The organism is Stenotrophomonas sp. YJH_SMC_8, from assembly GCF_059371315.1.
Map to the genome: position 1 here is coordinate 115,344 of NZ_JCAFUL010000008.1, position 115,051 is coordinate 230,394.

The 115,051-nt window shown below is 67.7% G+C and carries 95 protein-coding genes and 1 tRNA gene (2 of these 96 only partly in view); 49 read left to right on the plus strand and 47 right to left on the minus strand.

The annotated features are described in order from the left end of the window. Positions 1–893: the end of a bifunctional acetate--CoA ligase family protein/GNAT family N-acetyltransferase gene (locus tag AC5P88_RS11905; protein ID WP_106549998.1), read on the plus strand. 1,828 nt of this gene lie to the left of the window's left edge; the window shows 893 of its 2,721 coding nt (coding positions 1,829–2,721); the start codon falls outside the window, past its left edge; the stop codon is at positions 891–893. 60 nt (positions 894–953) lie between these two features. On the opposite strand, the gene AC5P88_RS11910 is transcribed toward AC5P88_RS11905, so the two are convergent. Next, positions 954–1,334 carry a YbjQ family protein gene (locus tag AC5P88_RS11910; protein ID WP_049426729.1) on the minus strand — a complete coding sequence of 127 codons (381 nt, stop codon included), beginning with the start codon at positions 1,332–1,334 and terminating at the stop codon, positions 954–956. Positions 1,335–1,475: 141 nt separating this feature from the next. On the opposite strand from AC5P88_RS11910, the gene AC5P88_RS11915 reads away from it, so the two are divergent. Beyond that, positions 1,476–2,177, plus strand: coding sequence for an alpha/beta fold hydrolase (locus AC5P88_RS11915; protein WP_495225180.1), 702 nt, complete (start codon positions 1,476–1,478; stop codon positions 2,175–2,177). Positions 2,178–2,250: 73 nt separating this feature from the next. Here AC5P88_RS11915 and dkgB read toward each other — a convergent pair whose 3' ends face one another. Continuing rightward, positions 2,251–3,060, minus strand: a complete 810-nt coding sequence (dkgB, locus tag AC5P88_RS11920) for a 2,5-didehydrogluconate reductase DkgB (protein WP_106549962.1) — start codon at positions 3,058–3,060, stop codon at positions 2,251–2,253. A 128-nt stretch (positions 3,061–3,188) separates the two neighbouring features. Continuing rightward, positions 3,189–4,403: an MFS transporter gene (locus AC5P88_RS11925; protein WP_106549961.1), complete on the minus strand. Its 1,215-nt coding sequence runs from the start codon at positions 4,401–4,403 to the stop codon at positions 3,189–3,191. A 105-nt stretch (positions 4,404–4,508) separates the two neighbouring features. Between AC5P88_RS11925 and AC5P88_RS11930 the strand changes: the two genes are divergently transcribed. Further along, positions 4,509–5,411: a LysR family transcriptional regulator gene (locus tag AC5P88_RS11930; RefSeq protein ID WP_106549960.1), complete on the plus strand. Its 903-nt coding sequence runs from the start codon at positions 4,509–4,511 to the stop codon at positions 5,409–5,411. Positions 5,412–5,492: 81 nt separating this feature from the next. On the opposite strand, the gene AC5P88_RS11935 is transcribed toward AC5P88_RS11930, so the two are convergent. Beyond that, on the minus strand, positions 5,493–7,613 hold the full coding sequence (locus tag AC5P88_RS11935) for a methyl-accepting chemotaxis protein (RefSeq protein WP_495225114.1): 2,121 nt from the start codon (positions 7,611–7,613) through the stop codon (positions 5,493–5,495). A 184-nt stretch (positions 7,614–7,797) separates the two neighbouring features. On the opposite strand from AC5P88_RS11935, the gene AC5P88_RS11940 reads away from it, so the two are divergent. The 4 genes from AC5P88_RS11940 to AC5P88_RS11955 all read left to right on the plus strand — a co-directional run bounded on the left by AC5P88_RS11940 (position 7,798) and on the right by AC5P88_RS11955 (position 11,558). After that, complete coding sequence (locus AC5P88_RS11940; protein ID WP_106549958.1) at positions 7,798–8,253, plus strand: Rrf2 family transcriptional regulator; 456 nt, start codon at positions 7,798–7,800, stop codon at positions 8,251–8,253. After that, on the plus strand, positions 8,243–9,160 hold the full coding sequence (locus AC5P88_RS11945; RefSeq protein ID WP_495225115.1) for an NAD(P)/FAD-dependent oxidoreductase: 918 nt from the start codon (positions 8,243–8,245) through the stop codon (positions 9,158–9,160). Before AC5P88_RS11940 ends, AC5P88_RS11945 begins: the two co-directional genes overlap by 11 nt. Positions 9,161–9,270: 110 nt before the next feature. Further along, positions 9,271–10,941, plus strand: coding sequence for a SulP family inorganic anion transporter (locus AC5P88_RS11950; protein WP_495225116.1), 1,671 nt, complete (start codon positions 9,271–9,273; stop codon positions 10,939–10,941). Then, positions 10,938–11,558, plus strand: a complete 621-nt coding sequence (locus AC5P88_RS11955; protein ID WP_286074513.1) for a ParB-like protein — start codon at positions 10,938–10,940, stop codon at positions 11,556–11,558. Before AC5P88_RS11950 ends, AC5P88_RS11955 begins: the two co-directional genes overlap by 4 nt. 120 nt (positions 11,559–11,678) lie before the next feature. Here the strand turns inward: AC5P88_RS11955 and AC5P88_RS11960 are convergent, their stop codons facing one another. The 4 genes from AC5P88_RS11960 to AC5P88_RS11975 form a co-directional block, all read right to left on the minus strand. Further along, positions 11,679–12,899: an RtcB family protein gene (locus tag AC5P88_RS11960; RefSeq protein ID WP_111113162.1), complete on the minus strand. Its 1,221-nt coding sequence runs from the start codon at positions 12,897–12,899 to the stop codon at positions 11,679–11,681. Positions 12,900–12,955: 56 nt separating this feature from the next. Beyond that, entirely contained in the window at positions 12,956–14,080 is a 1,125-nt protein-coding gene (locus AC5P88_RS11965; protein WP_286074511.1) for a slipin family protein, read from the minus strand. Between the two features lie 353 nt (positions 14,081–14,433). Continuing rightward, positions 14,434–14,506 (minus strand) — tRNA-Gln (locus AC5P88_RS11970). 644 nt (positions 14,507–15,150) lie between these two features. Continuing rightward, complete coding sequence (locus AC5P88_RS11975) at positions 15,151–16,107, minus strand: aldo/keto reductase (protein WP_286074510.1); 957 nt, start codon at positions 16,105–16,107, stop codon at positions 15,151–15,153. A gap of 169 nt (positions 16,108–16,276) precedes the next feature. On the opposite strand from AC5P88_RS11975, the gene AC5P88_RS11980 reads away from it, so the two are divergent. The 3 genes from AC5P88_RS11980 (at position 16,277) to AC5P88_RS11990 (ending at position 18,147) form a co-directional block, all read left to right on the plus strand. Further along, positions 16,277–17,134, plus strand: coding sequence for a class I SAM-dependent methyltransferase (locus AC5P88_RS11980; RefSeq protein WP_495225117.1), 858 nt, complete (start codon positions 16,277–16,279; stop codon positions 17,132–17,134). A 112-nt stretch (positions 17,135–17,246) separates the two neighbouring features. After that, positions 17,247–17,498 (plus strand): hypothetical protein, encoded by a 252-nt coding sequence (locus tag AC5P88_RS11985; RefSeq protein WP_495225181.1) that lies wholly within the window; start codon positions 17,247–17,249, stop codon positions 17,496–17,498. Positions 17,499–17,607: 109 nt separating this feature from the next. Then, a complete protein-coding gene (locus AC5P88_RS11990; RefSeq protein ID WP_495225118.1) occupies positions 17,608–18,147 on the plus strand; it encodes a pseudouridine synthase in 540 nt (179 codons plus the stop codon). 134 nt (positions 18,148–18,281) lie between these two features. Here AC5P88_RS11990 and AC5P88_RS11995 read toward each other — a convergent pair whose 3' ends face one another. Both AC5P88_RS11995 and hrpB read right to left on the minus strand, forming a co-directional pair. Beyond that, on the minus strand, positions 18,282–18,656 hold the full coding sequence (locus AC5P88_RS11995) for a hypothetical protein (protein WP_495225119.1): 375 nt from the start codon (positions 18,654–18,656) through the stop codon (positions 18,282–18,284). 213 nt (positions 18,657–18,869) lie between these two features. Then, positions 18,870–21,374: an ATP-dependent helicase HrpB gene (hrpB, locus tag AC5P88_RS12000; protein ID WP_495225120.1), complete on the minus strand. Its 2,505-nt coding sequence runs from the start codon at positions 21,372–21,374 to the stop codon at positions 18,870–18,872. Positions 21,375–21,441: 67 nt separating this feature from the next. Here hrpB and AC5P88_RS12005 point away from each other — a divergent pair, with 67 nt between their 5' ends. Beyond that, positions 21,442–22,239, plus strand: coding sequence for a TatD family hydrolase (locus AC5P88_RS12005; RefSeq protein WP_495225121.1), 798 nt, complete (start codon positions 21,442–21,444; stop codon positions 22,237–22,239). 74 nt (positions 22,240–22,313) lie between these two features. Here AC5P88_RS12005 and AC5P88_RS12010 read toward each other — a convergent pair whose 3' ends face one another. From AC5P88_RS12010 to AC5P88_RS12025, 4 genes are all read right to left on the minus strand, one after another. Further along, a complete protein-coding gene (locus tag AC5P88_RS12010; protein WP_495225122.1) occupies positions 22,314–23,198 on the minus strand; it encodes a Rossmann-fold NAD(P)-binding domain-containing protein in 885 nt (294 codons plus the stop codon). Continuing rightward, positions 23,195–24,133, minus strand: coding sequence for a 2-dehydropantoate 2-reductase (panE, locus tag AC5P88_RS12015; protein WP_495225123.1), 939 nt, complete (start codon positions 24,131–24,133; stop codon positions 23,195–23,197). Before panE ends, AC5P88_RS12010 begins: the two co-directional genes overlap by 4 nt. Positions 24,134–24,322: 189 nt before the next feature. Then, entirely contained in the window at positions 24,323–25,114 is a 792-nt protein-coding gene (locus AC5P88_RS12020; RefSeq protein ID WP_010482250.1) for an ABC transporter permease, read from the minus strand. Further along, the gene (locus AC5P88_RS12025; protein WP_099551730.1) at positions 25,111–26,079 is read right to left on the minus strand and encodes an ABC transporter ATP-binding protein; all 969 of its coding nucleotides are present in this window, start codon (positions 26,077–26,079) and stop codon (positions 25,111–25,113) included. Before AC5P88_RS12025 ends, AC5P88_RS12020 begins: the two co-directional genes overlap by 4 nt. 85 nt (positions 26,080–26,164) lie before the next feature. On the opposite strand from AC5P88_RS12025, the gene AC5P88_RS12030 reads away from it, so the two are divergent. Further along, entirely contained in the window at positions 26,165–26,914 is a 750-nt protein-coding gene (locus AC5P88_RS12030) for a ferredoxin--NADP reductase (RefSeq protein WP_106550660.1), read from the plus strand. Between the two features lie 90 nt (positions 26,915–27,004). On the opposite strand, the gene AC5P88_RS12035 is transcribed toward AC5P88_RS12030, so the two are convergent. The 3 genes from AC5P88_RS12035 to AC5P88_RS12045 all read right to left on the minus strand — a co-directional run bounded on the left by AC5P88_RS12035 (position 27,005) and on the right by AC5P88_RS12045 (position 30,225). Further along, a complete protein-coding gene (locus tag AC5P88_RS12035; protein ID WP_495225124.1) occupies positions 27,005–28,171 on the minus strand; it encodes a lytic polysaccharide monooxygenase in 1,167 nt (388 codons plus the stop codon). 168 nt (positions 28,172–28,339) lie between these two features. Then, positions 28,340–29,506, minus strand: a complete 1,167-nt coding sequence (locus AC5P88_RS12040) for a lytic polysaccharide monooxygenase (RefSeq protein WP_495225125.1) — start codon at positions 29,504–29,506, stop codon at positions 28,340–28,342. A gap of 233 nt (positions 29,507–29,739) precedes the next feature. Then, positions 29,740–30,225 (minus strand): DUF1203 domain-containing protein, encoded by a 486-nt coding sequence (locus AC5P88_RS12045; RefSeq protein ID WP_495225126.1) that lies wholly within the window; start codon positions 30,223–30,225, stop codon positions 29,740–29,742. A 154-nt stretch (positions 30,226–30,379) separates the two neighbouring features. Between AC5P88_RS12045 and AC5P88_RS12050 the strand changes: the two genes are divergently transcribed. The 4 genes from AC5P88_RS12050 (at position 30,380) to AC5P88_RS12065 (ending at position 35,101) form a co-directional block, all read left to right on the plus strand. After that, complete coding sequence (locus AC5P88_RS12050; RefSeq protein WP_495225127.1) at positions 30,380–31,582, plus strand: GGDEF domain-containing protein; 1,203 nt, start codon at positions 30,380–30,382, stop codon at positions 31,580–31,582. A 68-nt stretch (positions 31,583–31,650) separates the two neighbouring features. After that, a complete protein-coding gene (locus AC5P88_RS12055) occupies positions 31,651–33,177 on the plus strand; it encodes an alpha/beta fold hydrolase (protein WP_495225128.1) in 1,527 nt (508 codons plus the stop codon). Continuing rightward, on the plus strand, positions 33,174–33,920 hold the full coding sequence (locus tag AC5P88_RS12060; protein WP_495225129.1) for an ABC transporter ATP-binding protein: 747 nt from the start codon (positions 33,174–33,176) through the stop codon (positions 33,918–33,920). The genes AC5P88_RS12055 and AC5P88_RS12060 overlap by 4 nt, the downstream gene beginning before the upstream one ends. Next, a complete protein-coding gene (locus tag AC5P88_RS12065; protein WP_111113176.1) occupies positions 33,917–35,101 on the plus strand; it encodes an ABC transporter permease in 1,185 nt (394 codons plus the stop codon). The genes AC5P88_RS12060 and AC5P88_RS12065 overlap by 4 nt, the downstream gene beginning before the upstream one ends. A gap of 110 nt (positions 35,102–35,211) precedes the next feature. Here AC5P88_RS12065 and AC5P88_RS12070 read toward each other — a convergent pair whose 3' ends face one another. Next, positions 35,212–35,997: a helix-turn-helix domain-containing protein gene (locus tag AC5P88_RS12070; protein WP_495225130.1), complete on the minus strand. Its 786-nt coding sequence runs from the start codon at positions 35,995–35,997 to the stop codon at positions 35,212–35,214. 77 nt (positions 35,998–36,074) lie between these two features. On the opposite strand from AC5P88_RS12070, the gene AC5P88_RS12075 reads away from it, so the two are divergent. Continuing rightward, positions 36,075–36,329 (plus strand): hypothetical protein, encoded by a 255-nt coding sequence (locus tag AC5P88_RS12075; protein ID WP_495225131.1) that lies wholly within the window; start codon positions 36,075–36,077, stop codon positions 36,327–36,329. Between the two features lie 74 nt (positions 36,330–36,403). On the opposite strand, the gene AC5P88_RS12080 is transcribed toward AC5P88_RS12075, so the two are convergent. Continuing rightward, positions 36,404–37,408 (minus strand): energy transducer TonB, encoded by a 1,005-nt coding sequence (locus tag AC5P88_RS12080; protein ID WP_286074499.1) that lies wholly within the window; start codon positions 37,406–37,408, stop codon positions 36,404–36,406. 201 nt (positions 37,409–37,609) lie between these two features. Beyond that, entirely contained in the window at positions 37,610–38,218 is a 609-nt protein-coding gene (locus tag AC5P88_RS12085) for a TIGR00645 family protein (RefSeq protein WP_495225132.1), read from the minus strand. Between the two features lie 112 nt (positions 38,219–38,330). On the opposite strand from AC5P88_RS12085, the gene AC5P88_RS12090 reads away from it, so the two are divergent. The 4 genes from AC5P88_RS12090 (at position 38,331) to AC5P88_RS12105 (ending at position 44,068) form a co-directional block, all read left to right on the plus strand. After that, positions 38,331–39,020, plus strand: a complete 690-nt coding sequence (locus AC5P88_RS12090; RefSeq protein WP_106550671.1) for a glutathione binding-like protein — start codon at positions 38,331–38,333, stop codon at positions 39,018–39,020. Between the two features lie 154 nt (positions 39,021–39,174). Next, positions 39,175–41,400: a S9 family peptidase gene (locus AC5P88_RS12095; RefSeq protein WP_495225133.1), complete on the plus strand. Its 2,226-nt coding sequence runs from the start codon at positions 39,175–39,177 to the stop codon at positions 41,398–41,400. A 24-nt stretch (positions 41,401–41,424) separates the two neighbouring features. Next, positions 41,425–41,940, plus strand: a complete 516-nt coding sequence (locus tag AC5P88_RS12100; protein WP_111202353.1) for a cytochrome c oxidase assembly factor Coa1 family protein — start codon at positions 41,425–41,427, stop codon at positions 41,938–41,940. Positions 41,941–42,265: 325 nt separating this feature from the next. Beyond that, positions 42,266–44,068, plus strand: a complete 1,803-nt coding sequence (locus AC5P88_RS12105) for a DUF885 domain-containing protein (protein ID WP_286074498.1) — start codon at positions 42,266–42,268, stop codon at positions 44,066–44,068. An 84-nt stretch (positions 44,069–44,152) separates the two neighbouring features. Here the strand turns inward: AC5P88_RS12105 and AC5P88_RS12110 are convergent, their stop codons facing one another. Then, positions 44,153–44,617, minus strand: a complete 465-nt coding sequence (locus AC5P88_RS12110; protein ID WP_106550675.1) for a hypothetical protein — start codon at positions 44,615–44,617, stop codon at positions 44,153–44,155. A gap of 184 nt (positions 44,618–44,801) precedes the next feature. On the opposite strand from AC5P88_RS12110, the gene AC5P88_RS12115 reads away from it, so the two are divergent. The 4 genes from AC5P88_RS12115 to AC5P88_RS12130 all read left to right on the plus strand — a co-directional run bounded on the left by AC5P88_RS12115 (position 44,802) and on the right by AC5P88_RS12130 (position 47,401). Then, positions 44,802–45,050, plus strand: a complete 249-nt coding sequence (locus AC5P88_RS12115) for a hypothetical protein (RefSeq protein WP_006475755.1) — start codon at positions 44,802–44,804, stop codon at positions 45,048–45,050. A 122-nt stretch (positions 45,051–45,172) separates the two neighbouring features. After that, positions 45,173–46,090: a bestrophin family protein gene (locus AC5P88_RS12120; protein WP_495225134.1), complete on the plus strand. Its 918-nt coding sequence runs from the start codon at positions 45,173–45,175 to the stop codon at positions 46,088–46,090. Between the two features lie 19 nt (positions 46,091–46,109). Further along, entirely contained in the window at positions 46,110–47,099 is a 990-nt protein-coding gene (gene hemB / locus AC5P88_RS12125; RefSeq protein ID WP_049428566.1) for a porphobilinogen synthase, read from the plus strand. 32 nt (positions 47,100–47,131) lie between these two features. Beyond that, entirely contained in the window at positions 47,132–47,401 is a 270-nt protein-coding gene (locus AC5P88_RS12130; protein WP_111113102.1) for a gas vesicle protein GvpG, read from the plus strand. Between the two features lie 97 nt (positions 47,402–47,498). Here the strand turns inward: AC5P88_RS12130 and AC5P88_RS12135 are convergent, their stop codons facing one another. Further along, positions 47,499–48,371: a hypothetical protein gene (locus AC5P88_RS12135; RefSeq protein ID WP_495225135.1), complete on the minus strand. Its 873-nt coding sequence runs from the start codon at positions 48,369–48,371 to the stop codon at positions 47,499–47,501. Between the two features lie 48 nt (positions 48,372–48,419). Between AC5P88_RS12135 and aroE the strand changes: the two genes are divergently transcribed. The 3 genes from aroE (at position 48,420) to dinG (ending at position 51,892) form a co-directional block, all read left to right on the plus strand. Further along, positions 48,420–49,265, plus strand: coding sequence for a shikimate dehydrogenase (gene aroE / locus AC5P88_RS12140; RefSeq protein WP_495225136.1), 846 nt, complete (start codon positions 48,420–48,422; stop codon positions 49,263–49,265). A gap of 3 nt (positions 49,266–49,268) precedes the next feature. Beyond that, entirely contained in the window at positions 49,269–49,622 is a 354-nt protein-coding gene (locus AC5P88_RS12145; protein ID WP_495225137.1) for a hypothetical protein, read from the plus strand. Positions 49,623–49,789: 167 nt separating this feature from the next. Next, the gene (gene dinG / locus AC5P88_RS12150; protein WP_106550680.1) at positions 49,790–51,892 is read left to right on the plus strand and encodes an ATP-dependent DNA helicase DinG; all 2,103 of its coding nucleotides are present in this window, start codon (positions 49,790–49,792) and stop codon (positions 51,890–51,892) included. Positions 51,893–51,928: 36 nt separating this feature from the next. On the opposite strand, the gene AC5P88_RS12155 is transcribed toward dinG, so the two are convergent. Continuing rightward, positions 51,929–52,501 carry a hypothetical protein gene (locus AC5P88_RS12155; protein ID WP_495225138.1) on the minus strand — a complete coding sequence of 191 codons (573 nt, stop codon included), beginning with the start codon at positions 52,499–52,501 and terminating at the stop codon, positions 51,929–51,931. A 61-nt stretch (positions 52,502–52,562) separates the two neighbouring features. Then, a complete protein-coding gene (gene ilvD / locus AC5P88_RS12160; RefSeq protein WP_495225139.1) occupies positions 52,563–54,401 on the minus strand; it encodes a dihydroxy-acid dehydratase in 1,839 nt (612 codons plus the stop codon). Between the two features lie 459 nt (positions 54,402–54,860). Here ilvD and AC5P88_RS12165 point away from each other — a divergent pair, with 459 nt between their 5' ends. The 3 genes from AC5P88_RS12165 to AC5P88_RS12175 are packed head-to-tail and all read left to right on the plus strand — an operon-like array spanning position 54,861 to position 57,245. Next, complete coding sequence (locus AC5P88_RS12165) at positions 54,861–55,433, plus strand: DUF1190 domain-containing protein (RefSeq protein WP_071228542.1); 573 nt, start codon at positions 54,861–54,863, stop codon at positions 55,431–55,433. Positions 55,434–55,440: 7 nt separating this feature from the next. After that, positions 55,441–56,619 carry a glutathionylspermidine synthase family protein gene (locus AC5P88_RS12170; RefSeq protein ID WP_106550029.1) on the plus strand — a complete coding sequence of 393 codons (1,179 nt, stop codon included), beginning with the start codon at positions 55,441–55,443 and terminating at the stop codon, positions 56,617–56,619. Next, a complete protein-coding gene (locus AC5P88_RS12175) occupies positions 56,619–57,245 on the plus strand; it encodes a hypothetical protein (protein WP_258179523.1) in 627 nt (208 codons plus the stop codon). The genes AC5P88_RS12170 and AC5P88_RS12175 overlap by 1 nt, the downstream gene beginning before the upstream one ends. Before the next feature lie 133 nt (positions 57,246–57,378). Here the strand turns inward: AC5P88_RS12175 and AC5P88_RS12180 are convergent, their stop codons facing one another. The 10 genes from AC5P88_RS12180 to baeS form a co-directional block, all read right to left on the minus strand. Next, the gene (locus AC5P88_RS12180; protein WP_495225140.1) at positions 57,379–58,677 is read right to left on the minus strand and encodes a DUF58 domain-containing protein; all 1,299 of its coding nucleotides are present in this window, start codon (positions 58,675–58,677) and stop codon (positions 57,379–57,381) included. After that, entirely contained in the window at positions 58,674–59,660 is a 987-nt protein-coding gene (locus AC5P88_RS12185) for an AAA family ATPase (protein ID WP_164138635.1), read from the minus strand. The genes AC5P88_RS12180 and AC5P88_RS12185 overlap by 4 nt, the downstream gene beginning before the upstream one ends. Beyond that, positions 59,657–60,841, minus strand: coding sequence for a DUF4350 domain-containing protein (locus AC5P88_RS12190; RefSeq protein ID WP_495225141.1), 1,185 nt, complete (start codon positions 60,839–60,841; stop codon positions 59,657–59,659). Before AC5P88_RS12190 ends, AC5P88_RS12185 begins: the two co-directional genes overlap by 4 nt. Next, positions 60,838–62,460 carry a DUF4129 domain-containing protein gene (locus AC5P88_RS12195; RefSeq protein ID WP_495225142.1) on the minus strand — a complete coding sequence of 541 codons (1,623 nt, stop codon included), beginning with the start codon at positions 62,458–62,460 and terminating at the stop codon, positions 60,838–60,840. The genes AC5P88_RS12190 and AC5P88_RS12195 overlap by 4 nt, the downstream gene beginning before the upstream one ends. Beyond that, the gene (locus tag AC5P88_RS12200) at positions 62,450–63,442 is read right to left on the minus strand and encodes a stage II sporulation protein M (protein WP_106550025.1); all 993 of its coding nucleotides are present in this window, start codon (positions 63,440–63,442) and stop codon (positions 62,450–62,452) included. Before AC5P88_RS12200 ends, AC5P88_RS12195 begins: the two co-directional genes overlap by 11 nt. Next, entirely contained in the window at positions 63,439–64,128 is a 690-nt protein-coding gene (locus tag AC5P88_RS12205) for an RDD family protein (RefSeq protein ID WP_106550024.1), read from the minus strand. The genes AC5P88_RS12200 and AC5P88_RS12205 overlap by 4 nt, the downstream gene beginning before the upstream one ends. A 123-nt stretch (positions 64,129–64,251) precedes the next feature. Then, entirely contained in the window at positions 64,252–64,782 is a 531-nt protein-coding gene (locus AC5P88_RS12210) for a gamma carbonic anhydrase family protein (protein WP_495225143.1), read from the minus strand. 140 nt (positions 64,783–64,922) lie between these two features. Beyond that, positions 64,923–65,744, minus strand: coding sequence for a nucleotidyltransferase domain-containing protein (locus tag AC5P88_RS12215; RefSeq protein WP_495225144.1), 822 nt, complete (start codon positions 65,742–65,744; stop codon positions 64,923–64,925). A gap of 149 nt (positions 65,745–65,893) precedes the next feature. Further along, positions 65,894–66,583: a response regulator gene (locus AC5P88_RS12220; RefSeq protein ID WP_019337017.1), complete on the minus strand. Its 690-nt coding sequence runs from the start codon at positions 66,581–66,583 to the stop codon at positions 65,894–65,896. Further along, entirely contained in the window at positions 66,580–67,983 is a 1,404-nt protein-coding gene (gene baeS, locus AC5P88_RS12225; RefSeq protein ID WP_495225145.1) for a sensor histidine kinase efflux regulator BaeS, read from the minus strand. Before baeS ends, AC5P88_RS12220 begins: the two co-directional genes overlap by 4 nt. Positions 67,984–68,100: 117 nt before the next feature. Here baeS and smeA point away from each other — a divergent pair, with 117 nt between their 5' ends. From smeA to smeC, 3 genes are read left to right on the plus strand one after another with little or no spacing between them, the layout of a single operon-like run. Next, positions 68,101–69,297 (plus strand): multidrug efflux RND transporter periplasmic adaptor subunit SmeA, encoded by a 1,197-nt coding sequence (smeA, locus tag AC5P88_RS12230; RefSeq protein ID WP_106550021.1) that lies wholly within the window; start codon positions 68,101–68,103, stop codon positions 69,295–69,297. Between the two features lie 12 nt (positions 69,298–69,309). After that, entirely contained in the window at positions 69,310–72,459 is a 3,150-nt protein-coding gene (gene smeB, locus AC5P88_RS12235) for a multidrug efflux RND transporter permease subunit SmeB (RefSeq protein WP_495225146.1), read from the plus strand. Next, positions 72,456–73,871, plus strand: coding sequence for a multidrug efflux transporter outer membrane subunit SmeC (gene smeC, locus AC5P88_RS12240; protein WP_495225147.1), 1,416 nt, complete (start codon positions 72,456–72,458; stop codon positions 73,869–73,871). Before smeB ends, smeC begins: the two co-directional genes overlap by 4 nt. A gap of 276 nt (positions 73,872–74,147) precedes the next feature. Here the strand turns inward: smeC and mnmG are convergent, their stop codons facing one another. Further along, positions 74,148–76,037, minus strand: a complete 1,890-nt coding sequence (gene mnmG, locus AC5P88_RS12245) for a tRNA uridine-5-carboxymethylaminomethyl(34) synthesis enzyme MnmG (RefSeq protein ID WP_495225148.1) — start codon at positions 76,035–76,037, stop codon at positions 74,148–74,150. A gap of 616 nt (positions 76,038–76,653) precedes the next feature. Further along, positions 76,654–77,145: a hypothetical protein gene (locus tag AC5P88_RS12250; protein WP_495225149.1), complete on the minus strand. Its 492-nt coding sequence runs from the start codon at positions 77,143–77,145 to the stop codon at positions 76,654–76,656. A gap of 159 nt (positions 77,146–77,304) precedes the next feature. Here AC5P88_RS12250 and AC5P88_RS12255 point away from each other — a divergent pair, with 159 nt between their 5' ends. Beyond that, positions 77,305–78,267, plus strand: a complete 963-nt coding sequence (locus tag AC5P88_RS12255; protein WP_106550017.1) for a pyridoxal-phosphate dependent enzyme — start codon at positions 77,305–77,307, stop codon at positions 78,265–78,267. Further along, positions 78,252–78,896, plus strand: coding sequence for a YdcF family protein (locus AC5P88_RS12260; RefSeq protein WP_164137902.1), 645 nt, complete (start codon positions 78,252–78,254; stop codon positions 78,894–78,896). The genes AC5P88_RS12255 and AC5P88_RS12260 overlap by 16 nt, the downstream gene beginning before the upstream one ends. Before the next feature lie 114 nt (positions 78,897–79,010). Here the strand turns inward: AC5P88_RS12260 and bioC are convergent, their stop codons facing one another. From bioC to bioB, 5 genes are all read right to left on the minus strand, one after another. Beyond that, a complete protein-coding gene (gene bioC / locus AC5P88_RS12265; RefSeq protein ID WP_106550015.1) occupies positions 79,011–79,895 on the minus strand; it encodes a malonyl-ACP O-methyltransferase BioC in 885 nt (294 codons plus the stop codon). A gap of 12 nt (positions 79,896–79,907) precedes the next feature. Beyond that, positions 79,908–80,687, minus strand: coding sequence for an SDR family oxidoreductase (locus tag AC5P88_RS12270; protein WP_286074467.1), 780 nt, complete (start codon positions 80,685–80,687; stop codon positions 79,908–79,910). 29 nt (positions 80,688–80,716) lie between these two features. After that, the gene (gene bioH, locus AC5P88_RS12275) at positions 80,717–81,496 is read right to left on the minus strand and encodes a pimeloyl-ACP methyl ester esterase BioH (protein WP_495225150.1); all 780 of its coding nucleotides are present in this window, start codon (positions 81,494–81,496) and stop codon (positions 80,717–80,719) included. A gap of 17 nt (positions 81,497–81,513) precedes the next feature. Beyond that, the gene (gene bioF, locus AC5P88_RS12280) at positions 81,514–82,737 is read right to left on the minus strand and encodes an 8-amino-7-oxononanoate synthase (protein ID WP_286074464.1); all 1,224 of its coding nucleotides are present in this window, start codon (positions 82,735–82,737) and stop codon (positions 81,514–81,516) included. A 67-nt stretch (positions 82,738–82,804) separates the two neighbouring features. Further along, positions 82,805–83,848 (minus strand): biotin synthase BioB, encoded by a 1,044-nt coding sequence (bioB, locus tag AC5P88_RS12285; RefSeq protein ID WP_495225151.1) that lies wholly within the window; start codon positions 83,846–83,848, stop codon positions 82,805–82,807. 159 nt (positions 83,849–84,007) lie between these two features. Between bioB and AC5P88_RS12290 the strand changes: the two genes are divergently transcribed. The 12 genes from AC5P88_RS12290 (at position 84,008) to AC5P88_RS12345 (ending at position 104,056) form a co-directional block, all read left to right on the plus strand. Then, entirely contained in the window at positions 84,008–84,568 is a 561-nt protein-coding gene (locus tag AC5P88_RS12290) for a DUF3658 domain-containing protein (RefSeq protein ID WP_495225152.1), read from the plus strand. 118 nt (positions 84,569–84,686) lie between these two features. Next, complete coding sequence (locus AC5P88_RS12295; RefSeq protein ID WP_495225153.1) at positions 84,687–85,247, plus strand: NIF family HAD-type phosphatase; 561 nt, start codon at positions 84,687–84,689, stop codon at positions 85,245–85,247. Between the two features lie 122 nt (positions 85,248–85,369). Further along, complete coding sequence (locus AC5P88_RS12300) at positions 85,370–86,740, plus strand: chloride channel protein (RefSeq protein ID WP_495225154.1); 1,371 nt, start codon at positions 85,370–85,372, stop codon at positions 86,738–86,740. Positions 86,741–86,763: 23 nt separating this feature from the next. Then, entirely contained in the window at positions 86,764–87,264 is a 501-nt protein-coding gene (locus AC5P88_RS12305; protein WP_495225155.1) for a hypothetical protein, read from the plus strand. A 194-nt stretch (positions 87,265–87,458) separates the two neighbouring features. Then, complete coding sequence (locus AC5P88_RS12310) at positions 87,459–88,628, plus strand: L-dopachrome tautomerase-related protein (RefSeq protein WP_495225156.1); 1,170 nt, start codon at positions 87,459–87,461, stop codon at positions 88,626–88,628. Positions 88,629–88,716: 88 nt separating this feature from the next. After that, positions 88,717–89,406: a ComF family protein gene (locus tag AC5P88_RS12315; protein WP_495225157.1), complete on the plus strand. Its 690-nt coding sequence runs from the start codon at positions 88,717–88,719 to the stop codon at positions 89,404–89,406. A 256-nt stretch (positions 89,407–89,662) separates the two neighbouring features. Beyond that, positions 89,663–91,345, plus strand: a complete 1,683-nt coding sequence (locus tag AC5P88_RS12320) for a ShlB/FhaC/HecB family hemolysin secretion/activation protein (RefSeq protein ID WP_495225158.1) — start codon at positions 89,663–89,665, stop codon at positions 91,343–91,345. 85 nt (positions 91,346–91,430) lie between these two features. Next, the gene (locus tag AC5P88_RS12325; protein WP_495225159.1) at positions 91,431–101,702 is read left to right on the plus strand and encodes a hemagglutinin repeat-containing protein; all 10,272 of its coding nucleotides are present in this window, start codon (positions 91,431–91,433) and stop codon (positions 101,700–101,702) included. Positions 101,703–101,737: 35 nt separating this feature from the next. Beyond that, the gene (locus tag AC5P88_RS12330; protein ID WP_111205025.1) at positions 101,738–102,085 is read left to right on the plus strand and encodes a barstar family protein; all 348 of its coding nucleotides are present in this window, start codon (positions 101,738–101,740) and stop codon (positions 102,083–102,085) included. Positions 102,086–102,176: 91 nt separating this feature from the next. Beyond that, positions 102,177–102,518, plus strand: coding sequence for a hypothetical protein (locus tag AC5P88_RS12335; RefSeq protein ID WP_146268097.1), 342 nt, complete (start codon positions 102,177–102,179; stop codon positions 102,516–102,518). Between the two features lie 519 nt (positions 102,519–103,037). Then, positions 103,038–103,589 carry an HdeD family acid-resistance protein gene (locus AC5P88_RS12340; protein ID WP_111205022.1) on the plus strand — a complete coding sequence of 184 codons (552 nt, stop codon included), beginning with the start codon at positions 103,038–103,040 and terminating at the stop codon, positions 103,587–103,589. Further along, a complete protein-coding gene (locus tag AC5P88_RS12345) occupies positions 103,586–104,056 on the plus strand; it encodes a SecDF P1 head subdomain-containing protein (protein ID WP_286074452.1) in 471 nt (156 codons plus the stop codon). Before AC5P88_RS12340 ends, AC5P88_RS12345 begins: the two co-directional genes overlap by 4 nt. Before the next feature lie 359 nt (positions 104,057–104,415). Here the strand turns inward: AC5P88_RS12345 and AC5P88_RS12350 are convergent, their stop codons facing one another. The 6 genes from AC5P88_RS12350 to AC5P88_RS12375 all read right to left on the minus strand — a co-directional run bounded on the left by AC5P88_RS12350 (position 104,416) and on the right by AC5P88_RS12375 (position 111,780). Continuing rightward, positions 104,416–106,227, minus strand: a complete 1,812-nt coding sequence (locus AC5P88_RS12350) for an MFS transporter (RefSeq protein WP_495225160.1) — start codon at positions 106,225–106,227, stop codon at positions 104,416–104,418. 169 nt (positions 106,228–106,396) lie between these two features. Further along, complete coding sequence (locus tag AC5P88_RS12355) at positions 106,397–107,524, minus strand: N-acetylglucosamine-6-phosphate deacetylase (RefSeq protein WP_495225161.1); 1,128 nt, start codon at positions 107,522–107,524, stop codon at positions 106,397–106,399. Further along, entirely contained in the window at positions 107,521–108,297 is a 777-nt protein-coding gene (locus AC5P88_RS12360; RefSeq protein ID WP_106550030.1) for a DeoR family transcriptional regulator, read from the minus strand. The genes AC5P88_RS12355 and AC5P88_RS12360 overlap by 4 nt, the downstream gene beginning before the upstream one ends. A 33-nt stretch (positions 108,298–108,330) precedes the next feature. Beyond that, on the minus strand, positions 108,331–109,665 hold the full coding sequence (locus AC5P88_RS12365) for a D-tagatose-bisphosphate aldolase, class II, non-catalytic subunit (RefSeq protein ID WP_495225162.1): 1,335 nt from the start codon (positions 109,663–109,665) through the stop codon (positions 108,331–108,333). A gap of 17 nt (positions 109,666–109,682) precedes the next feature. Continuing rightward, positions 109,683–110,621: an ROK family protein gene (locus tag AC5P88_RS12370; RefSeq protein ID WP_111112174.1), complete on the minus strand. Its 939-nt coding sequence runs from the start codon at positions 110,619–110,621 to the stop codon at positions 109,683–109,685. Next, positions 110,614–111,780, minus strand: a complete 1,167-nt coding sequence (locus AC5P88_RS12375) for an SIS domain-containing protein (protein WP_495225163.1) — start codon at positions 111,778–111,780, stop codon at positions 110,614–110,616. The genes AC5P88_RS12370 and AC5P88_RS12375 overlap by 8 nt, the downstream gene beginning before the upstream one ends. A gap of 322 nt (positions 111,781–112,102) precedes the next feature. Between AC5P88_RS12375 and AC5P88_RS12380 the strand changes: the two genes are divergently transcribed. After that, positions 112,103–115,051, plus strand: partial view of a TIM-barrel domain-containing protein gene (locus AC5P88_RS12380; protein WP_495225164.1) — the 5' portion only. Its footprint extends 411 nt past the window's final position; 2,949 of the gene's 3,360 nt are visible here — the first part of the coding sequence; it begins with the start codon at positions 112,103–112,105; its stop codon lies off the right edge, out of view.

Here is a 115,051-nt window from a genome sequence, read left to right on the forward strand (position 1 = left end):
CGGTGATCGTGGTCGGTCGCGGCGGCACCGCCGTGGAAGTGATCAATGACAAGGCACTGGCATTGCCGCCACTCGATCTGCGCCTGGCCCATGAACTGATCGGACAGACCCGTGCCTCGCGCATCCTCAAGGCCTACGGCGATGTACCGGCTGCCGACGAGCGCGCGCTGGCCCTGGCACTGGTGAAGCTGGCACAGCTGGCCGCCGACATTCCCGAAGTGCGCACGCTGGACATCAACCCGCTGCTGGTCGACAGCAAGGGCATCCTCGCCCTTGACGCGCGTGTAGCGGTGGCACCCTCGCGCATCCTGCACAAGGGTCGTGGCCATCCACGCTTCTCGGTGTTCCCGTACCCGAAGGAGTGGGAGCGCACCATCGAACTGTCCGATGGCGGCCGTGCCTTCGTGCGGCCGGTGCGGCCGGAAGACGATGCACTGTTCCGTGCGTTCTTCGCCCGGGTCAGTGACGAGGACCTGCGCCTGCGCTTCTTCCAGTCGGTGAAGCACTTCAGCCACGAATTCATCGCGCGCCTGACCCAGCTCGACTATGCGCGCTCGATCGCGCTGGTGGCGATCGAACCACGCAGCGGCGAAATGCTGGGTGCCGTGCGACTGCACGCCGATGCCGATTACCACCGTGGCGAGTACGGCATCCTGATCCGCTCGGACCTGAAGGGCCACGGCATCGGCTGGCGGCTGATGGCGATCATGATCGAGTACGCCAAGTGGCTGGGCCTGGACGTGGTCGAGGGCCAGGTGCTGCGCGAGAACAGCACCATGCTGGCGATGTGCCAGAGCCTGGGCTTCAAGACCAGACTCGATCCGGACGACCCGACGGTGATGATGGTGACCCTGCCGGTGCAGCAGGTCGAAGTGCCCGAAACCCCATTGTAGAGCCGAGCCCACGCTTGGCTGTCTTTCGCCTGAGCCGAGCATGGGCTCGGCTCTACAACGTCAGCGCACCGGCTCCACCACCACTGCCGTGCCGTAGCACAGCACCTCGGTCAGCCCGGTCATCACATCGGTGGCGTCGTAGCGCATGCCGATGATCGCGTTGGCGCCCAGCTGCCGCGCGTGCTTGACCATGTCGCGGTAGGTTTCCTCGCGGGCCTGTTCGCACAGCTCCGTGTAGATGGTGATGTTGCCACCGAACAGGGTCTGGATGCCGCCTAGGAAATTGCCGACGATCGAGCGCGAGCGCACGGTGATGCCGCGCACCACGCCCAGGTTGCGCACGACCCGGTGGCCGGGAAGCTCGAAGGCCGTGGTGACCAGTGAATCGTCGAAACGTGCCAGTGAGGTTGTCGGGTTGCCGCTGTTGTAGGGGTCTGCCATGGCCGCATCCGTGTTGTAGGGTCTTCTGTGGAGTCGAGCCATGCTCGACTGGCTGTGGAGCAGTCGAGCATGGCTCGACTCTACAGCGCAATCGCCCGTTGCGGCATGGTTCCGTCACCGCACCCGCGCGACAATACCCGCATGACCGACCGTATCCCCCTGCTGCTGCTTCCCGGCCTGCTCAACGACGCCGAGCTGTGGCGCGCGCAGCTGGCCGATCTGGCCGACATCGCCGATTGCACCGTGGGCGACCAGACCCGTGGCGAAACCCTGCAGGCGGTGGCCGAGGATGTGCTGGCGCAGGCGCCGGAGCGCTTTGCGCTGGCCGGTTTCTCGTTGGGTGGCTTCGTCGCCCAGCAGATCCTGCGCATCGCCCCGGAGCGCGTACTGCAGCTGGCGCTGGTTGACACCTCGATCCACGCCGACTCACCGGAGCGCGCCGAGCAGCGCCGCAGCCAGCGCGCCAGCGTGCGCCTGCCGGGCAGGTTCCACGGGTTCGGCGATACGCTGATGCGCAGCTACATCGATGCCTCGCGGCTGGACGACTACGTGCTGGTGCAGCGCGTGCGCGATATGACTGCCCGCCTGGGTGCGGAGGTGTTCCTGCGCCAGAGCGCGCTGGAACGCCGCGACGGCCATGACGTGCTGGCCGGCTACCGTGATCCGCTGTTGATCATCTGTGGTGCCAATGATCGCATCACGCCGCTGGCCGTGAGCGAGGAAATGCACGCCCTGGTGCCGCACTCGCAGCTGGTGGTGGTGCCCGATTGCGGGCACCTGGCCCCGATGGAAAAGCCGGACGAGGTCAGTGCGGCGATGCGCGGGTGGTTGTTGCAGGACTGATGGATCCGCCGGGCATGGCCCGGCGCTACCCACGGTAATCCGGTAGCGCCGGGCCATGCCCGGCGGCTTCTGATCAATCCCAGGCCGGCGCAATCCCTTCCGGGTTGGCCAGGCGATGGCCACGATCGAGCTTGGCGATCTGGGCCATGTCTTCGTCCGTCAGGCGGATCGCAGCCGCTTCCAGGTTGCTGGCCAGATTCTCGCGCTTGGTCGAGGACGGAATGACCGAGAAGCCCTGCTGCAGTGCCCAGGCCAGCGCGATCTGCGCGGGTGTCGCCTGGTGGCGGCCGGCAATGGCCTGGATCACCGGGTCCTTGATCACCTCGCCATAGGCCAGGCTCATGTAGGCGGTGATGTGGATGCCGTTGTCCTGAAGGAACTTCACCAGCAGGCGGTTCTGCAGGTACGGGTGGATCTCGATCTGGTTGGTGGCGATTGCATCGGCGCCGAGGATCTCGATGGCCTTGCGGGTCTGGGCGATGGTGAAGTTGGAGATGCCGATCGCCTTGGTCAGCCCCTGCGCTTTGGCCTCGGCCAGCGCCGGCAGGTACTCGTCCATCGGCACGTCGACCTTGTCGTTCGGCGACGGCCAGTGGATCAGCGTCAGGTCCACATGATCAGTACGCAGCTTTTCCAGGCTGCCATGCAGGCTGGCCAGCAGCGCATCGCGCTTGAACTCGGTGATCCACACCTTGGTGGTGAGGTACAGATCATCACGCGGCACGCCCGAATCGGCGATCGCCTGGCCGACCTCGGCTTCATTGCCATAGATCTGCGCGGTATCAACGGCGCGGTAGCCGACATCCAGCGCGTTGCGCACCGAGTCGATCACGGTCTGGTCTTTCAGGCGGAAGGTGCCGAGACCGAAGGCGGGGACAGTCATGGGGAGCTCCAGCAAAGGGGGAGGGGTGCGGGAATATCCGGCAAAGGGTAGGCCAGTGGCTGCATGCATGCCGGCAACGGTGCATTGCACCACCGTACCGGCAGGGCGGCGGTACGGCGTGGACTGTCTCAGTGCGCGGCCACGGCGATGCCGTCGGCACGATCATCGATGCCATCACGACGGTCCAGGCGGCCGCTGAGCACGGTCAGCGCATACGCGCCCAGCACCACCAGCGCGCCCAGCCACGGCGTGTGCATCAGGCCGATGTGCTCCACCACCAGGCCACCGAGCGAGGCGCCCAGGGCGATGCCGATGTTGAACGCGGCGATGTTCAGGCCCGAGGCCACGTCGCTGGCCTGCGGTGCGTAGCGCTGCGCCTGCTTCACCACGTACACCTGCAGGCCCGGCACGTTGCCGAATGCCACCGCGCCCAGCGCCAGCACCGTCAGCAGCATCAGCCAGATGTTGTAGGCGGTGAAGGTGAGCACGAACAGTACGACCGCCAGCAGGGCGAAGATGCGCTTCAGCGCGGGCACCGGGCCCATGCGGTCGGCCATGCGGCCGCCCCACAGGTTGCCGATCGCCACCGACACGCCGTACACCAGCAGCACCAGGCTGACCGCGTTGGCCGAGAAACCGGTGACGTCCTGCAGGATCGGCGCCAGGTAGGTGAAGGCCAGGAAGGTGCCGCCATAGCCCAGCGTGGTCATCGCATAGACGAGCAGCAGGCGCGGCTGGGCCAGCACCGCCATCTGCTGGCGGAAGCTGGACGGGGCGCTCTGCGGCACGCTGCGCGGCACGAACAGCAGCGCGCCCAGCAGTGCGATCACGCCGAGCCCGGCCACGGCCAGGAAGGTGGCGCGCCAGCCCAGGTGCTGGCCGATGAAGGTGCCCAGCGGCACGCCGGTCACCAGCGCCACGGTCAGGCCGGTGAACATGATGGCGATGGCACTGGCCGCCTTCTCCTTCGGTACCACGGCAGTGGCGATGATCGAACCGATCGAGAAGAACACGCCGTGGGCGAGGCCGGTAAGGATGCGTGCAGCGATCAGCGAGGTGTAGCCCGGCGCCATGAACGCGATGATGTTGCCGAGGGTGAACAGCACCATCAGCGCCACCAGCAGGGTCTTGCGCGGCACGCGGCCGGTCAGCGCGGTCAGCACCGGCGCGCCGATGGCCACGCCCAGCGCGTACAGCGACACCAGCAGGCCGGCCGAGGGCAGGCTGACCTGCAGGTCGGCGGCGATGGTTGGAATAAGGCCGACGATGACGAACTCGGTGGTGCCGATGGCGAAGGCACCGAGGGTCAGCGCCAGCAGGGCGAGGGGAATGCCACGGATCATGGCAGGCTCCAGAGGGAAGGAAGGCGCGCAGTGTGCGCGGCGAACCTTTGCCTAAAAACCCGTCTTCACGCCAATCACTCTTGCCGCGTGGTCAATAATGGCGCCATGAAAACCACCCTCGATGAAATGCAGGCGTTCCTGGCGGTGATCGACAGCGGTTCGATCAGCGCCGCCGCCGAACAGCTGGGGCAGACGCCCTCCGGCGTGAGCCGCGCGCTGGGGCGGCTGGAGGACAAGCTCGGCACCACCCTGCTGACCCGAACCACGCGCCGCCTGCACCTGACCGCCGAAGGTGAGGCTTACCTGCGCCATGCCCGGGCGATCATCGACGCAGTGGAATCAGCCGAGGAACAGATGGCGGCGCGCCGCGAACGCCCGGCCGGACGCCTGCGCGTGGATGCGGCGATGCCGTTCGTGCTGCATGTGATCGCGCCGCTGGTCGCCGGCTATCGTGCGCGCTATCCGGAAGTACAGCTGGAGCTGAACAGCTCCGAGCGCTACATCGACCTGCTGGAACGGCGCACCGACCTGGCGATCCGGATTGGTCCACTGGCCGATTCCACCCTGCATGCACGACCACTGGGCCGCTGCCAGCTGCGCCTGGTGGCCAGCCCGGCCTACCTGGCCGCACATGGCGAACCGGCCAGCGTGGCGGCGCTGGGCCAGCACACCCTGCTCAGTTTCAACGAGCCGGAATCGCTGAATCACTGGCCGCTGCCGGGCGATGCCGATGGCCTGCTGCGGGTGCGCCCGGACATCGCGGTGTCCAGCGGGGAAACGTTGCGCCGGCTGGCGGTGGAAGGGGTGGGCATCACCTGCCTGTCCGACTTCGTGACCGATCGCGACCGCGCCGCCGGCACCCTGGTTCCGGTGCTGGCGGCACAGACGCTGGACGTGTACCAGCCGATCCATGCGGTGTATTACCGCAACACCGCGGTGTCGGCGCGGATCAGCTCGTTCCTGGATTACCTGGGTGAAGCGATGGCGCAGAGCGATTACCTGCGTTGAGTTGGGTTGCCGGCCAGCGGCCGGCACTACCCGTGACCGCGTTCCACGGTAGTGCCGGCCGCTGGCCGGCAACCGGATCAATCAGGCCGCGCGCGCCAGCGCGTCCTTCGCTGCGGCGGTGGTCGACAGGTCGAACACATCCACTGCATCGATCAATCGGTTCGCCTGCTGTTCCAGGCTGCGTGCGGCGGCACTGGCTTCTTCCACCAGCGCCGCATTCTGCTGGGTGGTGCCATCCATCTGGATCACCGTCTGGCTGACCTGTTCGATGCCCGCGCTCTGCTCCTGCGAGGCCGCGGAGATCTCGGCCATGATGTCGGTCACGCGCTGCACCGACGCCACGATCTCGGCCATGGTGTCGCCGGCCTCGCGCACGCGCTGCGCCCCGTGGCCGACCTGTTCCACCGAGGCTTCGATCAGTGCCTTGATCTCCTTGGCGGCACCGGCCGAGCGTTGTGCCAGCGTGCGCACTTCGCTGGCCACCACCGCGAAGCCGCGACCCTGCTCACCGGCGCGTGCCGCTTCAACCGCCGCGTTCAGCGCCAGGATGTTGGTCTGGAACGCGATGCCATCGATCACGCTGATGATCTCGGCGATCTGCCGCGACGAGGTCTCGATCGCGCCCATGGTTGCCACCACCTGGCCGACCACGCTGCCACCCTGCGAGGCGACCGTGTGCGCGCCGATGGCCAGCTGGTTGGCCTGGCGCGCGTGCTCGGCGTTCTGGCGCACGGTGGAGGTCAGTTCCTCCATCGAGGCAGCGGTCTCCTCCAGATTGGCCGCCTGCTGCTCGGTGCGGCGCGACAGGTCGTTGTTGCCGGCGGCGATCTCTGCGGCAGCTGTATGGATGCTGCCGGAGGCGTGCTTGATGTCGGTGACGATGGTCGCCAGCTGTGCAGCCGTGGTGTTGGCGTCGCCTGCAATGCGTGCGAACACGCCCTGGAAATCACCGTGCATGCGCGCGCCGAGGCGGCCGTCGGCAATCGCGCGCAGCATGCTGGAAACCTCGCCCAGGTTCAGCTCGGTGGTCTGCATCAGGCGGTTCAGGCCATCGACCATCGCGCGGAAATCATGCTCGAAGCGTGCGCTGTCGCCGCGTTGGCTGAAGTCACCGGCGGCAGCGGCTTCGGCCAGGCGGCGGATCTCGCCGTTGATCACGCCGAGATTGGCCTTGGCCGTATCCAATGCGTTGGTGATCACGGCCTTTTCGCCGGGCAGGCGTTCCATGTCCTGGCTGAGGTCACCGATGGCGTAACGGCCCATGATCGCAATCGCACGCAGCTTTACCTGGATATGCGCGTCGACCAATGCATTGCTGTCGGCGACCATTTCACCGAATGCACCCGGGAACGCACTGGCATCCATGCGATGGCTGATGGTGCCGGCGTCATGCGCCTGCGCCATCGTTGCCTGTGCGTCCAGTACGCCGCGCAGCGTGGCCTGCACCGCCTGCATCGCCTGCGCGAGGCGACCGATCTCGTCGCGGCTGCGCACCTGCACCACGTGCTGCAGATCACCGGCGGCCACCGCACGTGCGGCGGCTTCCACCGCCAGCACCGGCTGCACCACCGCACGCCGCAGCCACCAGGCCAGGCCCATCAGCAGCAGCACGGCGGCCAGCACGGTCAGCGCCGCACACAGCAGCAGTGTCTGCCGCGCCTGCTGCGACCGTGCCGCCACGGCCGCCTCCGCCACCTGGGTGGCATGCGTGCTCAGCGCATCCAGTGCGGTCGCCACCGGGCGGTCCTTGCCACGCACCATATTGTCGCCGGCTGCGGGATCGTAGCCGGCCTCCGCAAATGCCTGCAGGGCGGCGTGGTAGTCCTTCTGCAGCTGCGTGTGCAGGCCGATGAAGGCCTGTGCCAGTTCACGCGTGCGCGCGTCCGGACTGGCTGTGAGGCCCTTGGCCAGCTGCTCGACCAGGCGACCCTCGCTGTCGAAGGCGTCCAGATGGCGCTGGCGCAGTGCGTCGTCATGGCCGCGCAGCAGCACGTTCTTCCATTCCTGCACCTGGCCGCGGAACTCGCGCTGCAGGCGTTCGGCGTCGCGGCTGTGCGCGACTTCGGGCGGAACCTCGGTGGACAACTTCAACCAAGCGGAGGCCAGGCCCGCCAGAGCGCACAGCAGGACCACGGCAAGACCAACGGAAACCGCGCCGAGCAGCTTGGACTGCAGGCGCGGAGCACGGACAGACGCATTCATGGGGAGGGACTCTCGGGAAGGGGCGATTCGGTATCGACCGGCGCCACTTCTCACTGAAGTGCGACTTGGATCACATTCCCGTTTCGTTTAGTGATGTGAAGGGAATATTTCATAGGACGAATGTGTCCAGATGGAACGAAAGAAGACCCTCGACAGAGGATTTAAATGTAACTATCCTTGTTACATGAAATCCGCGAATCCCCTTTCCGACGCCCTGCATGTGATGGCGCACCTGGTCGGCCATGCCGCCCCGCGCACCTCCGAGCAGCTGGCGTCGTGCCTGCCGACCCATCCGGTGGTGATCCGCCGCCTGCTGGCACAGCTGCACAAGGCCGGCCTGGTGCGCAGCACCCGTGGTCATGGCGGCGGCAGCCAGCTGGCCCGCGATGCCGCAGCGATCACCCTGCACGACATCTATCTGGCGGTGGGAGCGCCGCCGCTGGTGCAGGTCGGTACCCGCGACGCCAGCGGCGGCTGCCCGATCCAGCAGCTGGTCAACAGCGCACTGATGGAGGGCGCGCGCGAGGCACAACGGATGCTTGAACAGCGATTGCAGGCGACCACGCTGGACCAGCTTGGCGCCGACTTCGCCCGCCATCTCGCCCATCACCGTTCCCTGGAAGGTCACCATGAATCCTGATGTGCTCATCGTCGGCGGCAGTTATGCCGGCATCGCCGCCGGCCTGATCCTGGCCCGTGCCCGCCGCCCGGTCACGGTCATCGACGCCGGATTGCCGCGCAACCGCTTCGCCAGCCATTCGCATGGCGTGCTGGGGCTGGATGGCACCAGTGGCGCTGAGCTGCTGAAGACTGCGCGCCAGCAACTGCTGGACTACCCCAGCGTGCGCTGGCTGCACGTTGAGGCGGTGCAGGCCACCGCCAGCGCAGCGGGCGTGGAAGTGCGTACCGCCGACGGCCAGGTGCTGGCCGCACGCAAGCTGTTGCTGGCCAGTGGCATCGCCGACCAGCTGCCGGACCTGCCGGGGCTGGCCGAGCGTTGGGGCAGCACCGTGCTGCACTGCCCCTACTGCCACGGCTACGAAGTGGGCGGTGGCGCCATCGGCCTGCTTGGTGGTCACCCGATGTCCGCCAGCAAGGCGCCACTGTTCGCCGATTGGGGAAATGTCACCTTCTTCAGCCAGGGCCTGCCGATCACCGATGAGGAGCAGGCCGCCATGCAGCAGCGCGGCGTGCAGATCGAGACCACACCGGTGATGGGCGTGCAGGGTGACCAGCCGACCTGGCTGGAAGTGGAGTTGGCTGACGGCCGCCGCATCGCGCAACGCGCGCTGTTCGTGCCGGCACTGCAGGCAATGGCCACGCCACTGGTGCAGCAGCTGGGATGCGCGCTGACCGAAAGCCCGCTGGGCGTGCTGATCGAGGTCGATATGATGAAGCTTACCTCGGTGCCGAACGTGTACGCCGCGGGCGATGCCACAACGGTTGGCAACATCACGTTGGCTGCCGCCGAGGGCGTGCGTGCGGGCATCGGCGTGCACCACGCGCTGGTGGCCGAGGACAGCTCCGGGGTCGGATCCCCTTCGTAGAAGGGGCTCTGACCCCGAGGGACCGCATCCACGCATGGCGTGGATCTACTGACGCGGCATCCACTGCCCTGCGCAGATAGTGGTTGCAACACCCCGCGCCCGGACCCGGCATGGACGAAGCGAACCGCCTCAGATCGCTCCTCGCACCGCTGCAGGGCCTGCGTGGCTGGCGACCTGCGCAGGCCACGCGTGATGCCATCGCCGGTGTGACCCTGGCCGCGATCACCCTGCCCGAACAGATGGCAACGGCACGCCTGGGTGGCTTCGAGCCGCAGGTCGGCTTCTATGCTTTCGTCGGCGGCACGCTGGGCTTCGTGCTGCTGGGCCGCAATCGCCGGCTGACGGTCGGCGCCGATTCGACGATCACGCCGATCTTCGCGCTTACCCTGGCCGGCCTGGCCGCGCAGCAGGCCGGTGCACTGGCCGGAAGCGCCGTGGTGCTCGCAGTACTGGTCGGCGTGTTCCTGGCACTGGCGGCACTGCTGCGTATTGGTGTGGTGGCCGCGCTGCTGTCGGTACCTGTGGTGACTGGGTTCCTCGGCGGCATCGCCGTGCACATCGCGGCCTCGCAGCTGCCGGTGGCGCTGGGCGTCAGCCTCTCGTCAAGCGAATTGCCCGAACGCCTGTACGAACTGCTGCGGGCGTTGCCGCACGCACAGCTGCTGCCGACCCTGATCGGCTTCGGCGTGCTGCTGGCGATGGCGCTGTGCGACCGGATCAATCCACGCATTCCCGGCGCATTGATCGCGGTGGCCATCGCCACGCTGCTTGTTGCCTCGCTGGGGGCGGAGCGACTGGGTGTGGCCACCCTCGGTGCGGTCTCTCCCTATCCACCTTCGTGGCAGCTTCCGCCGCTGGAAACCCTCACCACTCTGGTGCCACTGGCGCTGCTGCTGACCCTGGTCATCATTATGCAGGTCGCTGCCGTTGATCGCGCGTTTCCCGGCGAGGAAGAACCCGATGTCAACAAGGATTTCCTCGGCGTCGGTGCCGGAAACCTGCTGTCGGCCGCGTTCGGTGCGTTCCCGGTCAATGCCAGCCCACCGCGCACTGCGGTGGTGGTGGAAGCCGGTGCCTCCTCGCAGCTGGGTGCGTTGATTGCCGCGGCGCTGGTGATGCTGCTGGCGTTCTGCGGTGGCGGCGTGCTCGGGGCGATCCCCGAGGCTGCACTGGCGGGCGTACTGCTGTTCGTGGCGGTGCGCCTGTTCCGCCTGCGCGTGCTGATCGACATCACCCGGCGTGCGCGCAGCGAAGCGCTGCTGGCAGCGCTGACCTTCCTGGCGGTGGTGTGCCTGCCGATCCAGTCGGGTATTGCGATAGGTGTGGGCCTTGCCCTGCTGCATGGCGCATGGATGATCGCGCACAGCCCGATGCTGACGTTGACCCGGCTGCCGGGCAGCACGGTCTGGTGGCCGGGCAACCGCGGTGAGACCGAACCCGGCGTGACCGTGCTGGCCTTCCAGGCGCCGCTGCTGTTCGCCAACGCCGACAGCTTCAAGCGGCAACTGCTGGCCAGTATCGAAGCAGCGCCGGCACCGGGCCTGGTCGTGCTGGAGGGCAGTGCGATTGTCGAGATCGACTACAGCGCAGCGCAGACCCTGCGCGAGGTGATCGGCCTGTGCCAGCAGAAGGGCATCGTGTTCGTCATAGCGCGGCTCGGCTCGGTGCGCGCGATGCAGGCACTGGACCGCTTCGGTATCGCTGCGCTGCTGGGGCCGGAGGGAACAACCCACAGCGTGCAGCAGGCCGTTGATCACTACCATGCACGAGGTACGCCATGACCCGCATTCCCGAACCGCGGCTGTCGCCGGTCGCGATCCTTGAACTGCGGCCGACGCAGATGAGCGTGGGCCTGCTGGAAGTGCAGCGCAAGCGCGCGCAGTGGAAGACGCTGCCGAAGGACGACAAGGCGCGTTATCTCGGGCGGCACATGGTGCCGGTGGTGGTGGGGCCGTCGAACCGGACGCACCTGATCGACCATCATCACCTGGCACTGGCGCTGCACGAGGAAGGTATCGAGCACGTGCTGACCGCCGTGCAAGCGGATCTGTCACACCTGCCGAGGAAGCTGTTCTGGACGGTGATGGAGCGCTATTGCTGGGCGCATCCGTTCGATGCCGAGGGCGTGCGCCAGCCGCCGTCGGCGATGCCGAAATCGCTGCTGGACCTGGCCGATGATCCGCATCGCTCACTGGCCGGCGAGGTGCGCCGCAGTGGTGGCTATGCCAAGTCGGTGCAGCCGTTCGCCGAGTTCCTGTGGGCGGACTACTTCCGCCAGCGGATGACCCGCAAGCTGATCCGCCGCGATTTCCGCAAGGCGGTGACCACCGCCACCGAACATGCGCGGCACGCTGATGCGCGCTATCTGCCGGGGTGGTGCGGCGTCGAGCACGATTGAGTTACGGCGGATGCCGGAGGTGGTCGGCCGCGCTGCATCCACGCATGGCGTGGATCTACTGCTTAGCGGTCGCGCTTGATTGACGGGCGGTGGGTGCCGGCCTTGGCCGGCACCGTTCCATCATCCCTTGACGCACAGCACCTGCCGCAGCGTGTGCACCACGTCCACCAGGTCCAGCTGGGCGGCCATCACATCATCGATCGACTTGTACGCCGCCGGTGACTCGTCCAGCACGCCGCTGTCCTTGCGGCATTCAACATGCGCGGTGGCTTCGCGGTGCTGGGCCAGCGTGATCTGCTGGCGTGCAGCGCCACGGCTCATCACCCGGCCGGCACCGTGGCTGCAGCTGTGGAAGCTGTCCGCGTTGCCCTTGCCGCGCACGATGTAGCTGCGCGTGCCCATGCTGCCGGGAATGATGCCCAGCTCGCCCTCGCGCGCACTGACCGCGCCCTTGCGCGTCACCAGCAGTTCCTGCCCGTGGTGCGTTTCCTTCTGCACATAGTTGTGGTGGCAGTTCACCGCCATCGCGGCCAGCTGGAACTTCGGCAAGCGGTGACGCATCTCGGCCAGCACCCGCGACATCATCGCCTCGCGGTTCTGCCGCGCGTAGTCCTGCGCCCACGACACGGCTTCGACGTAGTCGTCGAACAGCGGCTCGCCTTCCATGAAGAACGCCAGGTCCTTGTCCGGCAGATGGAAGCCGAGCACGCGCCGTGCCAGCTCCTCGCGCGCCTTCTCGATGAAGTAGGTGCCGATCAGGTTGCCGGTGCCGCGCGAGCCGCTGTGCAGCATCACCCACACCGCATCCGTCTCGTCCAGGCACAGTTCGATGAAGTGGTTGCCGCCGCCCAGCGTTCCCAGCTGACGGTCGAGCTTGTCGGTGCGGATCTTGCGGTGCCTGTCCTTGATCTTCTCCAGCCCGGCGGCCAGCCCGGACTGCACCAGCCGGGTGTGGATGCTGTCGGGCATGCGCTGGTGCTCGCCGCCGCGCCCGTTGCCGACCGGGATGCTGCGCTCGATGCTGTTGCGCAGCTGCCGCAGGTCATCGGGCAGGTCGTTGGCGCGCAGGGTGGTGCGCACGGCGGCCATGCCACAGCCGATGTCGACGCCGACCGCGGCCGGAATGATCGCGCCACGGGTCGGGATCACCGAGCCCACGGTCGCGCCCTTGCCCAGGTGCACGTCCGGCATCACCGCCACCCACGGCCCGACGAACGGGATCGCAGCGATGTTGCGCAGCTGCTCGTGGGCCTGCGCTTCCAGCGGAACGCCGTTGACCCAGCCCTTGATCGGCGTGGTGCCCTCGGCGTGCAGCCATTGATAGTTCTGTTGAGTGTCCATGTCTTCGTGTATGTCCTTGATGGGCCGGCGGCGCGTCCCTGCGCCGCCGCTACCCCCTACCTGATCGTCACCAGCTGCTTCAGCACGCCATCCAGGCCGCCGAACACGGTGAGCTTGTCGATCTTCTCGGTGACCTTCTCCAGCGCCTCCAGCTCCTTCAAGCGCATCAGCACCGGGTTGTCCTCGATCAGCTTTGCGGTGTTGAGCTGCGAACGCGTGGCGTTGGCCTCCTCGCGGCGACGGATCACGCTGGCCTGGGCCTGCTTCTCGGCCAGCACCACGCCGTTGAGGATCTCCTTCATCTCGCCCGGCAGGATCACGTCCTTGATGCCGACACCGAGCAGGCGTACACCGTGGCCCTCGATCGCGGCCTGCACATGGGCGGCGATCTCGCCGTCCAGCGCGGCCTTGTCACCGAGCAGCTCGTCCAGGCTGCGTGCGGCGATCGCCTGGCGCAGGCCGAACTGCAGCTGCCGATAGATGAACTCATCGGCATTGCTGAGCGTGCGGTGTGCACGCACCGGGTCGACCACCTGCACGGTCGCGGCCAGGTTCACCCGCAGGGTCACCTTGTCGCGGCTCAGCAGTTCCTGGCCGGACACGTCCAGCGAACGCGCACGCAGCTCCACACGCTCCACCGACACGTTGCCGTTGAAGTTCCAGAACGCGTGCAGACCGGCATCCAGCGTCTGCCGCAGCGTGCCGTCGATGAACAGCAGGCCCACCGACTCGCTCGGCACGGTGCTGATCACCGCCACACGCGGCAGCACGCCCAGCTGGCCCAGGCGCTGCTGCACGTCCGCCGGAATGCGCGGCTCGTCACCGAGTGCCAGCACGCGCACCTGGGTGTCGACCGAACCGCGCCAGTACAGACGGCGGCTGCCCGGCGGCAGTACCTCGTCGATGCGGCCGTTGCGCAGCAGCAGGCCGACCTCGCCGGCGCCGACGTTGGCCAGCACGAAGTGCGTGTCCAGCGTCGCGCCCAGCGCTTCGATCAGGCTGTCCTGGTCGCTGCCGGTGTAGGCCGCGCCCTTCGATGCGTTGTGGATGTCCACCTGCGGGCGGCCGCCGAACAGCGACAGGCGGTGCACACCCGGCAGCAGGATCTGCTGGAAACGACGGTTGCGATACACCAGGCCGCGCTCGCCGTCGCCGATCACGACCTTGATGGTCCAGAACATGGGAGTCTCTCCTTGTATGGCTCTGGTGGTTCGACCCGATGGAATGAATGCCATGACCCGGGTCGAACAGGTCGTGGCAGGGCCGGCTGCACACCACGCGCAGCCGGCGGAAGAGGGCGGCCATCGGCGGACGGTCCGCGCGCGGAGCCTGCGGTGCGTCATCCCCCTTACTACCCTTCCTGGCGGCAGACAGCGCCGGAGCGGAACGGGAGCGATGGTGGTGACAGGCCGAGGCCCGGCGTGCGGTCCGTTGCCCTTCCTGTGGTGCCCGAAGGCGTTCGCAGGACCGGCGACGATGGCCGCTGGGGCTTGCGCCCCGGGTGTTGCTTCAAGTCATGACGTGAGAGGTCATGTGGTTTGGAGTGGGAGTCGAACCCACGACAGACGGAATCAGGATCCGTTGCTCTACCCTACTGAGCTATCCAGTGGTGAACCGCGCGGAATCGAACCGCGTGCCGGCGAACCGGCGCCTGCCTCCAGCAGGCGATCCAGGCGATGGCATGTCCGCGACCTCCGGCATACGCCACGGCAATGCCGCGCGCACCAGCCCGTGGTTGAAACGGGACCGTTGGTAGTCGAGGGTGCAGGCCACCGACATTATCGCGAGCGATAATGTTTGGGTGCGATGCAGATAATGTCCAGGCGTTGCCATGCACGCGGAGAAAATCCTCCGGTGGGGCGGAAAAACCTGGGTCAGTGAGCGGCGGGTTGCCGCGCGGGGTGCAGTTCTAGCATCGCGGGTCCTTGTGCCGACGCAAACGAAAACGCCCCCGGGACTTGCGTTCCGAGGGCGTCGTCAGGCCTCGGAGATCGGGGTGGCCGATCTCCGCAGGGCGGGTATCAGGCCGTTGTCAGCTGGACTTCCTTGCAGAACGCGCGCGCCAGCCCATCCATGCGCAGGCATGGCAGCAGCTTGGCGATGGCGACGGAATGCGCGTTCAAGGGAAGTTTCCAGTGGTTGTTGAAACGAGGTGCGCACGATAAACCACGATTTAGTCGTGCGCAACCATTTTGTTCAATTATTTTCTTCGGTGTGTGTCATGCCGGCCAGCGGCCGGCACTACCGGGTCTCACGCTTCGGCGCTGGCGGCATCCAGCTGCGCGACATCCTGCACGCTCAACGACACGTTCGCCGCCGCCAGCAGATCGTGCAGCTGTTCGACACTGGTGGCGCTGACGATCGGCGCGGTGATCGACGGCCGTGCGATCTGCCAGGCCAGTGCGATCTGCGCAGCGCTGGCGCCGTGCTTGCTGGCCACGTCATCCAGCGCCTGCAGGATGCGCAGGCCGCGCGGGTTCAGATAGCGCTTCACTACTGTCTCGCCACGCGCCGGGCTCTTGGCTGCATCGGCCGGCGTGCGGTATTTGCCGCTGAGGAAGCCACTGGCGAGGGCGTAGTAACCGATCACGCCGATCTGTTCGCGCTGCACCAGCGGTTCCAGTTCCTTCTCGTAGCCGGCTCGGTCATACAGGTTGTACTCCGGCTGCAGGGTTTCGTAACGCGGCAGCTTGTAGTCGGTGGAGACCTTCAGCGCATCAGCCAGGCGCGTGGCGCTGTAGTTGGAGGCACCAATGGCGCGCACCTTGCCGGCTTCGATCAGGCGTCCGAACGCAGCCAGCGTGGCTTCCAGCGGCGTCGACTCGTCATCCTCGTGGGCCTGGTAAAGATCGATGACGTCGGTCTGCAGGCGGCGCAGCGAATCCTCGACCGCCGCATTGATGTTGTCCGGGGTCAGGCCGGGGCGCTCGGCCCACTTCGCCACCTTGGTCGCCAGCACCACCTTGTCGCGCTTGCCACTGCGCGCGAACCACTTGCCGATCAGCGTTTCCGATTCGCCGCCGGCATTGCCGGGTACCCAGGCCGAATACACATCGGCGGTATCGATCAGGTTGAAGCCGGCATCGACGAAGGCATCGAGCAGGGCGAAGCTGGCCTTTTCATCGGCGCTCCAGCCGAACACGTTGCCGCCGAAGGCGAGCGGACGTACATGCAGGCCGGAACGGCCCAGTTCGCGGGTTGCCGTCATGGGCACGGACTCCTTGGGGGAAGTGCTCCAGAATAGAACGCGTTGTATGACCGTGCTGCGGCGACGGCCACAAAACAGTGTTCCGCGACGCGCACGCCGCTAACGTTTTGTGAACACCTGGGACGCTGCGACTGCTAGTCTCGCCGCATCTTCCGCTGGAGTCGTCCCGATGATGCCTGCTTCGTCCCTGCGTGGTTGCCGACTGCTGCTTGCTTCGGCGCTGCTTGCTGCTGTTCCCGCGTTCGCCGCACCGGCCACGGTGGCGCCCGCGAAGATCCAGGTCTCACCGGCCATCGATGCGGCGGTGAAGGCGCCCACCCGCGATGCCAACAACGTCAAGCGCGATGGCTTCCGTCATCCGGCGCAGACGCTGTCGTTCTTCAGGGTGGCTCCGGAAAAGACCGTCATCGAGATCACCCCGGGCAACGGCTGGTACTCGGAAATCCTGGCGCCGCTGCTGCATGACAAGGGCCATTATGTCGCCGCCGTGGTCGATCCGATGGCCGTGGCCGAGGGCCGCGGCCGCGACTACCAGCAGCGCAGCCGCGACAGCCTGGAAAAGAAGTACGCCGCTGCACCGGCGCAGTTCGGCAAGACCGCGGTGGTGGCCTACGATCCGGCCAAGCCGGTGTTCGGCCCGGCCAGTTCGGCCGACGTGGTGCTGACCTTCCGCAACGTGCACAACTGGCGCAAGGCCGGCCAGGCGCAGGGCATGTTCCAGGGCTTCTTCAACGTGCTCAAGCCGGGCGGCGTGCTGGGCGTGGTCGAGCATCGCGCCAAGACCGATGTGGCCGACGACGATGACACCGGCTATGTCGGCCAGCAGCAGGTGATCGCGATGGCCGAGGCCGCCGGCTTCAAGCTGGATGCGCGCAGCGAGGTCAACGCCAACCCGCGCGATACCAAGGACCACCCGAACGGCGTGTGGACGCTGCCGCCGACCAACCAGCACGACAAGGCCGACGACGCGAAGTACCAGGCGATCGGCGAAAGCGACCGCATGACCCTCCGCTTCATCAAGCCGTAAGGGGGTAGCGCCGGGCCCCGCCCGGCGAGCGCAGCGGCGCTGCAATGGACGTACTGTGTATCCGCCGGGCATGGCCCGGTGCTACCGCAAATGGAGTGGACTGTTGAAAAAGGTGCTGTACATCGCTGTCGCCGTGCTGGTGCTGACGCGGCTGATTGATTTCGTGTTCTACGGCGGTCATGCACACGATCTGGTGGGCTCGCTGGGTTTTGCGGTGTTGTTCGCCGGCATCCTGCTGGAACAGCGCGTGCGTGCCGTGAATCCGCCGCCGGTCCGTCTGCGACGGCGGGCCAATGTCATCGCGGCGTGCGGCATCGCGTTGGTGCTGGGCTCGTTCCTGCTGGAGTGGAAGGTCTTCGGCTGAGCCCCGCCGTAGCCTCCGCCAAGGAGATGCCCGGTAGCGCCGGGCCGCGCCCGGCGAGCAAGCTGCGCGGCGTGGGACAATGTGCTGTCCGTCGCCTGCCGTGCCCGCAATGCTGATCGCCTTCAACAAGCCCTTCAACGTGCTCTGCCAGTTCACCGACCGCAGCGTGCCGCCGCGGCCGACCCTGGCCGGGTTCGGCCTGCCGCCGCGCGTGTATGCCGCTGGCCGGCTCGACCATGACAGCGAGGGCCTGCTGCTGCTGACCGACAACGGTACGCTGGCGCACAAGCTGACCGACCCCAGGCACAAGGCCGACAAGACCTACTGGGTGCAGGTGGAAGGCGCGCCCAGCGATGACCAGCTGCAACAGCTGCGCGAAGGCGTGGTGCTCAACGACGGGCCGACCCTGCCGGCGAAGATCGAACGCCTCGATCCGGCGCCGTCGCTGTGGACGCGCGATCCACCGGTGCGCTTCCGCAAGACCGTGCCGGACAGCTGGCTGGCGATCACCATCCGCGAGGGCCGCAACCGGCAGGTGCGGCGGATGACCGCGGCGGTGAACCTGCCGACGCTGCGCCTGGTGCGGGTGTCGATGGGGCCGTACCAGCTGGATGACCTGCAGCCGGGGCAGTGGCGGCAGATCGGCTGAAACGGAAAGGGCCGGATACCTTCCGGTAGCCGGCCCTCACAGGCTGAACGGGTCAGAGCCCTTCCTGCGGAAGGGATCCGACCCTGGATCGGGGTCAGACCCCTTCCGCAGGAAGGGCTCTGACCCGGGCAACCTCAGGCATCGCTGCCGATATCGCTGTGCTCGTCCACGACGGTGGCGTTGCGGCGGTCGCGTGCGCTGATGCGATGCGCCTGGCCGTCCACCAGTTGGCCATTGGCAGCCTTCTTCTTCTGCTGCTTGCGGTACATCGCATAACCCAGCAGGCCAACCCCGACTGCCGCAGCAGCCACGGCCACTGCCGGATTGCGGCGCACGAACTTGGTCGCGGCCTTGCCGCCGGTCTTCACTGCGCCGATGGCGGCGCCGGTCTTGATCCAGTCCGCGTTGCGCAGGCTGCCACCGGCGCTCTTCAGGCCATCGCCGGCGGTGTGGGCCAGCTCCAGGGCGCGCTCCAGAGCGCGGTCGGTGATTACGGTCAGCTTGCTCATGCGGGGGTCCTTTGCCTCGGGTCGAAGTCCAGTGTCGCGTGTTGCCCGTAAACGGTATGTCAGTCGGGGCTACGCATGGTGTGACTCTACTCCAGCCATTCAGGATCAGGCAGGGTGGGGTCGGATCCCTTTCCGTTGGGAAAGGGCTCTGACCCCAGCGCGATGTATGCGGTCAGAGCCCATTGCGATGCAATGGGATCCGACCCCGCCCCCTCAGGTTCCGCGCGGCTTGGCCCGGTGCGTCGCTGTCGCGGTCCACGGATCATCCGGCCACGGATGGCGCGGGTAGCGGCCCTTCATTTCCTTCTTCACCTCGGCATAGGTGTTCTCCCAGAAGTTGCGCAGGTCCTGGGTGACCTGCAGCGGGCGGCCGCCGGGGGAGAGCAGGTGCAGGGTCAGCGGCACGCGGCCATCGGCGATGCGCGGCGTGTCGGCCAGGCCGAACAGTTCCTGCAGTTTCACCGCCAGCACTGGCGGCAGCGGATCACCACTCTCGCTGTCCAATGCATAGCTGATCGGCCGCTCCAGCCCGGACGGCACGGTGATGCGGGTCGGCGCATGACGCTCGACCAGCTGCCGCTGCGACCACTCCAGCGGCGACTTCAACGCTTCGCCGAAGCTGGATTCGTCCAGCGCATCCAGACGGCTCTTGCCGGCGAACGCGGGCTGCAACCACTGCGCGCGGTTGGCCAGCAGGGCGTCGTCGCTGCAGTCGGGCAGGCCGAGCTCCGGCATCCAGCGCCGCAGCGATTCGACCCGTGCCTGCCACTGGCGCAGGCCTTCGGTCCACGGCAAGGCGTGCAGGCCGAGTTCGGCGACCGCGTCGGTCAGCGCCTGCGCGGCGTGCTGCGGATCGACCCGGCCGGCAGAGCGGCTGTCCAGCACGATCCGGTCGAAACGGGTCTCGCGCAGTGCCACCAGGGCGCGTCGCTCGCTGTCCCAGCGCACTACGTCTTCGGTGACGAAGCGCTCCGGCCATGCCTTGCGCAGCCGATCTTCGTCCACCGGCGCGGCGCGCAGCAGCAGTGCATCGCGCGCCTCGAAGCGCAGTTCGCTGGCGACCAGCCACGGTTCGCCGCGCAGGTCGCTCAGCTCGTGCAGGCGCGCGCTGCGGCCATTGGTCAGCAGGTAGCGCAGCGGATCGCTGGGATGCTGGAAACCGATCCGGTCGGGAAAGGCGTGCGCAAGCAGGTCACCGAGTTCGTGCGCCTCGATGCTGGCCGGCGGCGTAGCCTCGCAGCGCAGGCGGCGACGCCACTGCTTGGCGGCGGCATCGATCGCGGCCAGTCCGCTGCGGTTGGCATCGCCCGGTGCGCGGCCATTGCGGAACGCGGCCAGTGCGCGCCAGCGGGCCGCCAGCGCGTCACCGCCCTGACGCAGCGGGTCGCGGGCTTCCAGCAGTGCGGCCAGATCCGCCGCCAGTGCCTGCGCGCGTGCATCCGGCGCGGCCAGCAGCATTGCCGCCATCCGCGGGTGCGTGCCCAATGCCAGCACGCGCCGGCCGAGTGCGGTGATCGCGCCACTGCCGGACAGGGCACCGAGACGCTGCAGCAGTTCGCGCGCCGCGCTCATCGGGCCGGTCTGTGGTGGATCGAGGAAGCGCAGATCGCTGCTGCCCCAGGCCGCCAGTTCCAGCGCCAGCCCGGCCAGCTCCACCTGGTCGATCTCGGCGCGGCGCTGCGGTTCCAGCCGCTGCGATTGCGGCCACAGCCGCCAGGCCACGCCCTCGGCCACGCGTCCGGCACGGCCGGCACGCTGGTCGGCCGAGGCCTGCGCGATCGCCACCACGTCCAGCCGGGTGAAGCCGCTGTTGGGGTCGTAGCGCGGTTCGCGCGCCTGGCCGCTGTCGATCACCACGCGCACGCCGGGCAGGGTCACCGAAGACTCGGCCACGTTGGTGGCCAGCACTACGCGGCGGCGGCCGTCGCTGGCGGCCTGCAGTACGCGCGCCTGCTGTTCCACCGGCAACTCACCATGCAGTGCCAGTACCTCGACGTTGCCGTCCAGTGATTCCTGCAGCCCGGCCTGGACGCGCGCAATCTCGCGCTGGCCGGGCAGGAACACCAGCACGTCGCCGGGGTGTTCGGCCAGCGCCTGCTGCACCGCTCGGCGCACCTGCAGCTCCAGCGCTTCATCGCGGCGCGCCGGGAAATGGCTGATCGCCACCGGGTAGCTGCGGCCCTCGCTGCTCAGGCGCGGTGCATCCAGGAAGCGCGCCAGCCGCTCGCCATCCAGCGTGGCCGACATCACCACCAGGCGCAGGTCATCGCGCAGCTGGGCCTGAACGTCCAGCGCCAGCGCCAGGCCCAGATCGCCACTGAGATGGCGCTCGTGGAACTCGTCGAACAGGATCGCGCCGACGTCTTCCAGCATCGGGTCGTCCTGCAGCATGCGGGTCAGGATGCCTTCGGTGACCACCTCGATCCGCGTGCGCGACGAAACCTTGTTCTCGAAACGGATGCGGTAGCCGACGGTGCCGCCCACCTCTTCGCCCAGCTGCCGCGCCATGAACAGCGCGGCGCTGCGTGCGGCCACCCGGCGCGGTTCCAGCAGGATGATCTTCCGCCCCTGCAGCCAGGGTGCATCCAGCAGTGCCAGCGGCACCTGGGTGGTCTTGCCGGCGCCGGGTGGGGCTTCCAGCACCAGCCGCGGCTGCGCGGCCAGGTGCTGCTGGATCTGTGGCAGCAGCGGGGAAATCGGGAAGAGCGGGGCGTTCATGTGCAAAGGATAAGGGGCCACGGCGGGCGCAGGTACAATGCGCGGGCACTTTTCCCCCGCGATGACCATGCACCTGATCGATATCGGCGCCAACCTGACCCACGATTCCTTCGACCGCGACCGTGACGCCGTGCTGGACCGCGCGCGCCAGGCCGGCGTGGTGCAGATGGTCATCACCGGTGCCAGCCGCGAGCACTCGCCGCTGGCCCTGCAGCTGGCGCAGCAGCATCTGGGCTTCCTGTATGCCACCGCCGGCGTGCACCCGCATCATGCGGTGGAATACACCGACGAATGCGATGCCGAGATGCGCGCGCTGCACGCCCACCCGGAAGTGGTGGCGGTGGGTGAGTGCGGGCTGGACTACTTCCGTGACTTCTCGCCGCGCCCGGCCCAGCACCGCGCGTTCGAGCGCCAGCTGCAGCTGGCCGCTGAGAATGGAAAGCCGCTGTTCCTGCACCAGCGCGACGCGCATGCCGATTTCATGGCACAGATGAAGAACTTCGAGGGCCGCATCGGCCCGGCGGTGGTGCACTGCTTCACCGGTGAACGCGACGAACTGTTCGACTACCTGGACCAGGACTGGTACATCGGCATCACCGGCTGGCTGTGCGATGAGCGCCGTGGCGCGCACCTGCGTGAACTGGTGAAGAACATCCCGGCCAACCGCCTGATGATCGAGACCGACGCGCCGTACCTGCTGCCGCGCACGCTGAAGCCGATGCCGAAGGACCGCCGCAACGAACCGATGTTCCTGTCGCACATCGTGGAAGAACTGGCACGTGACCGTGGCGAGGACGTTGCGGTGACCGCGGCCAATGCCACTGCTGCCACGCGCGCGTTCTTCCGCCTGCCCAACGCCGGTTGATGGTAGTGCCGGCCGCTGGCCGGCAACAGCATGAACGCCGCAATCATCGCGCGATTGCCGGCCAGCGGCCGGCACTACCGGAGCAGGTCGCGCAGGCCTTCGCGGTAACTCGGGAAGCGCGGTTGCCAGCCCAGCGCTGCACGCGTGCCACGGCTGTCGATGCGCTTGCTGCTCTGGTAAAAGCGGCGCAGCGCCGGGCTCAGCACCGGGTCGTCCCAGGCCATGGCGGGCGGCATCGCAAATCCACCCAGCTGTGCAGCGAAGGCCAGCACCTCCTGCGGTGGCGCCGGCTCGTCGTCACTGGGCAGGTACAACCCTTGTGCGGTGGGGCGCTGCATCGCGGCGATGATGACCGCCGCCAGGTCCTGCACGTGCAGCCGGTTGAACACCAGGCCGGGGCGGATCACGTGGCGTGCGCGGCCCTGTGACAACTGCACCAGCGCATTGCGGCCTGGTCCGTACAGGCCGGGCAGGCGGAACACCGCCGAGGCGATGCCGCGTTGTCCGGCCAGTGCACGCCACTGTGCTTCCGCCAGCCGGCGCTGCACGCCGGCCGCGTCGGTGGCATCGGCCGCGCTGCGCTCATCGATCCAACCGCCGGCGCGGTCGGCATACACCGACGTCGACGACAGATAGCCGACCCAGCGCAATGCCGGGTTGGCCTGCAGCGCGGGCAACAGCAGGCGCAGTGCCGGGTCACCCTCGGCATCTGGCGGCACGCTGCACAGAACGGCGTTGGCCTGTGCGATTTCCTCGAGCAGGGATGGCGAGGGCGAGGCGTCGGCATGCAACCGGTGTCGACGCAGGCCATCGTCGGGCGCCGCCGCCGGATCACGCACCGTCCCCGCAACCTGCACGCCGCGCGCCTGCAACTGCGTGGCCAGCACGCACCCGCTCCAGCCCAGGCCGAGGATCAGCACCCGCGCTGGCAGTGCGTTGGCCTGCAACGCGAAGCTCACGCGCTGCGCAGTGCCTGATAGGCCTGCAGGCTGCTGTAGGCGACCTGCAGCAGCAGGGCTTCCTGGTCGGCCCTGCGGGCACGCGCCAGCATGTCGCCGACGATCTGCTCGGCTTCCACCTGCTGGCCTGCTTCCAGGTCGCGCAGCATCGACGCCTTCAGGGCAGATCCTGCCTGGGTCAAGGTACCGCGCGCGGTGTCCTGCGCAGCTTCGGGAATCGGTTCACCGGCGGCCTCGGCCACGGCCAGGCACTCGTCATACAAGGCACGCACGATCGCCTCGCCATCGTGGGTAGCGACGATGGTGCCGATATCGGCGCGCAGCAGGCAGGTGGCCGCGGCCAGCGCGGTCAGGAAGGTGTACTTGACCCACTGTTCCTGGCCGATGCGTTCGCTGGCCAAGTGATCCAGGTTGGCCTGCGCGCAGACCGCAGCGAAGTCGCGCACGCGCGCGGAGACCGCGCCGCCATCGCGCTCGCCGAAGGTGAGCTTGGCCGGCTTGCCCAGATGCAGCACGGCGCCGTCGGGCGCCTTGGTGGCGCTGATGAAGCACAGGCCGCCGAGCACCGCCTCGCGGCCGAAGCGCAGATCCAGTGCGTTGTAGTGGTGGAGACCGTTGAGGATTGGCAGCACCGTGGTGTTCGCACCGACTGCCGGCGCGATGGCATCGATCGAACTGTCCAGGTCGTAGGCCTTGCAGCTGAGAATGATCAGATCGAACGGCTTCTGCGCGGCGAGCGCGGGCAGTGCGTCGGCGGTGACGTGCTGCACCGGGAAGCGGGCATCGCCGATCGGGCTGCGGATGACCAGACCATCGCGGTCCAGCTGCGCTGCGCGGGCGGGGCGCACGAGGAAGGTCACGTCCACGCCGGCCTGGGCCAGGCGACCACCGAAGTAACCGCCGGTACCGCCGGCGCCGAGGATCAGGATGCGCATTGCAGGTTCACCGTGTTCTGGGGGAATCAGAACAGCGATTGTGCCGGAGATTGCAGGCGGCGTCGGTGTCTTTTACGGCATGGGGTCAGATCCGCTTTCCGCAGGAAAACGGATCTGACCCCAACGGTCTCCAGCGCTGCATCCACGCATGGTGTGGATCGACGGTTGCCGGCCAGCGGCCGGCACTACTCAGCTGCGCATGCCCACGCCACGGCGCAGCAGCCACAGCGCCAGCGCCGTCAGCACCACCACGAAGCCGATCATCAGGCCGTAGGCCACCGGCAGCGGTACGTCACTGCTGCCCAGCAGGCCATAGCGGAACGCGTTGACCATGTAGAAGATCGGGTTGGCGTGGGTGGCCGCCTCGGCCCAGCCCGGCAGCAGCTTCACCGAATAGAACACGCCGCCCAGGTAGGTCAGTGGGGTCAGGATGAAGGTCGGCACGATCGCCACGTCGTCGAACTTCTTCGCATACACCGCGTTGATGAAACCGGCCAGCGAGAAGATCGTCGCACCCAGGATCACCGTGGTCAGCATCACCAGCGGGTGCGGGATGCGCACCGGGGTGAAGAACATCGCGATGATCAGCACGATCACGCCCACCATCAGGCCGCGCAGCACGGCGCCGGCCACGTAGCCCCACAGGATCACCCAGTTCGGCATCGGGCTGACCAGCAGCTCTTCCACGTGGCGGCCGAACTTGGCACCGAAGAACGAGGAGCTGATGTTGCCGTAGCTGTTCTGGATCACGCTCATCATCACCAGGCCCGGCACGATGAACTGCATGTAGGTGTAGCCGCCCATGTCACCCACGCGCGACCCGATCAGGTTGCCGAAGATCAGGAAGTACAGGGTCATGGTGATCGCCGGCGGCACCAGGGTCTGGCCCCAGATGCGCATGATGCGGGCGACTTCGCGGCGCACGATGGTCATCAGCGCGACGCGGTTGCGCTGGCCGTCGGTCAGCTCGGTGGTGCTCATGCGGAGGTCTCCAGGTTGCCGGTGAGGCGCACGAACAGCTCCTCCAGGCGGTTGCTCTTGGTGCGCATCGAACGCACGCGGATGCCGGCCTCGTTCAGCGTGGCGAACACGCGGTTGAGGTCCATGGCGCGCGGCATGTCGATGTCCAGCGTGTGCGGATCCGGCGCGGTCAGGGTCGCGCCTTCGATCACCGGCAGCTGCGCCGGCAGCTCACCGTCGATGTCCAGCAGGAAGCCTTCCACGTCCAGCTTGGCCAGCAGGGCGCGCATCGGGCCCTGCTCGACGATCTGGCCGTGGTTGATGATCGCCAGGTGGCGGCACAGATACTCGGCCTCTTCCAGGTAGTGCGTGGTGAGGATGATCGTGGTGCCGGCGGCATTGATCTCCTTCAGCACGCGCCACATGTCGCGGCGGATCTCGATGTCCACGCCGGCGGTCGGCTCGTCCAGGATCAGCAGGCGCGGGCGGGTCATCATCGCGCGCGCGATCATCAGCCGGCGCTTCATGCCGCCGGACAGGGTGCGGCTCATCACCTGCGCCTTTTCCCACAGGTGTGCGCGCTTGAGTTCCTCTTCGGCGCGCTTTTCAGCTTCCTCGCGCGGCACGCCGTAGAAACCGGCGTAGTTCACCAGGATGTCGAAGGGCTTCTCGAACAGGTTGAAGTTGATTTCCTGCGGCACCAGGCCGATCAGGCGCATGGTGGCGCTGCGGTTGCGCACCAGGTCGCTGCCGAACACTTCCACCTGGCCCTCGCTGAGGTTGACCAGGGAGCTGATGATGCCGATCAGGGTCGACTTGCCGGCGCCGTTGGGGCCCAGCAGGGCGAAGAAGTCGCCCGGGGCCACTTCCAGGGAAACGCCCTTCAGGGCCTGGGTGCCGTTGTCGTAGGTCTTGCGCAGGTCGCGCACGCGCAGGGCGGGCGCCGTATCGTTCTGGGATGCCAAGCTCGAAGCCTTCGCGCCCATGGGCTGGCGCTGGAGAGGGGGCGGGGAGGGGCTATTATAGAAGACCCCGAGGGCTTGCCCCGGCTACACACTGTCCCGAAAAGTCGTGCCTGTTCAATTCCCCCTCAAGCTGGTCGGCCGCCGCATGCTGGCCCCGACCGTCGGCCACTACCAGTTCGTGCGTGACGATGGACAGCCGCTGGATTTCCAGCCGGGCCAGTTCATCCAGGTCCATTTCAGCTACGCCGACGGCACCGAAACCAAGCGCAGCTACTCGCTGGCGACCATCCACGACCACGCGCTGGGCCCGGGCGAGGCGGTGGATATCGCGGTCAGTTTCGTGCCCGGCGGTGCCGCCACGGCGCTGTTCGAGGCGCTGGAGCACGGCGGCCAGGTCAGCGCGTCCGGCCCTTATGGCCGTTTCTGCCTGAACCCCGGCGACCACAATGCCCGCTACCTGCTGATCGCCACCGGTACCGGCGTCACGCCGTACCGCTCGATGCTGCCACTGCTGGAAACGGCCATGGCCGAGCGTGGCGTGCAGATCGTGCTGTTGCAGGGTGCGCGCAGCCCGGGCGAGCTGCTGTACAGCGAAGATTTCTACAGCTTCGCCGAAAAGCACCCGAACTTCCGTTATGTGCCGTGCCTGTCGCGCGAACTGCCGGCCGATCCGCACCCGGATGTGCAGCATGGCTACGTGCAGCAGGCCCTGGCCGGTTTCTCGCCGGACCCGGCCACCGACATCGCCTACCTGTGCGGCAACCCGGACATGGTCGATGCCTGCGCCGAGCTGCTCAAGGCGGCTGGCCTGGGCAACCCGCAGATCCGCCGCGAGAAGTACGTCAGCAGCAAGTAAGCCAGGGTAGTGCCGGCCGCTGGCCGGCAACCCCATGAAGCCTGGAAATACCCACCGGAGGCGGCGTCATGCCGCCCCCGGTGCCCTGCCTCAGTACGCGATCCAGGCATCCCGCCAGGCGAATCCGGTGCCCGGGCGATAGGCATCGGCATTGATGTTGCACCAGGCGCCTTCCGGGAACGGGCGGCAGGCGTACAGCTTGCCATCGGTGCCCTTCACTACGGTCTCGCCAGGCTTGTAGCTGCCGATACCGGCCGGGTACACGAAATCGTAGTCGCCGCCCGGCGGATCGACCGGGCCCGGCCCCGGAATCCGGGTTTCCAGTTCGAAGCGGTTGCCCGGCTTGAGATAGACGCGGTTCTCGGTCGCCGACGCCACCGGCGTGATGACGCCGTTCCTCATGACGCCCACCCGGGCATGCTCGGCGCTGCCGTTGACCTTGCGCGCCAGCGCCAGCGGCCACTGGTCTGGAGAGGTCTGGCCGGCGGCCAGGGTGATTTCCGGACGTTCCAGATCGTTGCCGTTGGCGTTGAACACGCGCAGGGTCACCGTAGTGCCTGCTTCCAATGCCCCGCGCGCGGTGACCGCGCCGGCATCCTGCCATTGCGGCGGCGGGGTGACGCCATCACCGCCTTCGAAACGCACGTCCGTGCAGGTGTAGAAGGCCTCATCCGAATCCGAGCGCTGCCAGGTGTTGTAGATGATGTGCTGGCCGCTGCGCTTGGGCAGCGGGCAATCCAGCTTGTAGACACCGCCCTCGGACAGCGGCACGTTGCCCAGCGTGCAGAACGCTTCCAGGTCCGACCAGCGCAGGCCGTCGCTGGCCTTCCAGCCGTCACGGGTGACGTAGAACTTCCACTCGCGGGTGGCGTGCGGTGCCGGTGCCAGGAATTCAAAGGTGTACCGGCCGCGTGCATCGGCGCGGATCGGTGAGGTCGGCCAGTCGCTGCGGTTCAGGTCGAGGCCGCGGAACTTGCTGTTGCCGCCGCTGCACAACTGGCCGTCCGGCACCACGGCCTGATGGTTGCCATTGGCATGGGCCTGGTTGATGCCATTCCAGTCATAGAACGGCTGCGCGCCACCAATGGCCTTGGCCGCAGCGCAGGCCGGGTTGGTCGGGTTTTCCGGGTTGCCCTCGTAGCACTGCTTCACGCGGCTGAGGGGCTTGGACATGGTGCCGTGGGCGAAGGCGCTGCCGGACAGGGCCAGGCCAGCGATGGCGGACAGCGCGAGCGCGGCCCGATGGGACAGTTGCATGGAGATCTCCTCTGGAAGGGGGGGCTGCCGGGAGGAGTCTTCACATGCGAACTGACGATCACCATAGGAACTGTACGAAATTCGCGGCCGCGACTTTGCTTCTGCGCAGCCGTACCCACTTCCTGCAGGGGAGAGGCGATGCAGTGGCACCGCCTCTCGACCGTACGATCAGTACGCGATCCACGCATCCCGCCAGGCTGCACCCACGCCCGGCCGGTACGCTTCGGCATTGACGTTGCACCAGGCACCTTCCGGGAACGGGCGGCAGGCATACAGCTTGCCGTCACTGCCCTTCACCACGGTCTGGCCCGGCACGTAGCTGCCGATACCGGCCGGGTACACATGATCGAAATCACCACCCGGCAACGGCGTGCCCGGGTCCGGCACCTTCGTGTCGAGCTGGAAGCGGTTGCCATCCTTCAGGTACACGCGGTTGGCGGTGGCCGACGCCGTCGGCGTGATCACGCCGTTGCTGAGCACGCCCAGGCGCGCATGCTGTGCATCGGCATTGACCTTGCGTGCCAGCACCATTGGCCACTGTGCCGCGGCGGTCTGGCCGTTGGCCAGGGTGGCCTCCACGCGCTCGACATCGTTGCCGTTGGCGTTGAACACGCGCAGCGCCAGCGTGGTGCCGACCGGCAGGTCACCGCGGGCAGTGACCGGGCCGGCATCCTGCCACTGCGGTGCCGGCGTGGTGCCGCCGCCCTGGAAGCGCACGTCCATGCAGGTGTAGAACGCTTCGGTCGAATCCGAGCGCTGCCAGGTGTTGTAGATCACGTGCTGGCCGCTGCGCTGCGGCAGCGTGCACTGCAGCTTGTAGGTGCCATCGGCCGACAGCGGTGTATTGCCCAGCGTGCAGAATTCCTGCAGGTCGGCCCAGCGCAACGGGCTGCCCGGCTGCCAGCCTTCGCGGGTGACGAAGAAGCGCCAGTCGCGCGTGGCATGCGGCGCGGTGGCCTTGAACACGAAAGTGAACCTGCCATTCGCATCGGGCTGGATCGGCGTGGTCTGCCAGTCGCTGCGGTCCACGTCCAGGCCGCGGAAGGTCGGGTTGTTGCCGCTGCACAGCTTGCCATCGGGCACCACCGCCTGATGGTTGCCATTGGCGTTGGCCTGGTTGATGCCGTTCCAGTCGTAGAACGCCTGCGAGCCGCCGATCGCCTTGGCGGCGGCACAGGCCGGATTGGTCGGGTTCTCGGGATTGCCCTGGAAGCAGGCATAGACGCGGCTGACCGGCGTGGTCATGGTGCCGTGGGCGGCCGCAGTGCCGGCCAGGCTCAGGCCTGCGCCGGCGAACGCGGTGGCCAGCAGCAACGGTGTGGATCGGAATGACATGGCGCATCCTTGTGGTCGTCGAAAGGGAGCGGTGACCGCAGGCGTTGCGCTGCGCAGCGGACTTGCGGCGGCACCACAGCGAGTATCGAGTCGTGGTGCGGGCGGCGGAACCATGGAAGTGCCGATCCGTGACTGTGCATGTGAAGCCCTTCCCGCAGGCTTCACGTGGTGCTGAACGGATGCGCCAGTGGTCACGTGATCGGCGTGCCGCCGATCACGTCGTGGAGGTGGCGCTACGTGGCGTTGATGCCAACCCGATCTGCCTGGCATGAGAAACAGCCGTGTGCCGCGTTGTGCAGCTGGACAAAGGCCACCGCTGGATCGGCGAAGATCGTGTCCAGCTGCGTGGCGACCTCGGTGCCGGCGCAGACCTGCGCACTGCGCATCAACGCTGCGCGGTCGTAGGCGCGCAGCGAGATCATGCGGCGCTGCACATAAGGTGGCACCTCCCCGGCGGGCAGTACGCAACGGGTCACGCCGCGCTGCACGAAGATCGGGCCGGAGGCGCGATAGGGCGAGTGCAACGGCAGGTGCACATGGGACAGCAGGAGCAGTTCGCTGCCGCAGGGAGGATCGCTCAGGCTGATCCGGCAGGGGTGGCCTCCCGAATCGCCCGCCCAGCGACGCTGGATTCCCAGTGCAGCGAGCACGCTGTCACTCATCTCGAACAGGGGCAGGAAGGGGCGGTGGTCGATGCCACCGAGGTACCACGCGTGCATGGGCGTCTCCTTGGGCTTTCGCCGATTCTGCGCATGCGCCGGTGGTCCTGCTCGCCGTTTTCAGACCCGGCATCACCCTTGAGCCGAAGAGCGCCGCAGGAATCGCACTGCAAGGCGCTAAGATGCGCGCGCCGCCCCGGCCGACGAGCGCTGCATGTCCCTGGATTTCCGCACCATCACCGTGCTTGGCTTCCTGCTCTGCATCGGCATTGCCGTGGGGTTCTCGCTGCTGCTGGTCGTGCTGCGCGGGCAACCCGTGCTGCGCCAGTGGACCGCCAGCCTGTGGCTGCTGACCCTGGGCGTGACCCTGCTGGCGCTGCGTCCCTATCTGCCACTGGTGCCGGCCGTGCTGGCCGGCAATGCAGCGATGGCCGGGTGCGCGCTGATGATGCTGCGCGGCGTGGCGCTGCACCTGGAGCAGCCGTTGCCTCTGTGGCGGCCGTTGTTGATGGCGGCCGCGTTCATGGCCTGCATCTTTGCCTTCCTGGTGCTGTGGCCGAGCCTGGGCGTGCGCCTGCAGGTGTTCAGCGTGTTCGCGCTGGTTGTCGATGGCTGGATCGCATGGCTGCTGCTGCGCCATGCCCCGGCCCAGCAACGCACCAGTTGCCGTTTGGCCGCGGCGGTGTTCCTGGCCGAAGCCACGCTGTATGCCGTGCGTTTGTTCCTGCCGGTGGCCCCGGATGCCGGCGAGGACATCATGCGTACCGGTTCGCCGATGTTCGCCACCTACATCGCCGGAGTGATGCTGGAACTGGCGCGCTGCTTCGCGATGGTGCTGCTGCTGGTCGAGCGGATGCTGGTCGATCTGCGGCACGCGGCGCGCACCGACGGCCTGACCGGCCTGCTCAACCGCAGTGCCGTGCTGGCCGATGGCCAGGCGCGTCTGCAGCGCCTGCGTCGACAAGGGCGGCCGCTGGCGCTGCTGCTGGTGGATGTCGATCACTTCAAGCAGATCAATGACCGCTGGGGCCATCTGGCAGGCGACCAGGTACTGCGCCATTTCGCAGCGTTGCTGCAGCGCTGTGCCCCGGGCCACGACGCCCTGCTGGGCCGTTACGGCGGTGAGGAGTTCGTGCTGGTGATGGCCGGCAGCACGCAGGACGACGCAATGGCAGGGGCCGCAGCGATCCGCGCCGCTCTGCAGCGGTGCCCGGCGCGCCTGGCCACCGGACCGGTGACGGTCACCGCCAGCATCGGTCTGGCGATGGACGAAGGCCAAGGCGACCTGTCCACGCTGCTGGCGGCGGCCGATGCGGCGCTGTACCGGGCCAAGGCCGAGGGCCGCGATCGCCTGGCCTGCGCCGTCCCGCCCGGAAATCCGCCTCTGCCCATCGCCGCCGACGCGCTGCCCGTGTAAGTTGGGTCACATCTTCCACGGCAGCCCGTCGTGGTCGGCAGGAACGTCCTCCAGGGGAAACACGCACGATGCAAAGACACCACCTCGCGCTGGCCGGAATGCTGGCCAGCCTGATGCTTGCCGGTTGCAGCCAACCGCCGTCCGCCGACGCGAAGGGCAGCACCGACGCGCCCAGCCGCCGCTTCGGCACGATCGGCTTCCAGCCCTGCACCTTGTCCACCGTCGGCGCCAGCGCCAACGTGGAAGCGCAGTGCGCCACCCTGCAGGTGCCGGAGGATCGCGCCCATCCCGAAGGCCGCAGCATCGGCCTGCGCATCGCCTGGCTGGAGTCGGGCGACGGCAGCAGCAGCCAGCCCGATCCGGTGTTCTTCCTGGCCGGCGGCCCCGGCCAGGCCGCCAGCGAGGTGGCCGTCGTTGTCGATACCGCCCTGCGCCAGGTACGCAAGCAGCGCGACGTGTTCCTGATCGACCAGCGCGGCACCGGCGGCTCCAACCCGCTCAGCTGCCTGGGCGCCGACGGCAAGGAACTGCAGCTGGACGAAGACGCCGCGCCCACCGAAGCGGTGATGCGCGACTTCGCCACGCAGTGCCTGGCGTCGCTGGAAGGCCGTGCCGATCCGCGCTTCTACACCACCACCGAAGCCATTGCCGATCTGGACGCCGTGCGCCAGGCGCTGGGTGCCGAGAAGCTCAATCTGGTAGGGGGCTCCTATGGCACCCGCGTGGCCCAGCGCTATGCCATGGCCTACCCGCAGCACACCCGCAGCATCGTGATCGATGGCGTGGTGCCCAACGATCTGGTGGTGGGTGGCGAGTTCGCCAGGACCTTCGACAACGCCATCACCCTGCAGTCGGCGCAGTGCCGCAAGGACGCCGCCTGCAGCAAGCGCTTCCCGGTGGATACCCGTGAACAGCTGCGCAGCGTGGCCGACACCCTGCGCCGCACGCCGGTGACGGTCGATTACCGCGACCCCGGTACGAACGCGCCGCGCCAGGACGTGCTTTCGCCGGACAGCGTGGTTGGCCTGGCGTTCGCCTTCTCCTACGTGCCCGAGTACTCCTCGCTGCTGCCGCTGGTGCTGGATGAAGCCGCACAGGGCCGCTACGCCCCGCTGGCCTCGCTGGTGCGTGGCGCCACCCGCAGCATGGATTTCCAGATCAACCGCGGCATGCAGTGGTCGGTGATCTGCAGCGAAGACGCGCCGCGCTTCCAGGCCCCGCCTGAAAGCGATGACGCGCTGTTCGGTGCCGAAGCAGCGCGCGCGTTCTTCGCCGCCTGCCCGGTGTGGCCCCACCAGCCGGCGCCGGCCGCCAGCACCGCAGCGCTGAAGGGCGATCTGCCCGTGTTGCTGCTGTCCGGTGAACTGGACCCGGTCACCCCGCCGCGCTACGCCGAGCAGGTGCTCAAGGGCCTGCCCAACGGCCGAGCGCTGGTTGCCCGCGGGCAGGGTCACGGCACGCTCAACGCCGGCTGCATGCCGCGCCTGCTCGGCCAGTTCATCGACACCACCAATGCCAAGGCGATCGATGCCAGCTGCCTGGATACGCTGAGCTACGTGCCGGCGTTCACTTCGTTCAACGGATGGGCCCCATGATCGTCGCCGACAACCTGCACAAGGCCTTCGATACCCGCACCGGCCGTATCCAGGCGGTGGCCAACGTCGGCTTCCGCGCCGCCGATGGCCAGATCACCGGCCTGCTGGGCCCCAACGGTGCCGGCAAGACCACCACCATGCGCATGCTGTACACGCTGATGACGCCCGACCAGGGCAGCATCAGCGTCGATGGCATCGATGCAGCGCGCAACCCGGTGGAGGTACGCCGCCACCTGGGGGTGCTGCCCGATGCGCGTGGCGTGTACAAGCGCCTGACCGCGCGCGAGAACATCGCCTACTTCGGCGAACTGCATGGCCTCTCGGCCCAGCACATCCGCGAACGCATCGAGGTGCTGTCGCATGCACTGGACATGGGCGACATCCTTGATCGCCAGACCGATGGCTTCTCGCAGGGCCAGCGCACCAAGACCGCCATCGCCCGTGCGCTGGTGCACGACCCGCGCAATGTCATCCTCGACGAACCCACCAACGGCCTGGACGTGATGACCACCCGCGCGCTGCGCCGGTTCCTGCTGGGGCTGCGCGAAGAAGGCCGCTGCGTGATCCTGTCCAGCCACATCATGCAGGAGGTGGGGGCGCTGTGCGACCACATCGTGATCATTGCCAAGGGCACGGTGATGGCCGCCGGCAGCGCCGATGAACTGCGCACGCAGTCCGGTGAAACCAATCTGGAGGATGCGTTCGTGAAACTGATCGGCAGCGAAGAGGGCCTGCACGCATGAGCATGATGTCGACCCTGATGACGGTGATGCGCAAGGAGCTGCGTGACCTCTCGCGCGACCGCCGCACGCTGGCGCTGACCCTGCTTTTCGGTCCGCTGCTGTACCCGCTGCTGATCCTGGGCATGGGCAAGCTGTCCGAAAGCCGCGTGCGCACGCAGATCGAGCAGCCGCTGCAGATTCCCACCATCGGCGCCGAGCACGCGCCGAACCTGGTGCGCTTCCTGGCGGCCCAGGGCCTGAATGCCGCTGCTGCACCGAAGGACCTGGCCGAGGCCATCCGCTCGCAGGACATCGACGTGGCGCTGCGCATCAGCCCGGACTTCGGCAAGGACTGGGCCGATGGCAAGCCGGCGCTGGTGGAGGTGATCCGCGACAGCACGCGGCGTGCCGCCGAGGTGCCCACTGCGCGCCTGCAGGCGGCGTTGGCCACCTACAACGGGCAGGTGGGAGCGCTGCGGCTGATGGCGCGTGGCATCGACGCCCAGGTTGCACGGCCGCTGGACGTGGCCAGCCAGGACATGGCCAGTGCCGAAGCCAAGCGTGGCCTGATGCTGTCGGCGTTGCTGCCGATCCTGCTGACCCTCACCTCGTTCCTCGGCGGCGCCTACCTGGTGATGGACACCACCGCCGGCGAGCGTGAGCGGCAGTCGCTTGAGCCGCTGCTGGCCACGCCGGGATCGCGCAGCGCCATTGTCAGCGGCAAGATCGCCGCCGCCTGCATGGTCGGCTTTGCCTCGCTGCTGTTGACCCTGGCCGCGTTCAAGGTGAGCGCGCAGATTGCACCGGGCAACATCGGCCGCCAGCTCAACATGAACATCGTCGCCATGGTGCAGATGCTGCTGGTGATGTTGCCGATGCTGCTGATCGGCACCTCGCTGCTGACTTTCCTGGCCGCAGCGGCCAAGAGCATGAAGGAAGCGCAGAGCCACATGACCTGGCTGATGCTGCTGCCGATGCTGCCGGGCTATGCGCTGATTGCCTACCCGGTGAAGAGCCAGCTGTGGCAGTACGCAGTGCCGTTCCTGTCGCAGAACCAGATGCTGCTGAAGGTGATCCGCCACGAGACCATCACCCCCTCGGTGTGGGCGATCTACCTCGGCGCCAGCCTCGGCCTGGCAGCCGTGCTGTGGTTCGCCGCCGTGCGCCGTTACCACAACGAGCGCCTGGCCATCTCCGGCTAAGTGCGGATGGTAGCGCCGGGCCATGCCCGGCGGATCTGGAACGAGGCCCGGTCATTCCGGGCCTCGTTGATTTCAGGTCGCAAGTGCAGACAGCCGGAACGTTGGACACCTCACCCATCCCCATACCGCGCAGGCGTCACGCCCATCTCGCGTTTGAACACGGCGATGAACGCACTGGGCGTGTCGTAGCCCATCGACAGCGCAACACCGATCACCGGCTCGCCCGCCAGCAGGCGTGGCAGCGCCAGCAGCACGCGCAGTCGTTGCCGCCATTGGCCCAGCGTCATGCCGGTTTCGGCCAGCCAGTGGCGGGCGAGGCTGCGGCTGGACAGACCGCTGCTGGCGGCCCAGTCGTCGATGCTGCGGTTGTCGTGCGGGGTGCGTGCCAGTGCGGCGGCGATCCGGCGCAGGCGTCGGTCGCGTGGCTGCGGCAGGGCAAGCGGTAGCGGCGTGCTGGCGGCGATCTCATCGGCGATCACGCCGGCCAGGCGCTCCTGCGCAGCATCCAGCACCCGATGGGGCCATCGCAGTGCACGGGCCGTCGCGGCCTGCAGCAGCGTACTGGGCTGGAAAATACGCGGTGTCGCTGGCAGTTCCACGCAGGCCGCGGCGCTGAAGTACAGGCTCCAGCCATCGAAATCCTCTGCCTCCACCAGTGCGTGGGGCAGCGAGGGCGGTATCCATGCAACGTGCCCGGCCGGAAGCAGCCACTGCAGATCCCCGGCCTCGATGCGCAGCATGCCGTGGTGGACACCCAGCAGCTGGCCGCGCACATGCCGGTGGCGTGCTGTGCGGCGTCGTCCGGTTGCGCGCAGTTGCGACGACAGCACCGCGGGACCACCGCCGGCGTCCGCCAGGGTGGGATCGATCAACGCGATGGATGTCTGATCTGCCATATCAGTTGGCAGTTATACGGCAGATGCGCCGGTTGCCGGGCGCCACACTGGCTTCCGATCCCAACGGAGTCTCATCCATGCAGCCACACGACATCCTCCCCGACCATCAGAACGACGTGCACGTGAACGGCGTGACCGTGCGCAAGGGCAGCGTGGGTGCTTTCCTGGCCAGCGTTCGTGACTGGCAGGATCCGTCCAGCGATCCCGCCTTCCGCGCCACTGCCGAAGCCGACCTGCGTGCGTTGCTGCCGGGCCTGCATGCGCTGGGCCTGTTCCGGGTGCTGGTCGCGCGCGATCCTGCCCTGCAGCGCCTGATTGATGGCGCGGCCTGAAACGGACAAGGCCCGGACATGCCGGGCCTTGATCCATTGTCGCCGGGCGTGGCCCGGCGCTACCTCGACGTGCCTCAGTTGTTGCCCGGCGCGAACACCAGCGTACGGCGGGTGGTCACCGGCGCGCTGACGGGCTCGAAGCGCCAGCGCTTCACGGCGTTCAGGGCTTCACGATCGAACACGCGTCCCGGCGTCGCGCGCAGCACGCGAGCGTTCACCACCGAGCCGTCGGTGCCGACGGTGATCTCCACCAGCACTTCGCCGGAGGTTCCCGAGCGCAGGGCTTCGCCCGGATAGCGCGGCGCCGGTGTACTGACCGGGCGCAGGGTGGGCGCTGCGGGTGCGGCGGCCTGGCGTGCGGCGCTGGCCTGCTGGGCGGCCGCCTGCTGCTGCTTCTGCTCGGCCTCACGACGGGCGGCGGCCTGCCGTTCGGCTTCCTGGCGCTCGTTGTCGCGGCGCGCGGCATCCTGCTGCGCGGCAATCTGCTTGGCGGCGTCGGCTTCCTTGGCGCGCTGCTCGGTCAGGCGCTGCTGCTCGGTCTGCTGCTTGCTGCGGTCCTCGGCGTCCTTCTTGGCCTTCTCGGCTTCCGCTTCGGTGCGCTTGGCGGCGTTCTGCACGCCCTTGGCCAGGCCGTCCTTCAGGCGCGGCAGGGCCGGCGCGGAGGCATCCACCTTCTCGATCAGAGCCACCAGGCGCTGCGCTTCGGCGTAGTCCTCGCGGCCCAGGTGCTGCTCGGCTGCGATCAGGGTGTAGGGCAGCAGGTCGGTCAGCGCGCTCTTCACCGAGGCGTCGTCCGGGGTCTTGTCACGCAGGGCGAGGTAGTACTCGATGGCGTTGTCGCCGGCCGGTGCGTACATGCGGTTCTCGCGCAGCGCCTGGCTGGCCGACTCGCGCAGCTGCTCGGTGCCCATCGATTGCACCTTGGCAGCGACCACCGGTGCGGCGGGTGCAGCAGCGGCAGGCGCCGTGGCGGCAGCGGGCGCTGCGGATTCTTCCTTGCCCGAGCAGGCGGCCAGTGCCAGTGCCAGGGCAACCGGCAGCCACCGGCGCGCGGCGGTGATCGTTGAGACGTGCGACATCCTGCTCCCCTCTAGAAGACGACGTGACGTAAATCATTGATATGCATGGCCGGGACCTGCGGTCCGGGCGCGGCAGGGTGACGTTTCCCGACGCCACCGCCGGCAACGGCGAGGGTGCAATCTAGCATCCCGGCCACCGCCGCGTACAAGGGGCAGTGGCCGGGACGGGGCAGCGGCGAAGGACCGCTGCCGGTTGCCGCATCAGTGGTCGTGCGACTTGCTGTGGCTGTTGGACATCAGCTTGTCGGTCCAGGCGATGCCGATCGCCGACAGGATGAACACGCAGTGGATGATGGTCTGCCACAGCACGCCTTCCTGGGTCAGCATCGAGCAGCGGGCGACACCGATGTTGGCAGCGGCCACGCTCATCTGCTCCGGCGTGCACAGCGGGATGCCGCCCAGCGCACCACTGGCGATGAAGGTCTTCAACAGGTGGATCGAGGAGATGCCGATGATCGCCATCGCCAGCTTCACCTTCAGCACGCTGGCGTTGACGTGGCTCAGCCATTCCGGCTGGTCCGGGTGGCCTTCCAGGCGCAGGCGCGAGACGAAGGTCTCGTAGCCACCGACGATCACCATCACCAGCAGGTTGGAGATCATCACCACATCGATCAGGCCCAGCACGATCAGCATGATCTGCTGCTCACCCATCGACACCGAATGCGAGATCAGGTGCCACAGTTCCTTGCCGAACAGGAAGACGTAGACGCACTGCGCCACGATCAGGCCCAGGTACAGCGGCAGTTGCAGCCAGCGCGAGGCGAAGATCAGCGTGGACAACGGGGAGAGCGGCGGGCGGTTTGCACTCATGCGGGGGATGCTGCGTTTCGGGGGAGAGGCGAGGTTACCGGCCCGCCATGACGGTGCCAACCCAACTCACGCACTAGACTTCAGGTTCCTTTCCGCACCCCGAGCCGCCGCCATGATCGACCTGTATTACTGGCCCACCCCGAACGGCCACAAAGTGACCCTGCTGCTGGAAGAAGCCGGCCTGGAGTATCGCATCCACCCGGTCAACATCGGCTCGGGCGACCAGTTCAAGCCGGAATTCCTCGCGATCTCGCCGAACAACAAGATGCCGGCCATCGTCGACCATGCCCCGGCCGATGGCGGTGCTCCCCAGAGTGTGTTCGAGTCCGGCGCGATCCTGCTGTACCTGGCCGAGAAGACCGGCCGCTTCCTGCCCAGCGACCCCCGCGGCCGCGTCACCACCCTGGAGTGGCTGTTCTGGCAGATGGCCGGCCTGGGCCCGATGAGTGGCCAGATGGGCCACTTCAACGTGTACGCGCCGGAAAAGATCCCGTATGCCATCGAGCGATACGACAACGAAGTGCGCCGCCTGCACGGAGTGATGGACAAGCGCCTGGCCCAGCACGCGTTCCTGGCCGGCGACGAGTACACCATCGCTGACATGGCCAGCTACCCGTGGATCGGCGCCTACGACAAGCTGCCGGTGGATTTCACCGCGTTCCCGAACCTCAAGCGCTGGCATGAAGCCATTGCCGCACGCCCGGCTACCCAGCGTGCCTATGCCCTGCGCCAGCAGGTCAATCCGAACGCCGGCAAGCCGCTCAGCGATGAGGAGCGCAAGCACCTGTTCGGCCAGCGCTGACCCAGTATGGTGGGTGCCGACCGTTGGTCGGCACTCGTCAGCACTCCTTATGGGCGGAAGGTCATGCTGCCTTCCTGCACAGGCTTGGTTAGGATGGGGGACGACCGCTCCGCGTCCATCGCGGGGGCGGACCTGCCGTTTGCCGGGATCCTCCATGCGCCACCTGTTCGCTTCGCTCGCCCTCATGCTCGCCACCACAACCGCCGCCCACGCTGAAAAGCTGACCCTGGAAGCCATCACCGGCCCGTTGCCGCTGTCCGGCCCGACCCTGATGAAGCCCAAGGTGGCGCCGGACGGTTCGCAGGTCAGCTTCCTGCGTGGCAAGGACAGCGACCGCAACCAGCTGGACCTGTGGACCTACGACATCGGCAGTGGCCAGACCCGGCTGCTGGTCGATTCCAAGGTGGTGCTGCCCGGCACCGAGACCCTCAGTGATGAGGAAAAGGCGCGCCGCGAGCGCCAGCGCATCGCCGCGATGACCGGCATCGTCGATTACCAGTGGTCGCCGGACGCGCAGCGCCTGCTGTTCCCGCTGGGCGGCGAGCTGTACCTGTACGACCTCAAGCAGCAGGGTCAGGCGGCAGTGCGCCAGCTGACCCACGGTGAAGGTTTCGCCACCGATGCCAAGCTGTCGCCCAAGGGCGGCTTCGTCAGCTTCATCCGCGGCCGCAACCTGTGGGTGATCGACCTGGCCAGCGGCAAGCAGCTGCAGCTGACCCGCGACGGCAGCACCACCATCGGCAATGGCGTGGCCGAGTTCGTCGCCGACGAGGAAATGGACCGCCACACCGGTTACTGGTGGGCGCCGGATGATTCGGCGATCGCCTTTGCCCGCATCGACGAATCGCCGGTACCGGTGCAGAAGCGCTACGAGGTCTATGCCGACCGCACTGACGTGATCGAGCAGCGTTACCCGGCCGCCGGCGACGCCAACGTGCGCGTGCAGCTGGGCGTGATCGCACCGGCTGCCGATGCGCAGCCGCGCTGGGTCGATCTTGGCAAGGAACAGGACATCTACCTGGCCCGCGTGGACTGGCGCGATGCGCAGCACCTGAGTTTCCAGCGCCAGTCGCGTGACCAGAAGCAGCTGGACCTGGTGGAAGTGGCGCTCGACTCCAACCGCCAGCGCGTGCTCGCCCACGAAACCAGCCCGACCTGGGTGCCGTTGCACAACAGCCTGCGCTTCCTCGACGATGGCAGCGTGCTGTGGTCGTCCGAACGCACCGGTTTCCAGCACCTGTACCGCATCGACAGCAAGGGCAAGGCCACTGCACTGACCCACGGCAACTGGCCGGTGGACGAACTGCTGGCGGTCGATGAGAAGGCCGGCAAGGCCTACTTCCGCGCTGGCATCGAAACCTCGCGCGAAAGCCAGATCTACGCAGTGTCGCTGCAGGGCGGCGAGCCGCAGCGCCTGTCGAAGGCGCCGGGCATGCACAGCGCCAGCTTTGCGCGCAACGCCAGCGTCTACGTCGACAGCTGGTCCAACAGCAGCACGCCGCCGCAGATCGAACTGTTCCGCGCCAATGGCGAGAAGATCGCCACCCTGCTCGAGAACGATCTGGCCGATCCCAAGCATCCGTATGCGCGTTACCGCGATGCACAGCGCCCGATCGAGTTCGGCACGCTCACCGCTGCTGACGGCAGGACGCCGCTGAACTACAGCATCATCAAGCCGGCCGGCTTCGATCCGTCCAAGCGCTACCCGGTGGCGGTGTATGTCTACGGCGGCCCGGCCAGCCAGACCGTCACCGACAGCTGGCCCGGCCGCGGCGACCACCTGTTCAACCAATACCTGGCCCAGCAGGGCTACGTGGTGTTCTCGCTGGACAACCGCGGCACCCCGCGCCGTGGCCGGGATTTCGGCGGCGCGCTGTACGGCAAGCAGGGTACGGTGGAAGTGACCGACCAGCTGCGCGGCGTGGCCTGGCTGAAGCAGCAGCCGTGGGTGGATCCGGCGCGCATCGGCGTGCAGGGCTGGTCCAATGGCGGCTACATGACCCTGATGCTGCTGGCCAAGGCGTCCGACAGCTACGCCTGTGGCGTGGCCGGTGCACCGGTCACCGATTGGGGCCTGTACGACAGCCACTACACCGAGCGCTACATGGATCTGCCGGCACGCAACGAAGCCGGTTACCGCGAAGCACGCGTGCTGACCCATATCGATGGCCTGCGTTCGCCGCTGCTGCTGATCCACGGCATGGCTGACGACAACGTGCTGTTCACCAATTCGACCAGCCTGATGAGCGCGCTGCAGAAGCGTGCCCAGCCGTTCGAACTGATGACCTACCCGGGTGCCAAGCACGGCCTGTCCGGCGCCGATGCGCTGCATCGCTACCGTGTGGCCGAAGCCTTCCTGGGACGTTGCCTGAAACCCTGATCCAGCACGGGAAGGAGCCCGCCGATGACCTTGCCACCGCCGATTCCCGCCCATGACCCGGCATCTGCCGGTTGGTGGTGCCGCCACTGGCGCTGGGCCATGCCGTTGGTGGTGGTGCTGGTGCTGGGTGGGGCAGGGGGTGTGGTGACCTGGAGCGTGCTGCGCTGGAGCGAGGCGGCACGCGAGAGCCCGCCGATGCGCGAGGCATTGCGGCGCGCGGGTTGCAGTATCGAACTGGTGGGAGCGTTCGGTGAGCCGCTGAACATCGAGTCGATGCCGCTGGGCAGCATGCAGACTGCGATCAACGGCCAGCGTGATGTCGGCCTGACCGTGGCCCTGGAAGGACCGCACGCGCATGGGCGGTTATTCGTGCAGGGCACCCGTCGCGATGACGTGTGGGACTACCCGGTGATGTACGTGCTGGGCGAGGACAAGCAGACCTTCGACCTGACGGCGCTGGATGATGATGAGGCTGCACACGAATGCGAACTGCAGGCCTGCCGTGATCGCGGCGAATGCCCGCTGACCGCCGCGTTGTGACCTCCACGGGCAGGCGACTGCGGGACGTCGACCAGGTAGAGGCGACCGGGTAGAGTCGACTGTTAGTCGACTGCTCTTCGATCAGATAGCGAAACCCCGCGCCGCGCGCGATGGTCGACCGGGTAGAGTCGACTGTTAGTCGACTGCTCTTCGATCAGATAGCGAAAAACCCCGCGCCGCGCGCGATAGTCGACTGACAGTCGACTCTACGCCCGCCAGATTTCCGCGGAGCCCGGCCGCACAACCAGCCCGCCATGACTTCCCGCCGATTGTCGCCACCGCCGTGAGCGCGTAGGGTGCGGGCAACCCTGTCCTGGAGTGCACCATGAAGCCGATCGCGTTGGCCGTTGCCCTGGCGCTGAGCGCCGCACCGCTGCTGTCCGCACCGCCGGCGCTGGCGGCACCCGCCGCCAAGGCCGCTACCCCGGCCAGCCCGGCCTGGGTCGCCCGCAGCAATGCGCTGGCGCAGATCCTGCTGGATGCGCAGGGCCCGTTCCAGCCGGAGGAAACCGGCTTCTTCGGCGTGCCCGGCTATGACGACAAGGTGGCCGACCTCGGCCCGGACAACGGCAAGCGCTACCGCGCTGCCATGGCCAAGGCACGCGATGAACTGAAGGCAAAGCTGGCCGCCGAAAAGGATCCCAACGTCCGCCAGGACCTGGAGATCATGATCCACGCCGCCAACCAGAACATCGAAGGCAGCGAGCTCAACGAGAAGTACCTGCTGCCGTGGAGCGACGCACCGCAGACCGTGTTCAGCGGCCTCAACCTGCTGCTGTCCGACCAGGTGCCGGCCGAGCGCCGTGCCAAGGCGATCGATCGCCTCAAGGCCTATGCCGGCCTGCAGCCGGGCGGCACCGCCTTCACCACGCTGGCCCGCCAGCGCTACGAAGAGCGGCTGAAGGACAGCAGCCTGCTGCAGCCGACGAAGATCGAAGTGCAGCAGTCGCTGGACAACGTCGAGACCTACGTCACCGGCATCGAGTCGCTGCTGAAGAAGTACCAGATCGCCGGCGCCGACGAGGCGATGAAGACCCTGGCCGGGCAGATGAAGGACTACGCCGCCTGGACGCGCAGGGAGGTGCTGCCGAAGGCACGTGCCGACGCACGCCTGCCGGCGCCGCTGTACGCCTACCAGCTCAAGCAGGTAGGCATCGACATCGATCCGAAGCTGCTGATGCAGCGTGCGCAGCTGGAGTTCATGGAAACCCGCTCGGCCATGCAGCAGCTGGCACCGCTGGTGGTGAAGGACAAGGGCCTGAAGGTGGCTGATCCGAGCGACCCGGTGGCGGTGATCCGCGCGCTGAAGGCCGACAAGATCGCCGACGATCACCTGGAAGGCCACTACCGCAAGGTGATCGATGCGATCGATCCGCTGATCCGTGAACACGCCATCGTCGACGTACCCAAGCGCGCCATGCAGATGCGCCTGGGCTCGGCCGCCGAGAGCGCGGCCAGCCCGGCGCCGCACTTCCTGCCGGCGCCGCTGGTGAACAACACCGGGCAGCAGGGCACCTTCGTGCTGCCGCTGGGCAACCCGGCCGCGGGCCCGGGCGCGCAGTACGACGACTTCAACTTCGGTGCGGCGGCATGGACGCTGAGCGCGCATGAAGGCCGCCCGGGGCACGAGCTGCAGTTCACCGCAATGGTCGAGCGCGGCGTGTCGCTGGCGCGCACCATGTTCGCGTTCAATTCGGTGAACGTGGAAGGCTGGGCGCTGTATGCCGAAGCCGAGATGGTGCCGTACGAGCCGCTGGACGGGCAGATGATCGCCCTGCAGTTCCGCCTGCTGCGCGCCGCGCGCGCGATGCTCGACCCGATGCTCAACCTCGGCCTGACCGACCGTGCCAACGGCGAGCGCGTGCTGATGGAGCAGGTCGGCCTGTCCAAGGCGATGGCCACCCAGGAACTGGACCGCTACATGGTACGCATGCCGGGTCAGGCCGGCAGCTACTTCTACGGCTACACCCGCATCCTGGAACTGCGCATGCAGACCGAGCTGGCGCTGGGCGCGAAGTTCGACCGCCTGGCCTTCAACAACTTCCTGCTCGACCAGGGCCTGCTGCCGCCGGACCAGCTGGCTGATGCGGTGAACAAGGTGTTCGTGCCGAAGTACAAGCAGAAGTAAGCGGTAGCGCCGGGCCATGCCCGGCGAGCGCAGCGGAAAAGCCGCCGGGCATGGCCCGGCGCTACCAGCATTGGCGCGGTTGCGTCAGCGCTGCGGTTGCGGCGTGATCACCTGTGTCGGCAACCGCGCAGGGGGTGCCGGATTCGGCACCCAGATGGCGACGCCAGCGGCGCGCTTCTGGGTGGTCGGAATCCCGATGCCGACGCCGCCACCGACATGCGAGCCGAACGTGCCGGCGCCCACCGACATGCCTACCGGCGAACCACTGCTGCCCACGCCCATCAGCACCACGCCGTTGGCGCCGAGCGCGGCGGCCTCGCGCTTCAGGCGGGCCACGGCGGCATCGGTCTGGCCCTGGGTGCCGAAGCCGACGGCGGAAGCCGATTCCAGCTGGGCGATTTCCTGGGAGCCGGCCGGTGGCGTCGAATAGATCTGCACCAGCGCCGGATCGATCGGCGCGCGGGCGCGGCCCAGCATCACCTTGGAGGTGCTGGCACAGCCGGCGGCGGCCAGCAGCATGGCCGCCAACGCGGCCCAACGGATGTTCATGGCACTACCCCTGCAGGACTGGTTGCGATGATCGGCGGGCCACTCTGAATCGGCGCCAACACCCGGGCCGGGGCACGCACGACAGCACGCTAGCACGGGTCGGGTGACAGCCCCGCCAATGGCAGTAGGCGGCAGCAACGGGAACGACTATGGTGGGGCCAGGAACCAACTGCGGGAGAGCGGCATGGGTGTGATCAGTCTGTTGTGGGGCGTATTGGCGCTGTTGTGGATGATCCTGGCGTTGATTCCGCTGCTGGGCTGGGGCAACTGGTTCCTGATCCCGTTCGCTGCGGTCGGCGCGGTGATCGCAGCGCTGGGCATCCTGTTCACCCACCCGAGCAAGCGTGGCCGGGCCTGGGCCGGGCTGGTGCTGAACGGTATCGTGGTGGTGGTCGGCATCCTGCGCCTTGGCCTGGGCGGCGGCGTGATCTGAGCCCGGGCCCGGGTGCGACAGGGCGTCGCAGGCACACGGCCGATGGCCGGGCGGGGGCGTACAATGAATGGCTGCGCGAGCCCCCCGCGTGCCTGTGAATCCGCGCTCCGCGCGGCTGCCCCATGATCATCCGACCCCGTCCCCACGGCTGGCAACTGCTGTACATCCTGCGCGGCTCGATCGTCAAAGCGATCGCGCCGAAGGTGCTGGCCATCCTGGTCCTGTCCATCGCCGTGGCCGCGGTGGTCGAACTGGCGCCGCCCACCGGCATCGAACGCGTTTCGGTCACGCCGTTCACCCTGCTTGGCCTGGTGCTGTCGATCTTCCTCAGCTTCCGCAACAGCGCCTGCTACGACCGCTGGTGGGAAGGCCGCAAGCTGTGGGGCCAGCTGGTCTACGAATCGCGTTCGCTGGCGCGCCAGGTGAACCTGCTGCTGGCCGACGACGCGGGCCGTCGTCGTCGCGTCGCCTACCTCACCACTGCGTTCGCCCATGCGCTGGCGGCGCGACTGCGTGGCCGCATCGTCGCCCTGGCGGCACTGCCGTGGCTGGACAAGCGCCAGCGCGAACAGCTGGGCCAGCGCGAGAACGTGCCCGATGCACTGCTGGCGATGATCGCGGCCGAACTGGCGCAGGCGCTGCGCGCTGGCCAGCTCGACCCCATCCTCTATACCCAGCTTGAAGAACGCCTGCACGCGATGTCGTCGGTCCAGGCCGGCTGCGAGCGCATCCTCACCACGCCGTTGCCGTTCGCCTACACCCTGCTGCTGCACCGCTGCGCGTGGATGTTCTGCGTGCTGCTGCCGTTCGGCCTGGCCAGTTCGCTGGGCTGGGGCACGCCGGTGCTGTCGGCGGTGCTGGCCTATGCCTTCTTCGGCCTGGACCAGCTGGGCGAAGAAATGGAAGACCCGTTCGGCCTGGAGCCGAACGACCTGCCGCTGGACGCGCTGGTGCGCACGATCGAGATCGACCAGCTCGACGCGCTCGGCGAACGCCCGTTGCCCGAACCCCTGCTGCCGCAGGGCTACCTGTTGCAATAGCCACTCCTCGGAGCCTGCCATGTCCCACCCGCTGTACCGCCCGCGCCGCATGCGCCACGACGAGTTCTCGCGCCGCCTGATGCGCGAGAACACGCTGACCACCGACGACCTGATCTACCCGGTGTTCGTGCACGAACAGGCCGGCCGCACCGCGGTGCCGTCGATGCCGGGTGTGGAGCGGCTGTCGATCGAAGAGCTGCTGAAGGTGGCCGAAGAGGCGCTGGAGCTGGGCATTCCGGTGATCGACCTGTTCCCGGTGATCGACCCGTCGCTGAAGTCGCTGGACGCATCGGCGGCGTGGTCCGAAGACGGCCTGGCGCAGCGGGCGATCCGCGCACTGAAGTCGCGCTTCCCGGAGCTGGGGGTGATGACCGACGTAGCGCTGGACCCGTACACCACCCATGGCCAGGACGGCATCATCGATGACAAGGGCTATGTGCTGAACGACATCACCGTCGACGCGCTGGTCAAGCAGTCGGTGTCGCATGCCGAGGCCGGTGCGGACATCGTCTCGCCGTCGGACATGATGGACGGCCGCATCGGTGCGATCCGCCGCGCGCTGGATGCCGGCAACCACATCAACGTGCGCATCATGGCCTACTCGGCCAAGTACGCCTCGGCGTTCTACGGCCCGTTCCGTGATGCGGTGGGCAGCGCCGCCAGCCTCGGCAAGGCCGACAAGAAGACCTACCAGATGGATCCGGCCAACGGCGACGAGGCCCTGCGCGAGATCGCGCTGGACCTGGAAGAGGGCGCCGACATGGTGATGGTCAAGCCGGGCATGCCGTACCTGGACCTGGTGCGCCGGGTGAAGGAGACCTTCGGCGTGCCGACCTTCGCCTACCAGGTCAGTGGCGAGTACGCGATGATGAAGGCCGCCTTCGCCAATGGCTGGCTGGACGAGCGCGCCTGCGTGCTGGAGTCGCTGCTGGGTTTCAAGCGCGCCGGCGCCGATGGCGTGCTGACCTATTTCGCGCCGCAGGTGGCGCGATGGCTGCGCGAGCGCTGACAATAGCGCCTCGATAGACGGAGGAATACGCGATGGGACCCGAACTGGGATGGATGCAATGGCTGATCTGGGGCATCGGTACGCTGGTGTTCGGCGCCATCATCGTCGGTGTCTTCATCGCCGCCTGGCGGGCCGGCAAGCGCCCGCCGGAGCAGCTCTCCGCCGCCCGCCACGTGGCCCGTGAGCAGGCCCTGCCGGAGAGCGTGCAGGCCGAGCTGGCCGCGCTGAACCAGCGCAAGGACAATGGCCAGCTCAGCGAGATCGAGTACGAGCAGCAGCGCGCCAAGGTGTTGTCGCGCTGACGGGCAATGCCCGGGGTCGGATCCCTTTCCGCAGGAAAGGGCTCTGACCCCTTCGCGGGCGCCATCCACGCATGGCGTGGATCTACCGGTAGCGCCGTCAGCGTGCGCCCGGCACGCACCCCGCCACCGCAGCCACCTTCGGCACCGCCAACCGGTACACGTCCACGCCACCGGCACGCGGTGCCTTGGCCGCACTGCTGGCGACCAGCATCTCGCCCGGCTTGGCGTTGTCGATCACCGGTGCGCCGGTCCAGCCGCCGGCCTGGTTGAACGACAGCCCCAATGGCTGCAGGGCCACGCCACTCCATGCGCAGCCGCTGCTCCACACCTGCGCGGTCGCGCCGCTGCCACGGTTGAACACCACCGCGCCGTCGTTGCCCAGCCAGTCGCCGTCGGTCTCGTCGTCGGCGCTGTTCAAGGCGGTCAGTGCAGTGGCCGGGCCGCGCAGGCCCTGCGCATCCAGCGTTGCCACGAACAGGTCCCAGCCGGCGCCACGGCCCTGCTGGTGGGCGAACAGCAGTCGCGTGCCGTCCGCGCTCAGGGCCGGCCCGCGTTCTTCACGGTGACCATTGTCACCCGCCAGGGGCTGCGCCTTGCCCAGCCGGCCATCGGCTTCCACTGCGGCCCGGTAAAGCGCCAGCGCGCCCTCGCGGCCGGCCGCGAACAGCAGCCAGTGGCCATCACGGCTGAAGTAGGGATCGCGGGCCTCGCCGGCCACGCCCACCGGCAGCGCCTGCGCCTGCTGCCAGCGGCCATCGACCACGCGTGCCTCCCACAGGCCCCAGCCGGCTTCGCCGCGGCGCGCGAACACGATGCGCTGGCCGTCGGCGCTGATCGTGGCGCGGCCTTCGTCGGCACGGGTCGAGACCACGCCCATGCCTTCGATGCCGTACTCGTTCAACGCCATCGCCACGGGGGCAGAGAGTAGACTGGCGGCAAGCACCAGCAGGGGCGGGGTGATGCGCATCATCCGGGTCCGTGCACGAAAGAGCATCAGTCTAGCCAGCTTGAGGATTCCATGACCGACCGTTACGCCGTCTTCGGACACCCCGTTGCCCACTCGAAGTCGCCGCAGATCCACGCGACGTTCGGTCGCCAGGAAGGCATCGCGGTGGATTACCGCGCGATCGACCTGGCCCCGGATGCGTTCCTGGCCGGCCTGGAAGCCTTCGCCGCCGAGGGCGGTGTCGGCGCCAACGTCACCCTGCCGCACAAGGAAACCGCCTTCTCGGTGTGCACCACGCTGACCGCGCGCGCGCGCCGCGCCGGTTCGGTCAACACGCTGTTGCGCAAGGGCGACCGCTGGCACGGTGACACCACCGATGGCATCGGCCTGGTGCGTGACCTGACCGATCGCCATGGCCTGGACCTGCGGGGCCGCCGCATGCTGCTGATCGGCGCCGGTGGTTCGGCGCGCAGCGTCGCGCCGGCGCTGCTTGATGCCGGCATCACCGAGCTGGTGGTGGTCAACCGCACGCCGGAACGCGCCGATGAACTGATCGATGCGATGGGCGAGCCGGGCCGCGCGATCAGCCGCTACTGGGAAGACGTGCGCGACCTGGGCGACTTCGAACTGATCGTCAACGCCACCTCGGCCGGCCGCGACCGCGACGTCGAGTTCAAGCTGCCGCTGTCGCTGGTCAACTCGATGACCACTGCCGTCGACCTGAACTACGGCGAGGCGGCCATCGCCTTCCTGGCCTGGGCGCGCGCGGCGAACTGCCGCAATACCGTCGACGGCCTGGGCATGCTGGTCGAGCAGGCCGCCGAGAGCTTCCTGCAGTGGCACGGTGTGCGCCCGCAGACCGACGAGGTCTACCAGTCGCTGCGCCAGGGCTCGGCCGTGCTGGCCGGCGAGGACTGATCGATGGACAGCACAACCCTGCTGGTCACGGTGCTGAGCATGGTGGGTGTGCGCCTGCCGGTGCTGATCGCACTGTGCGTGGGCCTGGTCTGGGTGGTCGGCGCACCGCGCGATGCCACCCGCACCGGTGCCCTGGTCGGCCTGCTGCTGTTGCTGCTGGCCAGCCTCGGCGGCATGGCGGCGGGCATCCTGCCGATGTGGATGGTGCGCAGTGGTGATTTCAGCGCCATGTCGAGCCTGAGCGCCATCCTCGGCGTGCTGCATTTCGCGCTGGCGATGGTCGAGGCCATCGGCGTGGTGCTGGTGGTGTGGGCGCTGGTGCGCCTGCTGCGTACGCGTACGCTCCCGGCCGCCTGACCGGTCTCGCCGGGTCATGCCCGGCGCATCTGCCCCTGGGACGGTCCGGCCATCGGACCGTGACCGCCGCCAGGCGTCGTCGCTGGCCCGTTCAGGGTGCCAGCGGCGGTGAATGCGGCCGGCCGTGCGACAATGCCCGGCCTGATCCAGCTACGGTAATTCCCGGCGTGACCGAAACCGTCGCCGCTCCGCGCACGCTCGATGACTCCTTGAAGGACGCGATCCGCAAGGCGTACACGACGCTGCAGGCCAATACGCCCGGCTTCTCCACCCGCCGCTCGCAGAGCCAGATGATCGGTGTGGTGTCGCGTGCGCTGTCGAAAAGTGGCGGTGTCGGCGTGGTCGAGGCGCCCACCGGCGTCGGCAAGAGTCTGGGCTACCTAACCGCAGGCGTGCCGATCGCGCTGGCCAGCAAGAAGAAGCTGGTGATCAGCACTGGCACCGTGGCGCTGCAGTCGCAGCTGGTCGAGCGCGACATTCCCAACTTCCTCAAGGCCACCGGCCTGGAAGCGACCGTGGCGCTGGCCAAGGGCCGTACCCGCTACCTGTGCACGCGCAATGCCGCCGAGGCGCAGGGCGAGGGCTCGCAGGGCGGCATGTTCGAGGATGATGCGCCGCTGTTCGACCGGCCACTGGCGCCGATCGAGATGGACATCGCCAAGCGCCTGACCGATGCCTTCACCGGCGGCAGCTGGGATGGCGACATCGACAATGCGCCGGAGACGATCAGCCCCGGCCTGCGCAGCCGCATCACCACGCCGGCTTCGGGCTGCGCCGGGCGCCGTTGTGCGTATTCGGCGCAGTGCGCGGTGCTGCGTTCGCGCAACACCGTGCGCGATGCGCAGATCGTGGTCACCAACCATGCGCTGCTGCTGTCGGCACTGTCGATCGGCGACAGCGACAACGGCCAGCCGTTGATCGCGCCGCCGTCGGACATGCTGCTGGTGCTGGACGAAGGCCATCACATCGGCAACGTGGCGATCGACCAGGGCGCGGCCAGCCTGGCGCTGGATGAAATGGCCAAGCGCACCGGCCGCCTGCAGATCCTGATCGCCGGTGCCTACCGCGCGGTCGACAAGGATCGCCTTGGCAACCTGCTGCCGAACGAAGCGATCGAAGTGGCCAGCAACGTGGCCAAGCAGCTGCGTGCGTTCCGTGACCACATCGAGCGGGTGTGGATGCCGGCGCCGGCCGACGAAGAACCGATGTGGCGCGCCGCCAACGGCCGCCTGCCCGAGGCCTGGCGCGAGCCGATCGAAGCACTGGCCGACGATACCCGCAGTCTCTACAACTGGGCACATGCCGCTACAGCGCAGGTGGCCAAGGGCAAGCCGGACGATGCCGCGCGCGAGCGCCTGCAGCGCAACCTGGGCATGGCGCTGGAAATGATCGAGCAGCAGTACAACCTGTGGCAGGCCTGGCGTCGCGAAGACAAGGACGGTGCGCCGCCGATGGCGCGCTGGGTCACCGCCACCCGCGACGGCGACCTGGTGCTGCACGGCTCGCCGGTGTCGGCCGCGCACGTGCTGCGCAAGCTGCTGTGGGATGAAGTGGACTCGGTGGTGATGACCTCGGCGACGCTGACCGGCGGCGGCGATTTCCAGTCGCTGGCGATCGACAACGGCATCCCCGAGGAGGCCGAGATGGTCTCGCTGTCGTCGCCGTTCGACCTGCCCAACCAGGCCGAGCTGATCGTGCCCAAGTTCCCGGTCACCCCGGACGACCGTGAAGGCCACCCGCGCGAAGTGGCGCGCTATCTCGACACCGAACTGGACTGGGCCAAGGGCTCGATGGTGCTGTTCACCTCGCGCTGGAAGATGGAGAAGGTAGCCGGCCTGATGTCGGCTGCGCGCCGCAAGCAGGTGCTGGTGCAGGGCGAGATGTCCAAGACCCGCCTGATCGACGAACACCTGCGCCGCGTCGCGGCGGGCGAGGGCTCGGTGCTGTTCGGCCTGAACTCGTTCGGCGAAGGCCTCGACCTGCCGGGTGAGGCCTGCACCACGGTGGTGATCACCCAGGTGCCGTTCGCGGTGCCGACCGATCCGCAGACCGCCACGCTCAGCGAATGGTTCGAGGGGCGTGGGCTCAATGCGTTCAACCTGATCGCCATTCCGCATGCGCTGCGCACGCTGACCCAGTTCGCCGGCCGCCTGATCCGCACCTCCACCGACACCGGACGCGTGGTCATCCTCGATTCGCGGCTGCTGACCCGCCGCTACGGCAAGCGCATCATCGACGCGCTGCCGCCGTTCAAGCGCGTGATCGGCTGAGGCGCACGGGTAGCGCCGGGCCATGCCCGGCAGATACTAGGCTTCCGGGCAGGATTGGGAGGCAAGCGCGTAGGGTTGGTACATGCAGCGGATCAGTGAATCCACGATCTGCAGTCGCGGTGGCCATGCGGATCGCCGATCATCGCCCTGCTCATGCGCGCTGCCTGCGGGCATCGGGATTTGCGCGAGCCGCGCACGTGCCCGTTTCAGTGCCGGCAGATCATCATCGAGGAAGGCGATGGTGGCATCGACATAGTGATTCCATCCCTCCGGATCGGCACCGTGAGGCTTGTAGGTCAAGCGCATCAGGGCAATGGCAGGATCGCGCTGTCCTGCATCGGCGCGCATCGTTGCTTCATGCCACGCCAGCTCGGCATGCCCGGCCGCCTTCGCCTGCTGGCGATAGGCAGTGAACAAACCGGCGATCTCCAGCTGGCAGCCCGAGCGTTCGATCAGGGCATCCCAGCCCTCTCCCGGGCCATGGTCGAACGCCTCCGGCGACATCGCCAGCAGCCCGGCACGATTGTCGAACTGGCATTCGCCGGCGAGCGCCGGTGCGGCGATCACCAGCGATAGAAGCATCAGGCTGAAGCGCATCGTGACGTCCATGTACAGGGCTGCACATGATGCGCCCGGATGCCGGCCAGCGGCCGGCACTACCGTATGGCGGTCAATCGCCGAGCAGGGCGGCGTTGCGGACGGCGCCCTTGTCGGCGCTTGTGGCGAGCAGGGCGTAGGCTTTCAATGCACTGGTGACCTTGCGTGGGCGCGGCGCGCGCGGCTTCCAACCACGCGCATCGGCGTCGCTGCGGCGCTGTGCCAGCACGGCCTCGTCCAGCAGCAGATCGATGCGGCGGGCAGGGATGTCGATGCGGATGCGATCACCATCTTCCACCAGGCCGATGACACCGCCGCTGGCGGCTTCCGGCGAGACGTGACCGATCGACAGGCCCGAGGTGCCGCCGGAGAAACGGCCGTCGGTGAGCAGCGCGCACTGCTTGCCCAGCCCCTTCGACTTCAGGTAGCTGGTCGGGTACAGCATCTCCTGCATGCCGGGGCCGCCCTTCGGGCCTTCGTAGCGGATCACCACCACGTCGCCCGGCTGCACTTCGTCGGCGAGGATGCCGGCGACGGCGGCGTCCTGGCTTTCGTAGACGCGCGCGGGGCCTTCGAACACGTGGATCGACTCGTCCACGCCGGCGGTCTTCACCACGCAGCCATCCACGGCCAGGTTGCCGCGCAGCACGGCGAGGCCGCCCTCCAGCGAGTACGCGTGCTGCAGCGAACGGATGCAGCCTTCGGCGCGGTCGATGTCCAGCGTCGGCCAGCGCGTAGCCTGGCTGAAGGCCTCCTGGGTGGGGATGCCGGCCGGGCCGGCCTTGAAGAAGGTATGCAGGGTGTCGTTGTCACTGCGCACCACGTCCCAGCGTTCCAGCGCGTCGGCCAGGCTGGCGCTATGCACGGTCGGCACGCGGGTATCGAGCAGGCCGGCGCGGTCCAGCTCACCGAGGATGCCGAACACGCCGCCGGCGCGGTGCACGTCTTCGATGTGGTACTTCGGCGTGTTCGGCGCCACCTTGCACAGCTGCGGGACGCGCCGCGACAGTGCATCGATGTGGGTCAGGTCGAAGTCGACCTCCGCTTCCTGCGCGGCGGCCAGCAGGTGCAGGATGGTGTTGGTGGAGCCGCCCATGGCGATATCCAGGGTCATTGCATTGGCGAACGCGGCCTGGGTGGCGATGCCGCGCGGCAGCGCGCTCGGGTCTTCGCCGCCATACCAGCGATGGCAGAGTTCGACGACCAGGCGGCCGGCGCGGCGGAACAGCGCTTCGCGGTCGGCATGGGTGGCCAGCGTGGTGCCGTTGCCGGGCAGCGACAGGCCCAGCGCTTCGGTCAGGCAGTTCATCGAGTTGGCGGTGAACATGCCCGAGCACGAGCCACAGGTGGGGCAGGCGCTGCGCTCAAAGGCCGCGACCTTCTCGTCGGAGGCGCTGTCATCGGCGGCCACCACCATCGCATCGACCAGGTCCAGCTTGTGCTCGGACAGCTTGGTCTTGCCCGCTTCCATCGGCCCGCCGGAAACGAACACCACCGGGATGTTCAGGCGCAGCGCGGCCATCAGCATGCCGGGGGTGATCTTGTCGCAGTTGCTGATGCACACCAGCGCGTCGGCGCAGTGCGCGTTGACCATGTACTCCACGGCGTCGGCGATGATCTCGCGGCTGGGCAGCGAGTACAGCATGCCGTCGTGGCCCATCGCGATGCCGTCGTCCACGGCGATGGTGTTGAATTCCTTGGCGACGCCGCCGACCTGTTCGATTTCGCGCGCGACCAGCTGGCCGAGGTCCTTCAGGTGCACGTGGCCGGGCACGAACTGGGTGAAGGAGTTGGCGATGGCGATGATCGGCTTGTGGAAGTCGCCGTCCTTCATGCCGGTGGCACGCCACAGGGCGCGGGCGCCGGCCATGTTGCGGCCGGCGGTGGAGGTGCGGGAACGGTATTCGGGCATGGCTGGCGGAACGGGCGGGCCGTACGACGTGGGGGTCGCCTGATCATGGCCAATTTTTTCGGTTGCTGCTGCAACCACCGGATGTGGTCCGGCCGGGCTGCGCCCGGCACCCGCGGTAGTGCCGGCCGCTGGCCGGCAACCTCAACAGCAACAGCTGGGCTATCCGTGGGATGGCGGGGTGGGTCCGCTGGCGGGGGACGCCGTAAACCCGTCCTTGGGGGCTTGGCCGCGGCATCCATGCCGCGGACACCCCCGCCAGCGGACCCACCTCGCCTTCGACAGATTCCCAATGCTGTTGGTAGGTGTCGACCTTGGTCGACACGATGGATCCACGCCATGCGTGGCTGATGGGGAACGACGAAAATGAAAACCCGTTCATCTTTCGGACTTTGCCGATTCCGGTTGTTGGCCAGGATTTGGCATCATTGGGGCATTGATCCGTCGACAGGGCATGAGGCCATGAAACGTTCCCGCACCACCGCGCTGCTGCTGATGAGCGCCGCGCCGCTGCTGTTCACCGCCTGCCAGAAGGAGCCGGAGGTGAAGGTGCAGGAAGGCCTGTACACCTCGGTCGAGGCCTGCACCGAGGCCACCGGCGATCCGTCGTCGTGCCGCAACGCCTTCGCCGAAGCGCAGAAGCAGGCTGCCGATGCAGCGCCGAAGTACGCCAGCAAGGAAGCCTGCGAGAAGGACTACAAGCCGGAACAGTGCGTGCAGCAGCACACGTCGGCGGGTACCTCGTTCATCGGCCCGATGATGATGGGCTTCTTCATGTCGCAGATGCTGAGCAACCGTGGCGGCTTGGCTCCGCAGGCGCCGGCGGCATCGCCGGCTTACCAGGACAAGAGTGCCGGCTGGGCGCGTCCGGCACCGGGCGGTACCGGTGGCCTGAACACCGCCAGCGGTATCGGCGCCGGCAAGGCCGGCCTGGCACCGGTCACCAGCGAACCGAACCGTGCAGTCACTGCCAGCCGTGGTGGCTTCGGCAACACCAGCGCGCGCCGCAGCACCAGCGGCAGCTACGGCGGCTGATCGACCCATGCAGCGCATCCGGATTGCCGAGCGTGCCCAGTGGCGGGCGCGCGCGGAAGAGGCGGGTTTCCGCTTCCACACCATCGATGGCCAGCCGTACTGGGATGAAAGCGCGTACTACGCGTTCACCCTGCGCCAGATCGAACAGGACATCGAAGACCCCAGCGCCGAACTGCACCAGATGGCGCTGGACCTTGTCAGTGATGTCATCGGCAGCGAACGATTGATGGACCAGCTGGCGATTCCGTCGCACTACCGCGACTGGATCGCCGACAGCTGGCGCCAGCGCCAGCCGCATCTCTATGGCCGCCTGGACCTGGCCTACGATGGCACTGGTCCGGCCAAGCTGTACGAACTGAATTACGACACGCCGACTTCGCTGTTCGAGGCCAGTTTCTTCCAGTGGCAGTGGCTGGAAGACCAGCGCAATGCCGGCCGCCTGCCGCAGCATGCCGACCAGTTCAACGCCATCCATGAGGCGCTGGTCGAGCGTTTCGGCGAACTGGCCACGCAGCTGCCGCCGCCGCTGTACTTCAGCGCGGTGGGCAGTTCCGAAGAAGACCGTGGCACCGTCGATTACCTGCGCGACTGCGCTTCGCAGGCCGGCCTGCATGGCCAGGCCATCGCCGTCGAGGATATCGGGCTGTCCGAGGACGGCCGCTTCACCGCGCTGGATGATTCGGTGATCGGTACGCTGTTCAAGCTGTACCCGCTGGAAGACCTGATGGCCGAGGAATTCGGTCGCGCGCTTCCCGGTTCGGGCGTGCAGCTGCTGGAACCGGCATGGAAGGCGGTGCTGAGCAACAAGGGCATCCTGCCGCTGCTGTGGCAGCGCAACGTGGGCCATCCGAACCTGCTGGAAGCGCACTTCGATGACGGCAGCACGCTGGCCTCGGGCTGGGTGCGCAAGCCGCTGTTCTCGCGCGAGGGTGCCAACATCGAGATGCACCTGGCCGATGGCAGCACCCAGCGCAGCGACGGCCCCTACGATGGCCCCGCGATCATCCAGCGCGCACATCCGCTCACCCGTTTCGAAGGCGGCTACCCGCTGATCGGCAGCTGGGTGATCGGCGACCACGCCTGCGGCATCGGCATCCGCGAGGACGACAGCGCGATCACCCGCGACAGCGCGCGTTTCGTGCCGCACGCGATCGTTGACGAGGCGCCGACGCGGATCTACGTCTGATGGCGGTGCCGCCGCGGCGCCATCGCGATGACGGCCGTGCCCTGTTCCGCTATGCCGACCGGGTGGCGGTGCGCTGCCATCGCTGCGATACGCCGGGCTGGGTGACAGGCCCCTCCAACGCGCGGCGCTTCCGTTGTCTGGGGTGCAGCGAAGCCTTGGACGGCGGGTGTGGCTGCAACCGCTGTGGTGCTGGTGACTGGGTGGGACCGGTGCGCTACAGCGGTTACCGGCCGTGTGGTTATTGCGGCCACCAGTGGGTACGCATCGAGGTGCGTCGTGCCCGTGCCACCATGCCGCTGCGGACCATGGCTGCGGACTGCAGCCAATGTGGTCGCAGCAGTGATGTGGACGTCACCCTGTCGCGCTGGCGTGGCAACGAAGCCATCGACCCCGATTTCGGCTTGCCGTTGCGGTTGGTGGAAAAGACCGCTGCCGGTCTGCTGTGGGCATACAACGCCGAACACCTGCAGGCACTGCACGATTACGCCACGGCCACGCTGCGCGAGGGCAGCGGATATAACCGTTCGATGTTCTCGCGCCTGCCGCAGTGGATGAAGCTGGCCCGCAACCGGGTGCTGCTGCAGCGCGCGGTGGAGCGGTTGAAACGGCGATTGCTGCAGGGGTAGTGCCGGCCACTGGCCGGCAACGCGGTGGCATGCGTGCCAACCAAGGTTGGCACCTGCCAGAGCGATGCGTCGGTAGCGCCGGGCCACGCCCGGCGGCCACGGTGATCCGCCGGGCATGGCCCGGCGCTACCGCTCAGAGCAGCCCTTCGCGCTTCACCGCCAGGTAGCGCTCCACCAGCGCGCCGGGCAGGGCATCGGCGGTCACGTCCAGCACCATCACCGTCTCGCTGCGCAGTGCCTCGTGCGCCTTCGCGCGCTGCTGCAGGTACAGCGCCGCAGCGCCGGCCTGGGCGGCGTCCTCCAGCGACTGCACCTCGTCATCGAGGACAGCATCCAGTTCGCGCTCACGCAGGCTGGCCACGCACACCAGGTGGCGTTTCTGCAGCAGGCGCACCGCCGCCAGCAGATCCTCGATGTCTTCATCGCGCACATTGCTGACCAGCATCACCAGTGCGCGCCGGCGCTGGCGCAGCGACACCTCGGTGGCGGCGGCCAGGTAATCGGTGGCCACCGCGCGCGGCTGCAGGTCGTAGCTGGCACGCAGCAGGTGCTCGACCGTGCCCATGCCACGCTGCGGCGCCACCCAGCGGCGCTCGCCACCGGCAGCGAACAGGCCGGCGGCATCGCCCTGGCGCAATGCCAGGTACGCCACCACCAGCGAGGCGTTCAAGGCGTGGTCGAAATGCGAGAGACCGCCTTCGCTGGCCAGCATGCGCCGCCCACTGTCGAGCATCAGCAGCAGCTGCTGGTTCTTCTCGTCCTGGTACTCGCGCGAGACCAGCTTGCGCGCCCGTGCGGTGGCCTTCCAGTCGAGCTGGCGCAGGCTGTCGCCCACGCGGTACTCGCGCATCTGGTGGAAGTCGGTGCCTTCACCACGGCGACGCTTCACGTGCGCACCCACCAGGCGCGAGGCCTGGTCGGCACTGAAAAGGGCGAAACGGGTGAGTGGCACGAAGTTCGGATAGACCCGTACGTCCAGCCCCGGTGGCAGGGTGCGCTGCTGCCACCACAGCTGCCATGGCGAGCGCATGCGCAGATGCACGCCGTCGAAGCGGAAGCGCCCACGCTGCAGCGGCTGCAGGTGGTAGTGCAGGGTGGAGGCGCTGCCGGGCTGCAGGCGCACGCGCTGCGGCAGCGATTCCAGCGGCCAGCCGCCGGGGACCAGGTCGAACACCTGCACCGTCATCGCTGCGTCCGCCTGCAGGCGCAGCGCGGCCTCGCGGCGCACGCCCAATGCCAGCGCTTCGGGCAGCTCACGCTGGATCTGCGGCGATGGACGCCGCGCCTGCCGCCACAGGTCGAACAGCGCAGGCAGCGCGATGGCCACCGCGGCCAGCGCCCAGCTCCAGCGTGGCAGCAGGCCGCCCAGCACCAGGCCACCCAGAGCGGCCCAGGCCAGCAACAGCGCCAGCAGCAGCGGGGCAGGCCTCATCGGCGCGGTGCTTCCACCTTGGCCAGCAGCGCGCCCAGCACGTCGTCGGCATCCTGGCCCTCGATCTGCAGCTCCGGGGCCAGCGCGATGCGATGGCGCAGCGCCGGGCGCGCGATGTCGCGCACGTCGTCGGGGGTAACGAAGTCACGGCCGGCCAGCACCGCCTGTGCGCGCGATGCACGTACCAGCGCGATGCTGCCACGCGGGCCGGCACCGACCGCGATGCCCGGCCACTGCCGGGTGGCGGCCACGATCCGCACCGCGTAGTCGATCACTTCGTCATCCACGGTGATCGCCGCGGTGGCGCGCTGCAGCTCCAGCAGTTCACCGGCACCGAGCACGCGCGGTACCTGGCTCAGGTCGAAATCGCTGGCGGAGCGGCCGCTGGTGATCGCGGTCACCATGCGCTTCTCGTCCTCCAGCTGCGGGTAGTCGATCAGCACTTTCAGCAGGAAGCGGTCCAGCTGGGCTTCCGGCAGCGGGTAGGTACCTTCCTGTTCCAGCGGGTTCTGCGTGGCCAGCGCCATGAACGGTGGCGCCAGGGTGAAGGCCTTGCCTTCGATGGTCACCTGGCCCTCCTGCATCACTTCCAGCAGCGCCGACTGGGTCTTGGCCGGCGCGCGGTTGATCTCATCGGCCAGCAGCAGGTTGGTGAACACCGGGCCACGGCGGATCCTGAAGCTCTCGCTCTTCGGGTCGTACACGGCGTGGCCGCTGACGTCGCTGGGCATCAGGTCGGGGGTGAACTGCACGCGCCCGTAGTCCAGCTCCATCGCCTGCGCCAGCGCGCGCACCAGCAGGGTCTTGCCCAGCCCGGGCACGCCCTCGATCAGCACGTGGCCACCGGCCAGCAGGGCCACCAGAATCTGGTCCAGCACGTCGGCCTGGCCGATGAAGGCGCGGCCGACGGCCTCGCGGATGGCATCGACGCGTTCGATCAGGCGGGCATCGGCGGCCGCCGGCAGCTCGGGGACTTCGGTCATAGCAGGGATCTCATCTGGAGCAGCAAGCGGATGCGCTCGCGCAGGGCGGAGGAATCGTGCGGCGGAGGCGGTGTGAGCGCGCTGGCGACGCGGCTTTGTGGCCACTTCAGCAGCGCGGCGATAGCCTGCTCACGTGGTGCGCCATCGAGCGCGGCGGCAACCGGTGCACGCAGTCGCAGGCGATGCAGGAACAGGGCGAGCACGGCGTCGTACAGGCGTGTACCGTGGCCGAAACGCAGCAGCAGTTCGCCGCTGGCGCGCACATGCTCCAGCAGCGAGCGGCGTTCCAGCACCGGCGATGGTTGCAGGCTGCCGAAGCGCTGCGAGCGGCTCCACAGCCAACCCAGCAGGGCCAGCAGAAGCGGCGCCCACAGTGGCCAGCCCTGGTAGAAGATGCGTGCCCACAGCGATGGCGGGCGGCTGGCGTAGATCAGCCAGACCGTACCCTTGCCGTAGTTCGGGTCGAGCAGATAGCGGGTCAGGTCGCGGTGCGAAGCATCGTGCAGGCCATCGCTGGCCTTGCCGCCCGCCGAGGCCAGGCGCGCTGCCGGTGAATCCACCTCGCTGCGCATGAAGTCCATGTCGGCCAGCACGCTCACCTTGCCCTGGCCATGGCGCAGGCGTGCGAACACGAGATCGCGATCACCGCCCCAACGGCGTTCGGCCTGCGCACTGGCCGCAAAGCCCAGGGTGAAACGGCGGCCACCGCAGAATTCAACGTGGCCCGGATCATCATCGACATGGAAAGGCTGGCAGTCGCTGCGCTGGAACAGGCTGTCCACGCCCAGCCGGTCCAGCAGCGGCCCCTGCGTGCTGCCGGCATCGTCCTCGGCCGGCGGCGGCGTGCGTACCAGCAGGTGTCCACCATCCTCGACCCAATCCAGCAGGGCGTTGGCGACGGGCGGCGGCAGTTCGCTGCTGTCCTGCAGCAGCACCACCGTATCGTGCGGCCCCAGCGCCATCTGCTGCAGTTCCAGCCGGGGCAGCGAATGCACGTCGATGCCGTCGGCACGCAGGGCCTGGCCAAGCACGTACAGCGGGTTGTAACCGGCCTCGCCCTGCGGCGGCAGCCGGATGGTCTCGGTCACGCGCTCATGCGTGCGCAGGTAGAGGATGGTCAGCGGCACGCCGAACAGAACCAGCACGCCCAGCAACAACGACCAGAACACGCGCGGGCTCATGCCTGCCACCCGTACTGCTGGCGCAGCGTTGCGGCCAATGCGTCGAAATCGCTGCGGCTGGGCAGGTGACCACCGTAGGCCGCGTACTGCCACATGCGGACGATGCGCGCGAACAGGTCACGGTCGGTGGCGTCAGGCATGCGTCGCGATGCACGCAGGCACTGCGCTTCGGTGGCGCCGGGGGGCAGCGCGATGCCGCTGCGCTCTCCCACGGTACCCACGCTGGCACGGTAGAGCAGGGCCAGCGCCTGGCGGGGCCGGCCCTGGTCCCAGAGCAGGCCGGCCTGGGTGGCCACGTCCGGCGGCAGCACCACGGGCAGTTCCACCTGTTCCTCCATCACCTGCGGTGGTGCATCGGTCTTGCGCCGGCCGCTGCCGCGCAGCCAGGGCAACCACATCCGGGCCGTCAGCAGCAGCACCAGCAGCAGGATGCCCAGCAGGCCCCACAGGCCCCACTCGGCCAACCGTGCCAGCCAGGCGATGCCCTCCTTGCGCGCCTTGCGTTCGCCCCGGGGGCTGCTGTCACTCTGCAGCTGCTTGTCTTCCTTCCTCTTTTCCTCGGCCTGTTCGATCGGCTTCCAGCGGGTGACCTGGCGGGTCGGGCGCTGCAGCGGATCCTCATAGGCGCGATTCACCGCCTGGCGGAATCCAGCAGTGTCCACTGGCGTGCCACCGAAGATGGTGGCCGGCGTGTTGGCCGGGTCGATGGTCGGTTCTTCGTCGTCCTCTTCGGGGGCGATGCCGCTGTCGCTGGGCTTGCCCATGGCGCGTCCGGGCTCGGCATCTGCGTCCTGCGCGTGCACCGGGGCGGAAACCAGCGGCAGTGCCAGGCACAGCAGCAGGGCCAGCGTCGACGCTGCCGGCAGCAGGCGATCGCGCAGGCGGCGCAGGGCGATTTCGACGTCCCAGGCTTCCATCTGCGTACGCCGGTTCAAGTACAGGCCAAAGCCCGCACCGACGAAGAACGGGCCGATCAGCGCCGAGGCCAGCCAGCAGGCCAGATTGAAACCGAAGCGAGCCCAGGCCGGCGTGTCCTTGCCGATCATGTCCCACGCCGCACGCCAGGATTCGGACATCAGGTCCAGTGGCATGAACATGAACACTGCACCGATGGCACCGGACACCAGCACCGCTTCGAACGCCATGCAGGTCACGGTCAGTACTGTCGCCGCACCTGCGGCGCCGGCCGCCACCGCACGGCGGCGTGGACCGCGCTGGCCCGGTGCGTTGCCTTCCAGCAGGTTCACCGGCAGGCACAGGCTGCGCAGCACGCTGAAGCGGCGCCAGCCCAGGTAGCCCCAGAAACCGGAGTTGCCCCAGTGGCGCTGCGCACGCAGGGCCGAAAGCGTGCTGACCGGTTCGCCGAAGATGCCGCGCGACAGCACATACAGCGGCGCACGCTCGAACAGTGGCTTGCACCACCACATCGCCAGCCAGGCCCAGCCGAAGGCATCCAGCCACCATCCCAGCGCGTTGAAGATCACGAACAACGGAGCACTGGCCAGCAGCCAGCTGCCCCACACGGCGCGCGCATGGCGGCGGGCGAGGGCGCTGCCCAGCTCCATCGCTTCCCAGCCGCTGCGTGCGCGCAGCACCACGTCCAGGCGGTCAATGCGCATGGCCGCCTCCGCGCCCGCCACGCCACAGCCACAGCAGCACGCCGGCCCAGAGCACTCCGGCGACGCTGAACTTGATCCATGCGGGGACTTCGGCGATCGACGACCAGAACGCTTCGATGAAGGCCGCGACCAGCAGCATGAACGCCACGCCCAGGCACAGCCGGGCACCGATGCGTCCACCGTCGACCAGCGCATCCAGGCGGCTGCGCCGGCCCGGTGCCAGCAGTTTCATGCCCAGCTGCAGGCCGGCACCGCCGGCGATCACGATCGCGGTCAGCTCGAATGCGCCATGGCCGACCACGAAGCGCCAGAACGGCCCACCGTGCCCGATGTGCTGCAGGTGGCCGGCCACCGCCCCGATGGTGACGCCGTTGAACAGCAGCACCAGCAGCGTGCCCAGCCCGGCCAGCAGGCCGCTGGCGAAGGTGCGCAGGGCAATGCTGATGTTGTTGAGGATGTAGTGGCCGAACATCATCCAGTCGGTGCCGCTGTCGCGGCCCAGTCGTTCGGCGGCAGGGTCGTACATGCGCTCCATCGCGGCGATCTGGCGGTTGTCCATCAGCGTGTGGATCAGGTCCGGGTAGACCTGTGCAAGCACGAAGCAGGCGATTGCCGGCAGTGCGAACATCGCCAGCGCTACCCACATGCTGCGTGCCTGGCTGCGCACGAGCAGCGGGAAGTCGGCCACCAGGAATTCCAGCGCGGCGCGCCAGCGCGTCGGCCGTGTGCGGTACAGCACGCTGTGGCCCTGCTGCATCAGCTGCTGAAGGCGCTGGACCAGCTGCGGGCTGTAACCGCGCTCACGGGCCAGCGCCAGCTGTTGGCACAGGCGCCGATAGCGTTGCGGGACGGTGGCATCGTCCAGTGCCAGGCCGCTGGCCTTGCGGCGCGCACGGCGCGAGGCGCCGGCACGCAGCAGCAGCCACTGTTCCAGGTCCTGCCATTCCTGCTGGTAACGGGCGACGAACTGTTCCTGTTTCATCGCCGCCCCAGCAGCCAGTTGGCCATCGCATACAGGCGCAGCACACCGATCTGGCCCAGGCTGCCGGTCAGGGGTTCGGCGATGCCGGCCAACTCCTGCTGGCGGGGCGCGGACAGACGCGGGGCGCGCTCGGCGAAGGCCATCAGCGCGGCCTGTTCCTCCGGCCGCAGCGGCTGCGGCGGGGCCAGCACGCTGTCGATGGTGGGTGGCGGCGGCAGGTACAGCACCGGCGCGTGCACCACCACGGTGCCGGCCACCAGGTCGCCGAGGCGGCGGCCGTGCGGATCGAACAGGCTGCTGACCAGGCCCAGTGCATAGCCGAACGGCAGCATGTCCACCGTACGCAGCAGGTTGCGGGTGATCGCCGCCATCCAGCCCACGGGCGCGCCATCGCGGGACAGCACGCGCAGGCCCAGCGCGCGCTTGCCCAGGGTGCGGCCCCACAGCGCCTCGCACACGATCGGGTAGACCCAGTAGACCAGGAACATCAGCACCAGGTTGAGGCCGGAGCCGAATTCGTCCAGCACCGCCAGCGGAATCGCCATCAGCACCAGTACCGCGATGCGCACGCCAAGATCGACCAGCCAGGCCATGGCCCGTGGCAGCGGTCCGGCTACCGGCAACTGAAGCAGCACACCCTCCGGCGTCACCACCTCACGGTAGGTATCGAGCATCGGTGCGGCCATCAGCGCGATGGCCTTCGTTGTGGGCGCCGGAGTCCTCTCCGGCTGGCAACCACAGGCATGCGGGTCTCGACAGGTCCTGGTCGGGCCCAGACTTTAGCAGAGCCGCGTGGCGGCGTTGGCTGCTCAGCCCCGGTATTCGTCCTTCAGCCGCACGTAGTGGTCGGCCGAATAGTGCAGCGACTCGATCTCCTTGTCGCTCAGCGTGCGCGCCGGCCGGGCCGGGTTGCCGACCCACAGCTCGCCTTCGCCCACCACCTTGCCTGGGCCGATCACCGCGCCGGCACCGACGAAGCCGTGGCGTTCAACGCTGGCACCGTCGAGGATGCAGGCGCCCATGCCGATCAGGCTGTAATCGCCGATGGTGCAGGCATGGATGATGCAGCCGTGGCCGACGGTCACGCCCTCGCCGATCAGGGTCGGGTAGCCGGCCTTGTTGTACGGGCTGTGGTGGCTGACATGGATGATGGTGCCGTCCTGCACGTTGGTGCGCGCACCGATGCGCACGTAATTGACATCGCCGCGGATGACCGTGCCCGGCCACACCGATACGTCGTCGCCCAGTTCCACGTCACCGATGACGGTGCAGGCCGGGTCGATGTACACGCGCTCGCCGAGGACGGGCATCTTGTCGCGGAAGGGGCGCAGCGGGTTCATCGGTGTCTCCGGAAATCAGGGCATTCGCGACGATGATACCCGTGTGGTAGTGCCGGCCGCTGGCCGGCAACCACGGAAATCCAGGCGTGCCGCGCGATTGCCGGCCAGCGGCCGGCACTACCAGAAGCAGGTGCAACCGCTCAGGCCGGCGCGTGCTCGGCCAGCATCTGCCGGAACAGCGCGTCCAGCCAGGCGCTGTCGCCCTGGCCAGCAGGCAGGTGCGGGGCCTGCCCGGCGCGGGCGGCCAGTTCACGATCGATGAAATCGCTGATCGCCGCGATGCGTGGCCCGGCACTGACCTCGGCACTGGCGCGTTTCACGGCCAGCAGGGCATCGATGGCTTCACGCACCGGGCCGAGCGGCAGCAGCCGGTCCAGCAGATCCTCGAAGGCCATTGGCGGGGGTGTCTGTTCGTGTTCGATCCACTGGCAGGCCAGCAGCGGGCGCAGCACGTACAGGTATTTCTTCGTACGTACCGTTTCGCCACGCAGGTAACCGCGATGGTTCGAGCGCGCCATGTTGAAGTAGTGCCACCACGTTCCCAGTGGTGAATAGAACGACTCAGCTGCCTTCCACAGCTGCGACATTGCGGCGTGATCCTGCTGGTAGATGATCGGCGAACGCAGCCATTCGATCAGTGTCGGATTGGATTTTGAGACCAGCCGCAGTGCCTTGCGCAGGTCCCAGCCGCTGACATCGAGCTCATCGTCGATCGGCAGTTCGATCACATCGCGCTGCGCTTCGCCGGGACCGGTGCTCTCGTTGACGCTGAGATACCACGGCTGGCGATGCACGTAGATGAAGCGCGCGTCGTAGTCGCTGTCCGGCGAGGAAAAGCCCCAGCCACGGCTGCCCGACTCGCAGGCCAGCAGCACGCGTACGTCGTAGCGTTGTTCGATGTCGGCCAGGGTGGAAAGGATGGCGGCGCGCTTGTCCGGCGCGATCGGGTGGATGTCGTCCATGCAGTCGTGATTCGTTGATGTCGAGCGTTCTCGACTGTAGCGCAGGTCTGCATCGCTGCGCTCGCCGGGCATGGCCCGGCGCTACCCCGTCATGACTCGTCGACGAACGTCACCCCCTGGTAGCGCCGGGCCATGCCCGGCGAACGCGATCACGGCTCGTAGCTGTAGCCCATGCCGTACACCGAACGGATCGGCTCGCCTTCCATGCCGGCGTCGGCCAGCTTGCGGCGCAGGTTGCGTACATGGCTGTCGACGGTGCGGTCGACCACCACGCGATGGTCCAGGTACAGCCGGTCGAGCAGTTCATCGCGCGCCCAGATCCGGCCTGGCGTGGCCAGCAGCGTGCGCAGCAGGCGGTATTCCACCGGAGTCAGGTCCAGGCCCTTGCCGTTCCAGGTGGCGCGTGCGGCCGGCTCGTCGATGTGCAGGCCGCCGTTGGCGCGCGCACCGGGGTCCGGGCGGTAGCGGCGCAGCACCGCCATTACCCGCGCCACCACCTCGCGCGGACTGAACGGCTTGCAGATGTAGTCGTCGGCACCGATCTCCAGGCCCAGCAGGCGGTCGATCTCTTCCACCCGTGCGGTGACCATGATGACCGGCACATCGCTGCTGGCGCGCAGTTCGCGGCACAGGTCCACGCCGTCGCGCTGCGGCAGCATCAGGTCCAGCAGCACCAGATCGGGCTGGTAGCGCGCGAACGCGTCGATCACCTGGCCACCGTCGTCCACCCACTCGCTGGCCATGCCGGCAGCGGCCAGGTAGTCGCGCAGTACCGAGGCCAGGCGTGGCTCGTCCTCGACGATCAGGATCTTCGCGGACGTGGCGGGCGACGTGCTCATGCAGGCTCCGGCAGGGTGATGACCACGCGCAGCCCGCCCAGTGGCGAGGGCTCGGCGTGGATGACGCCGTGGTGGGCGAGGATGATGTTGTGGCTGATGGCCAGGCCCAGCCCGCTGCCACCACTGGCACGATTGCGCGAACTTTCCACGCGGTAGAAGCGTTCGAACAGCAGCGCGCACTTGTCGGCCGGCACGCCCGGCGCGGTGTCTTCCACGATCAGCTGCACGCCGGCAGCCACGTGCGCTGCCTGCACGAGTACGCGGCCACCGGCGTGGGTGTAGCGCAGTGCATTCTCCAGCAGGTTGGCCAGCACCTGCTGCAGGCGCCGTTCGTCACCGGACACCTGCAACGGCGTGGCGGGCAGATCTTCTTCCAGCGCCAGGCCTGCATTGGCGAAGCGCACGCGCATGCCGTTGAGTTCGCTGCGCAGCAGCGCCGCCAGGTCCAGTGGCGCGAAGCGGTACGCCAGGCCGCCGGACTGGGTCATCGACAGGTCGTGCAGGTCGTCGATCAGCTTGCCCAGCTGGCGGATCTCGCCCTGCAGGCCCACCAGGTTGGCGCGGTCCAGCGGACGGATGCCATCTTCGATCGCCTCCAGCTCGGCGCGCACCACCGCCAATGGCGTGCGCAGCTCATGCGAGATGTCGGCGATGAAGGCGCGGCGGTTGCGCTCGGTATCGTCCAGCGCCTGCGCCATCCGGTTGAAGTCGTTGACCAGTGCGTCCAGCTCATCGTCGCTGGTGCGCTCGATGCGGGTGGCGTAGTCACCGGCGGCCAACCGGTGGGTGGCCGCGGCCAGCTTGGCCAGGCGCTGGCGCAGCGCCCGCGATACCAGCCAGGCCAGCAGTACCGTCACCAGCAGTAGTGCGATGCCGATCACCCACCAGGCGCGCACCTGGGTGTTGTAGAAATTCAGGTCGTTGGTGGCGATGACGGTCTGGAACGGCACCATGCCCAGCCAACCTACGGTCTGCCCGTCCACCTGCACCGCGTGTGGCTCGTCATCGCTGGTGGCGTCGGGGTTGCCGGCCACGAAGCGGTGCTGCGCATCGAACAGGCCCAGACGCGACGGCACGCCGGTCTGGTCGGACAGCGGCGGCACCGGTCCTTCGTGCCCATGGGCCAGATCCGGGCGCAGCAACCGCGCCCAGCGGTCGCCATCACCGTGCAGATGTCCCCAGCCACCGTGCTCACGGTACTCGCGCTGCAGGTGGGGCATCAGCCGCTGCATGCGCAGGTCGCCCTGGTCGTTGAGGTAGTCCAGGAAGCCGGTCTGGAAGGCCACGCGGCTGGCAATACCGTTCACTGCCAGCACCAGCAGGCAGGCGGTGAAGATCGCGAGGAAGGTCTTCGCGGTCAGGCCGAATTTGAGTCGAATCTTCGCCATCGCGGAGGCCATTAGCGGCGCATGCGGCGCCGAAAGCAAGCGCCAGCTGAGCCGGTCGCACAATCTCCATATTCTCTGCACAGTTCCACGGCAGCGTGCACGGGTCAACGCAAGGCCCCCACGCCCCCCATGTCCCTCCTGCGCCCGCTGTCCCGTTCCCCGCGTCCCCTGCTGCTGCCCCTGCTGCTGGCCCTGGCGGCCTGTTCGGCGGGCAGGACTGAAGCACCGGCCATGCCCGAAGTGGGCGTCATCACGGCCAGCGCGCAGCCGCTGGCACTACAGCAGACGCTGCCCGGCCGCGCCGTGCCGTTCGAGATCTCCGAGGTGCGGCCGCAGATCGGCGGCCTGATCCGCCAGCGGTTGTTCACCGAAGGCCAGCAGGTCAAGGCAGGGCAGCTGCTGTACCAGGTCGATCCGGCGCCCTACCAGGCGGCCTTCGATACCGCCCGCGGGCAGCTGGCGCAGGCCGAGGCCACCGTGTTGTCGGCACAGCCGAAGGCCGAGCGCACCCGCGCGCTGGTGAGCATGGATGCGGCCAGCAAGCAGGATGCCGACGACGCCACCTCGGCGCTGAAGCAGGCGCAGGCCAACGTGATTGCCGCGCGCGCTGCATTGCAGGCCGCCCGCATCAACCTCGACTACACCCGGGTGACCGCCCCCATCGACGGTCGCATCGGCACCTCCAGCGTGACCGCGGGTGCGCTGGTCGCAGCCGGACAGGACGCCGCGCTGGCCACCATCCAGCGGCTGGACCCGGTATACCTGGATGTCACCCAGTCCAGCACGCAGATGCTGGCGCTGCGCAAGCAGCTCGATGCCGGCCTGGTGAAGGCCATCGATGGCAAGGCACAGGTGAAGGTGCTGCTGGAGGACGGCAGCACCTATGCGCACGAAGGCACGCTGGAGTTCGTCGGCAGCGCGGTGGATCCGGGCACCGGCAACGTGGTGCTGCGTGCGGTCATCCCGAACCCGGACGGCCTGCTGCTGCCCGGCATGTACCTGAAGGCGGTGCTGCCGATGGCCACCGACGCGCGCGCGCTGCTGGTGCCGCAGAAGGCGGTGACGCGCAACGAACGCGGCGAGCCGCTGCTGCGCCTGCTCGACGCCAAGGACCATGTGGTCGAGCGCCGGGTCAGCACCGGCCAGGTGGTCGGCAACCAGTGGCAGATCACCGATGGTCTCAAGACCGGCGAACGGGTGATCGTCAGCAACGGCAGTGCGGTATCACTGGGCCAGCAGGTGAAGGCGGTGGCGGCGACGACGGCGCAGCTGGCGGCGATGCCGGCGATCGACCCGAACGGCAACACCGACGAAAAGTCGCACTGAGGCCTGCCGCACATGGTTCGTTTCTTCATCGACCGGCCGATCTTCGCCTGGGTGATCGCCATCGCGGTCAGCCTGCTCGGCCTGCTTGCGATCCTGATCCTGCCGGTGGACCGCTATCCGCAGATCGCGCCACCGACCATCACCATCCGTGCCACCTACACCGGTGCGTCGTCGCAGACCGTGGAAAACGCGGTCACCCAGGTCATCGAGCAGTCGCAGCAGAGCCTCGATCACCTGATGTACATGACCTCGACCAGTGCCTCGGATGGCTCGGCGCAGGTCAACCTGGTGTTCGCCACCGGCACCAACCCGGACACCGCGCAGGTGCAGGTGCAGAACCAGCTGCAGGCGGCCATGGCCACGCTGCCGCAGGCGGTGCAGCAGAATGGCCTGACCATCACCAAGTCCAGTGGTTCGATCTTCGAGGTGCTGTCGTTCACCAGCGAAGACGACAGCATGGACAACTTCGATGTCGCCAACTTCATGGAAGCGCGCATCGATGACCAGATCAGCCGCGTCAGTGGTGTCGGCAACATCCAGCCGATCGGCCAGGAGTACGCCATGCGCATCTGGCTGGACCCGGAGAAGATGCGCCAGTACGCGTTGATGCCGTCGGACATCGAGATCGCGCTGCAGGCACAGAACACCGACGTATCGGCCGGTGAACTCGGCGGCCAGCCGGCGCTGAAGGGCCAGCAGCTCGACGCCACGGTGACCGCGCGCAGCCGCCTGCACACGCCCGAACAGTTCGCGCAGGTGGTGCTGAAGGCCGACGCCAACGGCAGCGTGGTGCACCTGGGCGACGTGGCGAAGATTGGCCTGGGCCCGGAGAGCTACGACAGCATCAGCACCTTCAACGGCAAGCCGTCTGCGTCGCTGGGTATCGAACTGAATGCCGGTGCCAACGCCATCGCCGTGTCCAAGGCCATCGATGCACGGCTTCAGCAGCTGCAGAAGTACTGGCCGCATGGCTACACCGCCCACGTGGCCTTCACCACCACACCGTTCGTGACCATCTCGCTGAAGGAAGTGGTGATCACCCTGATCGAGGCGATCATCCTGGTGGTGCTGGTGATGTACCTGTTCCTGCAGAACTGGCGCGCCACCCTGATCCCGACCATCGCGGTGCCGGTGGTGCTGCTGGGCACGTTCGGCGTGCTGGCCGCGTTCGGCTATTCGATCAACACGCTGACCATGTTCGCGCTGGTATTGGCCATCGGCCTGCTGGTGGACGATGCCATCGTGGTGGTGGAGAACGTGGAACGGGTGATGACCTTCGAAGGGCTGGCGCCGAAGCCGGCCACGCTGAAGGCGATGGGCCAGATCACCGGCGCGCTGGTCGGCATCGTGCTGGTGCTGACCGCGGTGTTCCTGCCGATGGCGTTCTTCAGCGGTGTCACCGGCGTGATCTACCGCCAGTTCTCGGTGACGATTGCTGCAGCAATGATCCTGTCGGTCCTGGTCGCGATGACCATCACCCCGGCACTGTGCGGCAGCATCCTGCACCAGATTCCCAAGGGCGGCCATCCGCATGGCGACCACGGAGGCGAACCGAGCCTGCTGGGCAAGTTCTTCATCTGGTTCAACCACCGTTTCGAGCGCACCTCCAACGGGCTGCGCCGACGCGTGGATGGCTTCCTCGGCCGGCGCACGCTGGGCGTGGTGTTCTACCTCGTGCTGAGCGTGGTCACCGGCCTGCTGCTGTGGCACCTGCCCGGCGCGTTCCTGCCCGACGAGGACCAGGGCATGCTCAATGCACTGGTGAAGCTGCCGGCCGGCTCCACCCTGGAGCAGACCCGCGCGGTGATGGACCGCCTGAGTGCCGCCGCAGTGAAAGACGACAGCGTGCTGTCGATCCAGGCCACCGCCGGCTTCAGCGTGACCGGCAGCGGCCAGAACGTCGGCCAGGCCTTCATCCGCCTGAAGGACTGGGATGACCGCAAGGACGATGCCGATACCATCGCCGCACGGTTGACCAAGGCCATGGCCAGCGTGCCCGATGCGCAGGTGTTCATCACCTCGCCGCCGGCCATCCTCGGCCTGGGTGATGCGGGCGGATTCACCCTGGAACTGCAGGACGAAGGCGGTGCCGGCCATGCCGCCGCCGTGGCCGCTCGCAACACCCTGCTGAAGGAAGCTGCCAAGGATCCGAAGCTGGTCAACGTGCGCTATGCCAGCCTGGAAGACGCGCCGGTGTACGCGGTGAAGGTGGACGACGCCAAGGCACAGGCGATGGGCGTGAATCCGCAGGACATCAACGACACCCTGAATGCCGCGCTGGGTGGCGACTTCGTCAACAACTTCATCTACAAGGGTCGCATCAAGAAGGTCTTCATCCAGGGCACCGCCGAAGCGCGCATGCAGCCGCAGGACATCGAGCGCTGGAGCGTGCGCAATCAGGCCGGGCAGATGGTGCCGCTGTCATCGCTGGTCAGCGCGCACTGGTCCAGCGCACCGGCCGCACTGCAGCGCTACAACGGCATCTCGGCGATGGAGATCACCGGCCAGCCGGCGCCCGGCGTCAGCTCCGGCGAGGCGATGGCCGAGATCGCGCGCCTGGCCGACACGCTGCCGGAAGGCTTCAGCCACGCCTGGTCGGACATGGCCTACCAGGAACAGCTGTCGGGCAACCAGGCACCGATGCTGTACGCCATCTCGCTGCTGTTCGTGTTCCTGTGCCTGGCCGCGCTGTATGAAAGCTGGGCGGTGCCGTTCGCGGTGATGCTGGCCGTGCCGGTGGGCGTGTTCGGCGCGGTGCTGATGATGAACCTGCGCGGCCTCAACAACGACGTGTATTTCCAGGTCGGCCTGTTGACCACGATTGGCCTGGCGGCCAAGAACGGCATCCTGATCGTCGAGTTCGCGCGCATCCTCGAACAGCAGGGCAAGAGCACCCGCGAGGCGATCCTGCAGGCGGTCTACCTGCGGCTGCGGCCGATCGTGATGACCTCGCTGGCCTTCCTGATGGGCGTGCTGCCGCTGGTGTTCGCCACCGGCGCCGGTTCGGCAGCGCGCCGTTCGCTGGGCACCGGCGTGGCCGGCGGCACGGTCGCCTCGATGGTGCTGGGCATGTTCTTCGTGCCGTTGTTCTACCTGCTGGTGCGCCGCCTGTTCCCGGGGCGCGCAGCGACCCACGCCACTGCCCCGGAGGCAAGCCCATGAAGCCGATGCTGCTGCGCGCCCTGGCGGCCGCAACGATGACCGCTGTGCTCGGTGGCTGCGTGAGCATGGCGCCGCGTTACCAGCGCCCCGAGGCGCCGGTGCCGGTGCAGTTCGGCAATGCGGCCACCGGCGAGGCTGATCCTGCGCTGGCGATGCCGGCATGGCGTGAGGTGTTCCTGGAACCGCGCCTGCAGCAGGTGATCGCGCTGGCGCTGCAGAACAACCGCGACTTGCGTGTAGCGGTGCTGCAGGTGGAGAAGGAACGCGCGCAGTACCGCATCCAGCGCGCGGCGCTGCTGCCGTCGGTGGATGCCAGCGGCAGCGTCACCCGCTCGCGCGTGAGCGATGCCAACAGTGAGACCGGGGCCACCCAGGTGACCGAATCCGATGCAGTGCAGGTCGGCATCAGCAGCTGGGAGCTGGACCTGTTCGGACGCATCCGCAGCCTGAAGAACGAGGCCCTGCAGAACTGGTTGGCCAGTGCCGAGAACCAGCGTGCGGCGCGCACCAGCCTGGTCGCCGAAGTGGCGACGGCGTGGCTGGCGCTGGCGGCCGATGGGCAGTCGCTGGCATTCACGCAACAGACCCTGGACAGCCAGCAGCAGACCCTGCAGCGCACCGAGGCCCGCCATGCGCAGGGGCTGGCCTCGGGGCTGGACCTGTCGCAGGTACAGACCAGCGTGGAAGCCGCGCGCGGTGCGCTGGCCAAGCTGCAGACCCAGCAGGCGCAGGATCGTGATGCATTGCAGCTGTTGGTGGGGGCGCCGCTGGATGCGGCGTTGCTGCCCAGCGCGCAGGCATTGGACGGCACCGTGGCGCTGGCTCCGCTGCCTTCCAACCTGCCGTCGAGCGTGCTGCTGCAGCGCCCGGATGTGCTGTCCTCCGAACACGCGCTGCAGGCGGCCAATGCCGATATCGGCGCCGCGCGCGCCGCGTTCTTCCCCACGCTGACCCTGACCGCCAACTACGGCCACAGCTCCACCGCGTTGTCGACGCTGTTCTCGGCCGGCACCCGTGGCTGGTCTTTCGCGCCGAGCATCACCGCGCCGATCTTCCATGCCGGCGCACTGAAGGCGTCGCTGGATGCGTCGAAGATCGGTAAGGACATCGGCATCGCGCAGTACGAGAAGGCGATCCAGCAGGCCTTCAGCGAAGTGGCCGATGCGCTGGCCACGCGTGACCACCTGACCGCGCAGATGGACGCGCAGCGCGCGCTGGTCGCTGCCAGCCAGCGCAGCTACACGCTGGCCGACGCGCGTTACCGCACCGGGCTGGATGGTTACCTGCAGTCGCTGGATGCACAGCGCAGCCTGTACGCCGCGCAGCAGGACCTGATCGCGCTGCAGCAGCAGGAAGCAGGCAACCGGGTGACCTTGTTCAAGGTATTGGGCGGCGGCGCCGACGCACGGTAGCGCGTTCGTTCCGGTGGGTGTGTCTTCCGCTCCGGTGGGTGCCGACCTTGGTCGGCACAAAGGCCTTCATCCACGCATGGCGCGGATCTACCGGGACGGGACGCCTTGGTAGGTGCCGACCTTGGTCGGCACAAATGCATGCAGCATCGCGATATGAAAATGCGTGCCGACCAAGGTCGGCACCCACCAGAGTGGCAGTAGATCCACGCCATGCGTGGATGAATCCCTGCCAATGCACGGTAGCGCCGGGCCATGCCCGGCGAGCGCAGCGGCGCGTTACGCCACGCGGCCGCGGCGCGCCCGCTCCAGGTGCACCAGCAGCAGCGAGATCGCCGCCGGGGTCATGCCCGGAATGCGCTGCGCCTGGCCGATGGTCTGCGGGCGCACGCGCTCCAGTTTCTGCAGCGCCTCGGCCGACAGCCCGCGCACGGTCGCATAGTCGAATGCCTCGGCGATCGGCGTGGCCTCATGCCGCTGCTGGCGCTCGATTTCCTCGCGCTGCCGGTCCAGGTAGCCGGCGTACTTCACGCCGATCTCCACCTGTTCGGCCACCTTGCCGTCGGCCACGGCCGGGCCCAGCGACGGCACCTGCATCAGCTGCGCGTAATCCAGCTCGGGGCGCTTGATCAGGTCCAGCACATTGGTTTCGCGGCTGACCGCCACGCCCAGCGTTTCCTGCACTTCACGGCCCAGCGCATTGGCCGGGGTCGCCCACAGCGCACCCAGGCGCGCGCGCTCGGCGGCGACGGCGGCCTGCTTGGTCTCGAACGCGTTCCAGCGGCGGTCGTCGACCAGGCCCATCTCTCGGCCGGCCGGGGTCAGGCGCTGGTCGGCGTTGTCTTCGCGCAGCTGCAGGCGGTACTCGGCGCGGCTGGTGAACATGCGGTACGGCTCGTTGGTGCCATGGGTGATCAGGTCATCCACCAGCACGCCCAGGTACGCCTCGTCGCGGCGCGGGCACCAGCCGTCCAGCCCGCGCACCTGGCGTGCGGCGTTGAGGCCGGCCAGCAGGCCCTGCGCGGCGGCTTCTTCATAGCCGGTGGTGCCGTTGATCTGGCCGGCGAAGAACAGGCCGTTGATCAGCTTGGTTTCCAGCGAGGCTTTCAGCCCGCGCGGGTCGAAGAAGTCGTACTCGATCGCATAGCCGGGGCGGGTGATGTGCGCGTTCCCGAAACCGCGGATGCTGCGCACCATCTCCAGCTGCACGTCGAACGGCAGCGAGGTGGAGATGCCATTGGGGTAGATCTCGACGATGCCCAGGCCTTCGGGTTCGACGAAGATCTGGTGGCTGGCCTTCTCGGCGAAGCGCACCACCTTGTCTTCGATGGAGGGGCAGTAGCGCGGGCCGATGCCTTCGATCTGGCCGCTGTACAGCGGCGAGCGGTGCAGCGCATCGCGGATGATCTGGTGGGTCTGCTCGGTTGTGTGGGTGATCCAGCAGCTGACCTGCTGCGGATGTTCGTCCACCGAGCCGAGGAAGGACATCACCGGCCGCGGCGAATCACCCGGCTGCTCGTCCATCACGCTGTAGTCCAGCGAGCGACCATCGATGCGCGGCGGCGTGCCGGTCTTCAGGCGGTCGACCTGGAACGGACGCTCGCGCAGGCGCGCGGCCAGCGTGGTGGCCGGCGGGTCGCCCATGCGGCCGGCGGCGTACTGGGTCGGGCCGACATGGATCTTGCCGGCCAGGAAGGTGCCGGCGGTCAGCACCACCGCCTCGGCGTCGAAGCGCAGCCCGGTCTGGGTGATGACCCCGCGCACGGCGTCGCCTTCGATCACCAGGTCATCGACCGCGGCCTGGAACACCGTCAGGTTGGCCTGGCCTTCGACGATGGCGCGGATCGCCATGCGGTACAGGTTGCGATCGGCCTGGCAACGGGTGGCACGCACGGCCGGGCCCTTCGATGCGTTGAGCGTACGCCACTGGATGCCGGCACGGTTGGCGGCATGCGCCATCGCACCGCCCAGGGCGTCGATTTCCTTGACCAGATGGCCCTTGCCGATGCCGCCGATGGCCGGGTTGCAGCTCATCGCGCCCACGGTTTCGATGTTGTGGGTCAGCAGCAGGGTGCGCACGCCGGTGCGGGCTGCGGCCAGCGCGGCTTCGGTGCCGGCGTGGCCACCGCCGATGACGATGACGTCGTAACGATGGAAGGACAGGTTCATGGGGGCTGTTCAGCTGGGGGCAGGCGCGGCCGGGGGCGGCGCCGGGGTGGCGATTTTAGCGCCATTCGGGGCCCGGACGCCGGCGCCGGTCAGTTGGCGGCGAAATCGGCCCTAAAGTTGGCAGGATTTTTGCAGATAACCCAATAGCACCCATCGTGGCTGGCGCCGTAGGCGCCCGTGACCGGAATTGGAACAGGGGCCGGTACAGGCGCACGGTGGGGGAGCAGAGGGCCGGCAGTCGGGGGACTGTCCGGCCCTGTTTTTTTGGGGTTGTCGGGAGAGCTTCATCCACGCATGGCGTGGATCTGCTGATGACGGCCCCAGGGTCGATCCACGCCACCCGTGGAAGCCCGTGGCGCGCAATGCCCGGTTGATCCACGCCATGCGTGGATGGCTCGGCGACCCCGGTCCAAAACAAACGGCCCCGCATTGCGGGGCCGTCTGCCTTCAGAGGTGCCGACATCCGACAGGGCCGGAACAGGGGGGATCCAGATGTTCCTGTCGGATATCGACGTAGAGCTTTTTGCGGCGGCCCGTGTCGTTTTTGTCACTTTGTGACGCGGGCCGTCACTGTCCGCGTAGATTGCGGCTTAGACCGTGTGAAATGCAAGACGGTTCAGCGCTCAACTGTGCGCTGCGTCCCACGATCCATGTTGCGCCAGGGGGAACCGTTCATCCTCGGCGCACTCGGTGCCGGGGCCGGGCGGGCCTGCGGCGCGGGCGCCGGCGGCTGCATGTTCGATTGCGGCGGGCGGCGCATCGAATCCATGTTCCGCCACGGGGAACCGCCGTTGTACGACGGCCGCGGCGGCGGCGGCGGACGGTTCTCGCCACCGTTGCCGGGCGGACGCGGCGGCGGGCGGTGGTTGTGCGGCGGGCGGTAGATCGGGCGCGAGTAGTACGGGTTGCCATAGCCGCCGTAATAGCCGCCATAGCCACCGTAGTACGGGTAGCCGTAGTTGTAGGGATAGCCGGCCGGGTAGCGGTACTCCACCGACGGCGCGCCGTGGTAGTAGCCGCCACCGCGGCCACCGCCTACATAGTCGTAGGTGGTGCAGCCAGTCAGGCCCAGCAACAGGCCACCGGCAAGCAACAGGCGCATTTTCATGGTGGGTCCCCCCAGAGGACGGGTGTGCAGCCAGCTTCGTGCGCGGGCATTGAATCGGCCCTTAATTCGGCTGGCCAGGATGAATGGAGGCGTAGGCCTGCATGCTGGCATGACCTGTGCCCCGGTCGCCAGCGCAGGGGCATACGTTAATCTTGCGTCATGAGCGATTCACTGTTGCCCCGCGCCGATGACGTCCTGCTTGCTGCTGCGAGGATCGCCCCGCATGCCAGCGTGACCCCGGTGCTGCGCTCGCGCACGCTCGATGCGATGACCGGCGCACAGCTGGCGTTCAAGGCCGAGCACCTGCAGCGCGGTGGCGCATTCAAGTTCCGTGGTGCCTGCAATGCGGTGTGGTCGCTTGATGCTGATCGTGCAATTGCTGGCGTGGTGACCCATTCCTCCGGCAACCACGGTGCTGCGCTGGCCCTGGCCGCACGCACCCGGGGCATCCCCTGCCATGTGGTGGTGCCGGAAGGGGCGGTGGCCGCCAAGCTGGCCAACATCGCCCGCCACGGCGCCACGCTCTGGCGCTGCCCGCCGACCATCGCCGACCGCGAGGCCACCTGTGCCAGGGTGCAGGCCGATACCGGCGCGACCCTGGTCCATCCGTATACGGACCCGGCGGTGATGGCAGGGCAGGGCACTGCGGCCCTGGAACTGCTGCACAGCGACGGCCCGTTCGATGTGCTGGTGGTGCCGGTGGGCGGCGGTGGCCTGGCCAGCGGTACCGCGCTGGCCCTTCAGCACGCCAGTCCGCACACGCGTCTGATTCTGGCCGAGCCGGCCGGTGCCGATGACACCGCGCGCTCGCTGGCCACCGGCGAGCGGCAGCGCGCGTTCACCCCGGACACCATCTGTGATGGCCTGCGTACCCTGATCGGCGCGCCCAATTTCGAGTTGCTGCGCGCCGCCGGTGCCGAGGTGATCGTGGTCGATGACGCCGCGACGCTGGTGGCGATGCGCCTGCTGTGGGACGTGCTCAAGCAGGTGGTGGAACCCTCTTCGGCCACCGTGCTGGCTGCGGTGATGGCGCAGCCGCAGCGCTTCGCCGGCCTGCGCGTGGGCCTGGTGCTGTCCGGCGGCAACGTCGACCTGCCAGCCCTGCGCTGGGGGGCGGCGTGAGCCGCGGGCGGCACCGCGAACGCACCGGCCTGCTGGGCTGGTTGTGGCGGCTGTTCGTGCTGCTGGTGATCTGGCTGCTGGGCGTGACCGCCTGGATCGTCTGGGTGGGTGAACGCGACCAGGCCGCCAAGGCCGACGCCATCATCGTGCTGGGTGCCGCCGCCTACGACGCCAAGCCGTCACCGGTGTTCGAAGAACGCATCCGCCATGGGCTGGATCTGTATGAAGCACGCTATGCGCCGCTGCTGATCTTCACCGGTGGCTATGGTGGCACCGGTGCGCGCTTCTCCGAATCGCAGGTGGCGCGGCGCTACGCGCTGAAGCATGGCGTGCCGGACGACGCCATCCTGATCGAGACCGCCTCGCGCAATACCGTGCAGAACCTGGTGGAAGCCAAGCGCTTGATGGACCAGCGCGACCTGCACCGGGTGATCATCGTCAGCGACCCGCTGCACATGGCGCGCGCGCTGCGCCTGAGCAAGGCGCTGGGCATCGATGCGCTGGCCTCGTCCACACCCAGCACGCGTTTCCGCAGCTTCCATACCAGCTGGCGCTTCCTGGTGCAGGAGATCTACTTCTTCCACCGTGACCTGGTGCGCCCGCCGCTGAGTTCGCCGGCCAATACCTGAGCGGCGGCCGCGCCGCTGCGCTCGCCGGGCATGGCCCGGCGCTACCCATTGGTGCACCCGGCGCGGCCCCTATCGCGCGCCCGGTAGCGCCGGGCCATGCCCGGCGGCTTTCGATCAGGTCTGCTTGCGCCGGATCGGAATCGCCGACACCGGCACCGCGGCCACGTCATGCCCGCCTTCGCGGATCGGCGCGCCGGGGTCCGGGGCCCAGGCGTGGGCGTAGATCACTTCCCAGCTGCTGGGCAGCTTGCCGTCGGCGCGACGCATCGGTTCGTACGCGGCCGCGGCGGCGGCGAAACGCCCGCGACCGGTCAGGGTATGGCGGCGGTCTACCCGCGCATTGGTCGCGCCCATCGCGCGCAGCTCGCGCATCAGCGAGGGCAGGTCGTCGTAGGTCAGGGTGAACAGGTCGCGGTCCAGCACCGGGTCGCGGAAGCCGGCCATCATCAGCGCGTCGCCGAACTGCGCGATCTGCGCGAAGCGGCTCACGTGCGGACGATCATCGGCGGCGGCGAACGCCTCATTGAGTTCGATCAGCGTTTCCGGGCCGAACGTCGAGCACAGCAGCAGGCCGCCGGGCTTGAGCACGCGGCGGAACCCGGCGAACACCGCCGGCAGGTCGTCTACCCACTGCAGGCACAGGTTGCTGAAGATCACGTCCACGCTGTTGTCGGCCAGCGGCAGCGCAGCGGCGTCGCCGCACAGGCGCTGGAACGGCTTCCACCAGCCGGCCTGGCGCTTGGCCTGGTCAAGCATCGGCAGCGCCACGTCCAGCGCGATCACCTGAGCCTTCGGCCAGCGCTTCTTCATCAGCGCACTGGCGTGGCCGGTGCCGGAACCAATGTCCAGCACCACCTCGGGCTTGCGTGCCTCCAGGTAGTCCAGCGACTCGATCAGCCGCGACTGCACCTCGCGCTGCAGGGCGGCGGCAGCGTCGTAACTGGTGGCGGCACGCGCGAACGCGCGACGGACATGGCGGGCATCGAAGTGGGACGGCATTGCGAAAGTCTCTTAGAACGTACCGGGGTAGGCGCCGCCGTCGATCAGCAGGTTCTGCCCGGTGAGGTAACCGGCCTGTGCGCTGCACAGGAAGGCGCAGGCGGCGCCGAATTCGTCCGGCGTGCCGAAGCGGCCGGCGGGAATCTGCTGGCGCCGGCGTTCAGCGACTTCACCGGCGTCGCCGTCCTTGCCGGCGCTGTGGGCGAAGTTGGCGCGCAGGCGATCGGTGTCGAACTGGCCGGGCAGCAGGTTGTTGATCGTGACGTTGTGGGCCACCGTGCGGCGCGACAGGCCGGCGACGAAACCGGTCAGGCCGCTGCGCGCGCCGTTGGACAGTGCCAGGATGTCGATCGGTGCCTTCACCGCAGACGAGGTGATGTTGACGATGCGGCCGAAGCCGCGCTCGATCATCGCGTCCACGGTGGCGCGGATCAGCGCGATCGGCGCCAGCATGTTGGCATCCAGCGCGGCAATCCAATCCTCGCGCTCGAAGGTGCGGAAATCGCCCGGCGGCGGGCCACCGGCATTGTTGACCAGGATGTCCACCTGCGGGCAGGCGGCCAGCGCCGCCGTGCGGCCGGCCTCGGTGGTGACGTCGGCAGCGACGGTGCGTACCTCACCGGCACCGGGCAGTGCACGCAGTTCGTCGGCAGCGACCTGCAGTGCAGCCTCGCCACGCGCCACGATCACCACGTTCACGCCCTCGCGCACCAGTGCACGTGCGCAGCCCAGGCCCAACCCCTTGCTTGCGCCGCAGACCAGTGCCCAGCGACCAGTGATACCCAGATCCATGCGTCAGTCCTGCTGAATTCGGTGGGCGCTCATTGTCCGCCATCGGCCGGTGACAGGCCGGCAACGAAGTGTTGCAGAGCGGCGGCCACCTCATCGGCATGGCCGAGGAAGGGCGCATGGCCGCCGTGGGCGATGGTCAGCGCCTGCGCGCCCGGGGCCAGCGCCGCAGCGGCCTGCATGGCGACCGGTGACACCAGGCGGTCGCGCTGGCCGGCGATCCACAGGCTGGGCTTGCCCAGCGTCGGCAGGGCGCCGCGCAGGTCGGTGCTTTCGAGCAGGCGAAGGCCTTCCAGCAGGGCGCGTTCAGTGGGGGCACCGCGCTCGACCAGGCGCTGGCGCAGTGTGCGCAGCTCCTCGCGGGCGTGCGCCGAGCCCATCACGTCCAGCGCCAGGAAGCGCTCCAGGGTACCGCCGAAATCGTTGGCCAGCTCGTGCCCGAACTGCTCGAACACCGCCGGTTCCACCGCGTGCGGCCAATCCTCGCCACGCACGAAACGCGGCGTGGCAGCGATCATCGCCAGCCCGCGTACCTTCGGCAGCGTTGCCGCCGCGTGCAATGCGAACAGGCCGCCCAGCGACCAGCCGCACCACACCGCCGGTGGCGTGGCCGCAGCAATGGCACTGACCACGAACGGCAGGCGCAGCGGCGTGGTGTCCTCGCGGCTGTGCCCATGGCCGGGCAGGTCGACAAGATGCAGGGTGAACTGGTCCGCAAGCCGCTGTACCAGCGGCGCGAACACGCCGCCCTGCAGGGCCCAACCGTGGATCAGTACCAGGTCCGGCCCACGGCCGGTGACTTCAATATGCATGGGCAACGAAACGGAACTCAGGCAAAAGCGGGCAGCGGCGGTGGGGCGGTTTCGCGTACGGCCAGGTCGACGCGATCGCGCGCGTTGGCGATGGCCTCGACCAGACCCCGCACCTGTTCCGGTGCATGCAGTGCGGACAGCGTAACGCGCAGGCGCGCCTTGCCTTCCGGCACTGTCGGCGGGCGGATCGCGCCGACCAGCCAGCCGGCCTGTTCCAGCGCCTTGGACATCGCCATGGCGCTGTGGTCATCGCCGCACAGCAGCGGCTGGATCGGCGTTTCCGAGGCCATCAGATCCAGCCCGTGGCGGCGTGCTTCGCTGCGGAACAGCGCGATCAGGTCGGCCAGCTTGGAGCGGCGCCAGTTGTCCCTGCGCGCCAGGCGCACCGCCTCGAGTGCAGCGGCGGCCATCGCCGGTGGCACGGCGGTGGTGTAGATGTACGGGCGCGCGGTTTCGGCCAGGTGCTCGACCAGATCGTCGCGGCCCAGCACCAGCGCACCGGAACCGCCCAAGGCCTTGCCCAGCGTCACCAGCTGCAGCGGTACGTCGTCCACGCCCAGGCCGGCGGCAGCAACGGCGCCACGGCCATCACCCACCACGCCGACGCCATGCGCGTCATCGACGTAGAACAACGCCTGCTGCAGGCGCGCGACCAGCGACAACGCACGCAGCGGCGCGATGTCGCCATCCATGCTGAAGACACCGTCGGTGGCCAGCATCGCCGCGCCGTCGGGTGCGTGCTTGAGCTGGCGCATTGCGCCTTCCGCATCCAGGTGCGGGTAGCGGCGCAGGCGCGCACCGGCCAGCCGCGTCGCATCGAGCAGGCTGGCGTGGTTGAGCTTGTCCTGCACGCATACGTCGTTCTCTTCGCTCAGCAGCGCCTGCTGCACCGCCAGGTTGGCGGCGAAGCCACTGCCGAACAGCAATGCACGCGGGTAACCCAGCCACTCGGCCACTTCGCGTTCGAGAGCGTCGTGCATCGCGTGGTGGCCGCAGACCAGGTGCGAGGCACCGGCACCGGCACCTTCGCGCGCAGCGGCGTCCTGCAGCGCATTGACCACGCTGAACTGCTGCGCCAGGCCCAGATAATCGTTGCTGCAGAAGCCGGTCAGCCACTGGCCGTCCACCTCAAGGCGCACGCCGTCGCGACGGGTGACCGTACGTCGCGGGCGGCGACGGCCTTGGGCATCGCGCAGAGCGCGCTGGGCGTGGAGGCGGGCGGTCAGGTCGGGGCGGGCCATGGTGGCTGAATGCGTCGACGGGGCGGCTAGGGTAGCGCGTTGCCGCGGCGCCTGCTTGCGGCCCGTCTCAGGCCGCGTGAGCGCAGCCGCAGCCGAGCGTATCGGCACTGATATCGGCGTGCACGGTACCGCCATGGTCATGGCCCTCGGCATCCACCTGTACCGCCATCGGCTGCAGGCCGAGCCGGGCGAACAGGGCCAGGTCGCGTTCGCTTTCCGGGTTGCCGGTGGTCAGCAGCTTGTCGCCGTAGAAGATCGAGTTGGCACCCGCCAGGAAGCACAGCGCCTGCAGTTCGTCACTCATCGCCTCGCGCCCGGCCGACAGCCGCACCATCGAGCGCGGCATGGCGATGCGCGCCACTGCGATCATGCGCACGAACTCGAACGGGTCCAGCTCGGCACTGCCATGCAGCGGCGTGCCCGCCACCTGCACCAGCTTGTTGATCGGCACCGAATCCGGATGCGCCGGCAGCGTGGCCAGCGCCAGCAGCAGGCCGACGCGCTGCGCGCGCGTCTCGCCCATGCCGACGATGCCGCCGCAGCAGGTCTTCAGGCCGGCATCGCGCACGTGTTCCAGCGTATCCAGGCGGTCCTGGTACTGGCGCGTGTGGATGATCGAATCGTAGTAGTCCGGCGCGGTGTCGAGATTGTGGTTGTAGTAGTCCAGGCCTGCATCCTTCAACGCGCGCGCCTGCTCGCTGCTGAGCATGCCCAGCGTGGCGCAGGTCTCCAGCCCCAGTGCCTTCACCCCGGCGATCATCGCCGCCACCTTCGGGATGTCGCGGTCCTTCGGCGAACGCCATGCGGCGCCCATGCAGAAACGCGAGGCGCCGGCGGCCTTGGCCTGGCGCGCCTTGGCCAGCACCGCATCGGTCTCCATCAGCTTCTGCGCGTTCACCCCGGTGTTGTAGCGCTGCGCCTGCGGGCAGTACGCGCAGTCTTCCGGGCAGCCACCGGTCTTCACCGACAGCAGCGTGGAAACCTGCACCTGCGCCGGATCGAAGTGCTCGCGGTGCACCGCGGCGGCGCGGAACAGCAGCTCGGGGAACGGCAGATCGAACAGCGCCTGCAGTTCGTCGTGTTGCCAGTCGTGGCGGATGGCAGCAGCCATGGCGGGACCTTGGGTACGAGTGGAGCGAGGGCGGCAGTGTGGGTGGGCGCTCTCGACCTGTCAACCATGTTGATGATTAATTGGTTTACGGCGTAAGGGGTGCTGAAACGACACTCTGCGGTGTAAGTTTGCTGCTGCGTACGGATTCGCGAGTTTCCCTTGGACAGCTATCAGACCTATACGCCCCGCCGTGATGCCGTCCTGTGCAGCCTTGCCGAACTGCCCGACGGTGGCCTGCGCGTGGTGCTGGATGATCTGCGCCACGCCGACACGCCTGGGCAGTGGAAGAACCACGTCTTCGTGACCTTCAAGGACTACCCGGCAGGGCAGCTCGATCCGGCGACGTTGCCGAAGGAGGAACTCGAGGCCTTCGGCCACTATGTGCTGGTTCGCCTGTTGGCCATCAATGGCTGCCTGCGCGATACGGACGAGCGCTCCGACAACGATGCCCATCTCACTGACCAGCAGCGGCAGAGCATCGCCGCGCTGACCAACGAGGACATCGCCTCGATCGATGAGCAACTGTTCTCCCTCTGCGACGGGCAGTTCCGAAAGATCGCCTGCATTGTGGGCATGGCCATGTCGCTGCAGCCGGAGTGCCGATCGGGAATTCCCGATGAGTTCTATGCACGGCGTGTACGCATGCTGGTGGAACGGGGCGTGTTGCAGGCGCAGGGCGACCTCACGCGGATGGGCTGTTGCGAGGTGCGCGTCCGGTAGCAGGCTTGCGCCAACCAGGACGTCGTTGGAACTGCGCCTGTATCTACCTGCTGGAAGGACACATGCTGAAGTCCATCCGGAAGATGGCGCCAGCTGAGGCAACGAAAGAAGAATGCGCATGGAACCGGACACGAAGCCGCAGGGCGAAAAGCTGCTGATACTTGATCTGGATGAGACGCTGGTGCATGCCAGCGAGCGCGAACTGGAGCGACCCGCGGATTTCCGCCTCGTCGGCTACCACGTCTACCTGCGGCCCCACCTGCAGGCATTCCTCGACTATGCCTTTGCCCATTTCACGGTGGGTGTGTGGACGTCCTCCGGCCAGCTGTACGCCGAACCGCTGGTGGACCGCCTGATGCCGGGGCGTCCGCTGGCGTTCCTGTGGTCCGCGCAGCGGTGCAGCACGGCCCGTGATTGGGAAACCGGCGGTTACGCCTCGCAGAAGCGGCTGGGCAAGCTGAAGCGCTACGGCTTCCGTTTGGAGCAGATGATCGGTATCGATGACACGCCCGGCAAGTACGCCAGAAACTACGGAAATCTGGTCGAGGTGCGTGAGTTCACCGGTGATCCGGCTGATGACGAGCTGGCCCATCTGCCGCTGTATCTGGAGTGGCTGCGGCAGCAGCCCAACGTGCGTGCGGTGGAGAAGCGGCGGTGGCGGGAGCGTCTGCCCGCATAGGTATCTGCACACGGCAGGTGCTGTCGGCGAGCACCCGCACTCGTGCGTTTCACCGCATCCTGCAAGGCCTGCAGCCACAATAACCGCTGCCCAACGCAAGCGCTGGCGCGCAGACTGTGCCAATGACCGATCTCCATCGCCTTCGCGGCCGCATCACCGCGCTGGTCCTCAGCGAGGCCTGGCGCCGCCGCGCCGCGCTCTGGGGCGGTGCCGTGGCCGTGGCGCTGGTGGCGATCCTGTTCGCCAAGGCCAGCGATGCGGCCTTCCATCTGTTCCAGCGCATCACCTCGCACTCGCCGTGGTGGGCCCTGCTGCTCACGCCGGGCATCTTCGCACTGCTGGCCTGGCTGACCTCCGGCGTGCTGAAACCCACGCGGGGCAGCGGTATTCCGCAGGTCATCGCTGCGCTGGACAAGGCCGATGAGCCGTTCCGGAAAACCAACCTGTCACCCGTGGTTTCGGCCGGCAAGCTGCTGCTGACCTCGCTGTCGTTGCTGGGTGGTGCATCGGTCGGCCGCGAGGGCCCGACGGTTCATGTGGGCGCCAGCCTGATGTACCTGTTCGGCCGCTGGTTCGGCTTCAAGGATCCGCGCGAGCTCTCGCACTTCCTGTTGGCCGGTGGCGCTGCCGGTATTGCGGCGGCGTTCAACACGCCGCTGGCGGGCATCGTCTTCGCCATCGAGGAGCTCAGCGGCCGTTTTGAACATCGCTTCTCCGGCACCCTGTTGACCGCGGTGATCGTCGGTGGCGTGGTATCGCTCGGTCTGTTGGGCAACTACACCTATTTCGGCCATGTGAGCGCACGCCTGCCGCTGGGCCAGGGCTGGCTGGCAATCCTGCTGTGCGGCGTGGTGGCGGGGCTGCTGGGCGGGCTGTTCGCACGTGCCGTGCTGGCCAGCGCTGCGGGTCGCCCGCGTTGGCTCGGGCTACTGCGGCAGCGGCATCCGGTGCTGTTGGCCGCAGGCTGTGGCCTGGTGGTGGTACTGCTCGCCCTGGTGTTCGGTGAAGGCGCGTTCGGCACCGGTTACGAGCAGGCGCGCAGCCTGGTGCAGGGCCAGGCAATGGTCGGCCACGAGTTCGGCTTGATGAAGCTGCTGGCCAATCTGGCCTCGTACGTGGCGGGCATTCCCGGTGGCCTGTTCTCGCCTGCGTTGGCGGTCGGCGCGGGACTCGGCCACAACCTGGCAGTGCTGATGCCGGGCGTGGACCCGCGCGCGTTCGTGCTGCTGGGCATGTGTGCCTACCTGACCGGCGTCACCCAGGCACCGCTGACCTCGGCGGTGATCTCGCTGGAGCTGACCGACAGTGGCGACCTGCTGTTGCCGATCCTGGCGACGGTGCTGATCGCCCGTGGTGTGTCCGGGCTGGTGTGCAGGGTACCGATCTATCGCGGGTTGGCGGAGCTGTTGATGGTGCCGAAACCGGCTGGAGATATGGCTGTCGAGGCGCCTGCCGTGCGAACCTCCCGCACCCGCGAAAATGGAGATGACTAGGAGCAATGCAGCCTGGAGCAGCAATGTTCCTCCGACAGGAGGTGTTGGCGACGTTGCGGTGCTACTTCGTCACCGATGATGGCTCGCTTCCGGAAGTGGAGCTCGCGTACCGTGAGGCCGCCGGGACGGCCGATGCGTTCGCCTATCTGTTTGCCTGCGGTGCCCGCGTCGCGGGTTCTGGAAGCGTGCATCTCTGGCACCGTGCGGAAGATCGTGGTCAGCCGTTCATGGGACCGGGCGACGCGCGACGCGTTCTCCAGGGCGAAGTGGAACCCTTCCATGTCGGCCTTGCAGACATTGCCTGCGGCGGCGTTCTTCTGCCAGAACTGGGTGTGCTCGTCATGCGCCATGGGTTGACGCTCGACTACCGCATGGGATCGTCATGGGGCCAGCGGGAGGTCCAGGCCTTCCTGCTCCTTCTGCACCAGTTGCAGCGGCGGGGTGGCGTGATGACCGTTCCCTGGTGGGGTGAAGAAGGCCAGCGCAGGTTCGAGACCGCGTTGGCAGCCGTTGAGATGTGTTGAGCGGGTTCGCCCCAGCGCAGGCACGCAACTGATCGACGACATTCATTGCTTCAATCAACGCGATCAATCAGCCCTCCATCTTCACTCCAGTAGTGAAGCTGATTCCGCGTTGCACCGTCTACCCGATGCCACGCGCGACGCAGAAGATGCGTCCACGCCGGGGCTGCACCCGGACCTGCATCGAGAGCGCGACCATGATCAACTGCCGTATCCGCAGCCTGGCGGCTGCCGTCCTGGCCCTGGCCAGTTCCCCCGCGCTGGCGTTGGCGGGCACCCCAATGCTACCCAGCGAGCGCAGCATCGGCACCCTCGAACCGGTGGCGCGTTTCGAAGGCGCCATGCCCACCAGCGTGGCGGTATCTGAAACCGGGCGCATCTTCGTCAACTTCCCGCGCTGGGGCGATGAGGTGGCCTACAGCGTGGCCGAATGGCGCGACGGCCGCGCCGTGCCCTATCCGGATGCGCGCATCAACAGCGCGGAAGGAGCGGACCCGGCTGCACACTTCATCAGCGTGCAGAGCGTGGTGGCCGATGGCCAGGGTCGCCTCTGGGTGCTGGATACCGCTGCGCCGGGCTTCTCCGCTCCGCAGGCCGGCGGGGCCAAACTGGTGGCGATCGACCTTGCCACCGACAGCGTGGCAAGGACGCTGGTGTTTCCGGCCAACGTCATCGATGCGCGCACCTATGTCAACGATGTGCGATTCGACTTCCGGGTCGGCCGCGAGGGCGTGGCCTACGTGACCGATTCGTCGCTGAGTGGTATCGGCGGCATCATCGTGATCGACCTCGCCACTGGCGTCGCGTCCAAGCGCCTGGTCGGTCATGTGTCCACATCGGCGGATCCGGCATTCGTACCGATCGTGGAAGGGCAGCAGATGCGACTGCGTAACGCCGATGGTTCGTCGGCGCCGTTCACCGTGGCCGCCGATGGCATCGCCCTGTCGCCCGATGGCGGCACCCTGTTCTACACGCCCTTGTCCAGCCGTCATCTGTACAGCGTGCCGACCGCGCTGCTGCGCGACCCGGAGGTGAGTGAAGCGGAACTGGCGGCGGCGGTGGTCGACCTGGGCGACAAGGGCGCCTCCGATGGCATGGAGATGGACGCCAACGGGCGGCTGTATGCCAGCGACTACGAGCACAACGCCATCCATGCCCGCGACGCGCAGGGGCGATGGACGACGGTGGTGCACGACCCGCGCATCCTGTGGCCGGATACGCTGTCGATGGGGCCGGACGGCTATCTGTATTTCACCGCCAACCAGCTGCATCGACAGGCCGGCTTCAATGGCGGCGTGGATCGCCGGCAGAAGCCCTACATGGTGTACCGCACGCGTGTGGATGCCGCACCTGCGCCGACGCGGTGAAGTGCTCCGTAAACGGGTAAGGATGCCTACGGGTTGAAGGGCGTGCGCCTGATGGCCCCGGGGCCGCGGCGCGATCACGCTGTAGCGCATGCCGGCCCTGTCCACGCCCACTCGTCTTCTGCAGGCAGCGCTTCGCGTGCTGCTGCCACTGCGCTGCCTGGTCTGTGGCGAGCCGGGCCACGATGAACTTGACCTGTGCAGCGCCTGCCTCGCCGATCTGCCCTGGGCCGGTCGTGCCTGCCTGCGCTGTGCACTCCCGCTACCCGGGAACGCCCTGATCGTCTGCGGCATATGCCGCGACGAGGCGCCGCCACAGTCCGCCACGCATGCCAGCCTGCTGTACCTTCCCCCCGTCGATCAGCTGTTGGTGCGCTACAAGTTCCATCAGGACCTGGCGGCCGGGCGCCTGCTCGCGCAGCTGATGCAGCGCGCACCACCCCCCTGGTCGTGCACGCCGCTGGTGCCGGTCCCGCTCCACAATCGACGCCTGCGCCAGCGCGGCTACAACCAGGCTGCCGAATTGTGCCGTCTGCTGCCGATGCCGGTCTGGCAGGGGCTTTACCGACGCCGCCACACCGCGCCGCAGTCCGAGCGCAGCGCAGAACAGCGCAGGGACAATCTCTTTGACGCATTCGGCACGCGCTTGTCGCCGCCGACACGGCTGACCGTCGTGGACGATGTGATGACCACCGGCAGCACAGTGATGGAAATCGCCGAGACGTTGCGGCTGGCCGGTGCCAGGGACGTGCGGGCATGGGTGTGCGCACGGGTGCCGTGATGACCGGAGCGATTGACATCGCATGACGGCAGCTGAAGGATGCCCATCCTTCAGCGCGCGGTGCTCGACTGCATCGCCGCAATGGGTGCACGGATGCAAAGACCCTAAAGTTCCGCGCACTCCCGCCGATAGCGGTTGGCGGTCGAGTCGGTGTCGGTCGCACGTTCTCTCTGCACGATGTCTGTTCACAGCTTCAGGTCTGTACCAATGCTGGACAAGGAAGTCGTTGATGGGTAACAGAAAAGCAGGATGCAGCATGCGTGCCGTTCTGGGCACTGCGGGGCTGTTGTTGATCGGCGTCGTGCATGCGCAGTCGGCCAGTCCCTCGTTCGCCGAGCAGCAGGAACTGCGCGAACGCGCCGAGCGCGAGGCACGCGAGCGTGAGCAGCGGCAGGCATTGCCGGATGTATCACGTGAACAGCCGGCCGCTGCCACCGATCTGCATTCGCTGGCACTGCCGGACGAAGAACCGTGCTTCACCCTGCAGCAGCTGCAGCTCGACGGCGCGCATCTGGCGCAGTTCGCGTTCCTGCAGCGCTATCTCGACCGCTACCGTGGCCGCTGCGTGGGCCAGCAGGGCATTGCGCTGATCGTGCGGCGTGCCTCGGATCTGGCGCTGGCCAAGGGTTACGTGACCACCCGCATCGGCCTGCCCGAGCAGAGTCTGGGCAGTGGAACCCTGCGCCTGCAGCTGGTACCGGGCGTGATCCGGCAGATCCGCTTCAACGCGGAAGAGGTTCCCGATTCGATGTGGAAGAGTGCGTTTCCCGCGCGGCCGGGGGATGTGCTCAATCTGCGCGCGTTGGAACAGGGCCTGGAGCAGCTCAAGCGCGTTCCGTCGCAGGACGTGAACATGGAGCTGGTGCCGGGCGAGGCGCCCGGCGAGTCGGACGTGGTCATCAGCATCCGCCACGGCAAGCGCTGGCGTGCGTCGGTGTCGCTGGATGATGCCGGCAGCCGTGCGACCGGAAAGCAGCAGGTCGGTGCGACCGCGTGGGTGGACAACCTGGCTCGCGTCAACGACCTGCTCAGCGTTGGCGTCAGCAGCGACGGCAGTGCCGACAAGGGCCGGGGTACCCACGGTTTCAATGCGTCGTGGTCGGTTCCGCTGGGCAACTGGCGTTTCAGCACCAGCACCTACAGCTCGCGCTACAAGCAGACCATCGCCAGCAACGCCGACACGTTCGCCAGCACCGGCACCTCCAGCAACGTCGACCTGGCCGTGGAACGGCTGCTGGTGCGCGGCAAGAGCTATCGCAGCGGCATCGAGCTGCGCGTGGCGCAACGGTCGTCGCACAGCTACGTGGAAGGCGTGGAGATCGAAGGCCAGCGCCGCCGTACCACCTCGGTCGAGCTGGCGCTGCTGCACCGCCAGTACCTGGGGCGGGTCCAGGCCGATATCCGCCTGGCACACCGCCGTGGCGTGCCATGGTTGGGGGGCGATGATGACGCCGTGGGCCGCGATGGCCTGGCGCCGACCTTCCGCTATGGGCTGACCACGCTGGATGTCGGCGCCGGCGGCGCATTGACCTCCGGGCCGCGCCCGTTGGCATGGAACACCGCGCTCCGCTACCAGTGGAGCGAGGACACGCTGTACGGCTCGGAGTTCATCAGTGTCGGTGGCCGCTACACCGTCAACGGCTTCGACGGCGAGGTGCCACTCGGCGGCAGCCGTGGCGGCTACTGGCGCAACAGCATCAGCTGGATGGCACATCGCGCCATCGCGCCCTATGCGGGCATCGATATCGGCCACATCGAGCGCGACGACCGCCAGGGGATCGGCGGCGGAACCCTCAGCGGCGCCCACCTGGGTGCACGTGGCGAGCTGGGCGGATTGGCGTGGGATGGCTTCGTCGGCGTACCGATGAGCCGCCCGGCGTGGCTCAAGCATGAGGCACGCGGGCACGTGATCGGATTCCGCGCGTCCTGGCAGTTCTGATCCGGCTGGAAGCACCGTCGCCAGGTGGCGATGTGATCGGGTTGTTGTGTGTGCAGTTCCCCCTGGGTTGATGGAAGCACCTGGCATGAAGAACGTATTCCGCAGTCTGTCCCTGTCCGCTTCGGGCGCCGGTTGGGCCACGCGCCTGCGCATCGCGATGGCGAGCGCCACCCTGGCATTGGCGTTCCTGGCCCCGGGCAGCTCATTTGCCCAGGTGCAGGTGCAGGCCGGCGAGCAGGCACGGGCCGACCAGGCGGCGAACGGTGTGCCGGTCATCCAGATCAACCGGCCCAACGCGGGCGGCGTATCGCACAACCGCTTCCAGGACTACAACGTCGGGCGCGAGGGGCAGATCCTCAACAACAGCGCGAGCACCGTGCAGACGCAGCTGGGTGGCTACATCCAGGGCAACGGCAACCTGCAGCCGGGCCAGTCGGCACGATTGATCCTCAACGAGGTGACATCCACCAACGCCTCGCGCCTGCAGGGCCACATCGAGGTGGCGGGGCGCTCGGCGGCGGTGATCGTCGCCAACCCCAATGGCATCACCTGCGATGGCTGCGGCTTCATCAATACCACCCGTGGCACGCTGACCACCGGCACCCCGGTGTTCGGCAACGATGGCAGCCTGTCGGCGTTCCGGGTGTCCCGCGGAACGATCCGCCTGGAAGGCAATGGCCTGGATGCCGGCAACCTGGAAGGTGTCGACCTGCTGGCCCGCGCGGTGCAGCTCAACGCCGGCCTGTGGGCACGCCAGGTGAACGTGGTGACCGGCGCCAACCAGATCGATGCCCAGACGCTGGCGACGCAGGCGATCAGCGGAGAAGGCGAACGCCCGCAGTTCGGCCTGGACGTTGCTGCTCTCGGTGGCATGTACGCAGGCAAGATCCGCCTGGTCGGCACCGAGGCCGGCGTGGGCGTGCGCAGTACCGGCCAGATGGTGGCCGATGCGGGGGACTTCATCCTGACCCAGGCCGGCGACGTCCGCCTGGCAGGGCGCACCGCCGCCGCAGGCCGCCTGCAGATCGAGGCCGAGGGCGACCTGAAGGCCGACGGCACGCAGTACGCGCAGGGGGATCTTCAGATCCGTGCCCGGCAGGCGTCGCTTGCCGGTTCCACGTCGGCGGGCGGTGCGATGGCGGTACGCGTCCTCCAGAATCTCGACCTGGCCGGCAGCACGCAGGCCGCGCAGATGCAGCTGGACGCCGGTGGCACGCTGACGCTGGCTGACACGGTGAAGAGCGCGGGCAGCATCGCGCTGGCTGCCGCACAGGTGCAGAACCGTGCACAGGTGACCGCAGGCGCCGGGCTTGCCGTGCGTGCCGACACGCTGGCGCAGGGCAAGGGCGCGCGCCTGGGCGCGCAGGCCGTGCTCGATGTGCAGGCGCGCCAGGTGGACAACGCTGGCCTGCTGCTGGGCAACCAGGGCGTACGGATGATGGCCGCGCAGCTGCACAACGCCGGCCAGCTGTACAGCGACGCCGACGTCGAACTCGACGCGGCCAGCATCGACAACGAGGGCATCATCGGTGCCGGTGCCAACCTGCGTGCGGCGGCCGACCGCATCACCCAGCTGAAGGGTGCCGAGCTGTCTGCGGGCGCGCTGCTGAAGATCCAGGCGCGCCAGCAGCTGGACAACGCCGGACGCATCCTCTCCGAGCAGGCGCTGGAACTGTCTGCCGGCGGCGTGGACAACCAAGGCACCCTTGAGGCCCGCCAGGCCGCGCTGGCGGTCGACCGTCTGCGCAACAGCGGCACGCTGCAGGCGGTGGACCTGCTGGCACTGAAGGCCAACGCCCGCATCGACAATGACGCCACCGGCAGCATCCAGGGGGGCAAGGGCCTGCAGGTCGACGCCGATGTGCTGGACAACGCCGGCATCATCGGCAGTGCGGCCGATGCCCGCCTGGCCGCTGCCACGCTCGACAACCGCAACCGGCTTGAAGCCGGCGGTACCCTGACCCTGCAGGGTGGCGCGCTGCGCCAGCAGGCGGCCGCCACGGCGCTGGCACGCGTGGTGGCCGTGGACGTGCAGAAGGTCATCAACGACGGTCGCCTGCATGGCCAGCAGGCAATGGACCTGCGCGCCACTGAGCTGAGCAACAGTGGTGTGATCTACGGTCGCGACCGCTCACAGCTGCGCACCACCACATTGGACAATGCCGGCGTGATCGCCAGCGATGGCGCGCTTGATGTGCGCGCGGATGCATTGCACAACCGCGCCGGCGGCAACCTGTCCAGTGCGCAGTCGCTGCAGCTGGATGCGGTGACGCTGGACAACGCAGGCAACGTGTTCGCCAAGGGCGCGCTGACGGCCAAGGCCGATGTGATCGACAACCGTGGCGACCTCTACGGCGCCGGCGATGTCGATGTCACCGCGCGCGATTCGCTGGACAACCAGGGCAGCCTGGTGGCCGGCCAGGCGTTGCAGGCGCGGGGCCGGACCCTGCGCAGCCAGGGTGAACTGGGCAGCGAGCGTGGCAACGTGCAGCTCGGCAGTGACCAGGCCCTGGTGCTGGGCGGGCGTGCGCTGGCCGCCGGCACGCTCACCGCCCACGCAGGCGGCAGCCTGGAACAGTCGGGCAAGGTCTTTGCGCAGCAGGGCGTCGCGCTGTCCGCCGATAGCGACGTGACGCTGAAGGGAACAATCGACAGCGCCGCCGATCTGCAGGTGCACAGCGGTGGCGACCTGGACAACCAGGCGGCGCTGTTCGCCAGCGGCGCGCTGTCGCTGCAGGCCGTGCAGGCACTGCGCACGGCGGCCGACGTGCAGGCGCGCACCGTCACGCTGCAGGCCGCCCAGGCCAGCAATCGCGGGCGCGTGCTTGCCTCGGGTGACATCGAGGTACGGGCAGGGCAGATCGACAACAGCGGCGTGATCGTGGCGGGCCTGCTGGCCGACGGCAAAGTCGGCAGCACCGGCAGCGTCACCCTTGATGCGCGCCAGCAGCTGCGCAACGCCGGCCAGATCAACGCCGGCCAGCAGGTTCACCTGCTGGGCGACAGCCTGCTGCTGGAAGGTGGCCAGGTCTGGTCGGGTGACACCCTGCTGGCCCAGGCGCGCTCCGGCGAGTGGCGCAATGCCGGTGGCAGCCTGACCGCGATCGGTCTGCTCGACCTGCGTGCCACCGACCTGCTGCGCAATGCGGGTAGCCTGCAGGGCACGCGCATCGGCCTGTTGGCGGCCGCGCTGGACAACAGCGCCGGCGAACTGCTGCAGACCGGCACCGATCCGTTCGAGCTGAGCCTGTCAGGCGCGCTGCGCAATGCAGGCGGGCGCATCGCCGCCAACGCCGGCAATGTCCATCTGCGGGCGGCGCAGCTGCTGAACCAGGGCGGTCGCATCGAGCATGCGGGCACGGGTGTGCTGAAAATCGAGACCGGCACGCTGGACAACAGCAATGCCGGCCTGATCGTCGGCAACGGCGAGGCGGAGGTGGCCGTTGCCGGTCGCCTCGACAACAGCGGCGGTACGTTGACCGCGGGCACCGGTGCGCGCGTGACCGGTACGGAGATCGTCAACGCCGGTGGCCGCCTTGACGCCGGCGGCACCCTCATCGTGGACGCCACGGGGGCATTGGACAACCGCACTGGCACCATCGTGCAGCGTGGCGCCGGCCAGCTGCAGGTGCTGGCCTCCCAGCTGGACAACAGCAATGGCCTGCTGGGGGCCGAGGGCAACGCCCGCGTGACCAGCCGCACGGGCGACCTGCGCAACGTGGATGGCAACCTGTACGCCCGCCAGGAACTCGCGCTCGACGTGGCCGGTGGGCTGGCCAACCAGCGTGGCCTGGTCCACGGCGGCACCTCGCTGGATCTGCAGATCCGCCAGGCACTGGACAACAGCCAGGGCAACATCGAAGCACAGGGCTCGGCGAGCATCCGTGCGGCGTCGGTGGACAATCGTGGCGGCCGCATCGTGGCCAACGGCACCGGGCAGCTGACGCTGGAATCGGCCGGTGCGCTGGACAACCGTGGCGGCACCTTGGGCAGTACCGGTGGTGCGCTGACGCTGACAGCAGGCAGCGTGGACAACCGCGCCGAAGGCGGCCAGGCCAAGCTGGTGGCTGGAACCGACCTGCGCCTGCAGACCGCTTCGCTGGACAACGCCGGCAGCATGGTCCACGCCGCCAATACCCTGTACCTGGAGCGCGCAGGCGCACAGGTATTCAACGTTGGTGGCCAGCTCAGCGCAGGCAACCTGCTGCGCCTGGATCTTGCCGCGCTGGACAACAGCAACGGCCGGCTGCTCAGTCGCCAGAGCCAGCTGACGTTGGGCAGCCTGGCCAATGGTGGCGGCGAAATCAGCGCCTATGAAGCACTCGGCGCACGCCTGCAGGCCTTCAGCGGCATCGGCCGCCTGTTCGGCGGCAGCGAGCTGCGCCTGACGCTGGCCGGTGACTACGTGCATGGCAACGGCCAGCGCCTGGAGAGCAACGGACTGCTGAAGCTGGACGTTGCCGGCGCACTGGTCAACCAGGGGCGCCTGGAGAGCAAGGGCACCCTTGAAGTCTCGGCGGCCCGGATCGAGAACACCACCGGTGCATTGCTCAATGCCACGGCAGGCAATGGCAGCGGCCGCGTTGTGCTGACCACGGCAGGTGACTTCAGCAATGCCGGTCGCGTTGACGGCGATACGGTGGAGGTGTCGGCTGCCAACATCACCAACACCGGCACCCTGATGGGCAACGCGCTGGAACTGCGCGCCTCGCGCATCACCAACGGCCGCGACCTGGGCGACACGCTGGTCGCACGCGACTACAACGAAGGGCTGATGGCGGCCACCGGCCGCATCAACCTGTATGCCAACTACATCGACAACCTCGACGGCGAGCTCTTCAGCCTGGGCGATATCCGCCTGCAGGGCTGGAACGGTGGCAATGCCCAGCAGATCCGCAACCGCTCCGGGCGCATCCAGGCCGAGAACGACCTGATCCTGGCTGCGCTGGGCGTGGCCAACGAGCGCCGTGTGCTGGTCACCCAGCACAAGGTCTACAGCGGCAACGAGGGCGCTGCCGACCCGGACAGCGGGACGTTCAGGGTCGATGGCATCGACGGCCCGGCACCACCGGGCAAGCTGTGCCCGGGCGACTGTGCCGTGCTGGAAGTCTGGACCGAGCACAAGGACCTGGTGCTCGAAGGCACCACCGTCATCGCCGCCAGCGCGGCGTCGCAATTGATTTCCGGTCGCGACATGCAGATGTCCGGCGGCTCGGTCGACAACCGGAACTCGGCCATCGCCGCTGGTCGCAACCTCTCGATCAACGGCCGCGGCTCGTCCAACAGCGAAGACCCCAACGACTGGGCCGGCGTGGTCAACAACGAGGCGCTGGCCGGCTACAAGGTGGTCCAGCGTACGTCGACCATCGACTACACCTACCGCCCTTGCCCCAGCCGCTGCGACTTCGAGATCTATGGCGGCAGCCGCGCGCTGGGCACCAGCACGGTCACCAAGCAGGTCACGCTGGCCGGCGGCAATGCCAGCATCACCGCCGGCCGCAAGGTGCAGATCGAAGCGCGCGAGGTCAACAACGCCGTGGTCACCGCGCACAGCGGTGGCACGCCGTTGGACGTTGCCGGTTGGCAGGGCAACAACGCCTACGCACCCGAACTGGGCCAGCAGCAGGGCGCCGGCGCGGTCGGTGGCAACGCTGGCGCACCGGGTGCACAGCAGGGCGTTGCCACCGGGCCTGCCAGCGCGCAGGCGCAGGGTGCGGGCACGGCCGGTGATACCGGCTCCCCTGGCCCTGGCCGTGTCACCACGGTGCCACCGCCGCAGGTGGTGGGCAGCCCGCAGAATCCGCTGCCGGGCCTGTCGCTGCCCAGTGGCGGCCTGTACACGGTCAATCCGGGCAACCAGCGCTGGCTGGTGGAAACCGATCCGCGCTTCGCCAATTTCGGGCAGTGGATCGGCTCGGACTACATGTTCCAGCGCCTGAACCTGGACCCCGACAAGCAGTTGCGTCGGATGGGTGACGACTTCTACGAGCAGCGCCTGGTGATGGAACAGATCACCGGCCTGACCGGGCGTCGCTACCTGGATGCCGACCAGGGCGATGGCATGGGCCAGTACCGCGCCATGATGGATGCCGGCGTCAGCGAAGCCGCGCGCCAGCAGCTGAGCGTGGGCGTGGCGCTGTCGGCCGAACAGGTGGCCGCGCTCAACGAAGACATCGTGTGGATGGTCGCCCAGGAAGTGGACGGCCAGAAGGTGCTGGTACCGGTGGTGTACCTGTCCCAGGCCACCGCCAACCGCCTGCAGCTGGGGGGCGCCGCCATCGCCGGCGAGTCGGTGGAGATCCGCGCCGGCAATGTGTCCAACCAGGGCATGATCCGCGCCGATGATCGATTGACCATCGATACCGGCAGCCTGCTCAACGACCGTGGTGGCATTTCCGCTGGCGGCAATGCCCGCATCACCGCCGTGGAGGACATCCTCAACAACAGCGGCCTGATCCAGGGCGGCAGCGTGGCCCTGGTGGCCGGCCGCGACCTGAAGAGTGTCAGCGGCATCGACGTGGCCAGCATCCGTAGTGGCGGCAGCCTGGCGCTGGAAGCCGGGCGTGACCTGGCACTGGTCGGTTCGCAGACCAGTGCCCGCGGCAACGCGGCGCTGGAGGCCGGCCGCGACCTCAACCTCACCACGCAGATGCAGGGTGATGGCAGCCTGCGCCGCACCACGCTGGATGCCGGCGGCAGCCTGTCGCTGGATGCCGGCCGCGATCTGAACCTGACGGCAGTGACTGCCAAGGCCGGCGACAACGTCCATGCCACGGCCGGCAACGACATCAACCTCAACGCACTGACCACCACCGAACAGGGCGGCTGGGGCAGCAACCGCTACGCGCGCGAAACCCTCAACGCCAGCGGCATCGAGGCCGGTGGCTCGCTGGGCATGCAGGCCGGGCAGGACGTGAACCTGCAGGCCGCGCAGCTGAAGGCCGGCGACGGCCTGGCCGTGGTGGCTGGGCGCGATCTCAACCTGCAGGCCGAAACCACCACCAACACCAGCCAGCAGCAGAGCCGTGGCAAGCGGTTCTCGCAGACCACGCAGAGCATGGACGAAACCGTGCACGGCACTTCGCTGCAGGCCGGCGGCGACATCGCGCTGGTGGCTGGACGTGATGCCAACCTCACTGCCACGCAGGTCGGCAGCACCGACGGTGGCATCAGCATCGCGGCCACGCGCGACGTGAACCTGCTGGCGGCGCAGGAAGACCACAGCTGGGAGCAGGAGACCACGCGCAGGAAGAAGGGCCTGCTGTCGAGCAAGACCACCACCACTTACGACGCGACCCGGGACAGCCTGGTGGTGGGCACCACGCTCAGCGGCGAGACCGTCACCATCGGCGCCGGTCGTGACGTCGTCGCGCAGGCGGCGCAGGTGGCAGCCACCGGTGATGTGGTGGTGGCCGCTACCCGTGACCTGACCATTGGCGCGGCAACCTCCACGCACAGCGAAGAGCACGACAAGACCGTCAAGCGCTCGGGCGTGTTCGGCGGTGGTGGCTTCAACCTGACCATCGGCCAGAGCAAGCTGGAAAAGGGCCTGGAGATCGAGCAGAGCGCGCCGCAGGGCAGCCTGATCGGTTCAACCGATGGGCGGGTCAACCTGAGTGCCGGCAATACCCTGCACATCACCGGTTCGGACGTGCTTTCGAAGACCGGTACGCAGCTGGTGGGCGGGCAGGTGGTGATCGACGCAGCGCAGGGCACCACCGACGTACACCAGAGCACCAAGCAGAAGAGTGCTGGCATCAACGTCGGCCTGACCGGCGGTGTGGTGGACGCCGCCCTGGCCGCCTACGGTGCGGCCAAGGCCGCCGGCAATGCGCAGGATGACCGTCTGAAGGCGCTGTACGCGGTGCAGGCGGCCAATGCCGCCGCTGGCGTGGGCGGCGCCATGCAGCAAGGCGCCTCCGGCGCTACCGACGGCGTGAGCCTGCGCATCGGCATCGGGGCCTCCAGTTCCAGTGCCAGCCAGACCAGCCACGACCAGTCGGCGGTGGGCAGCACCATCCGCAGCCAGGGCGACGTCAGCATCGTCGCCACCGCCGGTGACCTGAGCATCATCGGCAGCCAGGTGAAGGGTGACAACGTGGCGCTGGCCGCGCGGGACAACATCACCCTGCGCAGCGAAGCGGAAGACCACACGCAGTCGTCGAAGAACAAGAGCGGCAGCGGTGAGATCGGCTTCAGCATCGGCGCGCAGACCGGTTGGTACGTGTCGGCCAGCACCGCCAAGGGCAAGGGCAGCGGCAACGGCACCACGCATGTTGAAACCGTGGTGGACGCCGACCGCAACCTGACCGTCATCAGTGGCAAGGACACCACGCTGCAGGGTGCCCAGCTGAGCGGCGACAAGGTGGTGGCCAGCATCGGCGGCAACCTGTCCATCATCAGCGAGCAGGACACCGACGACTACGCCAGCAAGCAGACCCAGGCTGGCGGCACGTTCGTGTACGGCAGCGGCGGCACCGTCAACATCGGCCAGCAGAAGGTCGAGAGCCACCTGCGCAGCGTGCAGGAACAGAGCGGCATCGTTGCCGGCAGCGGTGGCTTCAACATCACCGTAGGCGGTAACACGCACCTGGAAGGCGGCGTGATCGGCAGTACTGCCGATGCCTCGAAGAACCGCCTGGATACCGGCAGCCTGACCGTTGTCGACATCGAGAACGAATCCCGCGCCAAGACCAGTGGCGGTGGCATCGGCACCGGTATGAGCAGCGGAGGTGGCATCAGCAACCCGCTGGGGAGCGCGGCCGGCGCAGGGCTGAGCCTGCTGGGCGGCACCAAGAAGAACGACAGCAGCACCACGCGCTCGGACATCGCCGCCGGCACGGTGGTGGTGCGCGATGGCAATGAGAGTGCCCTGGCCGGTCTTGATCGGACCGCGACCGGGTTTGATACCGACAGTGCGCTGTCGGCCGTTGACCTGCGCAAGATGCAGGAGCGCGCCGAGGTGATGCAGCTGGGTGGGCAGCTGCTGTTCAAGGGCGTGGGTGACCTGGGCGGCTACCTGAGCCAGAAGGCGGAGACCGAAGAAGGCAAGGCGTTCTGGGCCGACGGCGGCAACGGACGCGCGCTGCTGCACGGCATGGCCGGTGCGGCGATGGCCGCGCTGGGTGGTGCGGATGCGTTGAAGGGTGCTGTGAGTGCTGCCGGTGCGGAGAAGGCCAAGATTGCGATCTCGGAATTCCTCGAGAGCAACAAGGGCAGCCTGAGCTGGGAGGACTACCAGTCGCTGATGGAAATCGGCAGCGCGATGGTGGGTGGGGCTCTGGGTGGAAGCACGGGCGCGAACATTGCGTTGACCGGGGACCGGTTCAATCGGCAGCTGCACCCGGATGAGGTGAAGTGGATCAACATGAATGCTGCCGCGTTCGCCGCACAGGAGGGTATCAGCGAAGCAGAGGCGGTACGCAGGCTGACCACGGAAGGTGCCGCGCGTGTTGATGCAAAGGTCGCCCGATTGGTGGGCATCGAGAACGTTGATTTCGAGGCCACTGAATTCCTGAGCAAGATGGGCGGGGCGTACGGGTTCGGCGCGACGGAGGCTGAGTACAACAACTTCAATCTCTATGGCAACGAGCTTCTCAACAACGATGCGCTGTACGGACAGGTCATCGGATCCCTGCTGTCCTCCGGCGTATCCAAGGATGCCCTACAACTCAAATTCTATGATCTGAACAACCTGCGCGGAACGAAGATACGGGGAGGTGACGGCTGGACGATGATGGGGACCTTCAGTGGCGACATTGGCGCCGCTGGTAGCGTGATCGCCAGCGTGGCCAAGGGCGACGGCAACGGTGCTGCCATCGGCGCAGCGTCTTTCCTGATCCCGGTGCGGTTGCCTGGGGCGAAGATCGTTGGTGAAGTGGGTGCGGAGATCGCCGGGGCCGCGACCAAGCAGGGTGTGCTCAAATCTGAGGAGATCCTGAAGTCGGTGCAGAATGCAGCGACTGGGACGGGACTACAGCCAAAGGCGGGAGGAAATCTAGCGGGGCTGGTTGGGGCGGAAAAAAGTACTGCGGCTCGTAAGGAGCCAACCCGCTTCATTGATGGAGTTACGGTTGTTGATAAGAAAACCGGTAACGTCCTCCAGGGTACTGTTGATCTTGGTCCAACTCTAGATCGGATAAAGTCAGGTGGATCCTACCCTCACAGAAACGATGGTTCCATATTCCAAAATCGTGCAGGAGACTTGCCGGTTAAGCCGGCTGGCTACTATATGGAGTATGTACACCCTACCCCAGGAGTCACAGGGCCTGGAGCTCAGCGTATAGTTGTCGGAAAGGGGGGCGAGATGTACTACACTGCAGATCACTATAAGACATTTATTCCGATCAATAATTGAGGGTTAATTCATTGCCGATAAATTATTATGAGTCGATGCCGTCATACAGTGCTGCGGAAGTGTTTTATGTGAGGGTTGATCCTCATATATCTGTTCCGGACGAGTTATTGAGGGCTCTGTATTATTTGCTGTGGTTTCCAGGGTATTTTGGGTTTAATTGGGATGCTCTGTATGATTGTTTGAATGATTTTGAGTGGATCCCCTGCAAAAAAATTGTTGTTGTACATGAGTGTCTTCCAAATTTTGCAGACGAAGATTTGAAGATTTACTTGGAAATCTTGCGTGATGCAGTTGCCAGTTGGTCAGGAAGTGAAGTTCATGAGTTCGAAGTTTTCTTTAGAGAAAGCGATCAATGCAGAGTGGAAAGTATTTTAGCTAGCTAGTTTGGGTAAAGGTATCGAAATTGCGCCGGGTAACTTCGACTGGATCTCACTGATAAGCTTGGTAACTTGAGGGCTACTCTGGGGGGATTAAATGAAGCTGATTGGAAGCGTTGCGGAACAATCTTTTCGTGAGGGGCTATCTGCGTCATGGGCTGGGCTTAGAGAGCCGGGAAATCAGTTGTTCTCTATCATGGTGGGCAGGCTCGGCTTGATTGATAGCGCTTTTGTGTTGAATTGGACGCCTGAACAATCTGAGGATCTATACACGGTCCTGGTCAATGGGGTGGAAGTGATTCAGCTTGAAGTTTCAAGGCTTGGTGGGAAAGTTGTGGATTTTCAGATTGCTGGCGTGAAGGACTACGAGAGATCGCTTCGTTCGCAGTGGGCGAGGATTAGGCTGGCGGTTGCTCTTGATTTGGCAGGTAAGCGTTGAAAGCAGCCCCGACCCAGTCGGGGATATTTAGTTCAATCGCCGTATTCACCAAGCGCCCTGTATTACCCGATTCCGTATCTTCTCGTCGGACTCAAATCCCGCCTGTTGCAGCCAAAGGCAAAGTAGCTTGGACTGATGCCGGGGGGATGCGACCTGCTGGGGAGCATGGCTGATGCAGGGCTGAGTCCGCCGGGTGACACGAAGAAGAACGACGATAGCACCACGCGTTCGGACATCGCCGCCGGCAGCGCGATAGTGCAGGTCTTCAGCTCGATACCTAGGGGGCTGAGTGCTTGCTTGTCCAGCATATATGTGCTGCCGACATGCACACTCCGGAAGGATTAAGGGGGCTTGAAATTCACGATGACGTACCGCGAAAAGAGGTTTTTCGTTTAGTGAAGAAAACTGTGAATCATTAGTTGACTTCGGGCCTGTGCCAAGCCCATCCAGAGCCACCGTGATCCCCCTCTTCATCACAACGGGCTACGATGAACCCGATTACGGATCGAAGGAGTGGCCATGAATTCCCCCTTGTCTCCCCTGTTGTCGGCGGTTGGGCGCAGCTGGTGGATTCTGCTGCTGTACGGGCTCGTCGCACTGGGTTTCGGCATTGTTGCCATCGGCTGGCCGTTGTCGGCGGCCACGGCACTGGCCTGGACGCTGGGCGTGATGGCCATCGTTGAAGGTGTCATCAGCCTGTTCGCCCTGGTCAGTGGCGGCAGCGGCGCTTCGCGCGGCTGGCTTGCGCTGTATGTCATTGCTTCGTTGGGCTTCGGCATCCTGGCGGTGATCAATCCGCTGGCAACGGCCAGCGTGCTGGTGCTGTTCCTGGCGGCGTGGCTGCTGGTGGCCGGCATCTATCGCATCGTGTTCGCGATCCGTGTGCGCAAGCAGATCCAGGGCGAATGGTTGCTGATCCTCAGCGGCGTGCTGGCGGTGGTGCTGGGCCTGCTGTTTGCGGCCAATCCGTATGCCGGCGTGGCGGTGACCACGCTGTGGATCGGCATCGGCAGCCTGCTGTACGGCCTGCTGCAGGTGCTGGTGGCATTCAAGCTGCGGAAGCTGAAGTGAGAACCGCGCTTCCGCTGTTGCTGGGCGTGGCCTTGACCCTGGCCGGCTGCATGCCGGGCGCCACGCCCGGTGGCTTGGCAGAGAAGGATCACGTGCCGCGCCCTGGCGTGGATGTGCGCCTGAGCGCGGTGGACGCCTCCGGCAAAGGCAAGCCGGCGCAATGGCAAGGCGAAATCCTAGCCCTGCGCGAGCCGCCGATTGCCGGCAGCGCAGATATCGCCGACGTGCGCTACGTGCTGGATGAGGCCAAGCAACCTGGCCTGCAGATCCGCTATCGACCCGAAGCGCACCAGCGCATCCACGATGGCACGGCAGCACTGGTGGGCCAGCGAGCGGCGATCAGTGTGGATGGCCGCGTGCTGATGGTGGCAACGGTGAAAGGCCCGTTCGGTGAATCGATGATGCTGAGCGGGCTGCCGAGCATTGCCGAGGCGCAGGCGTTGGCCAGGCATATCACCGGGAAGTGATGGCAGCGGTAGAGTCGACTGTTAGTCGACTCACGCGCGTAGTGCGGCGTTGCTGGTGTTGCAGCGAAGGGCAGTCGACTAACAGTCGACTCTACCGGGTCTGCGTACCGTACCCATCTGCGTGCCACAGCCCAGCCACCCGAGGCGCAGGCGTTGGCCAGGCACATCACCGGGAAATGATGGGAGGCGGTGGAGTCGACTGTTGGTCGACTCACGCGCGGAGCGCGGCGTTCCTGGTGTTGGAGCGAAGAGCAGTCGACTGACAGTCGACTCTACCCCGTCTGCGTGCCATACCCCATCGGCAGGCCATACCCCATCGGCAGGCCATGGGGTATGGCCGACGCCAGGTGCAGGCGCTGTCAGCCCCGCTTTCCCGCGAACCGTGCCTCGATCTCCTCCAGTGACTTGCCCTTGGTCTCCGGCAGCCAGAACGCGGCCACCAGGAAGAACACAAACGTGCACGCCGCCCAGAACACGAACATGCTGGCGTAGCCGTAGTGGCCCACCGTGGGCAGGAAGATGGCGGCGATGGTGGTGGACACGAACTGGTTGATCAGCAGTGCGATGCTCATGCCGTTGGAGCGGATGCGGTTCGGCATCAGCTCCGACAGTGCCAGCCACACGCACACGCCGGGGCCGACCGCGAAGAACGCGACGAACACCAGGATGCAGGCGGCCACGGCCCAGCCATGTGCCGGCGGCGGCACCGGGCCGATGCGCGCCTGTTCGATGCGCAGCGGTGCCTGCGTGGCACTGGCCGGGTCGGCGAACGGATTCAGATGCAGCTTGCGGAAGAACGCACCAATCACGCTGTCGGGCTGCACGGTGCCGGCGCGCTCGATGCGCAGCTCGCGATCGGTCAGGTTGTCGCTGCGCAGGGCGCGCACATTGGTGAAGTCACCATAGGCGTACGACACGGTCAGCTGCATCGGTCGGCCCTGGCTGTCGATGCCATTGCTCAGGCGCTGCCACTGGGCGTCGTCCAGCACCAGCTGCAGGCCATCGCCGTTGACCGCTGCCTGCAACTGCGGCTGCACATCAGCGCGACCACGTTCGGCCTGGAAGAACAGCGTGGCCGCGGCCAGAAGGGCCACGCAGATGCCGCCACTGCCGAGCATCAGCAGGAACTTGCGGCCCTTGCGGTCGACCAGCAGCAGCGCGACCACGGTCATCACCGCGTTGAGCAGCTTGATCGCCACGTCGGCACCGTTGGCCACCGAACCGGACAGGCCGGCCTGGTTGAGGATGTTCACCGCGTAGGCCAGCACCGAGTTGATGCCGGTGGCCTGGGTACAGGCCAGCACCACGCAGGCCAGCACGAACGGCACCACGTAGCGGCGGCTGAGCAGCGGATCGCGCTTGCCGTCGCTGCTGCTCGATTCCGGCGCCTGGATCTGGGCCAGCGTGGGCTCGACATCTGCGGCGGGCAGGACGCGCTGGAGGCTGCGGCGGGCTTCATCGATGCGACCGCGGCGCACCAGCCAGCGTGGTGATTCGGACAGCCAGAAGATGCCGGCACAGAACAGCAGGCCCGGCGCCAGACAGGTCCAGAAGATGGTGCGCCAGGCGTGGTCCTTCACCGTGAACAGTTCCTGTGCCTGCTGCGCGACCGGCAGCGAACGCACGGCTTCGGCGGCGGCATCCACGGCGTGGGCGTGGTACAGGCCGATCAGGGCTGCCAGCACCAGGCCAACGGTCAGCAGCAGCTGGAACATCGCCGCGCCGCGCCCACGTCGCTCGGGGCTGAGCACTTCGGCCAGGTACAGCGGAATCACTACGCCGATCAAACCGCCACTGATGCCCTGCAACAGGCGTCCCAGCAGCAGCGGCGTGTAGCCGGAGGCAAGTGCCATGATCGGAATCGAGGCGGTGAACAGCAGGCCGGCCAGCAGCATCGCGCCGCGGCGGCCGATCAGGTCGGCGACCATGCCGGCGAACAGCGAGGACAGCACGCTGCCGAGCAGTACCGCTGCCACCACGAAGCCGAGCTGCTGGCTGCTGAGCTGCCAGGCGTGGCTGGCAGTTGCTTCAAGATAGGGCAGGGCGCCGGCGATGATGCCGATGTCGATGCCGTACAGCAGGCCACCCAGGCCACCGATGAAGAGCAGGTAGCGTACGGGCCAGCGCGGAGCGGTGGAAGCGGGTACGGCAGGTGCGGCGGCTGCGGTCATCGGCGTATTCCTGGAATAACGGGGATGGTGCGTGGCTGAGGCATTGCGCTTGCGCGCTTCATGTAGAGCCGAGCCATGCTCGGCTTGCCGCGCGAAGCGCGGCACGGACGTCATCGATGTCGGTATGAAAAGCAGCCGAGCATGGCTCGGCTCTACAGAAACGCAGATATCAGGCGTTTGCGGCGTTCAAATCGACCACGCGCCCGCCGACCACCACCTGCTGCAGGCGCAATCCGGCATCCAGCACTACCAGGTCGGCGCGGGCGTCGGGCGCGATGCGGCCGCGATCGCCCAGGCCCAGGTAGTCGGCGGGGAAGGTGGAAACACGTTGCGAGGCATCGGCCAGCTCCAGGCCCACCTGCACCAGGTTGCGCAGCGCCTGGTCCATGGTCAGTGCACTACCCGCCAGTGAGCCGGTCGCCAGGCGCACGCAGCCGCCGCACTTGTGCACGCGCTGCTCGCCCAGCGCGTATTCGCCATCGGGCATGCCGGTGGCGGCGGTGGCATCGGTCACCGCGTACAGGCGCGGGATCGCGCGCGCGGCCAGGCGGATCACGCCGGGGTGGATGTGCTGCAGGTCGGGAATGATCTCGGCGTACTGTGCATGCGCCAGTGCGGCCGCGGCGATGCCCGGCCGGTAATGATCGACACCGGTCATGCCGTTGAACAGGTGGGTGAAGCCGGAAGCACCGGCCTGCAGTGCGGCCACGCCTTCTTCGTAGGTGCCGGCGCTGTGGCCGAGCTGTACGCGGATGCCCATTGCCGAAAGCGCGGGTATCAGCGCGGTGTGCTCGCCGATCTCCGGCGCCAGCGTCATCACCCGGATCGGTGCCAGCGCGTGCAGCTGCTGCACCAGCGCCAGCGTCGCCTCGATGGTGCGGTTGGGTTGCGCGCCCAGCCGCTGCGGGCTGATGAACGGCCCTTCCAGATGCACGCCGGCAATGCAGGCGGCCTCGGCATCGGGCGCCGCCATGGTTGCGGCCACGCCCTGCAGCGCGTGTTCGATCTCGTCCAGGCCGGCGGTCATGGTGGTCGCCAGCAGCGTGGTGGTGCCGAAGCGCAGGTGGATGCGGGCGATGGTGCGCGCCACGTCGCCGCCCTGCATCAGGTCCACGCCGGCTGCGCCATGCACATGCAGGTCGATGAAGCCGGGCAGGATCACCGGCAGCAGCAGATCGTCGGCGCCGCTGTGGTCGTCCACCTGCAGCTGGCGCACGTGTGAATCGAAGTGGACCTGGCCACGCCGCCAGCCCAGCGGGGTGAGGATGCGGCCGTGCAGGGAGCGGGTGTCGGTCATGCGGCGGGCTCGGCGATGATCACTTCGATGCCCAGCCGCTGCAGGCCCTCGCGGGACGCGTCGTCGATGCCGGCATCGGTGATGATGGTGTGGATCTGATCCAGCAGGGCGATGCGGTGCAGGCTGACGCGCCCGAACTTGGAGGCGTCGGTGAGCACCACGATGCGGCGTGCACGCTCGACCATGCGGTGGTTGAGGCGGGCTTCGGCTTCGTCGTGGGTGGTCAGGCCGAACTGCAGGTCCAGGCCGTCCACGCCCAGGAACAGGGTGTCGAAGCTGTAGGAGTTGAGGCTGGCTTCGGCCTGGCTGCCCTGCAACGACAGCGACTGCTGGCGCAGCAGCCCACCGGTCAGCAGCACGTTGATGCCGGGCGCGTTGGCCAGTTCCCAGGCGATGTTCAGCCCGTTGGTCATCACCGTCACGTCGCGCTGGCTGCGCAGGTGGCGGGCCAGGGTCATCGTGGTCGAGCCGGAGTCGATGATGATGTTGTCACCGGGCCGCACCAGGCGCGCGGCACACGCGCCGATCGATTCCTTCAGCGGCAGGTTCAGTGCGTCCTTTTCGTGGATGTCCTGTTCCTGCGGCGGCGTGCGCACCAGCGTGGCGCCACCGTGGGTACGGTTGGCCAGGCCCTGCGATTCGAAGTGGGTCAGGTCGGCACGGATGGTCACCGCCGACACGCCGAAGCGCTCGACCAGATCGGCTACCTGCACCGAGCCGTGCTCGATCAGCAGCTGCAGGATCTGTTGCCGGCGGGAGCGGGTGTTGCGCATGGCCATTCTCGGTGTCGCGGGGAAAGGTAGAGATTAGCCGTTCGCAGCAGCGGCGGCAGCCGCGCCTGCGTGGTGCGTGCGGGTTCCGGCCTGGTTGGCGCTGCACGCACGGGCGTACTCGCCCAGGCACAGGCCGACGCGATGCTGTGCCAGCGCGGTAGGCGTATTGGCCAGTGTGCCGTCGCGCACGGCGCGGTACTGCTCGGGCAGGTACTGGCTGAGCAGTACCAGCGGCGGCGCGTGCCGTTCCAGGTTGGCGAACAGGATCTGCACCGCCTCCACCAGCGCCGGCTCGCCCCAGTAGTAGCGGCAGCGGTCGCTGAAGGAATAGCTGCGCAGCAGGCGCAGCGCTGCCTCATCGCCCTGGTAGTAGGACTGCCAGTACTTCGGCTGCGCCACCATCACTTCATCCAGCACCTGCGGCAGGCGCGAGCACTGCGCCGCCGGCAACAGTTCGGCCTCGATCGCGGCCAGCGCGAACAGCGCTTCGCGGTAGGCGAAGGTCGCCGCCGGGCCAACCTTGAGGATGGCGAAGTGGTCGCGCACCAGGGCGTGCAGGCCGCTTTCGCGCTGGTAGTCGGTGGAATGCGCTTCGAACACGATGCGCGGCTGCTGTTCGAGGAAGTCGGCCAGCGTGCTGGCAGCGGCCGCGTCGTACTCGTGCACGCTGCTGTGGTCGAAGTCCACGCCCGGCTGCACGACCATCGCGATCACGCGCTGCCACGCATCGCGCAGCAGTGGCGTGTCGAACGCCTGCTGGTGGATGGCCAGGGTCTGCGCGGCGGCCGCCGGCGTGGTCACCTGCAGGCCCTCGGCCAGTGAAGCTTCGCCACCGGGAATCGGCACTTCGGTACCGATCACGTAGACCGGCGGCGGCAGGCCATGATCCGCAGCGGTGCGCTCGGCGATTTCAGCCAGCTCGGCCGAACGCGCAGCGACGATGGCGTCCGGCAGCGGCACCGGGTCATCGGCGCAGGACATGCTGCAATCCAGGTGGATCTTGTGGAAGCCGGCGGCGACATAGGCTTCGATCAGCACGCGTGCGTGGGTCATCGCCTCGGCGGCCGGGCGCTTCTGCCAGGCATTCGGGCCAAGGTGGTCACCGCCCAGGATCAGCCGCGCGCGCGGGAAGCCTTCCTCATCGGCCAGCGTGCCGACGTAGTCGCGGTACTGCGGCGGGGTCATGCCGGTGTAGCCGCCGAACTGGTCGACCTGGTTGGAGGTGGCCTCGATCAGCAACACGGTGCCGTGCGCCAGCGCTACGTGCATGGCCGCGCGCAGCACCTGTTCGTTACTGCAGCAGACGCTGTACAGGCCGACATTGGCACCGGCGCGATGGGAGGCAAGCAGGGTCTGCAACGGGGACATGGTCAGGCTCCGGTCGATCAGGAAAACGAGGGTAGGCAGGCGAGCAGGGCAGCACCGCGTGCGCCACCGGCATCGCCGAAGCGCGGCGGCACGATCGGCGGTACCTGCACGCCGTTGAACAGATGCGCCGAGATGGCGGTTGGCAGCTGCTGGTACAGCGGTGCGTACTGCGACAGGCCGCCGCCCAGCACGATCACGTGCGGGTCCAGCGCCAGCACCAGCGCGGCCAGGCTGTGGCCGAGCAGGTCGCGGTGGATGTCCAGCGCCTGGCGTGCACGCGCATCACCGGCCTCGGCCAGGGCGATCACCGCGCTGGCATCCACCGCACTGCCACCCAGATGGCGCTCGATCATCGCCAGCCCGCTGCCGGACACGTAGCGCTCCACGCAGCCCTGCAGACCACAGGCGCAGTCGATCAGTGGCAGGCCATGACGCTGCAGCAGGTGGCCGGGCACGCTCCAGTGGCCCCATTCACCGGCCAGGCCGTTGAAGCCGGACAGCAGCCGGCCCTGCAGGCAGAAGCCACCGCCGGCACCGGTGCCGAGGATGGCGCCGAACATGCTGGCGTAACCGTCAGCGGCACCGCCATGTGCCTCGGACAGGGCGAAGCACTGCAGGTCGTTGCCGAAGTGCAGCGGCCGCTGCAGGCGCGCCTGCAGGTCGGCGGCCACACTGTGGCCGGTCAATGCTGGCACATTCGCGCTCAGCTGGCGGCCGCTGCGGCGATCGCGCACGCCGGGCAGGGCGATGCCGATGGCGGAATCATTGCGGCCCAACGCGGCATCCGCGTCGGCCACCAGGCCCAGCAGGGCCTGCAGGAAGCCGTCGTAGTCGCCCTGCGGGGTGCTGACCCGGCGCCGCCAGGTGACCTGCATCGCCGCATCGCACGCCACCAGCTCGATCTTGGTGCCGCCGATGTCGATGCCGTAGCAGGCGTGGGCGATCAGCTCAGCCATGGTGGATGGTGACGCCCTTGACGACGCGGTTGACGGTGCCGTCCGGGAACGGGTTGTCCGGGGTCAGGCCGAGTGCGGCCGAGCGCTGCAGCGCGAACAGCTGCGCGAAGCCCAGCCACACCGGCGCCAGCCACGGGTCGTCGAATGCAGTGTGAAGCGGCGGCACCACAAGGGTGTACTCGTCATCGGTGCCGATATCCGAGTGCGGGCCGATCGCCAGCACCTGGCCGGCCACGCCGTCGCGGCGCAGTTCTTCCAGCAGGTCCTGTTCGTAGCGGCGCGCCAGCGGCTGCACGCTGCGCAGCACCACCACCAGGGTGTTGCCGTCCAGCGTCGACTTCGGGCCATGGCGGAAGCCCAGTGGTGTATTGGCCAACGCCAGCACGTGGCCGGCGGTCAGCTCCAGCACCTTCAGCGCGCACTCGCGCGCCAGTGCTTCCAGCGGGCCACTGCCGAGGTAGATCACGCGGTTGAACGGGCGCTGCGCAAGCGCTGCCACCGGTGCATCCCACTGCGCCTGCCCTTCGCGGGCCAGCGCGGCGACCTGCTTCAGGCGTGCCACGCGGGCATCCCACGACGAGCGGTCGAACACGGTCAGCGCAGCCAGCAGCATGCAGGTCAGGCTGCTGGTCATCGCGAACGCGCGGTCGCAGCTGGCCGAGGGCATCAGCAGGGTGCAGGTATCTGCGCGGCCGGCGCCGCGGCGGGCGAGTTCGCCATCGGCGTTGCAGGTGATGTCGAGGAAGCGTGCGTCATCCACATCGCTGCGCACGCGGTCCACCGCAGCCACGCTTTCCGGGCTGGAGCCACTGCGGCCAAACGACACCAGCAGGGTCGGGCGGTCGCGCTGCAGGTACAGCGCCGGGTGGGTCAGCAGGCTGGTGGTGTGCACCACGCGCACCTCGGCCGGCCACTGCGCATTGATCGCGTCGGCCACCATTTCGGCAATGAAGCCGGAGCTGCCGGCGCCGGTGAACAGCACGCGCTGGTTGGGATCGTTGAGGCTGTCGCCGAGGAAGGCCTGCAGGCGGTCGCGGGCCCGCGACAGGTCCTGGGCGAGGGCTTCCCACAGCGCAGGCTGCTGGGCGATTTCGGTAGCGGTATCGGCTCCGCCCAGGCGCTGCCAGGCGGACACATCGGAAAGCAGGGTGACGTCCATTCGGAGGTTCCAGTTGGGCCAGCGCACCATCTGTGTTTTCTTTCGAAATGTCAAATAGCGAAAGTAAAAAGAAAGAAAATGTGATGCCGGCTTCGCTCTGCCCCGGGCATGCCGGGAAACGAAAGAAACCGTCGAATGCCGTATCGCACAATGCTTAACAGGTAGCTGCAAGCGGTTACACAAAGTATTGCGCCGCAACAACTTTCGTTTCAATGGAATATATCTTCCTTTTTCCTTTCAGTTTATTGACATCTTTCGAATTGCTGCCCTAGAGTCGGCCCAATCGCTTTCGAAACGCCCGGTGAACGGGTTGGGAGTCCGCGTGGAAAACTGCGTTCGTCGCTCGCCGCTGATGCTGGCCCTGTTGCCGGCATTGATGCTGGCGTCCATGCCGGCCCGGGCCGAGCCGGTCGGCAACCTGCGTTCGGTCAGCACCAGCGACAGCCGCGATGGCGTGCGCGGCTGGGACCTGCAGACCGACAAGGGCGCACGCATCCGCATCGAACTGCCGGCTGCCGACATCATCCGCGTGCAGGCCGGCCGCAACGGCAAGCTGACCGGCGCCGGCGACAAGGCCGCGCCGATCGTGCTGCCGCAGCCCAAGGCGAACGTGCAGGCGCAGCTGGAAGAAGACGCGCAGGAAATCCGCGTGCGTACCGATGCGCTGGTGCTGCATGTGCAGCGGCAGCCGCTGCGCATGCGCCTGGAACGCCTGGACAATGGCCAGCCCACTATCCTCTGGCAGGAACTGCAGCCGCTGGACCTGGATGCCACGCAGAGCGTGCAGGTGCTGTCCTCGCAGGCCGATGAAGGCTATTACGGTGGTGGCCAGCAGAACGGCCGCTACCAGTTCAAGGGCCGCGAGCTGGACGTGTCCTATTCCGGCGGCTGGGAAGAGGGCGACCGCCCGAGCCCGGCGCCGATGCTGCTGAGCAGCCGTGGCTGGGGCATGCTGCGCAATACCTGGAGTGATGGCAGCTACGATCTGCGCGAGGCCGACCAGGCCACGCTGCTGCATCGCGAAGACCGTTTCGACGCCTACTACTTCGTCGGCGCGGATCTGCCCAAGCTGATCGAACGCTATACCCAGCTGACCGGCCGCCCGAACATGGTTGCGCGCTGGGCGCTGTCCTACGGCGATGCCGATTGCTACAACGACGGCGACAACAGCAAGAAGCCCGGCACCGTGCCCGAAGGCTGGAGCGACGGCCCGACCGGCACCACCCCCGATGTGATCGACAGCGTGGCCAAGCAGTACCGCGCCCACGACATGCCCGGTGGCTGGATCCTGCCCAACGATGGCTACGGCTGTGGCTACAAGCAGCTGCCGGAAACGGTGAAGGGACTGGCCGGCTACGGTTTCCGCACCGGACTGTGGACCGAGAACGGCGTCGACAAGATCGCCTGGGAAGTGGGCAAGGCCGGCAGCCGTGTGCAGAAGCTGGACGTGGCCTGGACCGGCAAGGGCTACCAGTTCGCGATGGACGCCAACAGCCAGGCGTTCAACGGCATCCTCGACAATTCCGATTCGCGCCCGTTCCTGTGGACAGTGATGGGCTGGGCCGGCATCCAGCGCTACGCCGTGGCCTGGACCGGCGACCAGAGCAGCAGCTGGGACTACATCCGCTGGCACGTGCCGACCCTGGTCGGCTCCGGCCTGTCCGGCATGGCCTACGCCAGCGGCGATGTGGATGCGATCTTCGGCGGCAGCGCCGAGACCTTCACCCGCGACCTGCAGTGGAAAGCATTCACCCCGGTACTGATGGGCATGAGCGGCTGGTCGTCGAACGCACGCAAGCATCCGTGGTGGTACGACGAACCCTACCGCAGCATCAACCGCGATTACCTGAAGTTGAAGATGCGCCTGACCCCGTACATGTACGGGCTGGTGCACGATGCCGCGCAGACCGGCGCGCCGCCGGTGCGTGGCCTGATGTGGGACAACCCGCGCGACCCGCACGCGCAGGATGAAACCTACAAGTACCAGTTCCTGCTCGGCCGCGACCTGCTGGTGGCGCCGGTGTACCGCAGCCAGGCCGCCAGCCGTGGCTGGCGCCGCGACATCCACCTGCCGGCCGGCGGCTGGATCGACTACTGGGATGGCCGCCGCGTGCAGGCCGGCGCCGACGGCCGCCAGCTCGACCGCCAGGTGGACCTGGCCACGCTGCCGGTATTCGTGCGTGCCGGTGCGATCCTGCCGATGTACCCGTCGATGCTGTTCGATGGAGAGAAACCGCTCGATGAAGTGACCTTCGACCTGTACCCGCAGGGCGACTCGCAGTACACGCTGTACGAAGACGACGGCAACACCCGCCGTTACCAGCAGGGCGAGTCGAGCACGCAGCAGATCCGCGTGCAGGCGCCGGCGCAGGGCAGTGGCCCGGTGCAGGTGCAGATCGATGCGGTGCAGGGCCAGTACAACGGCCAGCTGCCGCAGCGCCGCTATGGCCTGCGCGTGCTCAGCCGCCAGGCACCGCGTGCGGTGCAGGCCGCTGGCCGCGCGCTGCCGGCGCTGGCTGATGCCGCTGCGTTCAACGGTGCTGCTGAAGGCTGGTACTTCGATGCCGCCGAGCGTCGCGGCACCCTGCATGTGCGCACCGCCAGCCAGGACATCCGCCAGCCGCTGCAGCTGCAGCTGGACTTCGCGGTGGCCGCCGCTGCTGCCGACGATGCCTATCCGGCCGCACCGGTGCTCGGCCGCGAACTGCCCGCCGACAGCCTGCTGGTGGTCAACCGCCCGGCCGAAGAGCCCGGCCACGCCCTGGAAAACGCCTTCGATGATGACCCGGGTACCTGGTTCCGCAGCGTGCGCAACCAGGCCGTGCGCACCGGTGCGCATGAGTGGGTGATCGGCTTCGGCGAGCGGAAGATGATCGATGGCATCGACATCGCGCCGCGCAACGACAAGAACTGGAAGCATGGCCAGGTGCGCGACTACGAGGTGTACCTGGGCGACAGCAATGGCGAGTGGGGTGAGCCGATCGCCCGCGGCCGCCTGCAGCTGAAGGAAGGCGTGCAGCGCATCGACTTCCCGGCCCACGCCGGCCGCCTGCTGCGCTTCCGCGTGCTGAGCGTGCAGAACCCCGAAGGCGACGGCGCCAGCAGCACCGACCCGATGGTCACGGCCGCACAGGGCAGCGCCCGTGCCTTCGATGCGCTGCAGCCACGCGACGTCGGCCCGATCGCCCTGTCCACCTTCCACATCCTCGAACACCAGGAACCGGAGCGACCGGCCCGGCAGCGCTATCTCTCCGAGCTGCCGGTGCCGGCC

Coding starts and splice junctions, on each gene's coding strand:
- AC5P88_RS11910 (WP_049426729.1), bottom strand. CDS start 1,334: ATGGCAGACCCCTACAACAGCGGCAACCCGACAACCTCACTGGCACGT.
- AC5P88_RS11915 (WP_495225180.1), top strand. CDS start 1,476: ATGACCGACCGTATCCCCCTGCTGCTGCTTCCCGGCCTGCTCAACGAC.
- dkgB (WP_106549962.1), bottom strand. CDS start 3,060: ATGACTGTCCCCGCCTTCGGTCTCGGCACCTTCCGCCTGAAAGACCAG.
- AC5P88_RS11925 (WP_106549961.1), bottom strand. CDS start 4,403: ATGATCCGTGGCATTCCCCTCGCCCTGCTGGCGCTGACCCTCGGTGCC.
- AC5P88_RS11930 (WP_106549960.1), top strand. CDS start 4,509: ATGAAAACCACCCTCGATGAAATGCAGGCGTTCCTGGCGGTGATCGAC.
- AC5P88_RS11935 (WP_495225114.1), bottom strand. CDS start 7,613: ATGAATGCGTCTGTCCGTGCTCCGCGCCTGCAGTCCAAGCTGCTCGGC.
- AC5P88_RS11940 (WP_106549958.1), top strand. CDS start 7,798: ATGAAATCCGCGAATCCCCTTTCCGACGCCCTGCATGTGATGGCGCAC.
- AC5P88_RS11945 (WP_495225115.1), top strand. CDS start 8,243: ATGAATCCTGATGTGCTCATCGTCGGCGGCAGTTATGCCGGCATCGCC.
- AC5P88_RS11950 (WP_495225116.1), top strand. CDS start 9,271: ATGGACGAAGCGAACCGCCTCAGATCGCTCCTCGCACCGCTGCAGGGC.
- AC5P88_RS11955 (WP_286074513.1), top strand. CDS start 10,938: ATGACCCGCATTCCCGAACCGCGGCTGTCGCCGGTCGCGATCCTTGAA.
- AC5P88_RS11960 (WP_111113162.1), bottom strand. CDS start 12,899: ATGGACACTCAACAGAACTATCAATGGCTGCACGCCGAGGGCACCACG.
- AC5P88_RS11965 (WP_286074511.1), bottom strand. CDS start 14,080: ATGTTCTGGACCATCAAGGTCGTGATCGGCGACGGCGAGCGCGGCCTG.
- AC5P88_RS11975 (WP_286074510.1), bottom strand. CDS start 16,107: ATGACGGCAACCCGCGAACTGGGCCGTTCCGGCCTGCATGTACGTCCG.
- AC5P88_RS11980 (WP_495225117.1), top strand. CDS start 16,277: ATGATGCCTGCTTCGTCCCTGCGTGGTTGCCGACTGCTGCTTGCTTCG.
- AC5P88_RS11990 (WP_495225118.1), top strand. CDS start 17,608: ATGCTGATCGCCTTCAACAAGCCCTTCAACGTGCTCTGCCAGTTCACC.
- AC5P88_RS11995 (WP_495225119.1), bottom strand. CDS start 18,656: ATGAGCAAGCTGACCGTAATCACCGACCGCGCTCTGGAGCGCGCCCTG.
- hrpB (WP_495225120.1), bottom strand. CDS start 21,374: ATGAACGCCCCGCTCTTCCCGATTTCCCCGCTGCTGCCACAGATCCAG.
- AC5P88_RS12005 (WP_495225121.1), top strand. CDS start 21,442: ATGCACCTGATCGATATCGGCGCCAACCTGACCCACGATTCCTTCGAC.
- panE (WP_495225123.1), bottom strand. CDS start 24,133: ATGCGCATCCTGATCCTCGGCGCCGGCGGTACCGGCGGTTACTTCGGT.
- AC5P88_RS12020 (WP_010482250.1), bottom strand. CDS start 25,114: ATGAGCACCACCGAGCTGACCGACGGCCAGCGCAACCGCGTCGCGCTG.
- AC5P88_RS12025 (WP_099551730.1), bottom strand. CDS start 26,079: ATGGGCGCGAAGGCTTCGAGCTTGGCATCCCAGAACGATACGGCGCCC.
- AC5P88_RS12035 (WP_495225124.1), bottom strand. CDS start 28,171: ATGCAACTGTCCCATCGGGCCGCGCTCGCGCTGTCCGCCATCGCTGGC.
- AC5P88_RS12040 (WP_495225125.1), bottom strand. CDS start 29,506: ATGTCATTCCGATCCACACCGTTGCTGCTGGCCACCGCGTTCGCCGGC.
- AC5P88_RS12045 (WP_495225126.1), bottom strand. CDS start 30,225: ATGCACGCGTGGTACCTCGGTGGCATCGACCACCGCCCCTTCCTGCCC.
- AC5P88_RS12050 (WP_495225127.1), top strand. CDS start 30,380: ATGTCCCTGGATTTCCGCACCATCACCGTGCTTGGCTTCCTGCTCTGC.
- AC5P88_RS12055 (WP_495225128.1), top strand. CDS start 31,651: ATGCAAAGACACCACCTCGCGCTGGCCGGAATGCTGGCCAGCCTGATG.
- AC5P88_RS12060 (WP_495225129.1), top strand. CDS start 33,174: ATGATCGTCGCCGACAACCTGCACAAGGCCTTCGATACCCGCACCGGC.
- AC5P88_RS12065 (WP_111113176.1), top strand. CDS start 33,917: ATGAGCATGATGTCGACCCTGATGACGGTGATGCGCAAGGAGCTGCGT.
- AC5P88_RS12070 (WP_495225130.1), bottom strand. CDS start 35,997: ATGGCAGATCAGACATCCATCGCGTTGATCGATCCCACCCTGGCGGAC.
- AC5P88_RS12075 (WP_495225131.1), top strand. CDS start 36,075: ATGCAGCCACACGACATCCTCCCCGACCATCAGAACGACGTGCACGTG.
- AC5P88_RS12080 (WP_286074499.1), bottom strand. CDS start 37,408: ATGTCGCACGTCTCAACGATCACCGCCGCGCGCCGGTGGCTGCCGGTT.
- AC5P88_RS12085 (WP_495225132.1), bottom strand. CDS start 38,218: ATGAGTGCAAACCGCCCGCCGCTCTCCCCGTTGTCCACGCTGATCTTC.
- AC5P88_RS12090 (WP_106550671.1), top strand. CDS start 38,331: ATGATCGACCTGTATTACTGGCCCACCCCGAACGGCCACAAAGTGACC.
- AC5P88_RS12095 (WP_495225133.1), top strand. CDS start 39,175: ATGCGCCACCTGTTCGCTTCGCTCGCCCTCATGCTCGCCACCACAACC.
- AC5P88_RS12100 (WP_111202353.1), top strand. CDS start 41,425: ATGACCTTGCCACCGCCGATTCCCGCCCATGACCCGGCATCTGCCGGT.
- AC5P88_RS12105 (WP_286074498.1), top strand. CDS start 42,266: ATGAAGCCGATCGCGTTGGCCGTTGCCCTGGCGCTGAGCGCCGCACCG.
- AC5P88_RS12110 (WP_106550675.1), bottom strand. CDS start 44,617: ATGAACATCCGTTGGGCCGCGTTGGCGGCCATGCTGCTGGCCGCCGCC.
- AC5P88_RS12115 (WP_006475755.1), top strand. CDS start 44,802: ATGGGTGTGATCAGTCTGTTGTGGGGCGTATTGGCGCTGTTGTGGATG.
- AC5P88_RS12120 (WP_495225134.1), top strand. CDS start 45,173: ATGATCATCCGACCCCGTCCCCACGGCTGGCAACTGCTGTACATCCTG.
- hemB (WP_049428566.1), top strand. CDS start 46,110: ATGTCCCACCCGCTGTACCGCCCGCGCCGCATGCGCCACGACGAGTTC.
- AC5P88_RS12130 (WP_111113102.1), top strand. CDS start 47,132: ATGGGACCCGAACTGGGATGGATGCAATGGCTGATCTGGGGCATCGGT.
- AC5P88_RS12135 (WP_495225135.1), bottom strand. CDS start 48,371: ATGATGCGCATCACCCCGCCCCTGCTGGTGCTTGCCGCCAGTCTACTC.
- aroE (WP_495225136.1), top strand. CDS start 48,420: ATGACCGACCGTTACGCCGTCTTCGGACACCCCGTTGCCCACTCGAAG.
- AC5P88_RS12145 (WP_495225137.1), top strand. CDS start 49,269: ATGGACAGCACAACCCTGCTGGTCACGGTGCTGAGCATGGTGGGTGTG.
- AC5P88_RS12155 (WP_495225138.1), bottom strand. CDS start 52,501: ATGGACGTCACGATGCGCTTCAGCCTGATGCTTCTATCGCTGGTGATC.
- ilvD (WP_495225139.1), bottom strand. CDS start 54,401: ATGCCCGAATACCGTTCCCGCACCTCCACCGCCGGCCGCAACATGGCC.
- AC5P88_RS12165 (WP_071228542.1), top strand. CDS start 54,861: ATGAAACGTTCCCGCACCACCGCGCTGCTGCTGATGAGCGCCGCGCCG.
- AC5P88_RS12170 (WP_106550029.1), top strand. CDS start 55,441: ATGCAGCGCATCCGGATTGCCGAGCGTGCCCAGTGGCGGGCGCGCGCG.
- AC5P88_RS12175 (WP_258179523.1), top strand. CDS start 56,619: ATGGCGGTGCCGCCGCGGCGCCATCGCGATGACGGCCGTGCCCTGTTC.
- AC5P88_RS12180 (WP_495225140.1), bottom strand. CDS start 58,677: ATGAGGCCTGCCCCGCTGCTGCTGGCGCTGTTGCTGGCCTGGGCCGCT.
- AC5P88_RS12185 (WP_164138635.1), bottom strand. CDS start 59,660: ATGACCGAAGTCCCCGAGCTGCCGGCGGCCGCCGATGCCCGCCTGATC.
- AC5P88_RS12190 (WP_495225141.1), bottom strand. CDS start 60,841: ATGAGCCCGCGCGTGTTCTGGTCGTTGTTGCTGGGCGTGCTGGTTCTG.
- AC5P88_RS12195 (WP_495225142.1), bottom strand. CDS start 62,460: ATGCGCATTGACCGCCTGGACGTGGTGCTGCGCGCACGCAGCGGCTGG.
- AC5P88_RS12200 (WP_106550025.1), bottom strand. CDS start 63,442: ATGAAACAGGAACAGTTCGTCGCCCGTTACCAGCAGGAATGGCAGGAC.
- AC5P88_RS12205 (WP_106550024.1), bottom strand. CDS start 64,128: ATGGCCGCACCGATGCTCGATACCTACCGTGAGGTGGTGACGCCGGAG.
- AC5P88_RS12210 (WP_495225143.1), bottom strand. CDS start 64,782: ATGAACCCGCTGCGCCCCTTCCGCGACAAGATGCCCGTCCTCGGCGAG.
- AC5P88_RS12215 (WP_495225144.1), bottom strand. CDS start 65,744: ATGGACGACATCCACCCGATCGCGCCGGACAAGCGCGCCGCCATCCTT.
- AC5P88_RS12220 (WP_019337017.1), bottom strand. CDS start 66,583: ATGAGCACGTCGCCCGCCACGTCCGCGAAGATCCTGATCGTCGAGGAC.
- baeS (WP_495225145.1), bottom strand. CDS start 67,983: ATGGCCTCCGCGATGGCGAAGATTCGACTCAAATTCGGCCTGACCGCG.
- smeA (WP_106550021.1), top strand. CDS start 68,101: ATGTCCCTCCTGCGCCCGCTGTCCCGTTCCCCGCGTCCCCTGCTGCTG.
- smeB (WP_495225146.1), top strand. CDS start 69,310: ATGGTTCGTTTCTTCATCGACCGGCCGATCTTCGCCTGGGTGATCGCC.
- smeC (WP_495225147.1), top strand. CDS start 72,456: ATGAAGCCGATGCTGCTGCGCGCCCTGGCGGCCGCAACGATGACCGCT.
- mnmG (WP_495225148.1), bottom strand. CDS start 76,037: ATGAACCTGTCCTTCCATCGTTACGACGTCATCGTCATCGGCGGTGGC.
- AC5P88_RS12250 (WP_495225149.1), bottom strand. CDS start 77,145: ATGAAAATGCGCCTGTTGCTTGCCGGTGGCCTGTTGCTGGGCCTGACT.
- AC5P88_RS12255 (WP_106550017.1), top strand. CDS start 77,305: ATGAGCGATTCACTGTTGCCCCGCGCCGATGACGTCCTGCTTGCTGCT.
- bioC (WP_106550015.1), bottom strand. CDS start 79,895: ATGCCGTCCCACTTCGATGCCCGCCATGTCCGTCGCGCGTTCGCGCGT.
- AC5P88_RS12270 (WP_286074467.1), bottom strand. CDS start 80,687: ATGGATCTGGGTATCACTGGTCGCTGGGCACTGGTCTGCGGCGCAAGC.
- bioH (WP_495225150.1), bottom strand. CDS start 81,496: ATGCATATTGAAGTCACCGGCCGTGGGCCGGACCTGGTACTGATCCAC.
- bioF (WP_286074464.1), bottom strand. CDS start 82,737: ATGGCCCGCCCCGACCTGACCGCCCGCCTCCACGCCCAGCGCGCTCTG.
- bioB (WP_495225151.1), bottom strand. CDS start 83,848: ATGGCTGCTGCCATCCGCCACGACTGGCAACACGACGAACTGCAGGCG.
- AC5P88_RS12295 (WP_495225153.1), top strand. CDS start 84,687: ATGGAACCGGACACGAAGCCGCAGGGCGAAAAGCTGCTGATACTTGAT.
- AC5P88_RS12300 (WP_495225154.1), top strand. CDS start 85,370: ATGACCGATCTCCATCGCCTTCGCGGCCGCATCACCGCGCTGGTCCTC.
- AC5P88_RS12305 (WP_495225155.1), top strand. CDS start 86,764: ATGTTCCTCCGACAGGAGGTGTTGGCGACGTTGCGGTGCTACTTCGTC.
- AC5P88_RS12310 (WP_495225156.1), top strand. CDS start 87,459: ATGATCAACTGCCGTATCCGCAGCCTGGCGGCTGCCGTCCTGGCCCTG.
- AC5P88_RS12315 (WP_495225157.1), top strand. CDS start 88,717: ATGCCGGCCCTGTCCACGCCCACTCGTCTTCTGCAGGCAGCGCTTCGC.
- AC5P88_RS12320 (WP_495225158.1), top strand. CDS start 89,663: ATGCGTGCCGTTCTGGGCACTGCGGGGCTGTTGTTGATCGGCGTCGTG.
- AC5P88_RS12325 (WP_495225159.1), top strand. CDS start 91,431: ATGAAGAACGTATTCCGCAGTCTGTCCCTGTCCGCTTCGGGCGCCGGT.
- AC5P88_RS12330 (WP_111205025.1), top strand. CDS start 101,738: ATGCCGTCATACAGTGCTGCGGAAGTGTTTTATGTGAGGGTTGATCCT.
- AC5P88_RS12335 (WP_146268097.1), top strand. CDS start 102,177: ATGAAGCTGATTGGAAGCGTTGCGGAACAATCTTTTCGTGAGGGGCTA.
- AC5P88_RS12340 (WP_111205022.1), top strand. CDS start 103,038: ATGAATTCCCCCTTGTCTCCCCTGTTGTCGGCGGTTGGGCGCAGCTGG.
- AC5P88_RS12350 (WP_495225160.1), bottom strand. CDS start 106,227: ATGACCGCAGCCGCCGCACCTGCCGTACCCGCTTCCACCGCTCCGCGC.
- AC5P88_RS12355 (WP_495225161.1), bottom strand. CDS start 107,524: ATGACCGACACCCGCTCCCTGCACGGCCGCATCCTCACCCCGCTGGGC.
- AC5P88_RS12360 (WP_106550030.1), bottom strand. CDS start 108,297: ATGCGCAACACCCGCTCCCGCCGGCAACAGATCCTGCAGCTGCTGATC.
- AC5P88_RS12365 (WP_495225162.1), bottom strand. CDS start 109,665: ATGTCCCCGTTGCAGACCCTGCTTGCCTCCCATCGCGCCGGTGCCAAT.
- AC5P88_RS12370 (WP_111112174.1), bottom strand. CDS start 110,621: ATGGCTGAGCTGATCGCCCACGCCTGCTACGGCATCGACATCGGCGGC.
- AC5P88_RS12375 (WP_495225163.1), bottom strand. CDS start 111,780: ATGGACGTCACCCTGCTTTCCGATGTGTCCGCCTGGCAGCGCCTGGGC.